The 112,151-nt window shown below is 64.0% G+C and carries 99 protein-coding genes, 12 tRNA genes and 2 pseudogenes (2 of these 113 only partly in view); 77 read left to right on the top strand and 36 right to left on the bottom strand.

The features are described from left to right. Positions 1 to 104 carry the final stretch of an HlyD family type I secretion periplasmic adaptor subunit gene (locus JYG34_RS07395; protein ID WP_213660110.1) on the top strand. It extends 1,189 nt beyond the left edge of the window, so only the last 104 of its 1,293 coding nucleotides appear in the window; its start codon lies off the left edge, out of view; it ends in the stop codon at positions 102 to 104. A gap of 10 nt (positions 105 to 114) precedes the next feature. Beyond that, entirely contained in the window at positions 115 to 1,464 is a 1,350-nt protein-coding gene (locus JYG34_RS07400) for a TolC family outer membrane protein (protein WP_213660111.1), read from the top strand. Between the two features lie 108 nt (positions 1,465 to 1,572). Here JYG34_RS07400 and JYG34_RS07405 read toward each other — a convergent pair whose 3' ends face one another. After that, positions 1,573 to 2,766 (bottom strand): MFS transporter, encoded by a 1,194-nt coding sequence (locus JYG34_RS07405; RefSeq protein ID WP_213660112.1) that lies wholly within the window; start codon positions 2,764 to 2,766, stop codon positions 1,573 to 1,575. Positions 2,767 to 2,874: 108 nt separating this feature from the next. Between JYG34_RS07405 and JYG34_RS07410 the strand changes: the two genes are divergently transcribed. Further along, positions 2,875 to 3,753, top strand: a complete 879-nt coding sequence (locus JYG34_RS07410; RefSeq protein ID WP_213660113.1) for a LysR family transcriptional regulator — start codon at positions 2,875 to 2,877, stop codon at positions 3,751 to 3,753. A gap of 134 nt (positions 3,754 to 3,887) precedes the next feature. Here the strand turns inward: JYG34_RS07410 and JYG34_RS07415 are convergent, their stop codons facing one another. Continuing rightward, positions 3,888 to 4,637, bottom strand: coding sequence for a 3-oxoacyl-ACP reductase family protein (locus JYG34_RS07415; protein WP_213660114.1), 750 nt, complete (start codon positions 4,635 to 4,637; stop codon positions 3,888 to 3,890). Positions 4,638 to 4,761: 124 nt separating this feature from the next. Here JYG34_RS07415 and JYG34_RS07420 point away from each other — a divergent pair, with 124 nt between their 5' ends. After that, a complete protein-coding gene (locus tag JYG34_RS07420) occupies positions 4,762 to 5,694 on the top strand; it encodes a LysR family transcriptional regulator (protein ID WP_213660115.1) in 933 nt (310 codons plus the stop codon). Positions 5,695 to 5,714: 20 nt separating this feature from the next. Here JYG34_RS07420 and JYG34_RS07425 read toward each other — a convergent pair whose 3' ends face one another. Continuing rightward, complete coding sequence (locus JYG34_RS07425; RefSeq protein WP_213660116.1) at positions 5,715 to 6,197, bottom strand: GreA/GreB family elongation factor; 483 nt, start codon at positions 6,195 to 6,197, stop codon at positions 5,715 to 5,717. Between the two features lie 2 nt (positions 6,198 to 6,199). Further along, positions 6,200 to 6,598, bottom strand: coding sequence for a hypothetical protein (locus tag JYG34_RS07430; RefSeq protein ID WP_213660117.1), 399 nt, complete (start codon positions 6,596 to 6,598; stop codon positions 6,200 to 6,202). A gap of 124 nt (positions 6,599 to 6,722) precedes the next feature. Between JYG34_RS07430 and earP the strand changes: the two genes are divergently transcribed. Next, the gene (earP, locus tag JYG34_RS07435) at positions 6,723 to 7,856 is read left to right on the top strand and encodes an elongation factor P maturation arginine rhamnosyltransferase EarP (protein WP_213660118.1); all 1,134 of its coding nucleotides are present in this window, start codon (positions 6,723 to 6,725) and stop codon (positions 7,854 to 7,856) included. Between the two features lie 48 nt (positions 7,857 to 7,904). Further along, positions 7,905 to 8,474, top strand: a complete 570-nt coding sequence (efp, locus tag JYG34_RS07440; protein ID WP_012271109.1) for an elongation factor P — start codon at positions 7,905 to 7,907, stop codon at positions 8,472 to 8,474. 115 nt (positions 8,475 to 8,589) lie between these two features. Here the strand turns inward: efp and JYG34_RS07445 are convergent, their stop codons facing one another. The 3 genes from JYG34_RS07445 to JYG34_RS07455 all read right to left on the bottom strand — a co-directional run bounded on the left by JYG34_RS07445 (position 8,590) and on the right by JYG34_RS07455 (position 10,617). Next, on the bottom strand, positions 8,590 to 9,018 hold the full coding sequence (locus JYG34_RS07445) for an organic hydroperoxide resistance protein (protein WP_011532840.1): 429 nt from the start codon (positions 9,016 to 9,018) through the stop codon (positions 8,590 to 8,592). 131 nt (positions 9,019 to 9,149) lie between these two features. Beyond that, positions 9,150 to 9,605, bottom strand: a complete 456-nt coding sequence (locus JYG34_RS07450; protein ID WP_213660119.1) for a MarR family winged helix-turn-helix transcriptional regulator — start codon at positions 9,603 to 9,605, stop codon at positions 9,150 to 9,152. Positions 9,606 to 9,660: 55 nt separating this feature from the next. Beyond that, positions 9,661 to 10,617, bottom strand: coding sequence for a LysR family transcriptional regulator (locus JYG34_RS07455; RefSeq protein ID WP_213660120.1), 957 nt, complete (start codon positions 10,615 to 10,617; stop codon positions 9,661 to 9,663). Positions 10,618 to 10,728: 111 nt separating this feature from the next. On the opposite strand from JYG34_RS07455, the gene JYG34_RS07460 reads away from it, so the two are divergent. Continuing rightward, positions 10,729 to 11,478 carry a sulfite exporter TauE/SafE family protein gene (locus JYG34_RS07460; protein ID WP_213661127.1) on the top strand — a complete coding sequence of 250 codons (750 nt, stop codon included), beginning with the start codon at positions 10,729 to 10,731 and terminating at the stop codon, positions 11,476 to 11,478. A 99-nt stretch (positions 11,479 to 11,577) separates the two neighbouring features. On the opposite strand, the gene JYG34_RS07465 is transcribed toward JYG34_RS07460, so the two are convergent. Beyond that, positions 11,578 to 12,429 carry a LysR substrate-binding domain-containing protein gene (locus JYG34_RS07465; protein ID WP_213660121.1) on the bottom strand — a complete coding sequence of 284 codons (852 nt, stop codon included), beginning with the start codon at positions 12,427 to 12,429 and terminating at the stop codon, positions 11,578 to 11,580. A gap of 96 nt (positions 12,430 to 12,525) precedes the next feature. On the opposite strand from JYG34_RS07465, the gene JYG34_RS07470 reads away from it, so the two are divergent. Beyond that, positions 12,526 to 12,744 (top strand): DUF1127 domain-containing protein, encoded by a 219-nt coding sequence (locus JYG34_RS07470; protein ID WP_213660122.1) that lies wholly within the window; start codon positions 12,526 to 12,528, stop codon positions 12,742 to 12,744. A gap of 143 nt (positions 12,745 to 12,887) precedes the next feature. Further along, positions 12,888 to 14,108, top strand: a complete 1,221-nt coding sequence (locus tag JYG34_RS07475) for a winged helix-turn-helix domain-containing protein (protein ID WP_213660123.1) — start codon at positions 12,888 to 12,890, stop codon at positions 14,106 to 14,108. Here the strand turns inward: JYG34_RS07475 and JYG34_RS07480 are convergent. Next, positions 14,089 to 15,435: a class II 3-deoxy-7-phosphoheptulonate synthase gene (locus JYG34_RS07480; RefSeq protein ID WP_213660124.1), complete on the bottom strand. Its 1,347-nt coding sequence runs from the start codon at positions 15,433 to 15,435 to the stop codon at positions 14,089 to 14,091. The genes JYG34_RS07475 and JYG34_RS07480 overlap by 20 nt on opposite strands. 119 nt (positions 15,436 to 15,554) lie before the next feature. On the opposite strand from JYG34_RS07480, the gene JYG34_RS07485 reads away from it, so the two are divergent. Together JYG34_RS07485 and JYG34_RS07490 are read left to right on the top strand one after the other, a co-directional pair. Then, on the top strand, positions 15,555 to 16,310 hold the full coding sequence (locus JYG34_RS07485; RefSeq protein ID WP_213660125.1) for a spermidine synthase: 756 nt from the start codon (positions 15,555 to 15,557) through the stop codon (positions 16,308 to 16,310). A gap of 398 nt (positions 16,311 to 16,708) precedes the next feature. Further along, positions 16,709 to 18,431 (top strand): annotated as a pseudogene (locus JYG34_RS07490) (DEAD/DEAH box helicase). 307 nt (positions 18,432 to 18,738) lie between these two features. Here the strand turns inward: JYG34_RS07490 and JYG34_RS07495 are convergent. From JYG34_RS07495 to JYG34_RS07520, 6 genes are all read right to left on the bottom strand, one after another. Further along, positions 18,739 to 20,916 (bottom strand): lipase family protein, encoded by a 2,178-nt coding sequence (locus tag JYG34_RS07495; protein WP_213660126.1) that lies wholly within the window; start codon positions 20,914 to 20,916, stop codon positions 18,739 to 18,741. A gap of 3 nt (positions 20,917 to 20,919) precedes the next feature. Further along, on the bottom strand, positions 20,920 to 21,693 hold the full coding sequence (locus tag JYG34_RS07500; protein ID WP_213660127.1) for a hypothetical protein: 774 nt from the start codon (positions 21,691 to 21,693) through the stop codon (positions 20,920 to 20,922). A 70-nt stretch (positions 21,694 to 21,763) separates the two neighbouring features. Further along, on the bottom strand, positions 21,764 to 22,537 hold the full coding sequence (locus JYG34_RS07505; protein ID WP_213660128.1) for a hypothetical protein: 774 nt from the start codon (positions 22,535 to 22,537) through the stop codon (positions 21,764 to 21,766). 14 nt (positions 22,538 to 22,551) lie between these two features. Continuing rightward, positions 22,552 to 23,373, bottom strand: coding sequence for a DUF4123 domain-containing protein (locus tag JYG34_RS07510; RefSeq protein ID WP_213660129.1), 822 nt, complete (start codon positions 23,371 to 23,373; stop codon positions 22,552 to 22,554). Next, positions 23,370 to 25,424, bottom strand: coding sequence for a type VI secretion system tip protein TssI/VgrG (tssI, locus tag JYG34_RS07515; RefSeq protein WP_213660130.1), 2,055 nt, complete (start codon positions 25,422 to 25,424; stop codon positions 23,370 to 23,372). The genes JYG34_RS07510 and tssI overlap by 4 nt, the downstream gene beginning before the upstream one ends. Positions 25,425 to 25,556: 132 nt before the next feature. Further along, positions 25,557 to 26,309 (bottom strand): DODA-type extradiol aromatic ring-opening family dioxygenase, encoded by a 753-nt coding sequence (locus JYG34_RS07520; protein ID WP_213661128.1) that lies wholly within the window; start codon positions 26,307 to 26,309, stop codon positions 25,557 to 25,559. Positions 26,310 to 26,409: 100 nt separating this feature from the next. Between JYG34_RS07520 and JYG34_RS07525 the strand changes: the two genes are divergently transcribed. Further along, entirely contained in the window at positions 26,410 to 27,060 is a 651-nt protein-coding gene (locus tag JYG34_RS07525) for a thiopurine S-methyltransferase (RefSeq protein ID WP_213660131.1), read from the top strand. A gap of 140 nt (positions 27,061 to 27,200) precedes the next feature. On the opposite strand, the gene htpX is transcribed toward JYG34_RS07525, so the two are convergent. Together htpX and JYG34_RS07535 are read right to left on the bottom strand one after the other, a co-directional pair. Then, complete coding sequence (gene htpX / locus JYG34_RS07530; protein ID WP_213660132.1) at positions 27,201 to 28,088, bottom strand: protease HtpX; 888 nt, start codon at positions 28,086 to 28,088, stop codon at positions 27,201 to 27,203. 251 nt (positions 28,089 to 28,339) lie between these two features. Further along, the gene (locus JYG34_RS07535; protein ID WP_213660133.1) at positions 28,340 to 29,551 is read right to left on the bottom strand and encodes a pyridoxal phosphate-dependent aminotransferase; all 1,212 of its coding nucleotides are present in this window, start codon (positions 29,549 to 29,551) and stop codon (positions 28,340 to 28,342) included. 159 nt (positions 29,552 to 29,710) lie between these two features. On the opposite strand from JYG34_RS07535, the gene msrB reads away from it, so the two are divergent. Next, positions 29,711 to 30,106, top strand: coding sequence for a peptide-methionine (R)-S-oxide reductase MsrB (gene msrB, locus JYG34_RS07540; protein ID WP_213660134.1), 396 nt, complete (start codon positions 29,711 to 29,713; stop codon positions 30,104 to 30,106). A gap of 12 nt (positions 30,107 to 30,118) precedes the next feature. Continuing rightward, positions 30,119 to 30,607, top strand: coding sequence for a glutathione peroxidase (locus tag JYG34_RS07545; RefSeq protein ID WP_213660135.1), 489 nt, complete (start codon positions 30,119 to 30,121; stop codon positions 30,605 to 30,607). Here the strand turns inward: JYG34_RS07545 and JYG34_RS07550 are convergent. Continuing rightward, positions 30,597 to 32,951 carry a response regulator gene (locus JYG34_RS07550; protein ID WP_213660136.1) on the bottom strand — a complete coding sequence of 785 codons (2,355 nt, stop codon included), beginning with the start codon at positions 32,949 to 32,951 and terminating at the stop codon, positions 30,597 to 30,599. The two genes, JYG34_RS07545 and JYG34_RS07550, sit on opposite strands and share 11 nt — an antisense overlap. Before the next feature lie 78 nt (positions 32,952 to 33,029). Between JYG34_RS07550 and JYG34_RS07555 the strand changes: the two genes are divergently transcribed. Further along, the gene (locus JYG34_RS07555) at positions 33,030 to 33,917 is read left to right on the top strand and encodes an ATP-binding protein (RefSeq protein WP_213660137.1); all 888 of its coding nucleotides are present in this window, start codon (positions 33,030 to 33,032) and stop codon (positions 33,915 to 33,917) included. Next, positions 33,918 to 34,400 carry a GAF domain-containing protein gene (locus tag JYG34_RS07560; protein ID WP_213660138.1) on the top strand — a complete coding sequence of 161 codons (483 nt, stop codon included), beginning with the start codon at positions 33,918 to 33,920 and terminating at the stop codon, positions 34,398 to 34,400. Positions 34,401 to 34,523: 123 nt separating this feature from the next. On the opposite strand, the gene JYG34_RS07565 is transcribed toward JYG34_RS07560, so the two are convergent. Continuing rightward, entirely contained in the window at positions 34,524 to 35,291 is a 768-nt protein-coding gene (locus tag JYG34_RS07565) for a hypothetical protein (protein ID WP_011532863.1), read from the bottom strand. Positions 35,292 to 35,670: 379 nt separating this feature from the next. Between JYG34_RS07565 and JYG34_RS07570 the strand changes: the two genes are divergently transcribed. The 5 genes from JYG34_RS07570 (at position 35,671) to JYG34_RS07590 (ending at position 36,229) form a co-directional block, all read left to right on the top strand. After that, positions 35,671 to 35,746, top strand: a tRNA-Glu gene (locus JYG34_RS07570). A 2-nt stretch (positions 35,747 to 35,748) separates the two neighbouring features. After that, positions 35,749 to 35,824 (top strand) — tRNA-Gly (locus JYG34_RS07575). 92 nt (positions 35,825 to 35,916) lie between these two features. Then, a tRNA-Glu gene (locus tag JYG34_RS07580) sits at positions 35,917 to 35,992 on the top strand. A 3-nt stretch (positions 35,993 to 35,995) separates the two neighbouring features. Continuing rightward, positions 35,996 to 36,071, top strand: a tRNA-Gly gene (locus JYG34_RS07585). An 82-nt stretch (positions 36,072 to 36,153) separates the two neighbouring features. Next, positions 36,154 to 36,229 (top strand) — tRNA-Gly (locus JYG34_RS07590). A gap of 94 nt (positions 36,230 to 36,323) precedes the next feature. Here JYG34_RS07590 and JYG34_RS07595 read toward each other — a convergent pair. From JYG34_RS07595 to JYG34_RS26605, 3 genes and pseudogenes are all read right to left on the bottom strand, one after another. Beyond that, the gene (locus JYG34_RS07595; RefSeq protein ID WP_213660139.1) at positions 36,324 to 36,734 is read right to left on the bottom strand and encodes a PA2817 family protein; all 411 of its coding nucleotides are present in this window, start codon (positions 36,732 to 36,734) and stop codon (positions 36,324 to 36,326) included. A gap of 143 nt (positions 36,735 to 36,877) precedes the next feature. Continuing rightward, positions 36,878 to 39,325: an acyl-CoA dehydrogenase gene (locus JYG34_RS07600; protein ID WP_213660140.1), complete on the bottom strand. Its 2,448-nt coding sequence runs from the start codon at positions 39,323 to 39,325 to the stop codon at positions 36,878 to 36,880. A 198-nt stretch (positions 39,326 to 39,523) separates the two neighbouring features. After that, positions 39,524 to 39,616: pseudogene (locus JYG34_RS26605) on the bottom strand (DUF3077 domain-containing protein); the annotation flags it as partial. An 84-nt stretch (positions 39,617 to 39,700) separates the two neighbouring features. Here JYG34_RS26605 and JYG34_RS07605 point away from each other — a divergent pair. From JYG34_RS07605 to JYG34_RS07615, 3 genes are all read left to right on the top strand, one after another. Continuing rightward, entirely contained in the window at positions 39,701 to 40,324 is a 624-nt protein-coding gene (locus JYG34_RS07605) for a glutathione S-transferase (RefSeq protein ID WP_213660141.1), read from the top strand. A 133-nt stretch (positions 40,325 to 40,457) separates the two neighbouring features. Further along, entirely contained in the window at positions 40,458 to 41,390 is a 933-nt protein-coding gene (locus JYG34_RS07610) for an ABC transporter ATP-binding protein (RefSeq protein WP_213660142.1), read from the top strand. Beyond that, positions 41,387 to 42,166, top strand: a complete 780-nt coding sequence (locus JYG34_RS07615) for an ABC transporter permease (protein ID WP_213660143.1) — start codon at positions 41,387 to 41,389, stop codon at positions 42,164 to 42,166. Before JYG34_RS07610 ends, JYG34_RS07615 begins: the two co-directional genes overlap by 4 nt. On the opposite strand, the gene JYG34_RS07620 is transcribed toward JYG34_RS07615, so the two are convergent. Next, positions 42,050 to 42,691 carry a DUF2062 domain-containing protein gene (locus tag JYG34_RS07620; RefSeq protein ID WP_213660144.1) on the bottom strand — a complete coding sequence of 214 codons (642 nt, stop codon included), beginning with the start codon at positions 42,689 to 42,691 and terminating at the stop codon, positions 42,050 to 42,052. The genes JYG34_RS07615 and JYG34_RS07620 overlap by 117 nt on opposite strands. Before the next feature lie 143 nt (positions 42,692 to 42,834). Between JYG34_RS07620 and JYG34_RS07625 the strand changes: the two genes are divergently transcribed. The 8 genes from JYG34_RS07625 to murB all read left to right on the top strand — a co-directional run bounded on the left by JYG34_RS07625 (position 42,835) and on the right by murB (position 49,988). Next, entirely contained in the window at positions 42,835 to 45,039 is a 2,205-nt protein-coding gene (locus JYG34_RS07625) for a DNA internalization-related competence protein ComEC/Rec2 (RefSeq protein ID WP_213660145.1), read from the top strand. Positions 45,040 to 45,450: 411 nt separating this feature from the next. Then, on the top strand, positions 45,451 to 46,086 hold the full coding sequence (locus tag JYG34_RS07630) for a MotA/TolQ/ExbB proton channel family protein (RefSeq protein ID WP_028690976.1): 636 nt from the start codon (positions 45,451 to 45,453) through the stop codon (positions 46,084 to 46,086). Continuing rightward, entirely contained in the window at positions 46,083 to 46,517 is a 435-nt protein-coding gene (locus JYG34_RS07635; protein WP_213660146.1) for an ExbD/TolR family protein, read from the top strand. Before JYG34_RS07630 ends, JYG34_RS07635 begins: the two co-directional genes overlap by 4 nt. After that, the gene (gene lpxK / locus JYG34_RS07640) at positions 46,517 to 47,527 is read left to right on the top strand and encodes a tetraacyldisaccharide 4'-kinase (RefSeq protein ID WP_213660147.1); all 1,011 of its coding nucleotides are present in this window, start codon (positions 46,517 to 46,519) and stop codon (positions 47,525 to 47,527) included. The genes JYG34_RS07635 and lpxK overlap by 1 nt, the downstream gene beginning before the upstream one ends. A 34-nt stretch (positions 47,528 to 47,561) precedes the next feature. After that, on the top strand, positions 47,562 to 47,747 hold the full coding sequence (locus JYG34_RS07645; RefSeq protein WP_011532874.1) for a Trm112 family protein: 186 nt from the start codon (positions 47,562 to 47,564) through the stop codon (positions 47,745 to 47,747). Then, positions 47,744 to 48,508, top strand: a complete 765-nt coding sequence (kdsB, locus tag JYG34_RS07650) for a 3-deoxy-manno-octulosonate cytidylyltransferase (protein ID WP_213660148.1) — start codon at positions 47,744 to 47,746, stop codon at positions 48,506 to 48,508. Before JYG34_RS07645 ends, kdsB begins: the two co-directional genes overlap by 4 nt. Further along, entirely contained in the window at positions 48,508 to 48,972 is a 465-nt protein-coding gene (locus JYG34_RS07655; protein ID WP_213660149.1) for a low molecular weight protein-tyrosine-phosphatase, read from the top strand. Before kdsB ends, JYG34_RS07655 begins: the two co-directional genes overlap by 1 nt. After that, complete coding sequence (gene murB, locus JYG34_RS07660) at positions 48,969 to 49,988, top strand: UDP-N-acetylmuramate dehydrogenase (RefSeq protein WP_213660150.1); 1,020 nt, start codon at positions 48,969 to 48,971, stop codon at positions 49,986 to 49,988. Before JYG34_RS07655 ends, murB begins: the two co-directional genes overlap by 4 nt. Before the next feature lie 186 nt (positions 49,989 to 50,174). Here murB and rne read toward each other — a convergent pair whose 3' ends face one another. Beyond that, the gene (rne, locus tag JYG34_RS07665; RefSeq protein ID WP_213660151.1) at positions 50,175 to 53,420 is read right to left on the bottom strand and encodes a ribonuclease E; all 3,246 of its coding nucleotides are present in this window, start codon (positions 53,418 to 53,420) and stop codon (positions 50,175 to 50,177) included. 795 nt (positions 53,421 to 54,215) lie between these two features. Here rne and rluC point away from each other — a divergent pair. Genes rluC through JYG34_RS07680 form a run of 3 tightly spaced genes read left to right on the top strand, consistent with a single transcriptional unit; the run spans position 54,216 to position 56,844 of the window. Beyond that, positions 54,216 to 55,172 carry a 23S rRNA pseudouridine(955/2504/2580) synthase RluC gene (rluC, locus tag JYG34_RS07670; RefSeq protein WP_213660152.1) on the top strand — a complete coding sequence of 319 codons (957 nt, stop codon included), beginning with the start codon at positions 54,216 to 54,218 and terminating at the stop codon, positions 55,170 to 55,172. A 5-nt stretch (positions 55,173 to 55,177) separates the two neighbouring features. Continuing rightward, positions 55,178 to 55,858 (top strand): HAD family hydrolase, encoded by a 681-nt coding sequence (locus JYG34_RS07675; RefSeq protein ID WP_213660153.1) that lies wholly within the window; start codon positions 55,178 to 55,180, stop codon positions 55,856 to 55,858. 2 nt (positions 55,859 to 55,860) lie between these two features. After that, complete coding sequence (locus JYG34_RS07680) at positions 55,861 to 56,844, top strand: S49 family peptidase (RefSeq protein WP_213660154.1); 984 nt, start codon at positions 55,861 to 55,863, stop codon at positions 56,842 to 56,844. A gap of 61 nt (positions 56,845 to 56,905) precedes the next feature. Here JYG34_RS07680 and JYG34_RS07685 read toward each other — a convergent pair whose 3' ends face one another. Continuing rightward, a complete protein-coding gene (locus JYG34_RS07685) occupies positions 56,906 to 57,484 on the bottom strand; it encodes a Maf family protein (protein ID WP_213660155.1) in 579 nt (192 codons plus the stop codon). A gap of 95 nt (positions 57,485 to 57,579) precedes the next feature. On the opposite strand from JYG34_RS07685, the gene JYG34_RS07690 reads away from it, so the two are divergent. The 12 genes from JYG34_RS07690 to JYG34_RS07745 all read left to right on the top strand — a co-directional run bounded on the left by JYG34_RS07690 (position 57,580) and on the right by JYG34_RS07745 (position 67,488). Then, entirely contained in the window at positions 57,580 to 58,107 is a 528-nt protein-coding gene (locus JYG34_RS07690) for a YceD family protein (protein WP_011532883.1), read from the top strand. Positions 58,108 to 58,120: 13 nt separating this feature from the next. Then, positions 58,121 to 58,303 (top strand): 50S ribosomal protein L32, encoded by a 183-nt coding sequence (gene rpmF / locus JYG34_RS07695; protein WP_010223221.1) that lies wholly within the window; start codon positions 58,121 to 58,123, stop codon positions 58,301 to 58,303. 3 nt (positions 58,304 to 58,306) lie between these two features. Further along, positions 58,307 to 59,317 carry a phosphate acyltransferase PlsX gene (gene plsX, locus JYG34_RS07700; protein ID WP_277463633.1) on the top strand — a complete coding sequence of 337 codons (1,011 nt, stop codon included), beginning with the start codon at positions 58,307 to 58,309 and terminating at the stop codon, positions 59,315 to 59,317. Positions 59,318 to 59,535: 218 nt separating this feature from the next. Next, the gene (fabD, locus tag JYG34_RS07705) at positions 59,536 to 60,474 is read left to right on the top strand and encodes an ACP S-malonyltransferase (RefSeq protein ID WP_213660156.1); all 939 of its coding nucleotides are present in this window, start codon (positions 59,536 to 59,538) and stop codon (positions 60,472 to 60,474) included. Positions 60,475 to 60,490: 16 nt separating this feature from the next. Continuing rightward, the gene (gene fabG / locus JYG34_RS07710; protein WP_213660157.1) at positions 60,491 to 61,231 is read left to right on the top strand and encodes a 3-oxoacyl-ACP reductase FabG; all 741 of its coding nucleotides are present in this window, start codon (positions 60,491 to 60,493) and stop codon (positions 61,229 to 61,231) included. 204 nt (positions 61,232 to 61,435) lie between these two features. Continuing rightward, positions 61,436 to 61,672, top strand: a complete 237-nt coding sequence (acpP, locus tag JYG34_RS07715; RefSeq protein WP_213660158.1) for an acyl carrier protein — start codon at positions 61,436 to 61,438, stop codon at positions 61,670 to 61,672. 153 nt (positions 61,673 to 61,825) lie between these two features. Beyond that, positions 61,826 to 63,070: a beta-ketoacyl-ACP synthase II gene (gene fabF / locus JYG34_RS07720; RefSeq protein ID WP_011532888.1), complete on the top strand. Its 1,245-nt coding sequence runs from the start codon at positions 61,826 to 61,828 to the stop codon at positions 63,068 to 63,070. Further along, positions 63,070 to 63,885: an aminodeoxychorismate lyase gene (gene pabC / locus JYG34_RS07725; RefSeq protein ID WP_213660159.1), complete on the top strand. Its 816-nt coding sequence runs from the start codon at positions 63,070 to 63,072 to the stop codon at positions 63,883 to 63,885. Before fabF ends, pabC begins: the two co-directional genes overlap by 1 nt. 3 nt (positions 63,886 to 63,888) lie before the next feature. After that, a complete protein-coding gene (gene mltG, locus JYG34_RS07730; RefSeq protein ID WP_213660160.1) occupies positions 63,889 to 65,052 on the top strand; it encodes an endolytic transglycosylase MltG in 1,164 nt (387 codons plus the stop codon). Positions 65,053 to 65,061: 9 nt separating this feature from the next. After that, a complete protein-coding gene (tmk, locus tag JYG34_RS07735) occupies positions 65,062 to 65,694 on the top strand; it encodes a dTMP kinase (RefSeq protein WP_213660161.1) in 633 nt (210 codons plus the stop codon). Then, positions 65,687 to 66,673, top strand: a complete 987-nt coding sequence (locus JYG34_RS07740; protein ID WP_213660162.1) for a DNA polymerase III subunit delta' — start codon at positions 65,687 to 65,689, stop codon at positions 66,671 to 66,673. Before tmk ends, JYG34_RS07740 begins: the two co-directional genes overlap by 8 nt. A 32-nt stretch (positions 66,674 to 66,705) precedes the next feature. Then, positions 66,706 to 67,488, top strand: a complete 783-nt coding sequence (locus tag JYG34_RS07745) for a TatD family hydrolase (protein ID WP_213660163.1) — start codon at positions 66,706 to 66,708, stop codon at positions 67,486 to 67,488. A gap of 334 nt (positions 67,489 to 67,822) precedes the next feature. On the opposite strand, the gene JYG34_RS07750 is transcribed toward JYG34_RS07745, so the two are convergent. Next, positions 67,823 to 68,956 carry an aminotransferase class V-fold PLP-dependent enzyme gene (locus JYG34_RS07750; RefSeq protein WP_213660164.1) on the bottom strand — a complete coding sequence of 378 codons (1,134 nt, stop codon included), beginning with the start codon at positions 68,954 to 68,956 and terminating at the stop codon, positions 67,823 to 67,825. Positions 68,957 to 69,029: 73 nt separating this feature from the next. Here JYG34_RS07750 and JYG34_RS07755 point away from each other — a divergent pair, with 73 nt between their 5' ends. From JYG34_RS07755 to JYG34_RS07775, 5 genes are all read left to right on the top strand, one after another. Then, a complete protein-coding gene (locus JYG34_RS07755; protein ID WP_213660165.1) occupies positions 69,030 to 69,665 on the top strand; it encodes a TetR/AcrR family transcriptional regulator in 636 nt (211 codons plus the stop codon). 128 nt (positions 69,666 to 69,793) lie between these two features. Then, entirely contained in the window at positions 69,794 to 70,762 is a 969-nt protein-coding gene (locus JYG34_RS07760) for a GTP 3',8-cyclase MoaA (RefSeq protein ID WP_213660166.1), read from the top strand. A gap of 66 nt (positions 70,763 to 70,828) precedes the next feature. Further along, entirely contained in the window at positions 70,829 to 71,434 is a 606-nt protein-coding gene (locus tag JYG34_RS07765) for a DUF4823 domain-containing protein (RefSeq protein ID WP_213660167.1), read from the top strand. 11 nt (positions 71,435 to 71,445) lie between these two features. Next, complete coding sequence (locus tag JYG34_RS07770) at positions 71,446 to 72,006, top strand: DUF1285 domain-containing protein (protein ID WP_213660168.1); 561 nt, start codon at positions 71,446 to 71,448, stop codon at positions 72,004 to 72,006. A 1,150-nt stretch (positions 72,007 to 73,156) separates the two neighbouring features. Beyond that, complete coding sequence (locus tag JYG34_RS07775; RefSeq protein ID WP_213660169.1) at positions 73,157 to 73,570, top strand: cupin domain-containing protein; 414 nt, start codon at positions 73,157 to 73,159, stop codon at positions 73,568 to 73,570. Between the two features lie 13 nt (positions 73,571 to 73,583). On the opposite strand, the gene JYG34_RS07780 is transcribed toward JYG34_RS07775, so the two are convergent. The 3 genes from JYG34_RS07780 to JYG34_RS07790 all read right to left on the bottom strand — a co-directional run bounded on the left by JYG34_RS07780 (position 73,584) and on the right by JYG34_RS07790 (position 76,288). After that, a complete protein-coding gene (locus tag JYG34_RS07780; RefSeq protein ID WP_213660170.1) occupies positions 73,584 to 74,828 on the bottom strand; it encodes a nucleoside deaminase in 1,245 nt (414 codons plus the stop codon). A 126-nt stretch (positions 74,829 to 74,954) separates the two neighbouring features. Continuing rightward, positions 74,955 to 75,030 (bottom strand) — tRNA-Asn (locus tag JYG34_RS07785). A 61-nt stretch (positions 75,031 to 75,091) separates the two neighbouring features. After that, entirely contained in the window at positions 75,092 to 76,288 is a 1,197-nt protein-coding gene (locus JYG34_RS07790) for an amino acid aminotransferase (protein WP_213660171.1), read from the bottom strand. A gap of 290 nt (positions 76,289 to 76,578) precedes the next feature. Here JYG34_RS07790 and uvrB point away from each other — a divergent pair, with 290 nt between their 5' ends. After that, positions 76,579 to 78,594, top strand: a complete 2,016-nt coding sequence (uvrB, locus tag JYG34_RS07795) for an excinuclease ABC subunit UvrB (RefSeq protein ID WP_213660172.1) — start codon at positions 76,579 to 76,581, stop codon at positions 78,592 to 78,594. Between the two features lie 155 nt (positions 78,595 to 78,749). Here the strand turns inward: uvrB and JYG34_RS07800 are convergent, their stop codons facing one another. Both JYG34_RS07800 and JYG34_RS07805 read right to left on the bottom strand, forming a co-directional pair. Continuing rightward, the gene (locus tag JYG34_RS07800; protein WP_213660173.1) at positions 78,750 to 80,300 is read right to left on the bottom strand and encodes an MDR family MFS transporter; all 1,551 of its coding nucleotides are present in this window, start codon (positions 80,298 to 80,300) and stop codon (positions 78,750 to 78,752) included. Then, on the bottom strand, positions 80,290 to 81,339 hold the full coding sequence (locus JYG34_RS07805; protein WP_213660174.1) for an HlyD family secretion protein: 1,050 nt from the start codon (positions 81,337 to 81,339) through the stop codon (positions 80,290 to 80,292). The genes JYG34_RS07800 and JYG34_RS07805 overlap by 11 nt, the downstream gene beginning before the upstream one ends. A 143-nt stretch (positions 81,340 to 81,482) precedes the next feature. Between JYG34_RS07805 and gltX the strand changes: the two genes are divergently transcribed. From gltX to JYG34_RS07865, 12 genes are all read left to right on the top strand, one after another. Then, positions 81,483 to 82,964, top strand: a complete 1,482-nt coding sequence (gene gltX / locus JYG34_RS07810) for a glutamate--tRNA ligase (protein WP_213660175.1) — start codon at positions 81,483 to 81,485, stop codon at positions 82,962 to 82,964. 293 nt (positions 82,965 to 83,257) lie between these two features. After that, positions 83,258 to 83,333: transfer RNA gene (locus tag JYG34_RS07815), tRNA-Ala, on the top strand. Between the two features lie 72 nt (positions 83,334 to 83,405). Beyond that, positions 83,406 to 83,481, top strand: a tRNA-Glu gene (locus JYG34_RS07820). A 53-nt stretch (positions 83,482 to 83,534) separates the two neighbouring features. After that, positions 83,535 to 83,610, top strand: a tRNA-Ala gene (locus JYG34_RS07825). A 42-nt stretch (positions 83,611 to 83,652) separates the two neighbouring features. After that, a tRNA-Glu gene (locus tag JYG34_RS07830) sits at positions 83,653 to 83,728 on the top strand. A 66-nt stretch (positions 83,729 to 83,794) separates the two neighbouring features. Continuing rightward, positions 83,795 to 83,870 (top strand) — tRNA-Ala (locus JYG34_RS07835). A gap of 42 nt (positions 83,871 to 83,912) precedes the next feature. Then, a tRNA-Glu gene (locus JYG34_RS07840) sits at positions 83,913 to 83,988 on the top strand. 171 nt (positions 83,989 to 84,159) lie between these two features. After that, the gene (locus tag JYG34_RS07845; RefSeq protein WP_213660176.1) at positions 84,160 to 84,699 is read left to right on the top strand and encodes a TetR/AcrR family transcriptional regulator; all 540 of its coding nucleotides are present in this window, start codon (positions 84,160 to 84,162) and stop codon (positions 84,697 to 84,699) included. Between the two features lie 25 nt (positions 84,700 to 84,724). Beyond that, positions 84,725 to 85,558, top strand: a complete 834-nt coding sequence (locus JYG34_RS07850; protein ID WP_213660177.1) for an alpha/beta fold hydrolase — start codon at positions 84,725 to 84,727, stop codon at positions 85,556 to 85,558. Positions 85,559 to 85,605: 47 nt separating this feature from the next. Next, the gene (locus JYG34_RS07855; protein WP_213660178.1) at positions 85,606 to 86,040 is read left to right on the top strand and encodes an acyl-CoA thioesterase; all 435 of its coding nucleotides are present in this window, start codon (positions 85,606 to 85,608) and stop codon (positions 86,038 to 86,040) included. A 52-nt stretch (positions 86,041 to 86,092) separates the two neighbouring features. Continuing rightward, entirely contained in the window at positions 86,093 to 87,064 is a 972-nt protein-coding gene (locus tag JYG34_RS07860; RefSeq protein ID WP_213660179.1) for a tRNA dihydrouridine synthase, read from the top strand. A 141-nt stretch (positions 87,065 to 87,205) separates the two neighbouring features. Then, complete coding sequence (locus tag JYG34_RS07865; protein ID WP_213660180.1) at positions 87,206 to 87,652, top strand: Hsp20 family protein; 447 nt, start codon at positions 87,206 to 87,208, stop codon at positions 87,650 to 87,652. Positions 87,653 to 87,819: 167 nt separating this feature from the next. Here the strand turns inward: JYG34_RS07865 and JYG34_RS07870 are convergent, their stop codons facing one another. After that, positions 87,820 to 91,116 (bottom strand): PAS domain S-box protein, encoded by a 3,297-nt coding sequence (locus JYG34_RS07870; protein ID WP_213660181.1) that lies wholly within the window; start codon positions 91,114 to 91,116, stop codon positions 87,820 to 87,822. Between the two features lie 61 nt (positions 91,117 to 91,177). Then, positions 91,178 to 92,056 carry a LysR family transcriptional regulator gene (locus JYG34_RS07875; protein WP_213660182.1) on the bottom strand — a complete coding sequence of 293 codons (879 nt, stop codon included), beginning with the start codon at positions 92,054 to 92,056 and terminating at the stop codon, positions 91,178 to 91,180. A gap of 130 nt (positions 92,057 to 92,186) precedes the next feature. Here JYG34_RS07875 and leuC point away from each other — a divergent pair, with 130 nt between their 5' ends. The 9 genes from leuC to JYG34_RS07920 all read left to right on the top strand — a co-directional run bounded on the left by leuC (position 92,187) and on the right by JYG34_RS07920 (position 101,619). After that, positions 92,187 to 93,620: a 3-isopropylmalate dehydratase large subunit gene (gene leuC / locus JYG34_RS07880; protein WP_213660183.1), complete on the top strand. Its 1,434-nt coding sequence runs from the start codon at positions 92,187 to 92,189 to the stop codon at positions 93,618 to 93,620. Beyond that, on the top strand, positions 93,617 to 94,261 hold the full coding sequence (leuD, locus tag JYG34_RS07885; RefSeq protein ID WP_213660184.1) for a 3-isopropylmalate dehydratase small subunit: 645 nt from the start codon (positions 93,617 to 93,619) through the stop codon (positions 94,259 to 94,261). The genes leuC and leuD overlap by 4 nt, the downstream gene beginning before the upstream one ends. 107 nt (positions 94,262 to 94,368) lie before the next feature. Continuing rightward, positions 94,369 to 95,451, top strand: coding sequence for a 3-isopropylmalate dehydrogenase (leuB, locus tag JYG34_RS07890; RefSeq protein ID WP_213660185.1), 1,083 nt, complete (start codon positions 94,369 to 94,371; stop codon positions 95,449 to 95,451). A gap of 63 nt (positions 95,452 to 95,514) precedes the next feature. After that, on the top strand, positions 95,515 to 96,627 hold the full coding sequence (gene asd, locus JYG34_RS07895; RefSeq protein WP_213660186.1) for an aspartate-semialdehyde dehydrogenase: 1,113 nt from the start codon (positions 95,515 to 95,517) through the stop codon (positions 96,625 to 96,627). Positions 96,628 to 97,180: 553 nt separating this feature from the next. Continuing rightward, positions 97,181 to 98,428, top strand: a complete 1,248-nt coding sequence (locus JYG34_RS07900; RefSeq protein WP_213657248.1) for an IS256 family transposase — start codon at positions 97,181 to 97,183, stop codon at positions 98,426 to 98,428. Positions 98,429 to 98,669: 241 nt separating this feature from the next. Next, positions 98,670 to 99,083, top strand: a complete 414-nt coding sequence (locus JYG34_RS07905) for a GFA family protein (protein ID WP_213660187.1) — start codon at positions 98,670 to 98,672, stop codon at positions 99,081 to 99,083. An 83-nt stretch (positions 99,084 to 99,166) separates the two neighbouring features. Further along, a complete protein-coding gene (locus JYG34_RS07910) occupies positions 99,167 to 99,505 on the top strand; it encodes an FKBP-type peptidyl-prolyl cis-trans isomerase (RefSeq protein WP_213660188.1) in 339 nt (112 codons plus the stop codon). A 212-nt stretch (positions 99,506 to 99,717) separates the two neighbouring features. Next, a complete protein-coding gene (locus JYG34_RS07915) occupies positions 99,718 to 100,380 on the top strand; it encodes a histidine phosphatase family protein (protein ID WP_213660189.1) in 663 nt (220 codons plus the stop codon). A gap of 45 nt (positions 100,381 to 100,425) precedes the next feature. Beyond that, on the top strand, positions 100,426 to 101,619 hold the full coding sequence (locus JYG34_RS07920) for a D-amino acid dehydrogenase (protein WP_213660190.1): 1,194 nt from the start codon (positions 100,426 to 100,428) through the stop codon (positions 101,617 to 101,619). Between the two features lie 107 nt (positions 101,620 to 101,726). Here JYG34_RS07920 and JYG34_RS07925 read toward each other — a convergent pair whose 3' ends face one another. The 3 genes from JYG34_RS07925 to JYG34_RS07935 all read right to left on the bottom strand — a co-directional run bounded on the left by JYG34_RS07925 (position 101,727) and on the right by JYG34_RS07935 (position 105,002). Continuing rightward, positions 101,727 to 102,455 (bottom strand): aspartate/glutamate racemase family protein, encoded by a 729-nt coding sequence (locus JYG34_RS07925; RefSeq protein ID WP_213660191.1) that lies wholly within the window; start codon positions 102,453 to 102,455, stop codon positions 101,727 to 101,729. A gap of 17 nt (positions 102,456 to 102,472) precedes the next feature. Continuing rightward, entirely contained in the window at positions 102,473 to 104,008 is a 1,536-nt protein-coding gene (locus JYG34_RS07930; protein WP_213660192.1) for an NCS1 family nucleobase:cation symporter-1, read from the bottom strand. A 556-nt stretch (positions 104,009 to 104,564) separates the two neighbouring features. Next, positions 104,565 to 105,002, bottom strand: a complete 438-nt coding sequence (locus JYG34_RS07935; protein WP_213660193.1) for an Lrp/AsnC family transcriptional regulator — start codon at positions 105,000 to 105,002, stop codon at positions 104,565 to 104,567. A gap of 133 nt (positions 105,003 to 105,135) precedes the next feature. On the opposite strand from JYG34_RS07935, the gene JYG34_RS07940 reads away from it, so the two are divergent. The 3 genes from JYG34_RS07940 to JYG34_RS26440 all read left to right on the top strand — a co-directional run. Next, complete coding sequence (locus JYG34_RS07940; protein ID WP_213660194.1) at positions 105,136 to 106,035, top strand: DMT family transporter; 900 nt, start codon at positions 105,136 to 105,138, stop codon at positions 106,033 to 106,035. Between the two features lie 158 nt (positions 106,036 to 106,193). Continuing rightward, complete coding sequence (locus JYG34_RS07945; RefSeq protein ID WP_213660195.1) at positions 106,194 to 107,888, top strand: ShlB/FhaC/HecB family hemolysin secretion/activation protein; 1,695 nt, start codon at positions 106,194 to 106,196, stop codon at positions 107,886 to 107,888. An 89-nt stretch (positions 107,889 to 107,977) separates the two neighbouring features. Then, positions 107,978 to 112,151, top strand: the 5' end (the start) of a protein-coding gene (locus JYG34_RS26440) for a DUF637 domain-containing protein (protein WP_213660196.1). It continues 6,575 nt past the right edge of the window; 4,174 of the gene's 10,749 nt are visible here — the first part of the coding sequence; it begins with the start codon at positions 107,978 to 107,980; the stop codon falls past the right edge of the window.

Below are 112,151 nucleotides of genomic sequence, written 5' to 3' on the forward strand. Positions count from 1 at the left end.
GCATGCCGGCTGAGCTGTTCGTGCGCACCGGCGAGCGTTCGCTGCTCAACTACCTGTTCAAACCCCTGCTCGACCGCGCAGGCACTGCTTTGACCGAACAATAAGGACCGCCCAGTGAAGAAGTTCCCACTGATCGGGCTGCTGGCAGCCTGTGCCTGGCTGCCGGTGGCCGCCGAGGCGGCCATGGGGCCGTTCCAGATCTACGAGCAGGCGCTGCGCCGTGACCCGACCTACCTGGCCGCGTTCAAGGCCCAGCAGGCCGGCCAGGAGTACCGCGCCATCGGCCGCGCCGGCCTGCTGCCAACCCTGAACTACAACTACAACAAGGGCCGCAACGACTCCAAGGTGAAGTACCTGGGGGATTCGCGGCGCCAGGAAGAAGACCGCAACTACAACAGCATGGGCTCCAGCTTCATCCTCCAGCAGCCGCTGTTCGACTATGAGGCCTACTCGGCCTACCGCAAGGGCGTGGCCCAGGCGCTGTTCGCCGATGAAACCTTCCGCGACCAGAGCCAGCAGTTGCTGGTGCGGGTGATGACCAGCTACACCCAGGCCTTGTTCGCCGAGGACCAGATCGGCATCAGCGTGGCCAGCAAGCAGGCCTACCGTCAGCAGTTCCAGCAGAACCAGCGGCTGTTCGATGCCGGCGAAGGGACCCGCACCGACATCCTCGAAGCCCAGGCCCGCTACGAGCTGGCCGATGCCGAGGAGATCCAGGCGCGCAACAACCAGGATGCTGCCCTGCGCGAGCTGGGCGCGTTGATCGGCGAACCGGCCGTGCGCGTCGAGGACCTGGCACCGCTGCGTGTCGGCTTTGCCCTGCCGATGGTCGACCCGACGGGTTACGGCGCCTGGCAGGAGCGTGCCCTGGCCAACAATCCGCAACTGGCTTCGTCACGCCAGGCCCTGGATGTGGCGCGCTACGAAGTGGAGCGCAACCGTGCCGGGCACTTGCCCAGGGTCACGGCCTTCGCCACTTCGCGGCGCCAGGAGTCGGACAGCGGCAACACCTACAACCAACGCTACGACACCAACACCGTGGGGATCGAGGTCAGCGTGCCGATCTTCGCCGGCGGCGGGGTGTCGGCCTCGACGCGTCAGGCCAGCCGTCACCTGGAGCAGGCCGAGTACGAGCTGGACGGGCAGACCCGCAGCACCCTGATCGAGCTGCGCAAGCAGTACAACGCCTGCGAGTCGGGCGCTAGCCGCCTGCGCGCCTATGAACGGGCGCTGGTGGCGGCCGAGGCGCTGGTGGTGTCTACCCGCAAGAGCGTGCAGGGCGGCGAGCGGGTCAACCTGGACGTGCTCAATGCCGAGCAGCAACTGGCCACCACCCGGCGCGACCTGGCCCAGGCGCGGTATGACTACCTGCTGGCGTGGATCAAGCTGCACTACGAGGCGGGGGTGTTGAGCGAGACCCAGCTGGCGCGGGTAGATGAGGCGTTTCTGGGCGGCAAATCCTGAAGGGGAACCTGTAGGGGCGGCTTCAGCCGCGATGCACGCAACGCGGTATCTGCCAGCCGCTTTGCGGGTGATCGCGGCTAAAGCCGCTCCTACGGAGGCTGTGTCAGCTCAATGGGCTGCGCTGGGCGCCACCTTCACCCGCCTGCGCTCTGCCAGCCCCCACACCACCAGCGCCAGGGCGCCGATCACCAGCCCGGCGACGACGATCCCCATCCAGCCATGCACTTCGAACAGCTGCGTCCCCAGCAACGAACCCAGCGCGCCGCCGATGAAGTAGCAGGTGATGTACCCGGCGTTGAGCCGCGTCCGCGCTTCAGGGCGCAGCGCGATCACCGCATTCTGGTTACTCACATGGATCAACTGCACCGCCAGGTCCAGCATCAGCACGCCCACCAGCAGCGCCACCAGCGAGCTTTGCGCAAAGCCCAGCGGCACCCACGACAGCAACAGCGCCACCAGCCCCACCGTGGTCCCCAGCGCGCCCTTGCCACGGTCGGCCAGGCGCCCGGCCCAGTTGGCCGCCAGCGCGCCCACCGCGCCGGCCAGGCCGAACAGGCCGATCACCGCGTCGGAGTAGTGGTAGGGCTCGCTGCTCAGCAGGAACGCCAGCGGCGTCCAGAACAGGGCGAACAAGCTGAACGCCAACAGCCCCAGTAGCGAGCGCAGGCGCAGCACCGGCTCTTCGACGAACAGCCGGAACACCGAGCCGATCAGCGCCGGGTATTTCAGGCCGGCATGGCTGTGGTGCTGCGGCAGGCTGCGGTACAGCGCCAGGGCGGTGATCGCCATCAGCACCGCGGCCAGCACGTAGATGCTGCGCCAGCCGCCCAGCTCGGCCATGAAACCGGCGGCAGTGCGGGCCAGCAGGATACCCAGCAGCAGGCCGCTCATCAGCGTGCCCACCGCGCGGCCGCGTTGTTCCGGGGCGCTCAGGGCGGCCGCCAGCGGCACCAGCACCTGCGCCACCACGGAGAACAGCCCGGTCAGCGCCGTGCCGAGGATCAGCCACGGCAGGCTCGGCGCGTAGGCGCTGATCACCAGGCCCACGGTAGCGATCAGCACCATGGTCACGATCAGCCGGCGCTGCTCGAACAGGTCGCCCAGCGGCGCCAGCAACAGCAGGCCGGCGCCGTAGCTCAGTTGCGCGGCGATGACGATGGTGCCGGCGCTGGCGGTGCTCAGGCCGAACTGCTCGGCAATGCTGTGCAGCAAGGGTTGGGCGTAATAGTTGCTGGCCACGGCCAGGCCGGTGGCGGTGGCCATCAGCAGGATCAGGGCGCGACTCAATGTCGGGGTGTTCATGGGCAGTCTCGTTGCAGGCAAGGTGGAATGTGGCCAAGTATCAGGAAGTGTCAGGCATGACACCAATGTATAGTTTTCACGTTATCCATCTCGAAAGCAGATAGAACGATGAACCTCAAGCAGCTCGAGTACGCCCTGGCCGTGGCCGACACCGGCAGCTTCACCCGCGCCGCCGAGCGCTGCCATGTGGTGCAGTCGGCGCTCAGCCATCAGGTGGCCCGTCTGGAGGCGCAGTTGAATGTCAGTTTGTTCGAGCGCAGCTCGCGCCGGGTAAGGCTGACACCTGCCGGCGAAGCCTTCGTGCTCAGTGCCCGGCCGGCGGTCGAGGCCGCCCGGCGTATCGCCGATGATGTGGCCGCGGCGTGCGGGCAGGTGCGCGGGCGCCTGTCGATCGGTGAGATCAGTTCGCTGACCGCCCTGGACCTGGTCGACCTGCTGGCAGTGTTCCACCGCCGCTATCCGGATGTGGACGTGCGCTGGCTCACGGCCAAGAGCGAACTGCTGATGGCCGATGTCTGCGAGCGGCGGCTGGATGTGGGCTTCGTCGGCCTGTGGCAAGGCGAGGTGTTGCACGGTGTGCAGCATCGCCTGCTGGCACGGGAGGAACTGGTGGCGGTGCTGCCGACGGCGCACCGGCTGGCCGGCGCTGCGCAATTGACCTTGGCTGACCTGGTCGATGAAGTGCTGGTGGACTTTCCCGAAGGGACCGGCGCACGGCGGCAGACTGACGAAGCGTTTCAGGCGGCGGGGGTGAGGCATCGGGTGCAGTTCGAGATCGGCCATGTTCGCCTGGTGGAAAAATTCGTCCAGCGCGGCATGGCCGTGGGGCTGGTACCGGAGCGGATCGCCCGGGGGTTCGAAGGGGTGGCCATGGTGCGCTTGCTGGATGCGCCGGTGCGGCACCTGTATGCGGTGTGGTCACCCAGCCCGACACCGGCGGCGCGAGCGTTTCTCGAGGTGATGGAGCAGCACCTGGTGTCGGGTTGAGTCTTCGGTTGCCTGCACTGGCCCCTTCGCGGGCAAACCCGCTCCCACAGGAAAATCACAGCCCTCTGGCCCCATGAGTAATCTGTGGGCGCGGGCTTGCCCGCGAAAGGGCCGGAACAGGCGGCCCGTCTGGATCAGGCAGCAAAACCACCATCGGCCGTCAGGCTGGCGCCGGTGATGTAGCCCGCCTCAGGCCCCGCCAGATACGCGACGAAACTGGCAATCTCCTCGACCTTGCCATATCGCCCGATGGCCATCAGCGGGATCAGGCTGTCGGCGAATTCGCCCTTGGCCGGGTTCATGTCGGTATCGACCGGCCCAGGCTGGACGTTGTTCACGGTGATGCCCTGTGGCCCCAGGTCGCGCGCCAGGCCCCGGGTCAGGCCAACCAGCGCCGACTTGCTCATGGCATACGGCGCGCCACCAGCGAAGGGCATGCGCTCGGCGTTGGTGCTGCCGATGTTGATGATCCGGCCGCCCTGGCCCATGTGCTTCACCGCCGCCTGGGTGGCGACGAACACGCTGCGCACGTTGACCGCCAGCAGGCGATCGAAGTCGTCCAGGTCGAATTCGGCCACCGGCGCCACGGCCAGCACGCCGGCGTTGTTGACCAGGATGTCGAGGCCACCGAAGGCCTTGACGGTATCGGCCACCGCTTGCTGCACCGCACCGGTATCGGCGCTGTCGGCGCGCAGGGCCAGGGCCTGGCCGCCTGCATTGATGATCTCGCCGGCCAGGGCTTCGGCGGTCTGGGTGGAGCTTACGTAGGTGAAGGCGACCTTGGCGCCGTCCTGGGCCAGGCGGCGGACAATAGCCGCGCCGATACCACGGGAACCGCCCTGGACGAGGGCCACTTTACCGCTGAGGGGAAGTTGCTGGGACATGCTGATCTCCTGCATTCAAGCAAGGCCGGATGCCTTGGATGGGCGCAGTATCCGCCCAGGATTATCTGCTGATAAGATCGCAATCACTATCAGCAGAGTAAACCTTTGGTTGTGAATGAGTGCCATGGAGTCCTTCAGCAGCCTTGAATGCTTTATCCGCAGCGCCGAGGTAGGCAGTTTCGCCGAAGCCGCCCGGCGCCTGTCGCTGACCCCGGCCGCGGTGGGCAAGAACGTCGCGCAACTGGAGGCGCGCCTGGGGGTGCGGCTGTTCCAGCGCAGCACCCGCAAGCTCACCCTGACCGAAGCCGGGCAGCGCTTCCTGGGGGAGGTGAGCGACAGTTTCCGCACCATCCAGTACGCCGTCGCCAACCTGGCCAGCGCCGAAGGCCAGCCGGCCGGGTTGCTGCGGGTGAGCATGGGCACGGTGTTCGGGCGGCTGTATGTGTTGCCGCTGCTGGGCGAGTTCTTGCGTCGTTACCCGGCGATCACCCCGGACTGGCACTTCGACAACCGTCAGGTCGACCTGATCGGCCAGGGTTTCGATGCCGCCATCGGCGGTGGATTCGAGCTGCCGTTGGGCGTGGTGGCGCGCAAGCTGACCCCGGCCCACCGGGTGCTGGTGGCGGCGCCGGGTTATTTGCAGCGGCACGCCCAGATCGACCATCCACAGGCATTGCAGGCCCATGAAGGTATCCTCATCCGCTCGCCGCAGACCGGGCGAGTGCGTTCCTGGCCGCTGACCAGCCGCTGGCAGGAGCAGTGCCCGCTGCAATTGCCGCAGAGCATGACCATGAGCGACTCCGACGCCGCTTGCGCCGTGGCCGAGCAAGGGTTGGGCATTGCCTTGGTGAGCCTGCCGTTCGCTGTCCCTTACCTCACCGCCGGGCGGTTGAGCCGGGTGTTGCCTGACTGGTACGTGGATGATGGCAACATCAGCCTGTACTACGCCGAGCACAAGCTGCTGCCGGGCAAGACCCGGGCGTTCATCGATTTCGTGGCGGAGCAGTTCGCCGAGCAGGGTTTGGCAGAGCGGTTCAACGCTTTACAGCCCCTGTGAACCTTGTGCAGGAGCGGTGTTCAGGTGACTTCGATGATGACCTGGATCTGGGTGATTCCGTTCACCACCAGGCTTACCTCGTCATCTACTCGCTTGCCAACCAACTGCTGCCCCAGCGGAGCTCGCGAGGTGATCACCGTCACCAGCGAGTCACCCTCGCCAATCTTCAGGCCGGCGCCTTCCGGCCCGAGGAACAATTGGCGCTGCTGGCCATCCTCGTCTTCCAGCGTCACCAGGCAGCCGATCTGGATTCCCCGCGCCGGGTCGTAATCACGCAGCACCATCTGCTGGTAGGTCAACAGCGCCTGGCGGATCTCGGCGGTACGCCGGGCCTGCCCGGTGGCCAGGTATGACGCCTCCAGCCCCAGGGTGTCGTACTTGTTCTCGGCGATGTTCTCTTCGGCGGTGGCCGCCTCGTAGGCGGTCTGGGCGGCGCGGCGCAGCACCTCCATGTCGTGCTCGAGGGTGGCGATGATGCGCGGGAGCAGGCTGGCCTTGTCCATGGTCAGTAGCAGAACTCCAGCACGTTGGCCTGGCTTTTGTCGGTGGGGGCGGTGCGGTTCTGTTGCAGCCAGAACTGGCACTTGGGGTTGTTCAGGTTGCGCGGGCTGCCCTGGGCGGCATCGGCGGCCTGTTGCAGTTCCTGCTTGTGCAGGATGTCCTTGTAGCGCTCGAACATTTCGGCCTGGGCATCCGCTGGCAGTTGCGGCGCCGCAGTGGGCGCGGGCTGGACGATGGCCGGCGCGACGGCCTGGGCCACCGGTTGCGCGTGCTCCGGCCACAGACGCAGGGCCAGCCACAGGCTCAGGGCGATGGCCACGGCGCCCAGCCACAGGCCGAAGGCGACGCACAGGATCAGTTGCATGGGTTTCAGGGTGATCTTCAGTTCGCGGGGGCGGGGCATGGCGGCCTCCTGACAGGCGGTTCGGTGGCGGCATTGTCGCATGGGTGCGAGGATATTTTGCTTTTGTCCGCGCGTAATTATCCGCAGAATCCGCGGTCTTTTTCGCAGGTAACGGAACGTGGCCATGAAAACCACCTGGGACATCTTCTGCACCGTCGTCGACAACTTCGGCGATATCGGCGTGACCTGGCGCCTGGCCCGGCAGTTGGTGGCCGAGCATGACCTTGCCGTGCGCCTGTGGGTGGACGACCTGGCGGCCTTCGCGCGCCTGTGCCCCGAGGCCGACACGGGGGCAGGCCGGCAATGGCAGCACGGTGTCGAGGTCTGCCATTGGCCAAACGAATGGCAGGCCGCCACACCGGCCCAGGTGGTGGTGGGCGCGTTTGCCTGCCAACTGCCCGAGGGGTACGTCGAGGCGATGGCCCGGCAGCCCACGCCGCCGTTGTGGTTGAACCTGGACTATCTCAGCGCCGAAGACTGGGTGGAGGGCTGCCACGGATTGCCATCGCCCCAGGCCAATGGGCTGCGCAAGATCTTCTTCTTCCCGGGTTTCACCGAGCGTACCGGCGGTTTGCTGCGCGAGGCTTCGTTGTTGCCGCGCGGCGAACTATTCCGGCACGGGCCTGGCGAGCGGGAGAGCTTCCTTGCCGGGCTGGGTATCCAGGCCCAGGCGGATGCCCGGTTGATTTCGCTGTTCGCCTATGAGAATCCGCAACTGGGCAATTGGCTCGACGTGCTGGCGGCCGATGCGCATCCCACCCATCTGCTGGTACCCCAAGGGCGCATCCTGGGTGACCTCGGGCAATGGCTGGGTGAGCCGGGCCTGCCCGTGGGGGCGGTGCATCGGCGTGGCGCGTTGACCGTGCAGGTGCTGCCGTTCGTCAGCCAGGACGACTACGACCGACTGCTGTGGAGCTGCGATTTCAATGCCGTGCGCGGCGAGGATTCGTTCGTGCGCGCGCAATGGGCCGGCGTGCCGATGCTGTGGCACATCTATATCCAGGAAGAGAACGCCCACTGGGAAAAACTCGAGGCGTTCATGGCCCTGTATTGCGCTGGATTGTCCGAGGCCGCCGGCCAGGCCCTGGCCGGCCTGTGGCGGGCCTGGAACATGGATCGGCCAATGGGGCCGGCCTGGCAAGCCTTGCAGCCGCACTGGCAAGAACTGCGCGAGCATGCCCGCCAGTGGTGCGCGGCGCAGGCCGCTCAGCCGGACCTTGCCACGAAGCTGGTGCAGTTTTACCGAAATTCGCTATGATACGCGGCCTCGATTTTTATAAATCCATCCAGATTCGGATACTTCGTAATGAAAACTGGTAAAGAACTGAAACCCGGTACCGTTCTGCGCATCGATAACGATCCGTGGCTGGTTCAGAAAGCTGAATTCACCAAGTCGGGCCGTAACAGCGCGATCATGAAGACCAAGCTGAAGAACCTGCTGACCGGCTACAAGACCGAAACCGTATACGGTGCGGACGACAAGCTGGACGACGTGATCCTGGATCGCAAAGAAGCGACCCTGTCGTTCATCAGCGGTGACTCGTACACCTTCATGGACACCACCGACTACACCATGTACGAACTGAACGCCGAAGACATCGACGCCGTTCTGCCGTACATCGAAGAAGGCATGGAAGACATCTGCGAAGCCGTCTTCTTCGAAGGCCGTCTGGTATCGGTAGAACTGCCGACCACCATCAGCCGTCAGGTCGTCTACACCGAGAACGCCGCCCGTGGCGACACCTCCGGCAAGGTGATGAAGCCTGCCAAGCTGAAGAACGGCACCGAGATCCAGGTTGCCGACTTCATCCAGATCGACGAGTGGATCGATATCGACACTCGCGACAACAGCTTCAAGGGCCGTTCCAAGAAGTAATTGCTTCTTGCGATGCGCATGAAAAACCCGGCCTTGGCCGGGTTTTTTTGTGCCTGTGAAACCTGTGGTGGCTGCTTCGCGGGCAAGCCCGCTCCCACAGAGGCGCGGTGCGGTCTCAGACCGTTACATGCAAGCGCACATCCACATTGCCGCGGGTGGCATTGGAATAAGGGCAGACTTTGTGCGCCTTCTCCACCAGCCCTTCGGCATCGGCCTGGGCCAGGCCCGGCAGGTTGATGTGCAGGTCGATGTCCAGCCCGAAGCCGCCTGGGATCTGCCCGATGCCCACCTTGGCGGTGATCGACGCATCGGCCGGCAGTGCCTTCTTCTCCTGACCCGCCACGAACTTCAGCGCGCCAATGAAGCAGGCCGAGTAACCGGCGGCGAACATCTGCTCGGGGTTGGTGCCTTCACCGCCCGCGCCACCGAGCTCCTTGGGGGTGCTCAGCTTGACCTCCAGCTTGCCGTCGCTGGAGCGGGACTTACCGTCGCGACCACCAGTGGAGGTGGCTTCTGCGATGTACAGCGGAGTGACCTTTTGCATCTTGAGCCTCGCTTGTGTGCTGTGCGCCTGGGGCGCTGAGTGGGTACGGGAATTAAATTAGCGCGCAATTGTTTAGTGCGCAAGATAATTATTCGGCCATTCGTCGACGCGGCCAGTTCACAGCATAGTCGTCAGAGGTTTTCTTGCAGGTGCGCGCGCAGGGCCAGCAGGTCGGCCTGGAGTTTGCGCAGTTGCTCGGCGCTTTGGCCGCTGGCCTGCAGGATGCAGTGGGGCACGCGCCGGGCTTCGGCCTGCAAGGCCCGGCCCTTGTCGGTCAACTGCACCAGGACCACGCGTTCGTCCTCGCGGCTGCGGCTGCGCTTGAGCAGGCCTTCGCCTTCCAGGCGTTTGAGCAGCGGCGTCAGCGAGCCTGGATCGGTGAGCAGGCGCTGGCTGATTTCGCCCACGGTCAGCCCATCCTGTTCCCACAGCACGAGCATGGCCAGGTACTGCGGGTAAGTGAGGCCCAGGGCTTGCAGCAGGGGCTTGTAGACCTTGGTCATCAGCAGCGAGGTGGAGTGCAGGGCAAAGCAGACCTGGTTGTCCAGCAGCAGCTCGGCGCAGGGGGCTTGGGTGTCGGCGTTCATGCAGGTCCTTGAGTTGTCTGAGTTGTAAAATCTAGCACGCGAATGTCTTGCGCGCTCACTGCCAGCGCAGCTCGCTGCGCAGGGCCAGGTCCCAAGGGGGCACCGGGCTGAATCGGCTCTTGAGGAATTCGAGCAGCAAGCGGCTGCGAGAGTTCGTTTCATGTTCCAGGCGCAGGGCATAGATGCCGCTGGTTTCCGGTTCGGGCAAACCGTTGTCGCAGAACAGCGGGATCAACTCGCCACGCAACAGGTAGTCACTGATCAGCCAGGTGGGCAGGTGTGCGACACCCAGCCCGGCCAGGGCGCCGAACAGCAAAGTCTCGGCATTGTTGGCGGCCATGCGCATGCGCGCCGGACGGTACAGGCGCACCTGGCCGTCGATGGAGAAGCGCCAGGCGAAAGGCGGGGCCAGGCCATCCCAATCGAGGCCGTCATGCCCAGGCAGCTCGCTGGGGCAGGCCGGCACCCCGCGGCTGGCCAGGTAGGCGGGGCTGGCGCAGGCGATGCGCACCATGTAGGCCAGCGGCGTGGCGACCAGGCGGGTGTCGGCCAGCGGGCCGGCGCGCAGCACCAGGTCGACTTCGCCCAAGTGGCTGCCATGCAGGTCGACGAAGCTGTCGATCAGGCGCAGTTGCACGTCGAGCCCGGGGTAGGCCACCAGGAAGTCGGCGATCGCCGGGGCCAGGTGGCGGCGGCCAAAGGCGGCTGGGGCGTCGATGCGGATCAACCCCTCGGGGGCGTTGCTCAGCGACACCGCCTCGGCGCGGGCCAGGCGCAATTCCTCGATGATGCGCCGGGCCCGTTCGGCGAAGGCATTGCCCGCTGGGGTCGCGCGTACGGCATGGGTGCTGCGCGAGAACAGCCGGCTGCCCACGGCGCTTTCCAGGTTGTCGATGCGCCGCGCCACGGCGGAGGGGGTCAGCGGATGACGCCGGGCCGCGGCGGAGAAGCTGCCGGTCTCCAGTACGTCGAGAAACAGGCTCAGTTGTTCGGTGAGGATATCGGGGCTCATGGTAATGCCTATGCGAAATGCGCAAAGCCATTGTGCGCTGCTGTGCGTTTCCCCGCCAGCCGGCGCTGGTTAGCATGCCTGCATCTTTGAACGCGGGTGATCGAGGCACTGATGATCGAGTGGTTGATGTATATCGTGTTGGGCGCCGCGCTGGGCACCCTGGGTGGGCTGTTCGGTATCGGTGGCGGGCTGATCGCCATCCCGGCGCTGGGCGTGCTGTTCGGCCTTGACCAGCAACTGGCCCAGGGCACCGCGCTGGTGATGGTGGTGCCCAACGTGCTGTTGGCCTTGTGGCGCTACCACCAGCGCAACCGCATCGAATTGCGGCACGCGGTGCCGCTGTCGCTTTGCAGTTTCCTGTTCGCCTGGCTGGGCTCGATCTGGGCGGTGGGCATCGACGCCCAGTCGATGCGCCTGTACTTCGTCGGCTTCCTGGTGGCCTTGGCACTGTGGAACGTGGCGCGGATGTTCCTGCCGGTGAGGTCGCCGAGCAACGAGCTGCGCTACCCGTGGCCTTGGCTCGGCGTGCTGGGCAGCTTCGCCGGGACCATGGGCGGGCTGTTCGGCGTGGGCGGGGCGGTGGTGGCCACACCGATCCTGACCAGCGTGTTCGGCACCACCCAGGTAGTGGCACAGGGGCTGTCGCTGGCGCTGGCGGCACCGAGCACCATGGTCACGCTGCTGACCTACGGGTTGCACCAGAGTGTCGACTGGAGCGTCGGGGTGCCGTTGGCGGTGGGTGGTTTGCTCAGCATCAGCTGGGGGGTGAAGTTGGCCCATGCGTTGCCGGAGAAGGTGTTGCGCACGCTGTTCTGTGTGTTCCTCGTGCTGTGTGCAGTGATGCTCGGGTTCGAACTTTAGATCGTCGCGGGCCACCGCCTGTAGGAGCGGCTTCAGCCGCGATCACCCGCGAAGCGGGGGCCACGCACCGCGCCGCCCGCATCGCGGCTGAAGCCGCTCCTACTTGAACCCTTCGACGATGTATTCGGCCATGCAGTCGGTGATCGGCGACTGGCTCTGCGTATTGCGCAGCAGCATCACATTGGCCATGTGCAGTTGCGGCAACCCTTCCTCTTCCCCGAGCATGCGCAGGTCGTCGCCCACCAGGCTGCGCAACTGCGCGGTCACCGCCAGCCCGGCGCTGACGATGGCGAAGATCGCCGCCAGGCTCGGGCTGGTATAGGCGATGCGGTACTCGATGCCGCGCTGCTCCAGCGCGTTGCAGGTCCAGGCGCGGCAGAAACAGTCGGTGTTGAACAGCGCCAGGGGCATCGGCCGTTGCTCTTCGGGGCAGAAGCCGTGCGCCGCAGCCCACACCAGGCGTTCCTGACGCAGCATCTGGCCCACTTCGTTACCCGGTTCGCGGGTGACGATGGTCAGGTCCAGGTCCTGGCGCAGCATCAGCTGCTTGGAGGAATCGCAATGCACCTCGACGTGGATCAGCGGGTAGTCCTGGGCGAAGCTGGACAGGATGGTCGGCAGGTAGCGCATGGCGTAGTCGTCCGGCGTACCAATGCGCACCACCCCGACCATGTGCGGCATGCGCAGGGTGTTGAACACCTCGCCATGCAGCTTGAGGATGCGCCGGGCATAGCCCAGCAGGACCTGCCCCTCGGCGGTCAGGCGCACCTGGCGACCATCGCGTTCGAATAGCTGGCGCTGCAGGATGTCCTCCTCCAGGCGCTTCATCTGCATGCTGACCGCCGACTGCGTGCGGTTGACTACCTCGCCGGCACGGGTGAAGCCGCCTTGCTCGGCGATAGCGACGAAGGTGCGCAGCACGTCGGCGTCGAGACTCTGATACTGGGACATTGCATCAATCTCCGAGATGCATGGCATCAGAAACATTCGTTGGATTGATCTTAGGCCTGGGACGAGACTGGAGCCATCCACAAGGAGGGCGTCAAGATGAAAGGTCATTTCAACGTTGCTCACCAGCCTGTGTCCACCTTGAACCACTGGCTGCACGGGGCCGGCGGGTTGCTGGTGCGCTGGTACGAACTGCATCGCCAGCATGATGAACTGGCGCGCCTGAGCGATGCCACGCTGCACGACCTGGGGCTGTCGCGGGCCGATATCCAGCAGGAGGCCGAGCGGCATTTCTGGGAGGATCCGTTGCGTAAATGAGTCGGTGAAAGCTTCGCGGGCCTCTTCGCGGCTGAAGCCGCTCCTACGGGTTCACTGTTGCTCCCGGGCTATCGGTGAACCTTTGGGAGCGGCTTCAGCCGCGAATGCTATGGTGCATACACCATCAACCGGAGGTACATTCATTGCCCCTCGAACTGTCCACCCAGCAGGCCCGTCGCCTGGCCTTGTCCGCCCAGGGCTTCGGCAAATCGCCCGACACCCCGGCCACCCTGGCCAATCTCAAGCGCATGCTCCAGCGCCTGGGTGTGGTGCAGATCGACTCGGTCAATGCCTTGGTACGTTCCCATTACCTGCCGCTATTCTCCCGTCTGGGCGACTATTCGCCCGCCTTGCTCGACCAGCTTGCCTGGGGCAAGAGGCGCCAGCGCCGGCTGTTCGAATATTGGGGGCACGAAGCCTCGCTGTTGCCGCTCGAGCTTTTCCCAGCCATGCGCTGGCGCATGGCGCATGCCCGCGAAGGCAAGGGCATCTATCGGCAACTGGCAACCTTCGGCCGCGAGCGTCGCGATGTGATCGAGCGGGTGCTGGCAGCCGTGCGCGACCAGGGCGCGCTGGGTGCGGGCAGCCTGTCGACCCGCGAGGAGCGGGCCGGCCCCTGGTGGGACTGGAGCGAAGAGAAGCACGCACTGGAATGGCTGTTCGCCGCAGGCGAGGTCACCGTGGCCGGGCGCCGCGGCTTCGAACGCCTCTATGACCTGCCGGAGCGCGTTCTACCCTCGGCGATTCTCGATCAACCGCCCCCGGATGAGCGCGAGGCGCACCGGAGCCTGCTGTTGCATGCGGCCACTGCCCTGGGCGTGGCCACCGAGCAGGACCTGCGCGACTATTTCCGCCTGTCGCCGCAACAGAGCAAGGCCGCCGTCGCCGAGTTGCAGGAGGAGGGGCACCTGCAGGCTTGCACGGTACAAGGCTGGAAGCAGCCCGGCTACCTGGCGGGGACGCCACGGATACCCCGACGCATCGCCGCCAACGCCTTGCTCTCGCCCTTCGATTCGCTGGTCTGGGAACGCAGCCGCACCGAGCGGCTGTTCGACTTCCGCTACCGCCTGGAAATCTACACGCCAGCGCACAAGCGGGTGTATGGCTATTACGTGCTGCCATTTCTGTACAAAGAACGCATCGCCGCACGTCTGGATCTGCGTGCCGAGCGCGCCCAGGGGCGCCTGGCGGTGCATGCGGTGCACGAGGAGCAAGTGGGGTTGAACGAGGAGGGCTACCAGGCGTTGGCCACTGAATTGTGGCGCCTGGCAGGCTGGCTGGGCCTGGAGCAGGTGCAACTGAACTGCCCCCGCACTGAGGGCAGCCGGCTGCGTCAGGCGTTGCTCAGCGGCGCACCTGCTTGAGGGTTTCGGCGATCAGGAAGGCCAGTTCCAGCGACTGGTCGGCGTTCATGCGCGGGTCGCAGTGGGTGTGGTAGCGGTCGGACAGCGCGTCCTCGGTGATCGGGCGGGCACCGCCGATGCACTCGGTGACGTTCTGCCCGGTCATCTCGATATGGATGCCGCCGGCGTGGCTGCCTTCGGCCTGGTGCACCTGGAAGAACTGCTTCACCTCGTCGAGAATCTGCGCGAAGTCGCGGGTCTTGTAGCCGCTGCTGGCCTTGATGGTGTTGCCGTGCATCGGGTCGGAGCTCCACAGCACCTGGCGCCCCTCGCGCTGGACGGTGCGGATCAGCCCTGGCAGGTGGTCGGCGACCTTGCCGGCGCCCATGCGCACGATCAGGTTGAGACGGCCTGGGTCGTTGTCCGGGTTGAGCACGTCGATCAGGCGGATCAACTCCTCGGTGTTCATGCTCGGGCCGACCTTGACCCCGATCGGGTTGTGCACGCCGCGCAGGAACTCGACATGGGCGCCGTCGAGCTGGCGGGTGCGGTCGCCGATCCACAGCATGTGCGCCGAGCAGTCGTAGTAGTCGCCGGTCAGGCTGTCGCGGCGCACGAAGGCTTCTTCATAGTTGAGCAGCAGCGCTTCGTGGGCGGTGAAGAAACTGGTTTCGCGCAGTTGCGGCGCGGTGTCCAGGCCGCAGGCGCGCATGAATGCCAGGGTTTCGTCGATACGGTTGGCCAACTGGTGGTACTTGTCGGCCAGCGCCGAGTTGGCGATGAAGTCCAGGTTCCACTTGTGCACCTGGTGCAGGTCGGCGAAACCGCCCTGGGCGAAGGCGCGCAGCAGGTTGAGGCTGGCGGTGGCCTGGTGATAGGCCTGCAGCAGGCGCTCGGGGTCGGGGATGCGGCTGGCGGCGTCGAAACCGATGCCGTTGACGATGTCGCCACGGTAAGCGGGCAGGGTGATGTCGCCGATGGTCTCGTCGCCCGAGGAGCGCGGCTTGGCGAACTGGCCAGCCATGCGCCCGACCTTGACCACCGGGCAGCCGGCGGCGAAGGTCATGACAATCGCCATTTGCAGCAGCACCTTGAAGGTGTCGCGGATCTTCGCCGCCGAGAACTCGGCGAAGCTTTCGGCGCAGTCGCCACCCTGGAGGAGGAAGGCCCGGCCCTGGGTGACCTCGGCGAACTGCCGGCGCAGCTCACGGGCCTCGCCGGCGAACACCAGCGGCGGATAGCTGGCCAGCGTCTGCTCCACCTTCAGCAGGTGGGCGGCGTCGGGGTAGATCGGTTGCTGCTGGATCGGCAAGGCGCGCCAGCTGTCGGGGGTCCAGGGTTGGGTCATCGAATGCTCTATCCATAAGTGTCGGTTCGGTCGTACCTGCCATGGTACCGCTGGCGGTGCGCTTGTTGCACCACCGGCATTGGCGGACAATACGCGTTTTGCGCGGGCAGGTGGTAGGGATGGCGATGGAGCGGGAAGAGCGGCTGCTGGCCCGGGTCGAAGATGCCTTTGGCGTGATCAGCGTGTACGAAGTGGAGGATTACCGCTTCCTCGAGTTCGGTGACGCCATCGAGCAGAGCTGCACCTTCGTCGCCGACCCGAGCTGGCTGGAGTACGACTACACCCGCGCGATGCTGGTCGGCGCGCTGTGCCATGAACAGCCGGAGAGCGCGCTGTTCCTGGGCCTGGGTGCCGGCACACTGACGCAAGCCTGCCTGAAGTTCCTGCCGCTGGAGGATGTCGAGGCCATCGAGCTGCGCCCGGACGTGCCGCGCCTGGCCATGGAGTACATGGGGCTGGACGACGACCCGCGCCTTTACGTGCGGGTGGGTGATGCCATCGAACTGCTGCCCACGGCGGAAAAGGCCGACCTGTTGTTCGTCGACCTGTATACCGACACCGGGCCCGGGGTCGGGCACCTGGCCTGGGGCTTCCTGGAGAACTGCCAGAAGCAGCTCAACCCCGGTGGCTGGCTGGTGATCAACCAGTGGGCGGGGGATGACGGCAGGCCTCTGGGCGCGGCCTTGCTGCGCGGCCTGTACCACCGGCACTACTGGGAGTTGCCGGTGAAGGAGGGCAACGTGATCCTGCTGGTGCCGGCCGATCTCGATCAAGCGCTGGATATCGATGGGCTGCGGGCCCGGGCCGAGGCGCTGGCGCCGCAGTTGGGGTATTCGCTTGAGTACCTGATCAAAGAGGTTCGCCCAGCGACCTGAGCGGGTATCGGCGTTGTCTTTTTCGCGGGCAAGCCTGTTCCCACAGGTATTGCGCCGTGCTCAACGGCAGCGGTGTGCCTGTGGGAGCGGGCTTGCCCGCGAAGAGGGCGCCGTGAATATAACGGGAAACGTTTCAGCCGCCGTCAGGTGCTAGCCGAATATTGGCCTGTTACCTGAAATATTTCTCACGGTTTTCGCCAGATTCGGGTATAGTACGCGCCGGTCTTTTAGCGGACCTCAAAATCAGGTGGTGCAAATCCTCCGAATCCAGCTTCGGCTGCGCGTCCGCTAGGCGGACCTTCCCAAGACGTTCCTATTTCAATCGTTTTCGCAAATCCCCGCCGCCAAAGCTGCCTGGGTGACCGTTTGGTCTTTCAAGGCATGTGCAGCTTTGGAGCATGGGTCTTTGCGGATGCACCTAGAGGCAGACCCATGACCCAGGAAACCGGCGGATTCGCCGCTCTCGAACTCAATCCGAACATCGTTGCTGCCGTCCTGGCCACCGGCTATGAAGAGCCGTCGGCCATCCAGCAACAGTCGATCCCGATCATCCTCGCCGGTCATGACATGATCGGCCAGGCGCAGACTGGCACCGGCAAGACCGCTGCCTTCGCCCTGCCGATCCTCAACAAGATCGACGTGAGCAAGCGCGAACCGCAAGCCCTGATCCTGGCGCCAACCCGTGAGTTGGCGCTGCAAGTAGCCACCGCTTTCGAAACCTACGCCAAGCAGATGCCGGGCGTTAACGTGGTGGCCGTGTACGGTGGTGCCCCGATGGGCCCACAACTGCGTGCCATTCGCAATGGCGCACAGATCGTCGTCGCCACCCCGGGCCGCCTGTGCGACCACCTGCGTCGTGACGAGAAAGTCCTGTCCACCGTGCAGTACCTGGTACTGGACGAAGCCGACGAAATGCTCAAGCTGGGCTTCATGGACGACCTCGAAGTGATCTTCGATGCCATCCCTGCCTCGCGCCAGACCGTGCTGTTCTCCGCCACCCTGCCGTCGTCGATCCGTTCGATCGCCGAGCGTCACCTGCGCGAGCCCAAGCACGTCAAGATCCAGAGCAAGACGCAAACCGTCACCGCGATCGACCAGGCCCACCTGATGGTCCACGCCGACCAGAAGATCCCGGCCGTGCTGCGCCTGCTGGAAGTGGAAGAGTTCGACGCGCTGATCGCCTTCGTGCGTACCAAGCAAGCCACCCTGGACCTGGCCGCCGCGCTGGAAGCCAAGGGCTACAAGGCTGCCGCGCTGAACGGCGACATCGCCCAGAACCAGCGTGAGCGGGTGATCGACTCGCTCAAGGATGGCCGCCTGGACATCGTCGTCGCCACCGACGTCGCCGCCCGTGGTTTGGACGTACCGCGCATCACCCACGTGTTCAACGTCGACATGCCGTACGACCCGGAGTCCTACGTGCACCGTATCGGCCGTACCGGCCGTGCCGGTCGCGAAGGCCGTGCGCTGCTGCTGGTCACCCCGCGTGAGCGCCGCATGCTGCAGGTTATCGAGCGCGTCACCGGGCAGAAGGTCGCCGAAGCGCGCCTGCCGAACGCCCAGGCCGTGCTGGATGCCCGCATCAAGAAGCTGACCAACAGCCTGGCGCCGCTGGTAGCCGAAGCGGAAGCCACCCATGGCGAACTGTTCGACCGCCTGACCGCCGCCCTGGGCTGCAGCCCGCGTGCACTGTCCGCCGCCCTGCTGCGCAAGGCCACCAATGGCCAGGCGCTGGACCTCGCTACCGTCGAGCGCGAGCAACCGCTGGTGCCCACCTACACCCCGCGCGAGCGCAGCGGTGAGCGTACCGAGCGTGGTGAGCGCAGCGACCGTGGCGACCGTGGTGACCGCGAGCGTCGCGCGCCGATGCCGCTGGCCGAAGGCCGCGTGCGTTGCCGTACCGCCCTGGGTGCCCGTGACGGCATCGCCGCCAAGAACCTGCTGGGCGCGATCCTCAACGAGGGTGGCCTGGCCCGCGACGCCATCGGCCGCATCCAGGTGCGTGACAGCTTCAGCCTGATCGAGCTGCCGGAAGATGGCCTGGAGCGTCTGCTGACCAAGCTCAAGGACACCCGCGTGGCTGGCAAGCAGCTGAAGCTGCGTCGCTACCGCGAGGATTGATCCTGGCGCTGCAATGAAAAAATCCCCGGCCTTGGTCGGGGATTTTTTTTGGGTGGCGGGTGATCGTCCTGGGTTTTGAGGTGGTGCGCAGATCGAGCGCCGCCGTGCGGCGCATCGCGGATAAATCCGCTCCTACATGCGTTGCAACGGGCCCTGTTTGTACGACGCGGCCACCTGCCTGTAGGAGCGGATTCATCCGCGATGCGCCGCGCCCGCGGCGCTCGATCTCGAATGCGCTGTAAATCTTGTGACAAGCCCATGCCTACCAAAAAATCCACGCCCCTACAGCTTTGCAAAGCGCCATCTTTCAGATGAGGTCCAGCGGGTCGTCCAGGCTGGCGAGGATCTGTTCGTAAGTAACCACTTCAATGTCCGGCAGCTTGGGCTTGATCTCGGTCGGTGCCTGGGCCAGCAGTTCCAGGCGCTGGTTCCTCGGGTGCGCCTGCCAGCGGCCCAGGGCCTCTGCGAGTTGCGGCTGGCCAGCCAGGGAGCCGTACACGTCCTTTTCGCTGATGGGCCTGTGGCGCAAGGTGGCCATGCGCTGGCGGGTGGCCTGGATCTGCTCCATCTCGTGGCTGAGCATGCCAAGTTCGAGGGCCCTGCGCGCCGGCTGGGTGCGCAGAAGGGTGGCGTGGCGTTTGGCGAACTGTGCCCTGATCGCCTCCAGGGTTTCGTCGATCAACGTGAGTTCGCGCAGGGTCACCGCTGGGGTCTGGTTGCCCAGGGCCTGCTGGTAGCGGCGCAAGGTCGCCCAGCAGCCGGGGACATAGCTGGCGACCATGGTGTGGTCGCCAGCCCCCAGCATCTGGCCAAGCAAGGCCCGCTCCGGAAGCCCGTTCTCGGTGTTCAGCACGCGGTTGCACAAGCCGCGCTCGGTGATGGCCTGGCAACCGGGCGACCAGAGGATCGCCGAACGCTCGCCACCGACGAAATGCACCGGCATGAAATGCCAAAGCTTGCCGTGGTGCTCGTATTGCTCGCCATCGCGGTTCACCAGCCCTGCCTGCAGCATGTCGAGGCCAAACGGTGCGCGGGCCAGGGTGGCGAGCAGGCCGGCCTTGAGCACGTCCCAGCGGGTGTTCAGCCAGGGCGGTGGAAGGCTGGGCACCGGGTCGTTGGCGAAGACGACCCGGTGGTGGACCAGGTCGGCGGCGCCATTCATGAAGGAGGTGTCGCCGGCGCGTGGGGCGCCGTAGGTGTAGAGCTGGAGAGTGAGGCCGGGGGTGGTGCGGCGTAGCATTTCGGCGAGTAGCAATGCCACGGCGCCGCCGAGGCTGTGGCCGCAGATGAACAGTTGTTGGGATTGGTAAAACCTGTTCAGGTAGAGTGTGGCGAATCGGTAGGCCTTCTGGGCTGATTCGTAGAAGCCCCGATGCACCTGTCCCTTGCCCTCTGTGAAAGGCACTTGCAATGCATCGACATCGCGTATGACGTCTTCGGGTATTTCGCTGGTGCCGCGGATGGCGATGACGATGACTTCGGCATTATGGGTAATGAATGCCTGGGTATCGGTGGAGTCGTTATCGCCCCTGTCGTCAAGGAAATGAATCTTGGCGGGATTCTCCTGATCTTTTCCCAATGCCGGGTCATTGGCAGCGTATAACTCAGGATCGAAAGGCACGATCTCCCAGCGCTCGGAATAAGGAACATCTTCGTACAGTGGGAAACACTCCTGCTGTTGGGAGGCATCTACCCGCCAGATTTCCTCGGAGCTGGCCAGTGCCTTGCCAAACCAGTTACCTATGGTTGGCACATGGGGGAAGCTGACTGTGGATGCCAGCACCGGGTGCTCGGCCGGTTTCTGGCCGAAGGGGGTGTAGCTGAGCGTTGCCATCAAGGCCAACTGGTACAGGTTCAGTGCACAGAATGCGGGATCGAACGACAGCATCGGCCTGAGTGCCCGCAGCGGGCGAACCTCCAGTACGGTGTGCTTGCCTGGCATCAGCCCGACGCCGTATCGACCATGTTCCTCCATGAGCACGTTGATAGCTTTTGAGGGAGGGAAGGCGCGTGCGGACAGGGGCGGGAGATGACTGTTATGGCGTACGAGTTCTCGGACTTCTACTTGATAGAAGTGGTCGGCGTGGGCTTGGGCTGGATTGCTGGTGGTTCTGGAGGCATCACGATTCAGGTGGCGGGTGTTCTCGGCGCGTACCTGAAGCTCGGTTATTTTCAAAGGATAGTCTTCACGCGTCCTTAAGGTTGTATGAATTTTGCTCTTTTCAGAAAAATCGTTTGTAAAAAGCAACGAGACTGGACCGATAAAGTGGTTATGTGCTTCGCCTTTGCCATTGGAATCTAAATAGCCACTATATTGCTCGCCTTCAATGTCGAATATTTCAAAAAATATGCCGGCATAAGGCGTGCCATCCCCGTTCTCGTCAACCAGTTGAAGGCTTGTCTGCTCTCCCCGGGTAGGGCAGGTCAGCATTATGCTATTTAAGGGTGAAAGTAATTCCTCACTCAACTTGTTGCCTGTGCTCATTGGTTACTCCTTGCAACCTGGGTAGATAGTGCAAAGCCTTCCATCGGGCATGATGAATTCGCTGAAGTCTGTGTGGTTGCCCCAGCAGTAAGCATGTAGATCTGCCATTCCCTCGCCTAGACATCGCTTCCAACCATTGGGGAACTCTATCCAAGTATCTTTGAAGTAGGGGCGTTCGGTGTCCGCTAGACGTAAATTCATTCTGATTATTTTGCCGGGTAATTGATCCAGCGTGTAAGCGGCAAAAGGCTTGCCGCGGCCTTTCTCTCCGCGTTCATTGTCTTTTTTGCAATCGAGGATTTTGCGGATTCTTCTGTCTTCACCGGCTGTGCGGAACAACCATTGGCAAACCCCGTAAAAGGTGTCCTCGGTGCCGGACTGCAACGTGCGCCGGTATTTTTCTTCCAGCGTTAAATAAGTGCCGATGTTGGCCGAGTCGCCATGTTGTTGATGAAATTTTTCGCCATAGGTTGCATTGATCGTGATTTTTATCTGGCGCAGTACCATCTGACAGCCTTTGATGACTTTGCGGATTTCGACAACGGCTACCGGGTTGTAGGCTTCTCGCCAATTTTGATTGAATGACGGCATGGTCCGGCGCCAATCTGTCACCGAGCAGTCTTTTTCAGGGTCGGGTACATACACCGTCGAGGCGGAGTAGGAGAAATGGGCGGGTAGTTCGCCGATCAATGTGAAGGTGTTAGATTCCTTTTCGGTGCATCCAATCATTAGCGTGATGCCTGCACACATAAAACTTTTGATTGCAGTATTTTTCATCATTGCCTCTGTGCTAAAGTCAAGATTCGCCTAAGCAAACGATCCATATGGGTTTGGCTGTGCTCATTTATTACTCCTTGCAGCCTGGATAAATAGTGCAAAGCCTTCCATCGGGCATGATGAATTCGCTGAAGTCTGTGTGGTTTCCCCAGCAGTAAGCATGAAGATCTGCCACTCCCTCGCCTAGGCATCGTTTCCAGCCGTTGGGGAACTCTACCCAGGTATCTTTGAAGTAGGGGCGCTCGGTGTCCGCTAGTCGTAAGTTCATTCTTATTGTTTTGCCGGGTAGTTGATCCAGCGTGTAGGCCGCAAAAGGCTTGCCACGGCCTTTCTCTCCGCGCTCATTATCTTTCTTGCAATCAAGAACTTTTACAATATGTCGCTCCGCACTGGTTGTGCGGAACCGCCATTGGCATACCCCATAAAAGATATCTTCGGTGTCGGATTGCAGTGTGCGTCGGTATTTGTCTTCCAGTGTTACATACGTACCGATGTTGGCCGAGTCGCCGTCTTGTTGGTAGAGTTTATCGCCATATTTGGCGATAATATCGATCTTTATCCTGTCCAGTATCATCTGGCAGCCTTTGATGACTTTGCGGATTTCGACAATGGCTACCGGGTTGTACGGTACGCCTCGCTTCCGATTGAACGACGGCATGCTCCGGCGCCAATCGGTCACGGCGCAGTCTTTTCCCGGCTCGGGCACATACACCGTCGAGGCGGTATAGGAAAAGTTGGGGGGAAGTTCACCAATCAATGTGAAGGTGTTGGGTACCTTGTCGGTGTCTCCGGCCATTAGCGTGATGCCCACCCACATGAAACCTTTGATTGCAGTGCTGTTCATCTTTGCCTCTGTCCTCAAATCAACGTATGCCGACGCAAACGGTCCACGTGGGCCTGGGGCGATTCGCCGAAGAGCGGCGCGCATTCCCGGGGCAGTTCGAAGCCGGGCGAACGAAGGCTGAGCACCAGCAGGAATTCGATCTGCGCCGGCGCGTGCCACCCCCAGTCCTGCGCGCGCTTCAACTGCCGTAGCAGCCAGGCACGGGGCGGTTGCCGCTCGGTCAGGGCCAGGTACGCCGGCAAGTGGTGGCTGTAGAGGTAGCGATGGGCATTGGCCCGGGCCACCGGGCCCGTGACATTTGGCGCGGGCAGTTGCAGCCAGGCGGGCTCGCTTGGCAGTGGATGGGCGCCCGGCGCGGGGTTGTCCAGCGTCGCCCAGGCCTGCCCTTGCCAGTAACACACACTGATGGCCTGCCCGAGGTAGGCCGGCAACGTCGCCCGGGCCGCGGCCAGGCCACGGGCCAGCACGCGGTTGTCGTGGAAGCGGTACAGCGCCCGCTGTGGCGGCTCGCCGACCAGCAAGCGTGCGCGCCAGTGCTCGACCCAGGCGGGCAGGTCGCCCGGCGCCAGGCTGGCCAGCCAGCCCCAGTGATCGTCCGGCAGCTCCAGCAGCGGCTGGATCAGCCGGACCTCGGCCTCGCCGACCAGGAAGCAGGCTGGCCCATGGAGCGCGAGGTAGGCGGCGTCGGTCTGCTGGTACAGCACCTGGCGACGGTCGGGGGGCAAGCTGCCCATCAGCGTCTGGCGCGCCTCGACATGGGCATCCAGCACCAGGGCGATATCGCGGCCCTGGGCACGCTGGCGGGTTATCCACTGCCAGGGGGAGATCGCGCTCATCGGCCACCTCCCGCCGGCAGGCACAGGCCGTCGCGGCAGCTTTCGCACAGCGGGCAGTAGTCGCTGGCAGTGGCCTGGCTGGTGCTCAACAGTGTCCGTTGCCAGGCGGATACGGGGGCCGACAGTGCCACCGGCGCAGCTTGCCCGGCCTGCTGCCCCGGCAGTGCCGGCGCGGTCGGCAGGCCGGTGACAGGCGCCCCGCCGATCTGCACCGGGCTGCTGGCGAAGATGCCGTTGGCGTTGATCAGCAGGTGCTGGCCCGCGACCTTCAGGCTGATGCTGTTGCCGCCCTCCACCAGCACTTCGCCATCGGCGCTCACCTGCACCCGCTGGCCGGCGTGCTGCAGCAGCACCGTGCCGACGCGGGTCTGGCTGGCCTGCTCGACGGTCAGGTGGTCATCGGTGCGCAGCAGTACCTTGCGTGCCCCGCTGACCGTGCGGTGGTCCTCGTCTTCCAGCGTGACCTGGCTGGTGCCCTTGATCAGCGCATGGCGCTGGCGGCCGATGTACAGGTGGCTGTCCTGCTCGATGCGCCCCTCCAGGTCGCGCTGGGCGCGCAGGTACACCCGTTCCTGGCCGGCGCGGTCGTCCATGGACAGCTCGTTGTAGCCGCCGCCACCGCCCAGGCTGCGGCTGCGCAGCACGGTGCGGCTGTTGTAGTCGGGCAGGGGGTAGGGCGGCAGGTGCAGGCTGTCGGGCAGGCAGCCGCTGATCACCGGCTGGTCGGGGTCGTCGTCGAGGAAGCTGACCAGCACGGCCATGCCGACCCGTGGCACGGTCAGCGCGCCGTGGCGGTCGCCCGCCCAGCCCGAGGCGACCCGCAACCAGCAACTGCTGTGCTCGTCGCCACGGCCTTCGCGGTCCCAGTGGAACTGCACCTTGACCCGGCCGAAGGCGTCGCAATACACCTCCTCGCCCTGGGGGCCGGTCACCCGGGCTTCCTGGCTGGCCGGTACGCGGGGCTTGGCGTGGCTCAGGGGCGGGCGGTAGATCGTGTCCCAGGGCATGGCGGTGAAGGTGTTGCTGTAGTGCACGGTGGCGTCGGCGCTGGCGTTTTCTTCCAGCACTTGCGGTTGCTGCCCTTTGTGCTCCACGGTGGTCAGCAGCCACAGCTGGTTGCACGCCGCCTGCGGGTGGCCGGTCAGGTTCACCAGGTGCCCGCTGACCAGGCCCGGCTCGTCGCTGGCCCCGTCGGCCGTGCACTGCCTGGCGCGGCAGCGCTCCAGGGTGCGCTGGGCCAGGGCGCGGCCACGGCCCTGGTCGACCGTTTGCAGCAGGCCGCCGGGGTAGGTGTAGTGTTCCCGGGCGGGTGTGTCGCCGCCCCGGCTGGTGTAGGCCAGGGCGGTGGCGCTCTTGCGAAAGTCGTGGTCGCGCAGCTCGACCCGCTCCACGCTGGACTCGAACGCCAGGGAGAAGGCACTGGCCACGGCGGTATCGGCGTTGAGGCCGTTTTCCGGGGCGAAGGCCAGTGGCCGCGGCAGGTGGGGAAAGTGCATCTGGTGATCGCTGAACACCACCCGATGGCCATCGGGGGCGTGTTCGAAGCGATAGTGAATGCCCTCTTCCTGGCACAGCCGTTCGATGAAGGCCAGGTCGGTTTCGCCGTACTGCACGCAATAGTCGCGAGGCGGGAAGGGCGCCTCGAGGCGGAACTGGCAGGCGTCGGCGAGGATGCCGTGTTCCTTGAACACCTGGGCGACGATCTGCGCCACCGTGCGCTGCTGGAAGATCCGGTGGTTGTGGCGTAGTTCCAGGCGCGCCATGCGGGGCACCAGCCTGAGGTGGTAATGGGTCAGGCGCTGGCCGACCTTGCCCAGGCGTGCACGCGCCAGCATACCGTGCACACCTCGGCCCTGGTCGTCGAAGGCGAGGAATGCCGGCTGGTCGAGCAGGGTCTGCAGCGCCAGGCTGGTGCTCTCGCTGACCAGCTCGATATCGAACCCGTACAGAGTACTGATGCCTTCGGCGCCGCTGAAGGTGAGCACTTGCGCGTCGCGGGGCAGGGCGTCGGCGAATAGGCGCAGACGCTCCGCAGGGGTGAGGGTGAACATCCGATGTCCTTGTCTAGGCGGCAAAGGCCGAACGCTAACAGTGACAATCGGGGAGGTGTTGTAGGACCCATCTGATGCGGTGGAAGGCTATATCTCTGTTGGTCGTGGGGTGAGCCTAGGCCCCTGCGTGGCTCAGTCGAACCGATAGATATCCATGCCCAACGCCCCCAGGGTGAAGCCTTGGTGGACGATGCCGAACCGTGCGCCGGCGCCCATGGCGAAGTACAGCGGCAGCAGGTGCTCGTCACTGGGGTGATTGCGCACGGCGAATGGCGCCTGCCGGCGATAGTCCACCAGCGCATCCTCGTCCCCAGCTTGCAGCCGCGCCACCACCCAGTCGCGAAACGCCAGCGCCCAGGGCTCGACCGCATCCGGCCCGGCATGCCAGTCCAGCTCGCCCAGATTGTGGGTGATGCTGCCCGAGCCGATCAGCAGGATGCCTTCCTCGCGCAGCGCTGACAGCGCCCGGCCGACCTTCAGCTGCAGGGCGGGGCCGGCCTGGCTGGGCAGCGACACCTGGATGACCGGGATGTCGGCCTGCGGATACATCAGCGACAGCGGCACCCAGGCGCCGTGGTCGAAGGGACGCTGCGCATCCAGCCGAGCACCCAGGCGCTCGGCGACCTGCCGGGCCAGTTCCGGCGCGCCGGGCGCGGGATACTGCACGGCGTACAGGGCCGGCGGGAAACCATGGAAGTCGTGCCAGGTTTGTGGCTGTGGGTTGCTCATCACCAGCAACTCGCGGCTCTCCCAGTGCGCCGACACCACCACGATCGCCTTCGGGCGCGGCAGGTTGAGGGCCAGGCCAGCCAGGGCCGGGCCGCTGGCGCCGGGTTGCAGGGCGAGCATGGGGGAACCGTGGGAGATGAACAGGCTGGGCAGCATGGCGACGTCCTGGCAGGTAAGATGGCCCATCTTCGGTCAGCCAACGATCGAGATCCAATATAAGTTTTTACGGCTACCTATCGAAAAACCGGGAGGAATCATGGAGCCAGCGTTCTGGCACAAGCGGTGGGCGGACAACCAGATCGGCTTTCACCAACCCCAGGTGAACCCGTACCTGCAGGCGCACTGGCCGGCGTTGGGGCTGGCCCCCGGAGCGCGGGTGCTGGTGCCTTTGTGCGGCAAGAGCCTGGACATGCTCTGGCTGGCCGCGCAGGGCTATCGGGTGTTGGGCGTGGAGCTGTCGCGGCGCGCGGTGGAGGACTTCTTCACCGAGCACGGGTTGCCGGCGCAGGTGACGCAGCACGGCGCGTTCGAGGCCTGGCGCAGCGATGAGGTGGAGATCTGGTGTGGGGATGTATTCGCCTTGCGTGCCGAGGACCTTGCCGATTGCGCGGGGGTGTATGACCGGGCGGCCTTGATTGCGCTGCCGCCCGAGATGCGCGAACGGTACATGGCGTTGCTGGGCGCGAAGTTGCCGACGGCGTGTCGCGGGGTGCTGGTGACCCTGGATTACGACCAGGCCTTGATCGACGGGCCGCCGTTCTCGGTGGCGGATGCCGAAGTGCGTGCAGGGTTTGCCGGGTGGCAGGTCGACGAGGTCGAGGGGCTGGAGATTCTCGAAGAGAGCCCGAAGTTCATCAAGGCTGGGGTATCGAGCCTGGTCGAGCGGGTCTACCGCCTGGCGCGGTAGGCGCCGGCCTTGCCGGCGAACACCGGCAAGGCCGGTGCCATTGATCGTGTCGCCTGCTTCGCCGGCAAAACCGGCTCCTACAGGGACACATCAAAAACAGAAAGGGCGACCGAAGTCGCCCTTTCTTGTTGCTGCCGGGATCAACCGCGACGGCGCAGGGCGTCGATGCGGTCTTCCAGCGGCGGGTGGCTCATCAGCAGGCCGGCCAGGCCGTGCTTGAGGCCACCGTTGATGCCGAAGGCCTTCAGGGTGTCGGGCATGTGCACCGGCAGGCCCTGTTCGGAGCGCAGGCGCTGCAGGGCGCCGATCATCGCGCCGGTGCCGGCCAGGTGGGCGCCGGCTTCGTCGGCGCGGAACTCGCGGCGGCGCGAGTACCACATGACGATGATGCTGGCGAGAATGCCCAGCACCAGCTCGGCGACGATGGTGGCGACGAAGTAGGCGATGCCGTGGCCTTCTTCGTTCTTGAAGATCACCCGGTCGACGAAGTTGCCGATGATGCGGGCGAAGAACATCACGAAGGTGTTCACCACGCCCTGCACCAGCGCCATGGTGACCATGTCGCCATTGGCCACGTGGCCGATCTCGTGGGCCAGCACCGCGCGCACCTCGTCGGGCGAGAAGCGCTCGAGCAGGCCTTGCGATACCGCTACCAGGGCGTCGTTGCGGTTCCAGCCGGTGGCGAAGGCGTTGGCCTCGTAGGCCGGGAAGATACCCACCTCGGGCATCTTGATGCCGGCTTCGCGGGACAGCTCCTCGACGGTCTGCAACAGCCACTGCTCATGGCGGGTGCGAGGCTGGGTGATGATCTGGGTGCCGGTGGTCATCTTCGCCATCCACTTGGAGATGAACAGCGAGACCAGCGAGCCAGCGAAACCGAACACGGCGCAGAAGACCAGCAGTTGGCCGAGGTTGAGGTCAACCCCGTTGGCTGCCATGAACCCGTTGAAGCCGAACAGGCTCAGGGTAATGCTTGCAACCAGCACCACCGCGAGGTTGGTGGCTACAAACAACAGAATGCGCATCATGGTTGTCACGTTCTCCTGACGGATGAGTTTGTTGCGTACTGCGGGGTATATAAGGGGGAGGGCGCGGCGATTCAACCGGGCGACTATTTCAAACTGTGTACGGCGGAGTATGGCAGAGGATGCCGGGGGCGCCGTGGGATAGAGCGTTGCAGGATGTAAGGAAGTTTGGCGCGGGTGTTGCAGCGCGTGTGAGATCGAGCGCCGCTTGTGCGGCGCTCGATCTCGGCGCCACCTCAACTATCGAGCCGAACCTACTGCGAATAGGTGCGCAGGAAGTTACCAATGCGGCCAATGGCCTGCTCCAGGTCATCCACCCGCGGCAGCGTCACCACGCGGAAGTGGTCCGGCCACGGCCAGTTGAACGCGGTGCCCTGGACGATCAGCAGTTTCTCCGACAGCAGCAGGTCGAGGACGAACTTCTCGTCGTTGTGGATCGGGCAGACCTTCGGGTCGATCTTCGGGAACGCGTACAGCGCGCCCATGGGCTTGACGCAGCTCACGCCCGGGATCGAATTGAGCAGCTCGTAGGTGCGGTTGCGCTGCTCCAGCAGGCGCCCCGGCGGCAGCACCAGGTCGTTGATGCTCTGGTAGCCACCCAGCGCGGTCTGGATCGCATGCTGGGCCGGCACGTTGGCGCACAGGCGCATGTTGGCCAGCATGTCGATGCCTTCGATGTAGCTCATGGCGTGGTGCTTGGGCCCGGAGATGATCAGCCAGCCGGAGCGGAAACCGGCCACGCGGTAAGACTTGGACAGGCCGTTGAAGGTCAGGCACAGCAGGTCCGGGGCCAGCGATGCGGTGCTGATGTGCACGGCCTCGTCGTAGAGGATTTTGTCGTAGATCTCGTCGGAGAACACCACCAGGTTGTGCTGGCGCGCCAGCTCCAGCATGCCCAGCAGCAGCTCCTTCGAATACACGGCGCCGGTCGGGTTGTTCGGGTTGATGATCACCAGGGCCTTGGTGTTCGGGGTGATCTTGGCCTTGATGTCGTCCAGGTCGGGGAACCAGTCGGCCTGCTCGTCGCACAGGTAGTGCACCGGCTTGCCGCCGGCCAGGCTCACCGCGGCGGTCCACAGTGGGTAGTCGGGGGCCGGGATCAACACTTCGTCGCCGTTGTTCAGCAGGGCCTGCATGGACATGACGATCAGCTCGGAGACGCCGTTGCCCAGGTAGATATCCTCGATGCCGACGCCTTCGATCTGCTTCTGCTGGCAGTACTGCATCACTGCCTTGCGCGCACTGAACAGGCCTTTCGAATCGCTGTAGCCCTGGGCGGTGGGCAGGTTGCGGATCACGTCCTGCAGGATCTCGTCCGGCGCCTCGAAGCCAAACGGCGCCGGGTTGCCGATGTTCAGCTTGAGGATGCGGTGGCCTTCCTCTTCCAGGCGCTTGGCGTGCTTGAGCACTGGGCCGCGAATGTCGTAGCAGACATTGGCGAGCTTGTTCGATTTGCTGAACTGCATGATGTGATCCTGATTGGACAAGGCGCGCCGCCGGCAATGGTTTGAAAAGGGCGAGGCGCATGCCAGACTGGCTGGCTGGGAAAGCCAACTAATATACGTTCCACCCGCGCCATAAATAAAGACGGTGCGAGGTGAAATTCAGCCTGCCGAGGTCCATTCATGCAAAAGATCGACAAGACACTGGAAGAGTGGCGCGCCATGCTCGACCCCGCCCAGTACCAGGTATGCCGCCTGAAGGGCACCGAGCGGCCATTCAGCGGCAAGTACAACAGTGAACGCCGCGATGGCGTCTACCATTGCATCTGCTGTGACCTGGCGCTGTTCGATTCGAAGGCCAAGTTCGACTCCGGTTGCGGCTGGCCGAGCTTCTACGAGCCCATCGAGCAGGCCGCGATGATCGAGATCCGTGACACCTCCCACGGCATGATCCGCACCGAGGTCACCTGCGCGCAATGCGACGCCCACCTGGGCCACGTGTTCCCCGACGGCCCGCCACCGACTGGTCTGCGCTACTGCATCAACTCGGTGTGCCTGGAGCTCAAACCCCGCGATTGAAGGAGCAAACGCATGGCCGATGCACTGCTGGACATTCCCTGCGTCACCCTTTCCGGTGAGCAGAAAGTACTGGGCGACTACGCCGGCAAGGCGCTGCTGGTGGTCAACACCGCCAGCCAGTGCGGCTTCACCCCGCAGTACAAGGGCCTCGAGCGCCTGTGGCAGGACTATGGCCAGCGCGGCCTGGTGGTGCTGGGCTTCCCCTGCAACCAGTTCGGCAAGCAGGAGCCGGGCGATGCGGAGGAGATCGCGCAGTTCTGCGAGCTCAACTTCGGCGTGAGCTTCCCGCTGTTTCGCAAGGTCGAGGTCAACGGCCCCGGCGCCCACCCGCTGTTCGTCGAACTCAAGCGGCGCGCGCCGGGCGTGCTGGGCACGCAGAAGATCAAGTGGAACTTCACCAAGTTCCTGCTCGACCCGGCCAGCGGCAAGGTTACCCGTTTCGGCTCGACCACCAAGCCCGAGGCGCTGAAATCGTCCATCGAGGCGCTGCTCAACCGCTGACCGGCGCCCAGTGGTCGATCAAGGCCAGCAGTTCTTCGCGACGGAACGGCTTGGCCAGGTAGTCGTTCATGCCCGCGGCGCGGCAGCGCTCGCGTTCCTCGGGCATGGCGTTGGCGGTCAGCGCGACGATCGGCAATTCCGGCCAGCGCCCGCTCTGGCGGATGCGCCGGCTGGCTTCGTAGCCATCCATCACCGGCATGTTGCAGTCCATCAACACCAGGTCAAAAGTTTCCTGCTCCAGCAATTCCAGGGCTTCGGCCCCGTGGGCGGCGACTTGCACCTGGCAGCCGAGCTTGGCGAGCATGCCCTTGGCCACCAGCTGGTTCACCGGGTTATCCTCCACCAGCAGGATGCGCGCCCGGCGCTCTCTGGACGCGGGTACCTCGTGAGGCAGCGGCGCGTTGGGTTCGCCCTGCAGGGTGCGGCGCAGCGTCTGGTACAAAGCATTGCGCGCCAGCGGTCTAGCCAGTTGGTGCAGGGGTGCCAGCTGGGTGGCTTGTTCGCTGGGCAGGAAGTTGCCGTAGGCCGTTACCAGCAGAATCGGCGCCTGGATCGCCGGGCGCAGGTCGAGCATGTGATCGAGGTCGTCGGTGATCAGCAGGTCCACGGGTTGGCCCGCCAGCTGCGCGGCGCTGTCGAAGCGCGCATAGTCCAGGCCCCAGCGCGGCAGCAGTTCCTGCAGCAGCTCGGCCAGGCCGCTGCCGGCCTTGCCCAGGGCTACGATGCGCCCGGCCAGCGGTGCCGGCGGGATTGCCTCGGTGTGGGCGGGCAGGGGCAGCTCGGCGCTGAAGCGGCTGCCAAAGCCGGTTTCGGAGTGGATGTGCAAGTGCCCCTGCATGGCTTTGCACAGGTTGCGGGTCAGGGCCAATCCGAGGCCGGTGCCGCCGTACTGGCGGGTGATGCCGGCACCGGCCTGGGTGAAGGGTTGGAAGATCCGCGCCTGGGCTTCTTCAGGGATGCCGATGCCCGTGTCGCTGACTTCCAGGCGCACGCCGCCGACGATGCTGGTCAAGCGTACGTCGACGCGGCCGAAGCGGGTGAACTTGAGGGCATTGGACAGCAAGTTGCTGACGATCTGCCGCACCCGGGTCGGGTCGCCCAGCACCGTGCTGGGGAAGTCCGGTGCGATCAGGCAGGTGAGTTCGACGCTGGGCGCGGCATTCTGTGACAACAGGTTGGCGGTGTCCTCGACCATCGCCCCGAGGTCGAACGGAATGCGCTCGAGCTCCAGCTGACCGGCGTCGAACTTCGACAGGTCGAGGATATCGTTGAGCAGTTCCACCAGCACCTTGCCCGAGTCGTGGGCGATCGACAGCTGCTGGCGCTGTTCGGCGGCCAGGCCGCTGTCCAGGGACAAGGCGATCATGCCCAGCATGCCGTTGAGCGGGGTGCGGATCTCGTGGCTCATGTTGGCCAGGAAGGCGGCGCGCGCCTGGGCCATGTCCAGGGCGCGGCGGCGGGCTTCCTCCAGTTCCTGGTTGGACTGGCTCAGGCGGCTGTTGCTGGCCTTGAGCTCGTCGGTGCGGGCCGAGACGATGTCTTCAAGCTCGTTGAGGTATTGGGTGAGGCGGTTTTCCGCCGTGCGCCGCTGCTGAATCTCGGTGGCCATGCTGACGAACTGCTGGTTGGCGACCCGCACCAGCACCCCGATTTCGTCATGCTCGTGGCCGTTGGGGCAGTCGACGCGGGTTTGCCTGGGCGTGCGCGAATCATTGCCGCTCAAGGCACCGATCACCGTGACCAGGGGTTTGGTCAGCATCAGGTAGAACAGTGCCAGGAGGATGCCGGTGAGCACCAGGCTGCGGGCGAAGCCGTTGACCAGGGTGACCCCGGCACGGTCGAGGAAGCGCCCGCCAAACGCGTAGGTGTCGACATCGAGGTAGAGCGTGCCGAGGTACTCGTTGGGCATATGGGCGAGGAACAGCCGGTCCTGGAACTGGCGCTGGTCGCCGAACAGGAAGTCCGACAGCGGCCGGTAGCGGCTCTCCAGGCGCGGGCGCTGCGCGTCGGCCAGCACGGTCTCGTTGTTGTCGATCAGCCGCGCGCGGATCAGAGCCGGCGACTTGAGCAGGCCGCCGGTGAGCTCCTGGGCCAGTTCGCTGTCGATGTTGTAGGCGATGCGCGAGGCCGTGTCGTGGCTGATCTTCAGCAGCGCCTGAATTTCACGGTTGATGGACGCATCTTCGCTGGCATAATCGATGCCGATCTGGATGAGACTGAGCAATGTTCCCAGGATGAAGCCGACCAGGACTGTCAACCGGGCTTGCTTGTATGACAGGCGATTGGTGAACTTTATATCCATGGGTCCCAAGCCGGTTACTTGCTCCGTGCGCTGCGCAAGCATAGCCGATCAGCCCTGGCTGCTGGCGGGTCTGTCGAACATTCAGCGTTTGTCGCGAAACCTGACTTGCTAGGAGCCATCATGGACGCCCGCCTTACCGCTTTCCTCGACCGCGCCGAATCCGTTCTCGCGCGCCTCGAACCCCTGTTGCCCGCCCCGCGCCCGGATATCGACTGGTCCCGCACCCTGGCCGCCCGCTGGCAGCGTGACGGCCGCAGCGGCTACCTGCTGCCGCTGGAGGTCAGCCTCGACATCCGCCTGTCCGACCTGATCGGCGTCGACAAGCAGCGCGATCAGTTGGGCCGCAACACCCACCAGTTCATCAACGGCATGCCTGCCAACCACGCCCTGCTGTGGGGCTCGCGCGGCACCGGTAAATCGTCGCTGGTGCGCGCGTTGCTCGCCGAACACGCCGGTGAGGGCCTGCGCCTGATCGAGATCGAGCGCGACCACCTGGCCGACCTGCCGCGGGTGGTCGAGCAGCTGCAAAAGCTCGAGCAGCGTTTCATCCTGTTCTGCGACGACCTGTCGTTCGAGGCTGGGGAGGGTGACTATCGCGTGCTCAAGAGCGTGCTCGACGGCTCGCTGGAGCAGGCGCCCGACAACGTGCTGCTGTACGCCACCTCCAACCGCCGCCACCTGGTGCCGGAAAAGCAGAGCGACAACGAGAACTGGAAGATGGTCGATGGCGAGCTGCACCCCAACGAAGCGGTGGAGGACAAGATTGCCCTGTCCGACCGCTTCGGCCTGTGGCTGTCGTTCTATCCGTTCTCCCAGGAGCACTTCCTCGATGTGGTCGAGCACTGGATCGGCCAGCTGGCGCGCCAGGCCGGGCTGCGTTGGCAGCGCAGCGAAGAACTCGACATCCTCGCCGTGCGCTGGGCCACCGGCCGCGGCAACCGTAATGGCCGTTGTGCCTATCAGTTCGCCCGCTACTGGGTCGGGCTGCAATTGCTGGAGCAGAAATAAATGATCGACCTCAACGCCAGTGGCCAAGGCCTCGATGGCTATGACCTGCTGGCCGCGCAAGTGCAGGCGCTGTTCGCCGACGAGCGCGACTTCATCGCCAACGCCGCGCAGTTCTCGGCCTTCCTGTACAACCAGGTGGAGGACCTGAACTGGGCGGGCTTCTATATCAACCGCAACGAAGAGCTGGTGCTCGGCCCGTTCCAGGGCCAGGTGGCATGCGTACGCATTCCCTTCAGCCGGGGCGTGTGTGGCGCTGCGGCGGCCACCCGAACTACCCAGCGGGTCGAGGACGTGCATGCGTTTCCCGGGCATATCGCCTGTGACAGCGCGTCCAACAGCGAGCTGGTGATTCCGTTGCTGAAGGCGGGCAGGCTGATCGGCGTGCTCGACCTGGACAGCCCGAAGCTGGCGCGCTTCAGCGCGGCCGACCAGGCAGGGCTGGAGCGGTTGGCGGCGATCTTCCTCGAGTTGACCGACTGCTGAAATGAAGAAGGGGCCTGTGAGGGCCCCTTTCTTTATGGTTGTTTGTTCTGGCCCTATCGCGGATGAATCCGCTCCTACCAGGCTCGTGTAGGAGCGGATTCATCCGCGATGGGGCCGCAACGGTCAATCGTAGATGACCTTTTTCTTCCAGGTCTCGTCCTCGTCGGTCTTGAGCCCCTGGGTCAGCGCGTTCTGTTCATCCGCCGCTGGTTCCATCTTGTCCAGCACCTGGGCGTTGGCCCGGGCCAGCAGTTTCTCCAGATAAGTGAGCTGCTCTTCATATTGCTTCGGTTCAGGCTGCTTGCGCAGATACTGCACGCCACGCTCGAACGCCAGGCGCGCCTGGCCCGGCTGGTTCTGTTGCAACGCCTGCTGGCCGAGGTTGTTGAAGAACTCGATGTGCAACATCACCAGGATGTGGCGGATTTCCTTCACCCAGTACTTGCCTTCGTTACTGGCCAGGAAGCCCTCTTGAGTAGCCCGCACGATCTGGTTGTGCATCAGTTCCAGCAAGAAGCGCACGTCCTTGGCCTTGACCTCGGTCTGGATGGGCGAGGGCGGGTTGCGCACCGGGATCTTGTCGCCCAGGGCGATCAATCCCTCGATCTCGGCGATGCGCGCCTTCAGCTCGCTGCTGTGCTTGTCCAGGGCCAGCTGGCGCTGGTTGAGGTTCAGCTCCAGTCGGGTGAGCAGCAGCTTCAGCGCCGGGGTCATGAACTGGCCGGGGAAGGTTTCGGTGATCTCGCCACAGCGGCGCAGGCGGTCGGCCAGCTCGACCTTCAGGCGCGCCCGCTCGAGCTTGCCGTTCTCGACCACATTGTTGAGGTAGCCGATCACGATCAGCAGCGCGATACCCGCAACGATAAGCAGGGTGATCAGAAGTGGTGTCACCGTTAACGCCTCATGAAGAAGTTTTGCATCATTGAGTGTAGTAAGTTCGCCGCAGAGCGAACAGTGCAGCCTGGCGGACAGGGCCGAGGTATCTCCCTCGCGGGTTCACCCGCGAAAGCGCCCGTGCAGTCTATATGTCGGCCGAGGCCTCGATTTCTCAAGGTGGTAGCACTTTGATATGAGCTTGCCGGGCAGCTGTCAGAAAAGCAACGTCAATCCCCGGACGCATCCTGCATCACCTCCTATGTAGACGGGAAGTCATTGATTTAAATAAATTTCTACAAAGGGGTTGACGGCTTCTCAAGGCATCCATAGAATGCGCGCCACTTGCAGCGTAAAGCACACAGCGAAACGCGGCAGGGAGTGAATGTTGTAGCGTGTCCCCTTCGTCTAGTGGCCTAGGACACCGCCCTTTCACGGCGGTAACAGGGGTTCGAGTCCCCTAGGGGACGCCAATGCGGGAATAGCTCAGTTGGTAGAGCACGACCTTGCCAAGGTCGGGGTCGCGAGTTCGAGTCTCGTTTCCCGCTCCAGTTTCTCCGGCCCTGCTTCGGCAGGGCAGGAAAAGAAAATCCAGGCTGAATCGCGAGGTTCATGATCTGGTGCGCTGAAAAGCGTTGGGTTTGTCCCCTTCGTCTAGTGGCCTAGGACACCGCCCTTTCACGGCGGTAACAGGGGTTCGAGTCCCCTAGGGGACGCCATTTGCGGGAATAGCTCAGTTGGTAGAGCACGACCTTGCCAAGGTCGGGGTCGCGAGTTCGAGTCTCGTTTCCCGCTCCAGTTTAAACGGCGTCGTTCTTGACGGTGCAGGTGGTGAAGGTCTCAATGGCGCTTCACGCCGAATGCGGTAAAGCTTCACCCTGCGGGAATAGCTCAGTTGGTAGAGCACGACCTTGCCAAGGTCGGGGTCGCGAGTTCGAGTCTCGTTTCCCGCTCCAAATCGAAAACGCCACTTCTTATGAAGTGGCGTTTTTTTTTGCCCTGATTTTTTTGGGGTATGAAAGGGCGGGTACGAAACCCGCCCAGCCTTGCTCAGTGCTGGCTGCCGGCGCCTGGCTGCCCCAGCAATTGCTTCTCCTGGTGCCAGTCGAACGGTTCGCCGTTCTGCTCGGCTTCGTAGCGGCGCTCTTCGAGGCGCTGGTACAGGTCGAGCTCTTCGTCGGGCATGAAGTGCAGGCAGTCGCCGCCGAAGAACCACAGCAGGTCGCGCGGCACCAGGTGGGCAATCTGCGGGTAGCGCTGGATCACCTGGCAGATCAGGTCCTGGCCCAGGTACTGGCTTTCCAGCGGGTCCTGCGGCAGCAGGGTCAGCAACTCGTCGAAGCGCTCGAGGAACAGGGCGTGGCTTTCCTCCGGTACCTGTTCGGCTTCACCCAGTGCGGCCAGGATGGTGCGCAGGTGGTTGAGCAGTTGCAGGTGGTATTCCAGGTGGGGGTTGGCCATGGGGCGCTCCTCGGTGTGGTTGAAACGGGCGCGGAGTATACGCCGGTTCAGGCGAGGTTGGGACCTTTGTAGGAAGCCAGCCTGCTGGCGAACCGGCTCATTGAGGACGGTTCGCCAGCAAGGCTGGCTCCTGCAGGGAGCGGCTATCGGATCGCCCCAGGCGTTGGCCGCAATTGCTCCTTGTCGAAGGCATCGACATCGATCACCGTCCGTCGGGCTTTTTCCGCCTCATGCAGGCGCTGTGCTTCGGAGGGCTGCAGGACCCCGGCTTCCAGGCCCGCATCGATCACCGATTGCCCCGGCGTTGGCCGCACCTTGCCTTCCTTGATGCCCTGGTGCAGCGCTTTGCGCAGTGGCGCGACCTCAGTCAGCAGGTCGCTGGCCTGTTGCAACGCCGCAACCGGGTCGGCCTCCATCCCGGGCCTGTAGCAGCCGGCCAGCAGTTCTTCCAGGGCTGGATCACCCTTGTGTCTGCCAATCACCCCGGCCACCTCGGCATCCAGTTCATCGCTTGGCCCGGTGTGGCGACGACCGAAGGGGAACACCAGTACCCGCAGGGCGCAGCCGATGAAGCGGTTGGGGAAGTTGTCGAGCAGCGCGTCCAGTGCCTTCTCGGCCTGGCCAAGGCTTTCTTCAAGCGCCCAGCGCAGCAGCGGCCGCATGTGCTCGGGCGAACCCAGGTCGTGGTAGCGCTTGAGCGCGGCGCTGGACAGGTACAGGTAGCTCAGTACATCGCCCAGGCGCGCACTTAGGCGTTCGCGGCGCTTGAGTGCGCCGCCAAGCAGCATCATCGACAGGTCGGCCAGCAGGGCGAAGGCGGCCGCCTGGCGGTTGAGGGCGCGGAAGTAGCCCTGGCTCAAGGCGTCGCCCGGGACTTTTTCGAAATGGCCCAGCCCCAGGCCCAGCACCAGGGTGCTGGCGGCGTTGCCGGCGGCGAACAGGATGTGTTGCATCAGCAGGTCGTCGAATTCCTTCAGCGCCTGCTCGTGATCCTCGCGCCCGGCCAGGGACATTTCCCTGAGCACGAACGGGTGGCAGCGGATCGCGCCCTGGCCGAAGATCATCAGGTTGCGCGACAGGATATTGGCCCCCTCGACGGTGATGAAGATCGGCGCCACCTGCCAGTTGCGGCCCAGGTAGTTGTTCGGGCCCATGATGATGCCTTTGCCGCCGTGAACGTCCATGGCGTGCTGGATGCATTCGCGGCCGCGCTCGGTGAGGTGGTACTTGAGGATCGCCGACAGCACCGAGGGCTTCTCGCCCAGATCGACGGCCTTGGCGGTCAGCAGGCGGGCGCTGTCCATCAGCCAGGCGTTGCCGCCGATGCGCGCCAGGGATTCCTGGATGCCCTCGAAGGCGGTCAGCGGCACGTTGAACTGTTCGCGGATGCTGGCGTACTGGCCGGTCACCAGGCTGGTGTACTTGGCCGCGCCCGTGCCGACGGCGGGCAACGAGATCGAGCGGCCCACCGACAGGCAGTTCATCAGCATCATCCAGCCCTTGCCGAGCATCGGCTGGCCGCCAATCAGCGCGTCCAGCGGTACGAACACATCCTTGCCGCTGTTGGGGCCGTTCATGAACGCGGCGCCCATGGGCAGGTGGCGCTTGCCGATCTCGACGCCCGGGGTGTCGGTGGGGATCAGTGCCAGGCTGATGCCCAGGTCGACTTCTTCGCCGAGCAAGTGGTCCGGGTCGTAGGCCTTGAAGGCCAGGCCCAGCAGGGTGGCCACGGGGCCCAGGGTGATGTAGCGCTTCTCCCAGTTCAGGCGCAGGCCGATGACTTCTTCACCCTGCCATTGGCCTTTGCAGACGATCCCTGTGTCGGGCATGGCGCCGGCGTCGGAACCCGCCAGGGGGCCGGTGAGGGCGAAGCAGGGGATTTCCTCGCCGCGGGCCAGGCGCGGCAGGTAGTGGTTGCGCTGTGTTTCGGTGCCATAGTGCAGCAGCAGCTCGGCTGGGCCCAGCGAGTTGGGCACCATTACCGTGGAGGCCAGGTCGCCGGAGCGGGTGGCCAGTTTCATGGCCACCTGTGAATGGGCGTAGGCGGAGAAGCCTTTACCGCCGTACTCCTTGGGGATGATCAGGGCAAAGAAGCCGTGCTGCTTGATGTGCTCCCAGGCTTGCGGTGGCAGGTCGAGGTCCTGGCCGATCTGCCAGTCGCTGACCATGGCGCAAAGGGCTTCGGTGGGGCCGTCGATGAAGGCCTGTTCCTCTTCGCTGAGCTTGGGCGCGGGGTAGTCGAGCAGGGTGTTCCAGTCCGGGCGGCCGCTGAACAGGTGGCCGTCCCACCACACGGTGCCGGCATCGATGGCTTCGCGCTCGGTCTGCGACATGGGCGGCAGGGTGCGCTGGAACCAGCTGAACACTGGGGCGGTGAACACCTTGCGCCGCCATTCGGGCAGGGTGACGAAGGCGACCTTGATGGCGATGATCACCCAGATGAGTGTCAGCAGCCAGCCGGGGGCATGGCTGAAGAGGCCCATCAGCACCGTGTAGGCGGCCATCGCCGCGAGAATCTGCAACGGCGCCAGGCGCCGGTGCGTGAGGTACGCGGCGCCGAGCACCAGAACCAGCAACCACAACAGCAACATAATCCTTTCTCCTTGGACACGGGGCGTATGGCCGACCCACAGAGCTTAGACGCGCCGGGGCGGATGGCCTGCCTGGCAGATGACACGGCGGGGCGCTGGTAGGGGCGGATTCATCCGCGATGCATGCGCTGCGGTGCATGGCACCGGCCATGCCGGTGATCGCGGATGAATCCGCTCCTACAAGGGCCGTCTGCTGATTCAGGCAGCTTTGTTCATCCCCAGTTCCATGTCATCGATCAACGCCTTGGCCATGGCGCTTGAAATCCGCGCCGAACTGCCGGCGAACAGGTCTGAAGATAGAACCCCGCTTTCACTGGCACCGCCGAACGCTTGGGGTAGACTGTCCCCCCCTCCCGCATTCATAAGGACGTTGCCATGCTGAAAATCTGGGGCCGCAAGAACTCGAGCAATGTGCGCAAGGCGCTGTGGATCGCCCATGAACTGGGCCTGGACTTCGAGTCCATCGATGCCGGCGGCGCCTTCGGGGTGGTCAACGAACCCCACTACCGCGCCCGCAACCCCAACGGCCTGGTGCCCATGCTCGAAGATGGCGACCTGGTGCTGTGGGAGTCCAATACCATCGTGCGCTACCTCTGTGCCGAATACGGCCAGGCGCAAGGCTGGTACCTCGACGACCCACGCCAGCGCGCCCTGGCCGACAAGTGGATGGACTGGACCACCTCATCCTTCGCCGGCCCGTTCCGCCCGCTGTTCTGGGGCCTGCTGCGCACCCCCGAGGAGCAACGCGACTGGGTGGCGATCAACGCCGCGCACAAGCAATGCGCCGAGCTGTTGTCGATTGCCGACCAGACCTTGGCCAGGCAACCCTATCTCTCCGGCGAACAGATCGGCATGGGTGACATCCCCCTGGGCAGTTTCGCCTATGCCTGGTTCGAAATGCCCATAGAACGCCCGGCCATGTACCACCTCGAAGCCTGGTATGAGCGCCTGAAACAACGCCCCGCTTATCAGGCCGCGGTGATGACCGCCCTGACGTGAGGCCACTTCGATAGTCATTATCAATAGATGTGACTGTACTTGTGCGGCCAGCCCTTGCACCATGGCCGCACTCACTGCGCCAGTGACTTGACCTGGCGTGCCCTGAACACCTTTTCTCGGTACCTGACCCGCCATGAGTTCCGCCCTGTCCATCCGACAGCTGACCAAGACCTACGGCAACGGTTTCCAGGCCCTCAAGGGCATCGACCTGGACGTTTCCGAAGGCGACTTCTTCGCCTTGCTTGGCCCCAACGGCGCCGGCAAGTCCACCACCATCGGCATCCTCTCGACCCTGGTGAACAAGACCAGCGGCACGGTCAGCGTGTTCGGCCACGACCTGGACCGCGAACCGTCCGCGCTCAAGCGCTGCCTGGGCGTGGTGCCCCAGGAGTTCAACTTCAACCAGTTCGAGAAGACCTTCGATATCGTCGTCACCCAGGCCGGCTACTATGGCATCCCGCCCAGGCTGGCCAAGGAGCGCGCCGAGCAGTACCTGACGCAATTGGGGCTGTGGGACAAGCGTGACGTGCAGTCGCGCTCGCTGTCCGGCGGCATGAAGCGCCGGTTGATGATCGCCCGGGCGCTGATCCACGAGCCGCGCCTGCTGATCCTCGACGAACCGACCGCAGGGGTGGATATCGAGCTGCGCCGTTCGATGTGGAGCTTCCTCACCGAGCTCAATCAGAAGGGCATCACCATCATCCTCACCACCCATTATCTGGAAGAGGCTGAGCAGCTGTGCCGCAACATCGGCATCATCGACCACGGCACCATCGTCGAGAACACCAGCATGCGCCAGTTGCTGGGCAAGCTGCATGTCGAGACCTTCGTGCTCGACCTCAAGCACGACCTGCCGGTCGCGCCTGAGCTGCACGGCTACCCGTGCCGGCTGATCACCCCGCACACGCTTGAGGTGCAGGTGGAGAAGGATATCGGCATCACCGCGTTATTCGGCCAGCTGGCCCTGAAGAACATCGAGGTACAAAGCCTGCGCAACAAGACCAATCGACTCGAGGAGCTGTTCGTGTCCCTGGTGGAAAAGAACCTGTCGAAGGTGGCCGTATGAATGTGGAGCTGCGCACCAACTGGGTCGCCCTGAACACCATCGTCTACCGCGAAGTGCGGCGCTTCTTGCGTATCTGGCCGCAGACCCTGCTGCCCCCGGCGATCACCATGGTCCTGTACTTCGTGATCTTCGGTAACCTGATCGGGCGGCAGATCGGCGACATGGGTGGCTTCACCTACATGGAGTACATCGTGCCGGGGCTGATCATGATGTCGGTGATCACCAACTCCTACGGCAACGTGGTGTCGAGTTTCTTCGGTAGCAAGTTCCAGCGCTCCATCGAGGAACTGATGGTCTCGCCGGTGTCGCCGCACACCATCCTGGTCGGCTATGTGCTGGGTGGTGTGTTGCGCGGGCTGGCGGTGGGGGTGATCGTGACCATCCTGTCGCTGTTCTTCACCCACCTGCAGGTGCATCACCTGGGCGTGACCATCGTCGTGGTACTGCTGACCGCGACCATTTTCTCGCTGCTGGGCTTCGTCAACGCGGTGTTCGCGCGCAACTTCGACGATATCTCGATCATCCCGACCTTCGTGCTGACACCGCTGACCTACCTCGGTGGGGTGTTCTACTCGATCAACCTGCTGCCGCCGTTCTGGCAGACCGTATCGCTGGCCAACCCGGTGCTGCACATGGTCAACTCGTTCCGCTACGGCATCCTAGGGGTGTCGGATATCAGCATTGGTACGGCGATCAGCTTCATGCTGGTGGCCACCGCGCTGCTGTATGTGCTGTGTGTCCGCCTGCTGGTCAGCGGTCGCGGCATGCGGGCGTGAACCTTGCGCAGATGAACAGCGACACTGGCGCCGGCGCCACTGCCGGCCCACCCACCAGCGCCAATAGCCCATGGTGGTGAAGTAGGCGAGCACGCCGAGCACCACCCCGCATACCACCGAGCCCAGCAGGAACGGTTGCCAGATCGTCGCCAACTGGTCGGTCACCCAGCCGACGGTGATTTCCTCGGGCAAGGTGCGTGGTGGTACCTGCATCAGCCAGGCACCGGTCATGTAGGTGACGAAGAATACCGGGGGCATGGTCAGCGGGTTGGTCAGCCACACCAGGCTGACCGCGATGGGCAGGTTGCCACGCACCGGAATCGCCAGGGCGGCGGCCAGCAGCATCTGCATGGGGATGGGAATCAGCGCGGCGAACAAACCGACGCCCATGGCCCGCGCCACCGAGTGGCGGTTCAGGTGCCAGAGGTTGGGGTCGTGCAGCAGTTTGCCGAAGAAGCGTAACGACTTGTGTTCCCGGATACTGGTCGGGTCCGGCATGTAGCGTTTGAACAGACGGCGCGGCATGTGGGCTCCCGGCAGGGTTGAAGGGCGTCAGTATGCCTTTATTCAAGCGCAGCCTCGTTCAGAGTTTGTGACAATTGTTGAGCAAGCATTTCCCCCCGATCAGCTAAGCCTCAGAGGCCATTTCGCTTCTGGAGCTCTATCTCATGCGCACAGGGATGCTTGCGCTGGTGCTCGGGCTGTTGTGCCTGCGCTTTTTGCCTGCTCTGCCATCGGTCGGATGGCTGCTGGTCCTGTTGATATTTGCCTTGGTCTGCTTGCCCACGCGCCTGTGGTGGCTGGGGTGTTTCGTGCTGGGCGCGTGTTATTCGTGCTGGTCGGCGCAGCGGGCGCTGGACGATCGCTTGCCCGTCGAGCTGGATGGCCGGACGTTGTGGCTGGAGGGGAAGGTGGTGGGTTTGCCCGCCCGTGGCCAACGCAGCGTGCGTTTCGAGCTGGAGCAGCCAAGATCCCGCCGGGCGCAGTTACCGCAACGTGTGCAGTTGAACTGGTTCGAAGGGCCGCAGCTGCGGGCGGGCGAGCGTTGGCGGCTGGCAGTCAATCTGCGCCAGCCCAGTGGGTTGCTCAACCCCCATGGGCCGGATCGCGAGGCCATGCTTCTGGCGCGGCGGGTTGGTGCAACGGGCACCGTCAAGGCGGGCGAGCGGCTTGGCGCGGCGGTGGTCGACTGGCGCGATGGCCTGCGTCAACGCTTGCTGGCGGTGGAGGCGCACGGGCGCGAGGCGGCTCTTGCAGCCTTGGTGCTGGGCGATGGCGCGGGGCTGGCCCGGCAGGACTGGCAGGTTTTGCAGGCCACCGGCACGGTGCACCTGCTGGTGATTTCAGGGCAGCACATCGGGTTGCTGGCTGGGCTGGTGTATGGCCTGGTGGCGGGGCTGGCACGGCTGGGCTGGTGGCCACACCGGTGGCCATGGTTGCCGTGGGCTTGCGGGCTGGCCATGGCGGCGGCGTTGGCCTATGGCTGGCTGGCGGGGTTTGGCGTGCCGGTTCAGCGAGCCTGCCTGATGCTCGCCGTGATGCTGCTCTGGCGCCTGCGCTTCCGCCATCTGGGCGCCACCACGCCGCTGTTGCTGGCGCTGCTCGGCGTGCTGCTGGTCGAACCGCTGGCCAGCCTATTGCCGGGTTTCTGGCTGTCGTTCGCCGCCGTCGCCGTGCTGGTGCTGTGTTTTTCCGCCCGGCTGGGCGCATGGCGCCCCTGGCAAGCCTGGACCCGTGCCCAGTGGGTGATTGCCGTCGGCCTGTTGCCGGTGCTGCTGGCGCTGGGGTTGCCGGTCAGCCTGACGGCGCCGCTGGCCAATTTGCTGGCGGTGCCGTGGATCAGCCTGGGGGTGCTGCCGCTGGCACTGCTGGGGACAGTGCTGTTGCCGGTTCCGGGCGTGGGGGAGGGGGGGTTGTGGTTGGCGGGGCTGTCGCTGGACGGTCTGTTTGCATCGTTGGCGCTCGTCGCAGATCAGCAGCCAGCCTGGATGCCTGAGCCCGCGCCTGTGTGGGCCTGGCTGCTGGTGTGCCTGGGGGCGGTTCTCGTGCTTTTGCCTCGCGGCGTGCCACTGCGCATGCCGGGCGCGGTCATGTTGCTGGCGATCTGGTCGCCGCGAGAGCAGGTGCCCCACGGGCAGGTGGACGTCTGGCAACTGGACGTCGGCCAGGGCCTGGCGGTGTTGCTGCGCACCCGCCATCACAGTTTGCTGTATGACGCGGGGCCCGCGCAGGGCGACAGCGATCTGGGCGAAAGCGTGGTGCTGCCTACCTTGCGCAAACTTGGGGTGAAAAACCTCGATGTGATGCTGATCAGCCATGGTCATGCCGACCATGCCGGTGGCGCGGCGGCCGTTCGTCGCGGGTTGCCGGTGAGCCGGGTGCTGGCGGGAGAGGTCGCCGGGCTGGATCAGGCGCAGCTCTGTGGCAGTGGTGAGCGCTGGATCTGGGATGGCGTGGCATTTTCGCTCTGGCACTGGCCGCAAGGCCGGTCCAGCAACGAGCGCTCCTGTGTGTTGCAGGTGGAGGCCAATGGCGAGCGGTTGCTGCTGGCCGGCGATATGGAAAGTGGCGCGGAGCGGGCCTGGCTGGCAGCTCACGAAGAGCATCGGATCGACTGGCTGCAGGCGCCGCACCATGGCAGCCGCACGTCGTCCACCGAGCCGTTCGTCAAGGCCACCGCGCCGCGCGGGGTGATGATTTCCCGTGGGCGGCACAATGGCTTCGGGCATCCTCATGCGCAGGTGATCGAGCGGTATCATCGGCATGGGGTGATGGTGCATGACACGGCGGTCGAGGGGGCGTTGCGGTTGCGACTGGGCAGCTATTTTGGGGTGGAGGGGGTGCGGGCGCAACGGCGGTTTTGGCGGGATTAGGAGGGACTCTTGGGAATTTGAGGTGCATGTCATGGGATTTGCTTTGGTGCATAGATCGAGCGCCGCCTGCGCGGCGCATCGCGGATGAATCCGCTCCTACATTCGTTGCAACGTGGCCATGACCGATAGGCCATGGTTGTTCGCCTTGTTGGTACGACGCGGTTTTTTGGCTGGCGCTGCCGCCGCCCCGCCCGGCTCACGCCATGCGCCAAGGCTGGCAACCATGGCCTCACAGGTGAGGTACGTTGCAACCGATGTAGGAGCGGATTCATCCGCGATGCGCCGCGCGGGCGGCGCTCGATATCCGCCACCCCGCATCTTTCAGGCCTAGTGATTTCCCTGACCTCCGGCAGATGAGCCCTCGCCTTGCCTATGGTAGAGTGGCGGCCTTTTTCCGAGGGGATGCTTACTGTGTGGGAATTGGTCAAGTCCGGTGGTTGGATGATGCTGCCGATCATCCTGAGTTCCATCGCCGCCATGGCGATCGTCGTCGAGCGCCTGTGGACCTTGCGCGCCAGCCGTGTCACCCCGCCGCACCTGCTGGGCCAGGTGTGGATGTGGATCAAGGACAAGCAACTCACCAGTGACAAGCTCAAGGCCCTGCGTGCCGACTCGCCGCTGGGCGAAATCCTGGCCGCCGGCCTGGCCAATTCGCGCCACGGCCGCGAGATCATGAAAGAGTGCATCGAGGAGGCCGCCTCGCGGGTCATCCACGAGCTGGAGCGCTACATCAGCACCCTTGGCACCATCGCCGCCATGGCCCCGCTGCTCGGCCTGCTGGGTACCGTGCTGGGCATGATCGACATCTTCAGCGCCTTCATGGGCTCGCAGATGACCGCCAACGCCGCAGTGCTGGCCGGCGGTATCTCCAAGGCCCTGGTCACCACCGCGGCGGGCCTGATGGTCGGTATCCCGGCGGTGTTCTTCCACCGCTTCCTGCTGCGCCGCATCGATGAGCTGGTGGTGGGAATGGAGCAGGAAGCGATCAAGCTGGTCGAGGTGCTGCAGGGCGACCGCGAAGTGGAAGTGGCCGGAGGCAAGGCGTGAAGTTCCGGCGCAATCGCCAGCGCGAGAACGTCGACATCAACCTGGCGTCGTTGATCGATGTGGTGTTCGTGTTGCTGCTGTTCTTCGTGGTCACCACCACCTTCACCCGCGAGACGCAATTGCGTGTCGAGCTGCCCGAGGCGGCCAGCGCCGAGCAGGCGCCGGCGGACCAGGGCAAGCTGGTGGAAATCTCCATCAGCGCCGACGGTGTGTACTCGGTGAACAACCACCTGCTACCGAAAAGCGACCTGGACACCCTGACCGAAGCCATCGAGAAGGAGTCCGGCGGTGACATCACGCTGCCGCTGGCCATCAGCGCCGACGGCAAGACCCCGCACCAGGCTGTGATCACCGCAATGGACGCGGCCGGCAAGCTCGGCTTCAGCAAGTTGCGCATGACCACCGTCGAGGCCGCGCAGGGCAAGCCCTGATGGCCTTCGCCGACCGCCTGCTGGCCGCCTGGTACACCGGGCACCCCGCGCTCGCCCTGTTGCGCCCGCTGGAGGCGCTGTACCGCCGCGTGGTGACGCGCAAGCGCGCGCGCTTCCTCAGTGGCGAAAGCGCCAGCTATCGTGCGCCGGTACCGGTAATCGTTGTCGGCAACATCACTGTTGGTGGCACCGGCAAGACCCCGATGATCCTCTGGCTGATCGAGCACTGTCGCCGACAGGGGCTCAAGGTCGGCGTGGTCAGCCGTGGCTATGGGGCCAAGCCGCCGCGATACCCTTGGCGTGTCCAGGCCGACCAACCTGCCGAACGGGCCGGTGACGAGCCCTTGCTGATCGTCCAGCGCACTGGCGTGCCGCTGGTGATCGACCCTGATCGTTCCCGCGCCGTGCAGGCCTTGCTGGCCAGCGATGCCCTTGACCTGATCCTGTGCGATGACGGCATGCAGCACTATCGTCTGGCCCGTGATCTGGAGCTGGTGCTGATCGATGCCGCCCGTGGCCTGGGCAACCGTCGCTGCCTGCCGGCCGGCCCGCTGCGTGAGCCCGCCGAGCGGCTGGATGAGGCCGATGCGGTGCTGTTCAACGGTGCGGAGGCTGATCGTGACGATGGTTTCTCGTTCCGCCTGCAGCCCTGCGCGCTGATCAACCTGCGCAGCGGTGAGCGCCGCGAGCTCGACCTGTTTCCCGCTGGCCAGGCGCTTCACGCCGTGGCCGGCATCGGTAATCCGCAACGTTTCTTCAACACCCTGCAGGGGCTAAACTGGCAGCCGGTGCCGCATCCCTTCGCCGACCATGCGCCCTACAGTCGCGAGGTGCTGTCGTTCAGCCCGCCGCTGCCGCTGGTGATGACCGAGAAGGACGCGGTGAAATGCCGGCCTTTCGCCGCCGACGACTGGTGGTACCTGGCGGTCGACGCGGTGCCTTCGCAGGCGTTCGGCCGCTGGTTCGACGGCCAGCTCGAGCGCCTGTTGCCTGGCCGCCTCCGGCCCTGAGCCATTTTTCAATTTTCGTCTCAAGGAAGCTTCCATGGACACCAAACTGCTCGACATCCTGGCCTGCCCGATCACCAAGGGCCCGCTCAAGCTCAGCGCCGACAAGACCGAGCTGATCAGCAAGGGCGCGGGCCTGGCCTACCCGATCCGCGACGGCATCCCGGTGATGCTGGAAAGCGAGGCGCGTACCCTGACTGACGAAGAGCGCCTGGACAAATGAGCCTGGACTTCACCGTGGTGATTCCGGCCCGGCTGCGCTCCACGCGCCTGCCGGGCAAGCCGTTGCTGCCGATCGCCGGCAAGCCGATGGTTCAGCATGTATGGGAGCAGGCGCGTAAAAGTGGCGCCAGCCGCGTGGTCATCGCCACGGACGACACCAGCATCGTCGAGGCCTGCCAGGCGTTTGGTGCTGAAGTGTTGCTGACCCGCGCCGACCACGAGTCGGGCACTGATCGCCTGGCCGAGGTCGCCGCCCAGCTGGGGCTGGCGCCCGACGCCATCGTGGTCAACGTGCAGGGTGACGAGCCGCTGATTCCACCGGTGATCATCGATCAGGTGGCCGCCAACCTGGCGCACCATCCGGAAGCCGGCATTGCCACCCTGGCCGAGCCGATCCACGAGCCGGAAACCATTTTCAACCCCAACGCGGTGAAAGTGGTCAGCGACAAGCATGGCCTGGCACTGACTTTCAGTCGCGCACCGCTGCCCTGGGCCCGGGACGCCTTCGCCAAGGACCGCAGCCAGCTGCCTGCCGGCGTGCCGTACCGTCGCCATATCGGCATGTATGCCTACCGCGTGGGCTTCCTCCAGGACTTCGTGGCCTGGGGCCCGTGCTGGCTGGAGCAAGCCGAGTCGCTGGAGCAATTGCGGGCCCTGTGGCACGGCGTGCGCATCCATGTCGCCGATGCCATCGAGGCGCCGGCCGTAGGCGTTGATACCCCCGAAGACCTGGAGCGCGTACGGCGCTTGCTGGAGGCTTGATGCGCGTCCTGTTCGTCTGTCTCGGCAATATCTGCCGTTCGCCCACCGCCGAGGGTGTGCTGCGCCATCAACTGGAAGCTGCGGGGCTGGCTGATGTCGTCCAGGTGGCGTCCGCCGGCACTGGCGACTGGCACGTGGGCAAGGCCCCCGACAGCCGTACTTGCAAGGCCGCCCTGGCGCGTGGCTACGACCTGTCGCGCCAGCGTGCCCAGCAGGTCAAGGCCGAGCACTTTGCTGAATACGACCTGGTCCTGGCCATGGACAAGAGCAACCTGCGCAACCTGCAGGCATTGCGCCCGCACAACACCAAGGGCGAACTCGACCTGTTCCTGCGCCGCTATGGCGCGGCCCTGGACGAAGTACCGGACCCTTACTACGGCGGTGCGGAAGGTTTCGAGCAGGTGCTCGATCTGATCGAGGCGGCTTGTCGCGAGCTGGTCGTGGAAATCAAGGGGCGGTTATGACAGTGCACTGGCAAGAGCAGGTTTCGCTCAAGCCCTACAACACTTTCGGTATCGATGTGCGAGCGCGTTACTTCACCCAGGCGCACGACGATGGCGACGTTCGCCAGGCATTGGCCCAGGCAGTTGAGCAACGGGTGCCTGTGCTGGTGATCGGCGGCGGCAGCAACCTGCTGCTGACCCGTGACATCGATGCCCTGGTACTGCACATGGCCAGCCGTGGCCGGCGCCTGCTCGACGATGATGGCGAGCGGGTGGTGGTGGAGGCCGAGGCCGGCGAGCCCTGGCATCCGTTCGTGCAATGGAGCCTGGAGCAAGGCTTGTGCGGCCTTGAGAACCTCAGCCTGATTCCTGGCACAGTCGGCGCCGCGCCGATGCAGAACGTCGGGGCCTATGGCGTGGAGATCAAGGACGTGTTCGCCGGGCTGACCGCTCTGGATCGCGAGACGGGCGAATTGCGCGATTTCTCTTTGCAGGAGTGCGCATTCGGCTACCGCGACAGCGTGTTCAAGCGTAACCCGGGGCGTTGGCTGATCTTGCGTGTGCGCTTTGCCTTGAGTCGTACGTTGCAGGCCCATCTGGACTATGGTCCGGTGCGTCAGCGCCTGGCGGAGCAGGGCGTTGAACAGCCGACCGCCCAGGCGATCAGCGACGCTATTTGCGGTATTCGTCGGGAGAAGCTCCCGGATCCGGCCGAGCTGGGCAACGCCGGTAGCTTCTTCAAGAACCCCGTGGTGCCAGCGGCATTGGTCGAGCGTATCCGCGCCGGGCATCCTGACGTGGTGGCTTATCCACAGGCCGATGGCCAGGTGAAGCTGGCGGCGGGTTGGTTGATCGAGCAGGCGGGGTGGAAAGGTTATCGCGAGGGCGATGCAGGTGTGCACCGGCTGCAATCGCTGGTGCTGGTGAATTACGGTCAGGCGAGCGGGGCGCAGATGCACGCGCTGGCGCAGAAGATCCAGGCGGATATCCTTGAACGGTTCGGGGTGGCGCTGGAGATGGAGCCGAACCTGTACTGATCAGGCGGCCTGTGGGAGCGGCTTTAGCCGCGAAGCAAGCGACGCGGTGGATGGCACCGGCTTCGCCGGTTTTCGCGGCTGAAGCCGCTCCTACAAGTCCCTGCGGGCAAAGCCGGTGCCATCCATCGGCAAAGAAAAAGCCCCGCCAGTTCGCACTGGCGGGGCTTTTTCATTCAGCCGTTGCTATCAACCGTGGTGAGGCTTGTGCTCGTCAGCGGTTTCCAGGGCTTCTGCCGGTGCGGCCTGGGCGGCAGCCAGGGCTGCAGCGGCCTCGGCTTCACGCTTGCGGCGACGCACTTCACGCGGGTCGTTCGGCGCACGGCCGTTCGGCAGCATGATGGTGGAAGGCTCGACCGGAGCGGCTACCTCTTCGACTGGCGCTTGTTCGGCGACAACCGACGCAGGCTCGGCTGCTGCGGCTTCGACCACTTCAGCTTGCACTTCGGCAGGCTTGGCCTCGACGTGCGGAGCAGCTTGCTCGGTAACCGGAGCTTCGACAGCTTCGACGACCGGCGCTTTTTCGATCTCGCCAGCTTCCGCTACCGGAGCTTGTGCGACTGGTGCCGATTCGACAGCCGCTTCAACGATGGCGACAGGCTGCTCAACGGCTGCCTCGACGACCGGCTGTGGTGCCACTTCAACCACGGGCTCGATGCTCGGCTCTACGACAACGGCCGGCTCGCTGACAGGTTGTTCCACCACAGGGGCGATGGATACCTGCTCGGCGACGACCTCGGCGATTTCCACCTGGGTCTGGGCCACGGCTGCATTGGCGCGCTCGGCCTGCTGGTTGGCTTCGACTTCGGCGTCGGCGCTGATGTTGCTGGTGGCAACGGCGGCAGTGACGGCGATGCCGGCGGCCAGTTCGGCACCCAGCTCGGTGGCCTGGTGCTGCTGTGGCTGCTGCTCTTCGCTGCTGTCTTCGTCGCCTTCGATCAGCTCGCCATTGGCATTGCGCTGACGCTCGCGACGGTTGCTGCGACGACGCTGGCCACGGGAGCGGCGGCGTGGACGCTCGCCATCGGCGCCTTCCTGCTCGTCCTGCAGCAGTTCTTCGTTCGGCAGTTGCTCTTCGGTCAGCTCGGCGGCCTGTTCGGCTACCTGCTCGTCAGGGCGCAGCTGGCGCTCTTCGCGTGGCGGACGTGGCTGACGCTCTTCGCGAGGTGCGCGTTCTTCACGAGGGGCACGTTCTTCACGTGGTGCGCGCTCTTCACGAGGTGCGCGTTCTTCACGTGGGGCGCGCTCTTCGCGAGGTGCGCGTTCTTCGCGAGGTGCGCGCTCTTCGCGAGGTGCGCGTTCTTCACGTGGGGCGCGCTCTTCGCGAGGTGCGCGTTCTTCGCGTGGGGCGCGCTCTTCGCGAGGTGCGCGTTCTTCACGTGGCTGACGCTCTTCACGGGCAGCTGGTGCGGCATCCAGTGGCTCGCGCAGTTCGCGTACACGCTCTTCGCGGTTGCCGCGGCGGTCTTCGCGAGGCTGGCGTGGCTGGCGCTCTTCACGCGCGGCGCGCTCTTCACGTGGGGCGCGTTCCTCACGAGGCTGACGCTCTTCACGTGGAGCACGCTCGCTGCGCTCTTCACGCGGCTTGCGCTCTTCATCGCGACGGCCACCACGATTGCGGCTCTGCTGGCGACCGTTGCGACGCTCCTCGTTGCGCGACGAGCGCTCGGCGGCCGGCTTCTCGGTGTTCACGGCCGGTGCGGCGGCAGGCTCTTCCTTGCCGGCGAACAGGCTGACCAGCGACTTGACCAGACCCTTGAACAGGCTTGGCTCCGGGGCGCTCTGTACGGGCGCGGCCGGTGCGGCTGGCTCTTCAGCGGCGGCCGGTGCCGGGGCGTTGGCGCGTGCCGGTGCGGTCTTGACCGCGGCTTCCTGGCGAACCAGGGTGCGGGTGGCGGTCGGTTGCGGCGCTTCTTCTGTTTCGCTCGAGGCGATCTCGTAGCTCGACTGGCTGTTCAGCACGTCCGGATTGTCGTCGCGCAGGCGCTGGACTTCGAAGTGCGGGGTTTCCAGGTGATCGTTCGGCAGGATGATGATGCGCGCGCGGGTACGCAGTTCGATCTTGGTGATCGAGTTGCGTTTCTCGTTGAGCAGGAAGGCGGCCACCGGGATCGGTACCTGGGCGCGCACTTCGGCGGTGCGGTCCTTCAGGGCTTCTTCTTCGATCAGGCGCAGGATCGCCAGCGACAGCGACTCGACGTCACGGATGATGCCGGTGCCGGAGCAGCGCGGGCAGACGATGCCGCTGCTTTCACCCAGCGATGGGCGCAGGCGCTGGCGGGACATCTCCAGCAGGCCGAAGCGCGAAATGCGGCCAACCTGCACGCGGGCGCGGTCGGCTTCCAGGCATTCACGCACGCGCTCTTCGACGGCGCGCTGGTTCTTGGCCGGGGTCATGTCGATGAAGTCGATGACGATCAGGCCGCCGATGTCGCGCAGGCGCAACTGGCGAGCGATTTCTTCGGCCGCTTCCAGGTTGGTTTGCAGCGCGGTTTCCTCGATGTCGCTGCCTTTGGTGGCGCGTGCCGAGTTGATGTCGATGGAGACCAGGGCTTCGGTCGGGTCGATGACGATCGAACCACCGGACGGCAGGTCGACCACGCGCTGGAAGGCGGTCTCGATCTGGCTTTCGATCTGGAAGCGGTTGAACAGCGGCACGCTGTCTTCGTACAGCTTGACCTTGCTGGCGTACTGCGGCATCACCTGGCGGATGAAGGTCAGGGCTTCTTCCTGGGCGTCGATGCTGTCGATCAGCACTTCGCCGATGTCCTGGCGCAGGTAGTCGCGGATGGCGCGGATGATGACGTTGCTTTCCTGGTAGATCAGGAACGGCGCGCTGCGGTCGAGGGACGCTTCCTTGATGGCGGTCCACAGCTGCAGCAGGTAGTCGAGGTCCCACTGCATTTCTTCGCTGCTGCGGCCCAGGCCCGCAGTACGCACGATCAGGCCCATGTCGCCCGGAACGGTCAGGCCGTTCAACGCTTCACGCAGCTCGTTGCGCTCCTCGCCTTCGATGCGGCGGGAGATGCCACCGGCACGCGGGTTGTTGGGCATCAGCACCAGGTAGCGGCCAGCCAGGCTGATGAAGGTGGTCAGGGCGGCGCCTTTGTTGCCGCGCTCTTCCTTCTCGACCTGGACGATGACTTCCTGGCCTTCGCTCAGGACTTCCTTGATGTTGACCCGGCCTTCAGGGGCTTTCTTGAAGTATTCGCGGGAGATTTCCTTCAGCGGCAGGAAGCCGTGACGTTCGGAGCCGAAGTCGACGAAGGCGGCTTCAAGGCTGGGCTCGATCCGGGTGATCTTGCCTTTGTAGATGTTGGCCTTTTTCTGCTCACGGGCGCCGGACTCGATGTCCAGGTCGTAGAGGCGTTGGCCGTCCACCAGGGCTACACGCAACTCTTCGGGTTGAGTCGCGTTAATCAGCATTCTTTTCATGTTGTACCGTCGGTTTCCGGGCTGCCGGAAACGGCGTTCGGCACACACGACTTTTCATGATCGGTGCCAAGGTGCGCAAAGGGTGGCGGGCCACCCCCGTGTCTGGCGACGTTCGGCACCAGCCGGTTGCCCAGCCTGCCGTGGTCGCGACGACGCGTCCTGTGTTGTGGTGCCAAAAGACCAGTCGAGTTTTTCGAATGTTATCCGAATCAATCGAACGGGCCTGGTGCACTCAGTCAGGAGGAGGAATCAACCGGTCGTCCGTGGACGCCGCAAGGGCGTCTGTTCAGGACCTTGTCCGTCCATCGCCCGATCAGTGGGGCGGTGGATGGACGCGGTGCCACACGGTCCGAGAGCTGTGCATCTCCACCCTGCACGTATCCCTGAAAATTCGGTGCTGCCGCGCGCTGAATCCGCAACGGGTTGCATTTTTCGCCAGCCCGGATGCCGGGCTGGCGCCATAACATATCCAAGGCAGGTATTTCCGAAGCATTCGCCCAAATGCGCGGAAACGACGGTGGCGGGCAGAGGTACGGCGAAAAGAATCGGGTAAGCAGGTGAAACACCGCACTTGTCGTTTTTTTTCGGTCTTCTCTACACAGCGCTGGTGGCGATTCCAGGCAATTCGTTAAACTGGCGAACGCTCCGTAGGACGGCCTCGCGTCCTTGGGAACTGCGATGGTCAGGGCCGGCGTAGAGCCTGGTGCCGCTGGCCTGCCGCTTTTGGCGGCGTTCGCGACTATAGCAGTAATGATTAAGTGCTTCAATTCCATAAAAAATTGTTATGATCCCGCCATGACGACCAATACCCCTCCGACTTCCGGCGTTCAGCTGATCGAAGTCGCGCCGGAGCTTGCCGGCCAACGCATCGACAATTTCCTCATCACAGCCCTCAAGGGTGTGCCCAAGACGCTGGTCTACCGCATCCTGCGCAAGGGTGAGGTTCGGGTCAACAAGGGCCGGATCAAGCCTGAGTACAAGCTTCAGGCGGGCGACATCGTGCGGGTGCCGCCCGTCCGCCTGCCGGAGCGCGACGAGCCGGCGCCGGTGGCCCAGGGGCTGCTGCAGCGCCTGGAGGCCGCGATTGTCTATGAGGACAAGGCGCTGATCGTGATGAACAAGCCGGCCGGCATTGCCGTGCACGGTGGCAGCGGCCTGAGCTTTGGTGTGATCGAGGCGCTGCGCCAGTTGCGCCCGGATAGCAAGGAGCTGGAGCTGGTGCACCGCCTGGATCGTGATACTTCGGGCCTGCTGATGATCGCCAAGAAACGCAGCATGCTGCGCCATCTGCACGCCGCGCTGCGGGGTGATGGTGTCGACAAGCGCTACATGGCATTGGTGCGGGGGCATTGGCCAACCTCGAAGAAGCAAGTCAATGCGCCGTTGCAAAAGAGCAACCTGCGTTCTGGCGAGCGCATGGTCGAGGTGAATGACGAAGGCAAGGAGGCACTGACGATGTTCCGCGTGCTGCGCCGTTTCGGTGAGTTCGCCACCATCGTCGAGGCGCGTCCGATCACGGGGCGCACCCATCAGATTCGTGTGCATACGCTGCATGCCGGGCACATGATTGCCGGCGACAGCAAGTACGGTGATGAGGATTTCAGTCGCGAGATTCGTGAGCTCGGTGGCAAGCGTCTGTTCCTGCATGCCTACCAGCTGACCGTGCCGCTGCCTGATGGCGGCGAGCTCAAGCTTGAGGCGCCGGTCGACGAGGTGTGGGCCAAGACCGTGGAGCGCCTGAGCGCGACCTGACCCGGATGAAAAAACACTACGAACTGCTGATCTTCGATTGGGACGGCACCCTGGCCGATTCCATCGGGCGCATTGTCGAAGCCATGAACCTGGCAGCCGCGCGCGCCGGTGAAGCGCCGAGCGCTGACGAGGCAATCAAGGGCATCATCGGGTTGGCGTTGGCGGAGGCCATTTCCACGCTTTATCCGCACCTGGATTCGCGGCAGGTCGAGTCTTTCCGTCAGCACTACGCCGATGTCTACATGGCCTTGGATCAGCAGCCGTCGCCGCTGTTCGACGGTGTGGTCGAGTCGCTGGATACCTTCCGTCGCGAGGGTTATCGTCTGGCGGTCGCCACCGGCAAGGCGCGCCGCGGGTTGGATCGAGTGCTAAAGGCCAATGGCTGGGAAGGCTACTTCGATATCACCCGTGCCGCCGACGAGACGCGTGGCAAGCCGCACCCGCTGATGCTCGAAGAGATCCTCGCTCATTGCCAGGTCGAACCCGGTCGGGCATTGATGGTCGGAGATTCGGCGTTCGACCTGCAGATGGCCAGCAATGCGGGTGTGCACTCGGTGGCGGTCGGTTATGGGGCCATGTCCCTGCAGGCCCTGGCCGAGTTCGGGCCGCAGGTGTGCATCGAGCATTTTTCCCAGTTGCGTGAATGGCTGGCTGGCCGCGCGCATTGCAATTTCCAAGGTAGGTGAGCATGACTGACGAATGGAAGGCGCCTGAGCCTGAAGACAATGAAGAGCGCAAGAGCTGGAAACTGCTGGAGAAGACGCTGCTGGCGGGTGTCCAGGAGCAGCGTCGGGCGCGGCGTTGGGGTATCTTTTTCAAGCTGCTGACCTTCGTCTATCTGTTTGGCATGCTGGCCTTGTTCACGCCGTTGATGGATGTGGACAAGGCGGCTTCGCGCAGCGGCAGCCACACGGCACTGGTCGAGGTGCGCGGCGTGATCGCCGACCAGGAGCCGGCCAGTGCCGACAATATCGTCAAGAGCTTGCGCGAGGCGTTCAAGGACTCGAAGACCAAGGCTGTGGTGATGCGCATCAATAGCCCGGGTGGCAGCCCGGTGCAGGCGGGTTACGTCTATGACGAGATCCGTCGTCTGCGTGGCGAATATCCGGCCATCAAGCTGTATGCGGTGATCACTGATCTGGGGGCGTCCGGTGCCTATTACATCGCCAGTGCCGCCGACGAGATCTACGCCGACAAGGCCAGTCTGGTCGGTTCGATTGGTGTTACTGCTGCCGGTTACGGCTTCGTCGGCGCAATGGACAAGCTGGGTGTGGAGCGTCGCACCTACACCGCTGGCGAACACAAGGCCTTCCTCGATCCGTTCTCGCCGCAAAAGCCCGAGGAGACCGCTTTCTGGCAGGGGGTGCTGGACACCACTCATCGCCAGTTCATCGCCGTGGTCAAGCAGGGGCGGGGAGAGCGCCTGAAGGACAAGGAGCATCCGGAGCTGTTCAGCGGGCTGATCTGGTCGGGCGAGCAGGCCAAGGAGCTTGGTTTGGTGGATGGGTTGGGCAGTGCCAGCTATGTTGCCCGCGAGATCGTGGGTGAGAAGGAGCTGGTGGACTTCACTGTTCAGGAGTCGCCGTTCGACCGATTCTCCAAGCGCCTGGGGGCCAGCGTTGCCGAGCGCCTGTCGATGTATATGGGCTTCCAGGGGCCTTCCCTGCGTTGACTGCTGTTCGCCGGCAGGCCGGCCCCTGCCTGTTGTAGGGGCGGCTTGCCGGCGAACAGGGTCAAGGCGCCTGCATGCCTTCCTTGTGCAGCATGTCCACCAGCCGGATCAATGGCAGCCCGATCAGGCTCGTGGCGTCGCAGCCATGGGTGCTCTGGAACAGGCTCACCCCCAGCCCCTCGGCCTTGAAGCTTCCGGCGCAGTCGAGCGGCTGCTCGGCTGTCACGTAGCGCTCCACTTGTTCCCTGGTCAATTCGCGCAATACCACGGTAAACGGCACGCAATCGACCTGGCATTGCCTGGTGGCGGTGTTGAGCAGCGCCAGTCCGGTGAGGAAGGTGACGTGCTGCCCGCTGGCGGCCAGCAGCTGCTCGCACGCGCGTTCGAAGGTGTGCGGCTTGCCGAGGATCTGCTCTCCGAGCACGGCTACCTGGTCGGAGCCGATGATCAAGTGATCGGGGTGGCTGCCAGCCAGTGCCTCGGCTTTTTGTCGCGCCAGGCGTCGCACCAGGTCGACGGCGGGTTCGTCATCCAGGCGTTGCTCGTCTAGGTCGGGGCTTGCCCAGGTAAAAGGCAGGCGCAGGCGAGCGAGCAGTTCGCGGCGGTAGGGGGAGCTGGAAGCCAGTAACAAGGGAAGCATGGTAGACTCCTGGTCAATTACCCCGAATTCTAACATGCGTGATGTGCCGAATTTCCTTTGACAGGGAGGGGGTGCATCCCTAGAATGCTGCGCCTATGTTGAATGACCAGATTCCATCTCACGTTGACCCGCGCAAATTGGCTGATCGTGGTGTAACCCTCGAGGGTTCGCTGCAACTTGCTGATTTGGAAAGACTCTGCGACCCGCTTTCCGACACTGTCGGTACGGTGCAGGCGAAGTTCGATTTTGAGCGAGACGAGCAGCACGTTGTGGTTATCCACAGCGAGCTCGATGTCGCGGTCAAAATGGTTTGCCAGCGTTGTCTTGAGCTGGTCACCCTTCCCGTCCACAGCGAATGTACATACGCCGTGGTGAAGGAGGGTGCAAATACCCAGTCGTTGCCGAAAGGCTATGACGTGCTGGAACTGGGCGAAGATCCTTTGGATCTGCAGGCGCTGATCGAGGAAGAGTTGCTGCTCGCTCTCCCCATCGTACCTGCTCATCATCCGGAAGAATGCCAGCAGCCGGCGGGCGCAGATGAGCCCGAGCCGAGCAAGGACGAGGTATCGCGGTCCAACCCGTTCAGTGTTTTGGCGCAGTTAAAGCGTGACCCAAACGTTTAGGAGTTAATCAATTATGGCTGTTCAGCAGAACAAAAAATCCCGCTCTGCCCGTGACATGCGCCGTTCGCACGACGCCCTGTCGGAAAACGCGCTGTCGGTAGAGAAAACCACCGGTGAAGTACACCTGCGTCACCACGTTTCGCCAGAAGGCGTATACCGTGGTCGCAAAGTGATCGACAAGGGCGCTGACGAGTAATCCTTGTCCGCTCAGATCATCGCGATCGACGCAATGGGCGGGGACTTCGGTCCCCGCAACATTGTCCAGGCTAGCATTGCCTGCCTTTCGGCTACTCCCTCGCTGCACCTGACCCTCGTCGGTCAACCCTCTCTCCTTGAAGATCTCGTCAGCAATCAATCAGTTGCGGATCGCGCGCGCCTGCAAATTGTTGCGGCCAGCGAGGTGATCGGCATGGACGAGCGGCCGTCGCAAGCGTTGCGGGGCAAGCCGGACTCGTCGATGCGCGTCGCCCTCGAACTGGTCCGTGATGGCAAGGCCCAGGCCTGTGTGAGCGCGGGCAATACCGGCGCGCTCATGGCCTTGTCGCGCCTTGTGCTCAAAACCTTGCCGGGTATCGATCGACCAGCGATGGTCGCGGCCATTCCTACCCAGGCTGGCTACTGCCAGTTGCTCGATCTTGGGGCCAATGTCGATTGCAGTGCCGAAAACCTCTACCAGTTTGCCGTGATGGGCTCGGTGGCCGCCCAGGCCCTGGGCGTTCACCGGCCGCGGGTGGCGCTGCTCAATATTGGCACCGAAGACATCAAGGGCAACCAGCAGGTCAAGCTCGCCGCCAGCCTTTTGCAGAATGCCCGGGGCCTTAACTACATCGGTTTCGTCGAGGGTGATGGCTTGTATCGGGGTGAGGCTGACGTGGTGGTCTGCGATGGCTTCGTCGGCAATATCCTGCTCAAGTCCAGTGAAGGCCTGGCCACCATGATCGGGGCGCGTATCGAGGCGTTGTTCCGGGGAGGTGTGCTGGCGCGCGCCGCGGGTGCCATGGCCATGCCGCTGCTCAGGCGGTTGCAGGCCGACCTGGCGCCCGCGCGGCATAATGGCGCAAGCTTTCTCGGGTTGCAGGGGATCGTCATCAAGAGCCATGGTTCGGCGGGTGTTCAAGGCTTGCAGAGTGCCATCCAGCGGGCCTTGATCGAGATCCAGGAGAACCTGCCGCAACGTTTGCATGGGCGGCTCGAGGATCTGCTGCCTTGATGCCTGGATGGCCCCATCGCGGATGAATCCGCTCCTGCACGCACCCGTAGGAGCGGATTCATCCGCGATGGGGTCGGCGCAAAGGCCTTAGGCATATCGCCCATGAAGTGCTTAAATGTGACCGCTTGGTCCGTCGCTCCATCCAAGCATTCAGATTGCGCGCCCGGCCCAAGGCCCGGCGCACCCCATCCGACGACAAGATCATAAGGGCTTGTTCAATGTCTGCATCCCTCGCATTCGTCTTTCCCGGTCAAGGTTCCCAGTCGCTGGGCATGCTCGCCGAGCTCGGCGCTGAAAAGCCGGTAATCGTCGAGACCTTCAAGGAAGCTTCCGAGGCTCTGGGCTATGACCTGTGGAAACTGGTCCAGGAAGGTCCTGAAGAACAACTCAACCAAACCGACAAGACCCAGCCGGCGATCCTCACTGCCTCCATTGCCCTGTGGCGCCTGTGGCTGCAAGAGGGTGGCGCGCAGCCGGCCTTCGTCGCCGGTCACAGCCTGGGTGAATACAGCGCCCTGGTCGCCGCTGGCAGCCTGTCGCTCAAGGATGCCGTTCGCCTGGTCGAGCGTCGTGGCCAGCTGATGCAGGAAGCCGTGCCGGCCGGCCATGGTGCCATGGCCGCCATCCTGGGCCTGGACGACGCTGTCGTGGTCGAGATTTGTGCCAAGGCCGCTGAAGATGAAGTGGTCAGCGCGGTGAACTTCAACTCGCCGGGCCAGGTGGTCATCGCTGGTAACAAGGCTGCGGTGGATCGCGCCATGGCGCTGTGCAAGGAGGCCGGTGCCAAGCGCGCCCTGCCGCTGGCGGTCAGCGTGCCGTCGCATTGCGCCCTGATGAAGCCGGCTGCCGAGCGCTTCGCCGAGTTCGTCAACGCCATCGACTGGAAGGCCCCGCAGATCCCCGTGGTGCAGAACGTCAGCGCCGCCATCGCCGCTGACCTCGATGCGCTCAAGCAGGACCTGCTGGCGCAGCTGTACCAGCCGGTACGCTGGGTGGAGTGCGTGCAGACCCTGGCTGCCAACGGTGCGGTCAACCTGGTCGAGTGTGGCCCCGGCAAGGTCCTGGCTGGCCTGAACAAGCGTTGCGCCGACGGCGTGACCACCTACAACCTCAATACCCCTGACGCCGTCGCCGCCACCCGCGCGGCGCTGGCCTGAATCTGGAGACGCTTGCATGAGCCTGCAAGGTAAAGTTGCACTGGTTACCGGCGCCAGCCGTGGCATCGGCCAGGCCATCGCCCTCGAACTCGGTCGCCAGGGCGCGACCGTGATCGGTACCGCCACTTCGGCATCCGGTGCCGAGCGCATCGCCGCCACCCTGAAAGAGCACGGCATCACCGGTACCGGCATGGAGCTGAACGTGACCAGCGCCGAGTCCGTCGACGCGGTGCTGAGCGCCATCGGTGAGCAGTTCGGCGCGCCGGCGATTCTGGTCAACAACGCCGGCATCACCCGTGACAACCTCATGCTGCGCATGAAAGACGACGAGTGGTTCGACGTGATCGATACCAACCTCAACAGCCTCTACCGCCTGTCCAAGGGCGTGCTGCGCGGCATGACCAAGGCCCGTTGGGGTCGTATCATCAGCATCGGTTCGGTGGTGGGTGCCATGGGCAACGCCGGCCAGGCCAACTATGCCGCCGCCAAGGCCGGCCTGGAGGGCTTCAGCCGCGCCCTGGCCCGTGAAGTGGGCTCGCGCAATATCACCGTCAACTCGGTGACGCCGGGCTTCATCGACACCGACATGACCCGCGAGCTGCCAGAAGCGCAGCGCGAGGCCCTGCAAAAAGATATTCCGCTGGGCCGTCTGGGCCAAGCCGAGGAAATCGCGAAGGTGGTATCCTTCCTGGCGTCCGAAGGCGCAGCCTACGTTACCGGCGCAACCGTGCCGGTGAATGGCGGGATGTACATGTAATATCTGCAACTCAATGTGACGGATTGCTTCAAAAAAGAGTCATACTCGAAGCCTAAAATCCGTTATAAAGCTGCAACCAGATTCCGGACAGCGGGCCGGGCGACCTGGTAGAAGGCGCGTCAAGCTTGAAAAGCAGGCGTCTTCCTATAAACTTGGTCACCGGCCAGCTGCCTGACATATGTCCATTAGGAGTGAAAACTAGGTATGAGCACCATCGAAGAACGCGTCAAGAAAATCGTCGCCGAGCAACTGGGCGTCAAGGAAGAGGAAGTCAAGAACGAATCTTCCTTCGTCGATGACCTGGGTGCCGACTCGCTTGACACCGTTGAGCTGGTGATGGCTCTGGAAGAGGAATTCGAGACCGAAATCCCTGACGAAGAAGCCGAGAAGATCACTACCGTTCAAGCCGCTATCGACTACGTCAACAGCCACCAGGGCTAAGACGCTGTAGTCGACGCATCTTGTCGAGAAAAACCGCACTGCCTTTGCCGGCGTGCGGTTTTTTCTTTGCGAGATTCGGGGTTTGCTGCCATTCCATTCGCCATGGCAAGTGCACTGGCAAGAGACTCTGTTATTTGAAAAGAGGAGAGTACTGTGTCGCGTAGACGCGTCGTGGTCACCGGTATGGGTATGCTGTCGCCACTGGGTACCGATGTACCAAGCACCTGGCAAGGCATTCTGGCTGGCCGCAGTGGCATCGGTCCGATCGAGCATACGGACCTGTCTGCCTACTCCACCCGTTTTGGCGGCTCGGTGAAAGGCTTCGAGGTCGAGCAGTACTTGTCGGCCAAAGAGGCCCGCAAGCTCGATCTGTTCATTCAGTACGGCCTGGCGGCCGGTTTCCAGGCGGTGCGCAACGCCGGCCTGGAAGTCACCGACGCCAACCGCGAGCGCATTGGCGTGGCCATGGGCTCGGGCATCGGCGGCCTGACGAACATCGAAGAGACCAGCCGTACCCTGCATGAGCAAGGCCCGCGGCGGATCTCGCCGTTCTTCGTGCCGGGTTCGATCATCAACATGATTTCCGGTTTCCTGTCGATCCACCTGGGGCTGCAGGGGCCGAACTACGCTATTGCCACCGCGTGCACCACCGGCACCCATTGCATCGGCATGGCCGCGCGCAACATCGCTTACGGCGAAGCGGACGTGATGATCGCCGGTGGCGCCGAGATGGCCGCTTGCGGCCTGGGCATGGGCGGTTTCGGTGCATCGCGCGCGCTGTCGACCCGCAATGACGAGCCGGCCCGCGCCAGCCGTCCGTGGGACAAGGGCCGTGATGGTTTCGTGCTGTCCGACGGTGCCGGTGCCCTGGTGCTCGAAGAACTGGAGCACGCCAAGGCCCGTGGCGCGACCATCTACGCGGAGCTGGTCGGTTTCGGCATGAGCGGTGACGCCTACCACATGACCTCGCCACCCGACTCCGGCGAAGGTGCCGCCCGCTGCATGGCCAACGCCCTGCGCGATGCCGGTATCAAGCCGGAGGAAGTCAGCTATATCAACGCCCACGGCACCTCGACACCCGCAGGCGACGTAGCTGAAGTAGCAGCGATCAAGCGTGTGTTCGGCGAGCATGCCTACAAGCTGGCGGTCAGTTCGACCAAGTCGATGACCGGTCACCTGTTGGGTGCCGCCGGTGCGGTGGAGGCGATCTTCAGCGTGTTGGCCATCAACAGCCAGATGGCGCCGCCCACCATCAACCTGGATGAGCCGGATGAAGGCTGCGATCTGGACTTCGTGCCCCACCAGGCGCGCAGCATGCCGATCGATGTGGTGCTGTCCAACTCCTTCGGCTTTGGCGGAACCAACGGTTCGCTGGTGTTTCGCCGGTTCGCCGACTGATGCACAGCTGGATCGACGGCCAGCCAGCGACTGCGGTCAACCTGCAGAACCGTGGGCTGGCCTACGGTGATGGCCTGTTCGAGACCATAGCCGTGCGCGGCGGCAGGCCCAGCCTGCTGGCGCAACACCTCGACCGCCTGGCGCTGGGTTGCCAGCGTCTGGCGATCGAGGTGGACCTGGCCGTGGTGCGTGACGAGCTGGTGCGCTACGCCAGTCAGCTGGGGGAGGGGGTGAGCAAACTCATTCTGACCCGCGGCGATAGCCAGCGCGGCTATGCTCCGGCAGCCGGCTCTCCTGCCCGGCGCTTGCTGCAGAGCAGCCCTTTGCCCGCTTATCCGCAAGGCAACGCCGATTCCGGTATTCGCCTGTTCCCCTGCCAGACCCGTCTTGCGGAACAACCGCTGCTGGCCGGTCTCAAACACCTCAATCGCCTCGAACAGGTCCTGGCCCGCGCCGAATGGCAGGACAGCACGTACGCCGAGGGGTTGATGCGTGATGTGCAGGGGCGGCTGGTCGAAGGCGTGTACAGCAACTTGTTCCTGGTGCGCGATGGCGTGCTGCTGACCGCCGATCTCGGTCGTTGCGGCGTGGCTGGGGTGATGCGTGCCGTATTGCTGGAGCAAGCCGTGCTGCTGGGTATCCCGGTAGTCGTTCGCGACCTTGTACTGGAAGACCTGCAGCAGGCCGACGAAGTGTTTGTCTGCAACAGCGTCTACGGTGTCTGGCCGGTGCGTGAATTCGCAGTACTGAACTGGCCGGCGGGGCCGCTCACCCGTAAACTGCAGGCCGTTGCCCGTACGTTACTGGATACCTGATTAGTGAGACGCAAATTCCTGCTGCTGCTGGAGATGAGCCTGATCCTCGCCGGCCTGGCCTTTGGTTGGGCTGCCTGGAAGGTTGGCTCGGTGCTGGAGCAGCCCCTGCAAGTGGAGCAGGAACGCCTGCTCGAAGTGCCCAGCGGCACCACACCCAATCGCATGTTCTATCGCATGCAGTCCGAAGGCCTGCTCGACGATGCGGTATGGCTGCGCCTGTACTGGCGCTTCAATATGGCCGGCACGGCGCTGCATACGGGTGAATACCGGTTGAACCCCGGCATGACGGTGGGGCAGTTGTTCGATGCCTGGCAGCGTGGCGATGTGGTGCAGTACAACCTGACCCTGGTCGAAGGTTGGACCTTCCGCCAGGTGCGCGCCGCAGTGGCCAGGCATGAAAAGATCAAGCACACCCTCGATGGCCTGTCCGACTCGGAAGTGATGGACAAGCTCGGCCATACGGGTGTGTTCCCCGAAGGCCGTTTCTTCCCCGACACCTACCGCTTCGTGCGCGGCATGAGCGATGTCGAGCTGCTGCAGCAGGCTTACATGCGCCTGGATGAAGTGCTGGCCAAGGAGTGGGCCGAGCGCACCACCGACCTGCCGTACCGTGACCCCTACCAGGCGCTGATCATGGCCTCGCTGGTGGAGAAGGAGACCGGTATTCCCCAGGAGCGCGGGCAGATTGCCGGCGTGTTCGTGCGCCGCATGCGCCTGGGCATGATGCTGCAGACCGACCCGACGGTAATCTACGGCATGGGCGAACGCTACAACGGCAAGATCACCCGTGCCGACCTGCGCGAGCCGACCCCCTACAACACCTACACCATGACCGGGCTGCCACCGACACCGATCGCCATGGTCGGTCGCGAGGCAATCCATGCCGCGCTGAACCCGAGTGACGGCAGCAGCCTGTACTTCGTCGCCCGTGGCGACGGCAGCCATGTGTTCTCCGATGATCTGGACGACCATAACAGCGCGGTGCGTGAGTTCCAGCTCAAGCGCCGTGCGGACTACCGTTCCAGCCCCGCGCCGCAAGGCCAGCCACCCGCGAGCGAGTCGATGGCGCCCGAGCCAGAGGGCGTGGAGTCGGCGCCCGCGGACGAACCCGCAGCTTCTGCCGATCAATCCGTGCCGGCCGATGCGCCAGCACCCGACAAACAGTAAGGAACGCCTGTGAGCGGTTTGTTTATCACCCTGGAAGGCCCCGAAGGCGCGGGCAAGAGCACCAATCGCGAATACCTGGCGGCGCGCCTGCGCGAGCAGGGTGTCGACGTGGTCATGACCCGCGAGCCTGGGGGCACGCCGCTGGCCGAGCGTATCCGCGAACTGCTGCTGGCACCCAGCGAAGAAACCATGGCGGTCGACACCGAACTGCTGTTGATGTTTGCGGCCCGCGCCCAGCACCTGGCGCAGGTCATCCGCCCGGCCCTGGCGCGTGGCGCGGTGGTGCTGTGCGACCGCTTCACCGACGCTACCTACGCCTACCAGGGCGGGGGGCGTGGCCTGCCGGTGGCGCGTATCGCCATCCTCGAATCCTTTGTCCAGGGCGAGTTGCGCCCGGACCTGACCCTGGTGTTCGACCTGCCAGTGGAAGTCGGCCTGGCCCGTGCCGCGGCCCGCGGTCGCCTCGACCGTTTCGAGCAGGAAGGCCAGGCCTTCTTCGAAGCGGTGCGCCAAGCCTACCTGCAGCGTGCCGGCCAGCAGCCGCAACGCTATAGCCTGTTGGACGCCGCGCAACCGCTGGAGGCCGTCCAGCGTGCCATCGACGCGCTGCTGCCGGGCATCCTGGAGCGCTGCCGTGGCTGAAGCCTACCCCTGGCAGCAGGCGCTCTGGCAGCAGTTGGCCGGCCGTGCCCAGCACGCTCACGCCTACCTGCTGCACGGGCCCCAGGGCATCGGCAAGCGCGCCCTCGCTGAACGGCTGATGGCGCGTCTGTTGTGCCAGCAGCCACAAGGGCTGGATGCCTGCGGGCAATGCAAGGCGTGCCTGTTGCTCAAGGCGGGCAGCCACCCGGACAATTTCGTGCTGGAGCCCGAAGAGGCCGACAAGCCGATCAAGATCGACCAGGTGCGCGAGCTGGTTTCGTTCGTGGTCCAGACAGCCCAGCAAGGCGGGCGCAAGGTGGTGCTGATCGAGCCGGTCGAGGCGATGAACATCAACGCTTCCAACGCCTTGCTAAAGAGTCTTGAAGAGCCCTCGGGCGATACCGTGCTACTGCTGGTCAGCCATCAGCCCAGCCGGTTGTTGCCGACCATCAAGAGTCGCTGCCAGCAGGTTGCCTGCCCTCAACCCAGCCTTGCCCAAAGCCGCGCCTGGCTGGCCGGCGCCCTGGCCGACAACAGCGAGGAGGAGCGCGAGGAGTTGCTCACCCTTGCCGCCGGCTCGCCGCTGATGGCCGTCAGCTTGCAGGCACAAGGCGTGCGTGAACAGCGCGCACTGGTCACCGAGGGGGTGAAGAAGCTGCTCAAGCAGCAGCAATCCCCCAGCCAGTTGGCCGAGGCCTGGAATGCAGTACCCTTGCTGCTGCTGTTCGATTGGTTCTGCGACTGGTCGCACCTTATCCTGCGCTACCAATTGACCCAGGACGAAGAAGGGTTAGGCTTGGCTGACATGCGCAAGGTGCTGCAATACCTGGCGCAAAAGAGCCGCCAAAACAAGGTGCTGGAGATCCAGGCGTGGATCCTCGAGCAGCGCCAGAAAGTCCTGGGCAAGGCCAACCTCAACCGTGTGCTGCTGCTCGAAGCCTTGCTCGCCCGCTGGGTGCAGCTGCCGGGCATGCGCTGATTCCAACGTTCAATTCATGTGTGTCTGTTGCCATGCTCGTAGATTCCCATTGCCACCTCGACCGTCTTGACCTGAGCGCCCACCAGGGCTCCCTCGATGCCGCACTGCAAGCGGCGCGCGAGCGTGGGGTGGGGCATTTCCTGTGCATCGGCGTAAGCGCCGAGAACGCCGGCGCGGTGAAGGCGCTCAGCGAGCGCTACGCCGACGTGGACTGCTCGGTGGGCGTGCATCCGCTCGACCTGGCGCCGGGCGAGACGCCGGCCTTGGAGTGGCTGTTGCGCGAGCTTGCCCACCCGCATGTGGTGGCCATTGGCGAGACTGGGCTGGACTATCACTACGAGCCGGAGGCCGCCGAGTTGCAGCAGGCCTCGTTCCGCCTGCACCTGGAGGCCTCGCGCCAGACCGGTAAGCCGGTGATCGTGCACACCCGTGCGGCGCGCGCCGACACCCTGGCGCTGCTGCGCGAGGCGAGCCTGCCCCAGGCCGGGGTGCTGCACTGTTTCACCGAGGACTGGGACATGGCCAAGGCGGCGCTGGACCTGGGCTACTACATCTCGCTGTCGGGCATCGTTACCTTCCGCAATGCCGATGCACTGCGCGATGTGGCCAGGCAGGTACCGGTCGACCGCTTGCTGGTGGAGACCGACTCGCCGTACCTGGCGCCGATTCCGCACCGTGGCAAGCCGAACCTGCCGCAATACGTGCGGGAAGTGGCCGAGTATGTGGCGTCGTTGCGCGGGGTGAGCTACGAACAGTTGGCCGAGCAGACCACCGGCAACTTCAAGCGCCTGTTCCCGTTGGCTCGAGTGGCCTGAGGTGGAGTGCTTGTGCATGGCTCGAAACTGGTGTCGTTGTTGAGATCGAGCGCCGCCCGCGCGGCGCTCGACCTGAAGCGCGCGAGAAAACCATTGGCAAGCACCCGCGCCCTCGACCCGGGCAAAAAAAACCCGGGTTCTGGGGGGGGAATCCGGGTTAAGACCATTAGGAGTAAAACAAAGGCACACGGTCCCTGGGCACCTTTATCGGCGCGCCACTTGGGGGGGATGCGCCGCGCCAACACTTCAAGTATTGGCCAGGATTGGCGCGCTGCCAGCGTACGCTGATCGTTTTTTAAACAGATTTGGAATACGTCTTGATTCCATAGCGCATTCATTGCATTGCAATGTGGCGGACCTGGCGCAATGCTTCGTCGATCAGGCGTTGATCGGTATAGAAGTGTGGGGAAAAACGCACACCTGGGCCGCGTACCGCGCAAATCACCCCATCAGCGCTGAGCGCTCGATAAATGTCGGCATTGGCGTGGCCCGCCAGGCTGAATGTGACAATGCCCGCCCGTCGCCCGGGGTCACTCGGACTGTGTATTCGCACACCGGGCAGGGCCGCGAGCCCTTCGTGCAACTGCTCCACGCGCAGTGCCAGTTGTTCGGTGACCACGGCCATGCCTACTTCCTCCAGCAGTGACAAGCTGGCCTCCAGTACACAGGCGCCTAGCATGTTCGGGCTGCCGGGCTCGAAGCGCCTGGCGCTGCGGGCCGGCTGCCAGTCGCGGCGCTCGAAATCGCCCAGGTGTTCGAGCATGTGCCAGCCATAGGCGTTCAGCTTGAGCTGCTTGCGCAGGTCTCCACGGCAGTAGAACGCCGCCAGCCCCTCGGGGCCGAGCATCCACTTGTGGCCATCGGCCATGGCGAAGTCGCACTGGTAGCGCTGCACATCGAAGGGCAGGGCGCCGATATGCTGGATCGCATCCACGCAGAACAGCACGCCACGGCTGCGACAACCTTCACCGAGGCGCGTCAGGTCCAGCCGCAGGCCGCTGCCGAACTGCACGGCACTGATGGCCAGCAAGCGCGCGCGCGGGCCGCAGGCGTTCAGCAACGCAGCCTCGGGGGTTTCACCGGCCAGGCTCACCTCCAGCACTTCGACGCCGCGCTCGGCCAGGGCCTGCCAGACCACGCGGTTGGAAGGGAACTCCTCGTTACTGATGATCACCTGGTCACCGGGCTGCCAATCCAGGCCGAAGGCGACCAGCGACAGGGCCTGGGAGGTATTGCCAACCAGGGCGATGTCACCGGTGGTCGGGGCGTTGAGCAGGCGTGCCAGGCGCTCGCGCAAGCGCCGCTCGGTGGCGAGCCAGGCCGGATATTCGCGGGCCCCCAGGCGCACGTTGTCGCGGGCGAAGCGTGCGACGGCCTCGCTGGCTCGGCGCGGCCACGGGGCGATGGCGGCGTGGTTCAGGTAGCACAGCCCCGGCGCCTGGTCGAACTCATCAAGAAACATAGACATGGTTGGAAGATCCGTGCAATTTGCCGCCACTTAGGCATAATAAACCGCTTCGATTGTCATCCCAGTCCTTCCTATGCAGAAAGAACCTCGTAAGGTCCGTGAGTTTCGTCGTCGTGAGCAAGAGATCCTCGACACCGCGCTCAAGCTGTTTCTCGAACAAGGTGAAGACAGTGTCACCGTCGAGATGATCGCCGACGCCGTGGGCATCGGCAAAGGCACGATCTACAAGCACTTCAAGTCCAAGGCGGAGATCTACCTGCGCCTGATGCTCGACTACGAGCGCGATCTGAACGAGTTGTTGCATTCGGCAGACGTCGACCGCGACAAGGAAGCCCTGTCGCGCGCCTACTTCGAGTTCCGCATGCGCGATCCGCAGCGTTACCGGTTGTTCGACCGCCTGGAAGAAAAGGTGGTCAAGGGCAACCAGGTGCCCGAAATGGTCGAGCAGTTGCACAGCATTCGCGCCTCCAACTTTGATCGGCTGACGCAGTTGATCAAGGGCCGGATCAGCGAAGGCAAGCTTGAGGACGTGCCGCCGTATTTCCATTATTGCGCTGCCTGGGCGCTGGTTCATGGCGCTGTCGCGCTGTACCACTCGCCGTTCTGGAGCAACGTGCTCGAGGATCAGGAAGGCTTCTTCCAGTTCCTGATGGATATCGGCGTGCGCATGGGCAACAAGCGCAAGCGCGATCCCGAATCCGCGAGCTAAAGCCTCTCCTTGGATGCCCACTGTTGCTCGGTGGGCATCGCCTATCCAAGCTTCGCCTGGAAAGCTTGCAAAAACCTGATTTTTGAGTCAGGTTTTGCCCGCCAGAATCTTCCATGCCGGAGTCATCCATGATCGTCGATCGTCAAGGCAGGCGCTTTCGCAACCTGCGCGTCAGCCTGACTGCTGCCTGCAACTATGCCTGCACGTATTGCGTGCCCGATGGCAAGCGCCTGGTGGCGGCGCAGGACGAGCTCACGGCGGATGCCTTGGCCCGGGGCGTGGCCTACCTGGTCGAGGCGGCGGGTATCGAGCATTTGCGCATCACTGGCGGCGAGCCGCTGATCAGCCCACGGTTGGAGGCGTTTCTCAAGGCGGTGGCCGGTTTGGGCCTGGAGGGTATCAGCCTGACGACCAATGGCCAGCTGTTGTCGCGCAAATTGCCATTGCTGAACGAGGCCGGTATTCGCCGGCTCAATGTTTCCCTCGACACCCTCGATCCAGGCGCTTTCCGCAGCATCGCCCGTGGCGGCGACCTGGCCAGCGTGTTGGCTGGCATGGAGCAGGCCAGTGCCGCAGGCATGGCGATCAAGGTCAACATGGTGCCCATGCGTGGGCAGAACCTCGACCAGGTGTTGCCGTTGCTCGACTACTGCCTTGAGCGCGGCTACGAGTTGCGTTTCATCGAGCTGATGCGCATGGGGCACCTGGCACGTGACGGTAATGCCTTCCTGCAGCAGTTCGTGAGCCTTGAGCAATTGCTGGGGGTGATCGGGCAATTCCACCGCTACGAGCAGGCACCCCGACCGGTCGATGCGACGGCCTTGCGCTATTACATTCCCGGCAAGGGGCATTTCGGTGTGATCGCCAACGAGAGCGTGCCGTTCTGCCGTGCCTGCTCGCGCCTGCGCCTGTCGTCCACCGGTTGGTTGCATGGTTGCCTGTCGTCGAGTAACCGTCACTTCGTCGGCGACTTGCTCGACAAGCCTCGCCACCAAGCGTTGCCAGCCCTGCAACGTTTGCTGGTCAAGGCCCTGGCGGACAAGCAGGACATGGCGTTTTCCGGCGATGTGATGGTGATGAAAGTGATTGGCGGCTGACTCTGGCGCAGATTCTGCATCTGGCGGCTATTCGCCGGTTTTTCGTCACCGGTCTCTGGAGGAAAGATGCGTAGCCTGGTCTTGCTGCTGGCGCTGATGGCGTTGGGCGGCTGCATGAATGTCAGTGATATGGGCGAGGGTGTGCGCTATCACATGAGTGACGCCGGCCTGCTGGATCACAGTGACACCACTCGGACCCTGTCGATCCGCCTGCAGCCCGATTCGTTCATCTTCATCGGCCAGGGCGCGTTCGTGCCGCCGGGCAAAGGGCCGGTGCCACGCCAGAATGCGGTGGCCGAGGAAGCATTCAAGAGCTTTGTCGAGTACTTCCCGCTGGTGCGCCGCGCCCAAGGGCCGTTGGGCCTGGAGGACGCGATTGCCGAGGCCCGCTCGGTGGGCGCCGACTATGTGCTCTATACTCGCTTCGCGCGTACCGACGACCGGATCGGCAACGGTGACGAGTGGTATGACGAACAGGCCGTCGATCGCTTGGGCTGGGATAACGGCGTGGTGCAGATGATGCTCATCGAGACCAGTACTCGCTACCTGATCGATACGGCCCGGATCAAGAGTCGTGGCGGTTTGTTGACGTTCCACGACAACACGCCGCAGGATTTGCTTGGTGAGCCGATGCGCGAGTACGCTCGTAGTCTCCTGGGCATGAGCCGCTGAGCGAGCGTGAAATGACTGATTCCGGCAAGGCCAGCGACCTGTTGGCGCAGATCCCCGCGCACAAGGGGTTGCCCCCGGTGCATCTGTGGAACCCGGATTTCTGTGGCGATATCGACATGCGTATCGCCCGTGATGGCACCTGGTATTACCTGGGCACGCCGATCGGGCGCAAGCCGATGGTGCGGTTGTTCTCCACCATCATTCGCCGGGATGGGGATGACTATTTCCTGGTCACGCCGGTGGAGAAGGTCGGCATTCGTGTCGATGACGCGCCGTTTGTTGCTGTGTTGCTCGATGTTCAGGGCAGTGGTGAGCAGCAGGTGCTGCGGTTTACCAGCAATGTCGACGATCAGGTCGAGGCTGGCCCGGGCAATCCGCTGCGTGTCGAGATCGATCCTGTCACCCTCGAGCCTTCCCCCTACGTGCTGATGCGCACCAACCTCGAAGCGTTGATTCACCGCAATGTGTTCTATCAGTTGGTGGAGTTGGCGGTGGGGCGGGTGATTGATGGGGAGGAGTGGCTTGGGGTTTGGAGCCAGGGTGAGTTCTATCCGATTGGGCGTAATACTTGAAGATTATTTATTGGCTCTGATTGTCACCCCATAAATAGTCTATCAATAACCAATGTATATCTCTTGATCTTGATCTTGATCTTGATCTTGATCTTGATCTTGATCTTGATCTTGATCTTGATCTTGATCTTGATCTTGATCTTGATCTTGATCTTGATCTTGATCTTGATCTTGATCTTGATCTTGATCTTGATCTTGATCTTGATCCTGCTTTTAAGTGCGCGATAGTTCAGGCACCGCCAAATGCGACTTCAGGAGGCCGAACGTAGGACTTGCGTAGCGGGGCGACGGGCATGGATGCCCGTCGAGCACTGATGGGCCATGGATGGCCCTTCAGTGCGTCCACGCGGGAGCAAGGCCGGAGTGAGGGAACCCCGGAGCGAAGCGCAGGGGCCGTATGAACGGAGCCAGCGGTTTTTGCCTTCTTTTGCCCGCGTGCAAAAGAAGGTCGCCGTAAGGGCGAAAAGGTGAGTCAGCGCCGCCATCGTGAATGGATATGCTCATGAATTTCAAGGCCAGTACTCTGAAATTCAAAGCCAAAGCCAAAGCCAAAGCCAAAACTTAATAGGTCTCTACAGCTGTGTGCATATCCATTTGCGATAGCGACTCGAAGTCACCTTTCCGCCCTTACGGCGGGTCACTTTTTGTCAAACGCCCGGGGCGCCGGCCGGACAAAAGTAACCAAAAAACGCTGCGCTCCATTCATACGGCCCTGCGCTACGCTCCGGGTCCCTTCGCTCCGGCGCCTTCCAGGCCCGCGCGGCCTACGACTTGCTGCGCAAGTCTACATCTCGCGCCTTCGGCTAACGCCGAAGGGTGCTGCGCACCTGGCCCTCCAGACGCCTGCGCTCAGCCTCCTGAAGTCGCGAAGTTACGGGCGGCGCCTGGGCTGGCGTAGCTGTCGCTAGTGAATCATGTGGTGAAACTATCTGTCGGCAACGGCAACGGCAACGGCAACGGCAACGGCAACGGCAACGGCAACGGCAACGGCAACAAGTCAGTCACCGTTACGAGTTGGTGGAAGTGGAGATGTGTCGGCTGCACCTTGGCACGATCACGCAATCGGCCTCCCGCTTTTTCCCCGAATTGGCCGTTTGTCGCTCGCCGCCCTGGGCTTAACCTGCTGGTACACACCACAGGAGAAGCCCTCATGCGATCCATCCACCTCCCCGTTGCCCTGCTGGCGCTAGGCTTGCTGGCACCGATTTCACTCACCTGGGCCCATGGCGACAAACCTGACCAGGTCAGAATTCTCCAGGAACAACTGCCCACCAATGCTCCGGGCAAGAAAGCCGTGATGCTGACGGTCAGCTACGCGCCCGGCCAGGCGTCGCCTGCCCATCAGCACCCGGGGGCGGTCATGGCCTACGTTCTGGAAGGGGCGGTGACATCGAAACTCAACGACGAGCCGGAGAGGACCTACAAGGCCGGAGAGTTCTGGTACGAGGCCCCAGGTACCATACACAGTGTTTCGCGCAACGCCAGCAAGACCCAGCCAGCCAAGCTGCTGGTATGGAGCCTGGTGGACGAGGGGCGGCCAGTGACCGAGCCCCTGTCCCGTTAAATGATGGCAGGCGCTACAGCGCCTGCTTGGCGGCATTGATCAGGCCCTGGTCCAGCACCTGGCTGGGGGCTACCTGCACGCTCTGGGTGTAGAAGGGCGGCAGCTTCTGCGCCAGTTGCGCCACCGCCTGCGGGGTGACGCCGTCGTGCAGCAGCACATATTGCAGATTGGACGGGAACGACTGGGGTACCGGCCCCTCCATGGTCGAGCCATAGGCGCCGAAGGTCATCACCGCCTCGCTGGTGCCAGGGTCCGGGATGTACAGGAACACGAAGGTGCCGTATTTGGGGTGGGTCAGGTACTGCTCTGCCTCGGCGCGCACCTGCGGGTCGTTGTCGTTCATCAAGGTCCAGCGCATCAGGGCATACTGGCGCGTCGTCTCCATGAACGCCGTGCGGATGGGCGACTGGTCCTCCTGGCCGCCCAGGCAGGCCAGCAAGTTGCCGAACGGATCGAGCAATGCCACTGCGTTGGTTCTGTCGGATACCGCGGCGGTCTCGGTCAACGGCTTGGCCAGTTCCACACCCGGCATGCGTGGGTTTTCGCTTTTGACGGTCAGCGCCCATTTGCTGAGCTTGGCCAGTGCCTGACGCACTGCGCTGGTGGCTGGCAGTGTCGCCGGGTTTTTCAGCTTGGAGGGTGGCAAGCCGCTGTTGTTGCTGGCCTCGCGCACGGTATTCACGCTGGCATCGAAGATCGCGCCGGTCAGGCTGAACACCCGGGCGTCGATTTTCTGATTTGCGTAAATGGGGCCTTGCGAGCCCTGATAAGGGCGGTTGATGGGGGCGTCCACCGCGTAGTAACCCCAGGTCGCTTGCGCCTTTTGACGCAAAGCGGGAGGGAAGGTGGGGAAGTCGAACTGGCTGTTGTAGTTGACCCCGGCATAGGTGTCGATGGCGCTGACGGCCACATTGAAGCCGGCGGTCAGCAGCGAGCCTGCGCACATCGCGCACGGGTCCAGTGTGGTCACCACGGTCAGTTGGTTGGGCTCGGGCAGCTTCAGTTCGTGCCGGTTGTCGTAATACCACTGCACCAGTTGCCGTTCGCCATGGGCCGTCGGGTCATGGGGCAGGAAGGGTGGTTGCGCCTTGCTGCCGGGGAACGGTTGCAGCACGTTGTTGTGCATGCGTACCAGAACTTTGCCGGTGGCGTTCTCGATGATGCAGCCGCCTACCGCGAACGTGCCTTGCTGGGCGGCCAGGATGGCTTGGTCGGCGACCTGCTCCACGGCTTCCTGAGCGTTGCGTGTGCTATCCATGATGACTCCCTGTCGTTGCTGCGCCGGATGCGCATGCTGACGATAGTCCAGGGGAGTGGGAACACAAGAAGGCGGGCACAAAAGAAAAAACCTCCAGTGCTTGCGCATCTGGAGGTTTTCAGTGTTTGGCTCCGCGACCTGGACTCGAACCAGGGACCCAATGATTAACAGTCATTTGCTCTACCGACTGAGCTATCGCGGAATCTGTGCGCATCTTACCGCTTGTCTAGGGGAAGTCAAGCTTCCCCTAGACAATCAAGCAGTTACAGCACTTCGACGATGGCCTTGGTGACCACGTGGATGTTGCTCTGGTTCAGCGCCGCGACCGCGATGCGGCCGGTGTCCAGCGCGTAGATGCCGAACTCGCTCTTCAGGCGGGACACTTGCTCAACGGTCAGGCCCGAGTAGGAGAACATGCCGCACTGGCGGCCGACGAAGCTGAAGTCACGGTTGGCGCCGTATTCGGCCAGCAACTGGACCATCTGCTTGCGCATGCCGTGGATGCGCTCGCGCATCTCGGCCAGCTCGGTTTCCCACATCTGGCACAGCTCGGGGCTGTTGAGCACGGCGGCGACGATGCTGGCGCCGTGGGTCGGTGGGTTGGAGTAGGTGGTGCGGATCACACGCTTGACCTGCGACAGCACGCGGGTGCTTTCGTCTTTAGAGGCGGTGACGATCGACAGGGCGCCGACACGCTCGCCGTACAGCGAGAACGACTTGGAGAACGAGCTGGAGACGAAGAACTCCAGGCCAGACTCGGCGAACAGGCGCACAGCGAAGGCGTCTTCGGCGATGCCGGCGCCGAAGCCCTGGTAGGCCATGTCGAGGAAGGGCACGTGGCCTTTAGCCTTGACCACTTCGAGCACGTTCTTCCAGTCGTCCAGCGACAGATCGACGCCGGTCGGGTTGTGGCAGCAGGCGTGCAAGACGATGATCGAGCCGGACGGCAGCTTGTTCAGGTCTTCGAGCATGCCGGCGCGGTTGACATCGTGGCTGGCTGCATCGTAGTAACGGTAGGTCTGCACCGGGAAACCAGCGGTTTCGAACAGCGCGCGGTGGTTTTCCCAGCTCGGGTCGCTGATGGCGACCACGGCGCCTGGCTGCAGGCGCTTGAGGAAGTCGGCACCGATCTTCAGAGCGCCGGTACCGCCGACAGCCTGCACGGTGACCACGCGGCCTTCTGCCAGCAGTGGCGACGCTTTACCGAAGATCAGCTTCTGCACCGCCTGGTCGTACTGGGCGATGCCGTCGATCGGCAGGTAGCCGCGGGAGGCGTGCTGGGCGGCACGGGCGGTTTCGGCTTCGATCACCGCGCGCAGCAGCGGGATACGGCCTTCCTCATTGCAGTAGACGCCTACGCCCAGGTTGACTTTGTCAGTGCGTGGGTCGGCGTTGAATGCTTCGTTGAGGCCCAGGATGGGGTCGCGGGGTGCCAGCTCGACTGCGGAAAACAGGCTCATTGTTACCTTGGCTCTGAATAGGAGAGTGATAGGGGTCGCCACGCTCCAGCCGAATGCACTGAAGCGGTGCACAAACGGGGAGTCAGTATAGTGATACCGGTCGGTCACTGCGACAGTCTGGCGCAGCTTTTATGGTTGTTTGCGCAAATATTTTTCGACCATTGGTCGAATTGCCCGGTCCATTGTCATGAGCGCTCACAGGTCGGGCTTGAATCCCGCGCCCGCACGCCGCATTTGGGTATAGACTACTGGCTAAATTTACAGTTGCCGCGACATCCACGAGGTCCGTCATGTCCGAGTTCCAGCTCGTCACCCGATTCCAGCCGGCCGGCGACCAGCCCGAAGCCATCCGCCAGATGGTCGAGGGTATCGACGCCGGCCTGTCGCACCAGACCCTGCTCGGGGTGACCGGCTCGGGCAAGACATTCAGCATCGCCAATGTCATCCAGCAGGTGCAGCGCCCAACGATGGTGCTGGCCCCCAACAAGACGCTGGCCGCCCAGTTGTATGGCGAGTTCAAGGCGTTCTTCCCGAACAATGCGGTCGAGTACTTCGTTTCGTACTACGACTACTACCAGCCCGAAGCCTACGTGCCGTCGTCGGACACCTTCATCGAGAAGGACGCCTCGATCAACGACCACATCGAGCAGATGCGCCTGTCGGCGACTAAGGCGTTGCTTGAGCGGCGCGACGCGATCATCGTCACCACCGTTTCGTGCATCTATGGCCTGGGCAGTCCCGAGACGTACCTTAAGATGGTCCTGCACGTCGACCGCGGCGACAAGCTTGACCAGCGTGCCCTGTTGCGCCGCCTGGCCGACCTGCAGTACACCCGCAACGAGATGGATTTCGCCCGCGCCACTTTCCGCGTGCGCGGCGACGTGATCGATGTCTTTCCGGCTGAATCGGACCTTGAAGCCATCCGTATCGAGCTGTTCGACGACGAGGTGGAGAACATCGCCGCGTTCGACCCGCTGACCGGTGAGGTGATCCGCAAGCTGCCGCGCTTCACCTTCTACCCCAAGAGTCACTACGTCACCCCGCGGGAGACGTTGGTCGAGGCGGTGGAAGGGATCAAGGAAGAGCTCAAGGACCGTCTCGAGTATCTGAACACGCACAACAAGCTGGTGGAGGCGCAGCGCCTGGAACAACGCACCCGTTTCGACCTGGAGATGATCCTCGAACTGGGCTACTGCAACGGCATCGAGAACTACTCGCGCTACCTCTCCGGGCGCCCGGCCGGCGCGCCGCCGCCCACGCTCTACGACTACCTGCCCGATGACGCGTTGCTGGTGATCGACGAGTCCCACGTCAGCGTTCCGCAGGTCGGCGCCATGTACAAGGGCGACCGTTCACGCAAGGAAACGCTGGTGGAGTACGGTTTCCGCCTGCCGTCGGCACTGGACAACCGTCCCATGCGCTTCGATGAATGGGAGGCAGTCAGCCCGCAGACCATTTTCGTGTCCGCCACGCCCGGCCCCTACGAGGCCGAGCATGCCGGGCGGGTGGTGGAGCAGGTGGTGCGCCCCACAGGCCTGGTCGACCCCCAGGTCGAGGTGCGCCCGGCGCTCACCCAGGTCGACGACCTGCTCTCGGAGATCGGCAAGCGCGTCGCCCAGGGCGAGCGGGTGTTGGCCACCACGCTGACGAAGCGCATGGCCGAGGACCTCACCGACTACCTGGCCGACCACGATGTGCGGGTACGTTACCTGCACTCGGACATCGACACCGTCGAGCGGGTCGAGATCATCCGCGACCTGCGCCTCGGGACCTTCGACGTGCTGGTGGGCATCAACTTGCTGCGCGAGGGCCTGGACATGCCCGAGGTGTCGCTGGTAGCCATCCTCGACGCCGACAAGGAAGGTTTCCTGCGCTCCGAGCGCTCGCTGATCCAGACCATCGGCCGCGCCGCGCGCAACCTCAACGGCAAGGCGATCCTCTACGCCGACAACATTACCGGCTCCATGCAGCGCGCCATCGACGAGACCGAGCGGCGGCGCGAGAAGCAGATCGCGTTCAACGCGGCCAACGGCATCGTGCCCAAGGGCGTGGTCAAGGACATCACCGACATCATGGAGGGCGCAACTGTGCCGGGTGCGCGCAGCAAGAAGCGCAAGGGCATGGCCAAGGCGGCGGAGGAGGCCGGGCGTTACGAGGTCGAACTGCAGACGCCGGCGCAGATCACCAAGCGCATCAAGCAACTGGAAGAGAAAATGTTCCAGTTCGCCCGCGACCTGGAGTTCGAGGCCGCGGCGCAGTTGCGCGACGAAATCGGGCAGTTGCGCGAGCGCCTGATTACCAGTTGATCCGCCCCTGGTTCGCCAACCGCACCCATTGATTTGGCGCTACCTCTGTAGGAGCGGCTTCAGCCGCGATCACCCGCAAAGCGGGTGCCAGGACCGCGTTAAATGCATCGCGGCTGAAGCCGCTCCTACAGCGAACCGCCCAGGCAGTTTGCAAACTAATGTGCTTCCCCTGCCTTCAGCCCCTGCGGCAACTTCCTGGTCAGCAACACTGCCAGCATACTCACCGCCAAGCCGATCCCGACAAAGTGGAAGGCATCGTTGTAGGCCATGATCAACGCCTGCTGGTGGGTAATCTCCGAGAGCTTGCCCAGCGCCGCTGTGTCGCTCCCCAACCGCTCGCCCAACTGCGCCAACCGCTCCGCGACCTGTGGATTGCTCGGCACCAGCGCTTCGCGCAGGTAGTCGAAATACACCTTGGTCCGTGCATCCAGCAACGTCGCCAGCAGCGCGATGCCGATGGCGCCACCGAGGTTGCGCAGGATATTGAACAGGCTCGACGCCGACCCCGCGTCCTGCGGTTGTATGAAGGCCGTGGCGATCAGCGAGATGGTCACCATGATCATGGGCTGGCCGATGGCGCGGATCACCTGGATCTGGTTGAACTGTGGCCCGGCGAAATCCGGGTTGAGCACCCCCGAGCTGAAACTGGCCAGGCCGAACAGGCAGAAGCCCAGGGCGCACAGTACTTTGGGCGGGATCACCTTCATCAGCAGCGGCACCAGCGGGATCAGGAACAGCTGTGGCACCCCCATCCACATGATCACTTCGCCGATCTGCAGGGCGTTGTAGCCCTGGATCTGCGCCAGGTATAGCGGCAGCAAGTAGATCGAACCGTACAACCCGACCCCCATGCCCAGGCTGGCGATACTCGACAGGCCGAAGTTGCGGTTACCAAGGATGCGCAGGTTGATCAGCGGGTGAGGGCGGGAGAATTGCAGGATCACGAACAGGATCAGGCTGAGCAGGGCGATGGTGCCCAGGCCCACGATCAGGCTCGATTCGAGCCAGTCCTTGCGATGGCCTTCCTCCAGGAAAACCTGAAGGCAGCCCAAGCCAATGCCCAGGCTGATGATGCCGGCGTAATCGGTGCTTTTCAGCAACTCCCAGTGGGCTTCTTTCTTTTCCAGCCCGTAGAGCAGGCCGGCGATCATCACCAATCCGGGCGGGATGTTGATGTAGAAGATGTACTCCCAGCCCCAGTTCTCGGTCAGCCAACCACCCAGTGTCGGGCCGATGGAGGGCGCGAAGGTGGCCGTCATGGCGAACATGGCCATGCCCTTGGCGCGATGGTGTTCGGGCAGCTTGATCAAGGTCAGGGTGAAGGCCAGGGGAATCAGCGCGCCACCGGTGAACCCCTGCAGGGCCCGGAACACGATCATGCTCTCCAGGTTCCAGGCCATCGAACACAGCAGCGACGACAGCAGAAAACCCAGCGACACCCACACCGCCAGGCGCCGGGCCGAAAGCAGCTGCACCAACCACGCGGTCAGCGGGATCATGATGATCTCCGCCACCAGGTAGGAGGTGGAGATCCACGAGCCTTCCTCCAGGGTCGCCGACAGCGCACCCTGGATGTCCTTGAGCGAGGAGTTGGTGATCTGGATGTCCAGCACCGCCATGAAGGCGCCGAGCATCACGCTCATTACCGCGATCCAGTCGCGCCGAGTCGGCTCGGCGGTGGGCCGCAGGAGCTGGTCACCGGCCATCCGCATCCCCATCGCGCAGGTCGACCGTGGCGGTGACCGACATGCCTGGGCGGATTCGGCCATGCAGCGGGTTGTCGGCGGCGAAGGTCAGCTTGACCGGAATGCGCTGCACCACCTTGGTGAAGTTGCCGGTGGCGTTGTCTGGTGGCAGCAGGCTGAACTGGGCGCCGGAGGCGGCGAACAGGCTGTTCACGCGGCCTTCGATCGGTGTGTCGGGGTAGCTGTCGAACACCAGTTCAGCGCGCTGGCCGGGGTGCATCCTGCCGATCTGGGTCTCCTTGAAATTGGCCTGCACCCAGATAGCCTCGTCGGGGACGATCGACAACAGGTAGGCGCCGGCCTGCACCACCTGGCCGTTGCGCGCGCTGCGCTGGCCAATGGTGCCGCTGATCGGCGCGTGGATCTCGCAGCGGGTCAGGTTCAACTCCGCTTGGGCCAGGTCGGCGCGGGCGTTGGCGATCTGTGCGTCGAGGCGCTTGAGTTCAGCGGTCAGGGCATCGACCTGCTGGCGCTGGCCTTTGAGGTCGGCCTGGGCCTTGTCGACCTGGGAGCGGGCGACATGGCTGTCTGCCGAGAGGGTGGTGACCCGCTCTTCAGAGATGAAGCCGGGCTTGCGCAGGGCCTGGGCGCGGTTGAGGTCGAGCTGCGAGCGATCGAGGGTGGCCTGGCTGGCGGCGACCTGGGCCTGGCCGGCGGCGATCAGGCTACCCTGCTGGGTCAGGCGGCTCTGCGCCTGCACCCGTTCGGCCTCGCGGGTGGCCAGGGCGGCACGGGCGCGCTCGATGGCCAGTTCGAAATCGGCAGTTTCCAGGCGTACCAGCAGGTCCCCCTTGCTGACGTGCTGGTTGTCTTCCACCTGCACCTCATCGATGCGCGCCCCCAGTTGGCTGGAAATGCGCGTGATCTCACCCTGCACATAGGCGTTGTCGGTGCTTTCGTAGAAGCGCCCCTTGAAATACCAGTGGGCGAGGAAGCCAAGGCCGACGAGCAGCACCAGGGTGATGAAGATCAGCAGGCGACGTTTGAGTTGGGCGGGCATGGGGACCTGGGTTCCAGAAATGTAAGCAAATTTAACAGTGGCAGCCGGCGCCGTCACAAGTGACGATAGCGCCATTGCTGGAGCCCGGTGCCCGCTCCCTGCTAACATCCAGCCTTTGTTTCAATCTTCGTTCGAGACTCCCAATGACCACCGTTCGCACGCGTATCGCGCCATCGCCCACTGGCGACCCCCATGTCGGCACCGCCTACATCGCCCTGTTCAACTACTGCTTTGCCAAGCAGCACGGCGGTGAGTTCATCCTGCGGATCGAAGACACCGACCAGTTGCGCTCCACTCGCGAGTCGGAGCAGCAGATCTTCGACGCCCTGCGTTGGCTCGGCATCGAGTGGAACGAAGGCCCCGACGTCGGCGGCCCGCACGGTCCGTACCGGCAGAGCGAGCGTGGCGAGATCTACGCCAAGTACGCCAAGGAACTGGTCGACGCCGGCCATGCCTTCTACTGCTTCTGCACCGCCGAAGAGCTGGAGCAGATGCGCGCCGAGCAGATGGCCCGTGGCGAAACCCCGCGCTATGACGGTCGCGCGCTGCTGCTGAGCGACGAGGAAGTGCAGCGTCGCCTGGCTGCTGGCGAACCGCACGTGATCCGCATGAAGGTGCCGAGCGAAGGCATCTGCGTGGTGCCGGACATGCTCCGTGGCGATGTCGAGATCCCATGGGACCGCATGGACATGCAGGTGCTGATGAAGAACGACGGCCTGCCGACGTACTTCCTGGCCAATGTGGTCGACGACCACCTGATGGGCATCACCCACGTGCTGCGCGGTGAAGAGTGGCTGCCGTCGGCGCCCAAGCTGATCAAGTTGTACGAGTATTTCGGTTGGGAGCAGCCCAAGCTGTGCTACATGCCGCTGCTGCGCAACCCTGACAAGAGCAAGCTGTCGAAGCGCAAGAACCCGACCTCGGTGACCTTCTACGAGCGCATGGGCTTCATGCCCGAAGCCATGCTCAACTACCTGGGCCGCATGGGCTGGTCGATGCCGGACGAGCGCGAGAAGTTCTCGCTGGCGGAAATGGTCGAGCACTTCGACCTGTCGCGCATCTCCCTGGGTGGCCCGATCTTCGACATCGAGAAGCTCTCCTGGCTGAACGGCCAGTGGCTGCGTGAGCTGCCGGTGGAAGAGTTCGCCGCGCGCGTGCAGAAGTGGGCCTTCAACAGCGACTACATGATGAAGATCGCCCCGCACGTCCAGGGCCGGGTCGAGACCTTCAGCCAGGTCGCGCCGCTGGGTGGCTTCTTCTTCGAAGGCGCGCTCAAGCTCGATGCAAAATTGTTCGAGAGCAAGAAACTGTCGGCCGACCAGGTACGCCAGGTGATGCAACTGATCCTGTGGAAGCTGGAAAGCCTGCGCCAGTGGGAGAAGGACCGTATCACCGGCTGCATCCAGGCCGTGGTCGAGTCGCTGGAGCTCAAGTTGCGTGATGCCATGCCGCTGATGTTCGCCGCCATCACTGGCCAGGCCAGCTCGGTGTCGGTGCTCGACGCCATGGAAATCCTCGGCCCGGACCTGACCCGCTACCGCCTGCGCCAGGCCATCGATCTGCTCGGTGGTGTGTCGAAGAAGGAAAACAAGGAGTGGGAGAAGCTGCTGGCGAATATCGCCTGAGGCAATGTTATTTGCCATTCTGTAGGAGCGGATTTATCCGCGAAGCAGGCGACGCGGTGGATGGCACCGGCTTCGCCGGTGTTCGCGGCTTAAGCCGCTCCTACACGTTTGCGCGAAGTGATCCAGAAGGGCAGGGCGGTAAGTGATTGTTATCTGTGAAAAAAATTTTGAATATTTTCAAAAATTCGTTTGACAGCCCTGCAATCCGATCTTAATATGCGCCCCGTCCACAGCGATGAACGAAAACGAAACGCCAGGCACCCAGCCAGCGCTTCGGTTCAAAGCGACATTGTGGGGCTATAGCTCAGCTGGGAGAGCGCCTGCATGGCATGCAGGAGGTCAGCGGTTCGATCCCGCTTAGCTCCACCAAATTCCGACTGGTAGCAAAAGCTGCCAGGCAAGGCCGGTTCCAGCAAACGGGTCTTGAAGGTAAGAAGGTTCGTCCCCTTCGTCTAGTGGCCTAGGACACCGCCCTTTCACGGCGGTAACAGGGGTTCGAGTCCCCTAGGGGACGCCAGTTTTGCACAAGCGATGTTTCACGATGTCGCTGGGCCGAGAGGCTAGAAATCCGGGGCTATAGCTCAGCTGGGAGAGCGCCTGCATGGCATGCAGGAGGTCAGCGGTTCGATCCCGCTTAGCTCCACCAATTTTGCCGCGGTTCGTGAAAACGGATCGGCACGAAGGTTACGTCCCCTTCGTCTAGTGGCCTAGGACACCGCCCTTTCACGGCGGTAACAGGGGTTCGAGTCCCCTAGGGGACGCCACTTTTACCCGCGTTTTGCGGGAGTTGAAAGGCTCATCATCAGATGGATGAGCCTTTTGTTTTACTCGGGGCTATAGCTCAGCTGGGAGAGCGCCTGCATGGCATGCAGGAGGTCAGCGGTTCGATCCCGCTTAGCTCCACCATTTTCGCCACGGTTCGCGAAAGCGATCCGGCACGAAGGTCAAGTCCCCTTCGTCTAGTGGCCTAGGACACCGCCCTTTCACGGCGGTAACAGGGGTTCGAGTCCCCTAGGGGACGCCAATTTTTTACCCGCGTTTTGCGGGACTTATAAGGCTCATTCGATTATTGAATGGGCCTTTTGTTTTTTCTGCCCCCCAAACATTTTTTCGACCCCCTCTCAGCGGGTGCAAATAGCGCTTGCCATAAAATATTATAAGCATAATATGTTGCTCATAATATTTGAGGTGAGCCATGAGCGACAAGAAGAGCAAGACCCGCGAGCGGATTCTCGAAGCCGCCCGCAGCGCCTTGATCCAGCATGGCCCGGCCGACCCGAGTGTCAGCCAGGTGATGGGCGCTGCAGGTCTGACGGTGGGGGGCTTCTACGCCCACTTCGACAGCAAGGACGAGCTCATGCTCGAGGCGTTCCGCCAGTTGCTGGGCGAGCGTCGTGGGTTGCTGGCCAAGGTCGACCCAAGCCTGGATGGCGCCGAGCGCCGTGCACTGGCGGCTGCCTTCTACCTGTCGCGCAAGCATCGCGACGCCGAGGTGCAGGCCTGCCCGATCCCCAGCGCGATGGGTGAAATGCAACGCTTGCCGCCAGCGTTCCGCGAGGTGCTGGCCGAACATATCGAGCTGATGACCGCGCAAATGGTCGATCGCCCCGAGGACATCGACAAGGCCCTGGCCGACTTCGCCCTGATGGTAGGTGGCCTGGCCGTGGCCAGGGCGCTCGGGCCGGGTGAGCTGTCCGACCGTATCCTGCGTGCCGCCAAGTCGGCGGTGATCTGAACAACCTGCCCCCTGGAGCAAGGCGATGAGTACTCTGAGCTGGATTCGTGGTGTCAATGGCACCCTTGGCCACCTGGTCCCCGAGCATGTCGCCGGCAAGATGCGCCGGGCCTTCATGACCCCGCGCACACTGCCGCCCAAGCCTTGGGAGCTGCCGTTGCTGGCGCGGGCCGAGCGCATCACCTTGCGCTTCGGGCTGTCGGCGCTGCGTTGGGGCCAGGGGCCGACCGTGCTGCTGATGCACGGTTGGGAAGGGCGGCCGACCCAGTTCGCCGCCTTGATCGAGACCCTGGTCGACGCCGGTTACACCGTGGTTTCACTGGAGGGGCCGGGCCATGGTCATTCGCCGGGCAACCAGGCCCATGTGGTGCTGTTTGCCCGCGCATTGCTCGAAGCTGCCGCCGAACTGCCACCCTTGCGCGCGGTGGTCGGCCATTCCATGGGCGGCGCCAGCCTGATGCTGGCCTTGCAATGGGGTTTGCGTACGGAGGCGGCGGTGAGCATCGCCGCGCCGGCCCAATTGCTGGGCGTGCTGCGCGGTTTTGCCCGGCATCTGGGTTTGCCGGCACGGGCGCGGGCGGCGTTCATTCGCCAGGTGGAGCGGGATGTCGGCATTCAGGTGGCGCGCCTGGATGTCAGTGGTTACCAGCTGGACCTGCCGGGTCTGGTGGTGCATGCCCAGGACGATACCCTGGTGTCGGCCAGCGAGGCGCCGCTCATCCACAAGGCCTGGTTCGATAGCCGCCTGCTGATGCTGGAGGAGGGCGGCCACCTGCGGGTGCTGGCCGACCCGCGCCTGGGCCAGGCGGTGCTGGAGCTGCTGGCGCGCTCCACCCAGCGCGTGCGGCAAAGCGCCTGAGCTTCCGTTACACTCTGCCCGTTCACCAACACCCTATGGGAGCGGGCATGAGCTGGGATCTGGCAGCACCATTCGTCATCGACCTGCGCGTCGGCAACGAGGATATCGATGGCCTCGGCCACGCCAACAATGCCGTGTATGTCACCTGGCTGGAGCGCTGCGCGTGGCGCCATTCGCAGCGCCTGGGGCTGGACCTGGCCGAGTACCGGCGCCTGGACCGCGCCATGGCGGTGGTCCGCCACGAGATCGACTATCTGGCCGCGGCCTATGAGGACGACGAGCTGCAACTGGCCACCTGGATCATCGATTGGGACCAGCGCCTGCGCATGACCCGTCGTTTCCAGCTCAAGCGCCCGAGCGATGGCGTCACGTTGCTGCGCGCGCAGACCACCTTCGCCTGCATCGAGCTGTCCAGCGGCAAGCCCCGGCGCATGCCGGCGGAATTCCTCGACGGTTATGGCCCGGCGCTGATCGGCAACTGAAGCGTGGCGGTTTTTTGCTAGACTGCCGCCCTTTTCGTACCGAGACACTTCCATGCAAATTGCCCTGGCCCCGATGGAGGGGCTGGTCGACAACATCCTGCGCGACGTCCTGACCCGGGTGGGGGGCATCGACTGGTGCGTCACCGAGTTCATCCGCGTCTGCGACCGCCTGTTGCCGGAGTCTTCGTTCGACAAGCTCGCACCTGAACTGCGCCGGGGCGCGCGCACCGCGGCAGGCGTGCCGATGCGTGTGCAATTGCTTGGTTCGGACCCGGTATGCCTGGCCGAGAACGCGGTGCTGGCCTGCGAGCTGGGTGCGCCGGTGATCGACCTGAACTTCGGCTGCCCGGCCAAGACCGTGAACAAGTCCCGTGGCGGGGCGGTGTTGCTCAAGGAGCCTGAACTGCTGCACGCCATCGTGCGCGAGGTGCGCCGCCAGGTGCCGGCGCATATCCCGGTGACCGCCAAGATGCGCCTGGGCTTCGAAACCCCGGATGGCGCCCTGGATTGCGCCACGGCCCTGGCCGAGGGCGGCGCCGAGCATCTTGTGGTGCATGCCCGGACCAAGGTCGAGGGCTACAAGCCGCCGGCGCATTGGGAGTGGGTGGCGCGGGTGCAGGACGTGGTCAAGGTGCCGGTGTTCGCCAATGGCGAGATCTGGACTGTCGAGGACTGGCGGCGCTGCCGCGAGGTCAGTGGCGCCACGGACATCATGCTGGGGCGCGGGTTGGTTTCCCGGCCGGACCTGGCGTTGCAGATCGCGGCGGCCCGTGATGGCGTGGAGTACCAGCCGATGACGTGGGACGACCTGTTGCCGCTGTTGCGCGAGTTCTGGCGCCAGGCCCAGGACAAGCTGTCGCCGCGCTATGCGCCGGGGCGGATGAAGCAGTGGCTGGCGATGCTCACCCGCAGCTACCCCGAGGCGGTGGTGCTGTTTGCCGAACTGCGCCGCGAGGATGATTGTCAGCGGATCAGTCGGTTGCTGGGTTGTGAAGCGCAGGTCTTCGAGGAATGCGTTGCCTGAGCCGGCGCTATCGCGGGGCAAGCAGGAAAAATTTTTGACGTCCTCTTGAAACCCGTTTACCCGGCCATATCTCTTGAGTACGCGATGCCGAAGTCGGGTCGCGTAGTGACTTAACTTGCTGAATCTCAGGAGTTCATGACCATGACTACCGCTTTCTCTCTCGCACCACTTTTCCGCAATTCCGTGGGTTTCGACCGTTTCAACGACCTGTTCGAAGCCGCCGCCCGTAACGAGGCCGGTAGCAGCTACCCGCCCTACAACGTGGAAAAGCACGGTGAAGACCACTATCGCATCGTGGTTGCCGCAGCCGGCTTCCAGGAGAACGACCTCGACCTGCAGGTCGAGAAAGGCGTCCTGACCGTGACCGGCGGCAAGCGCGAAACCAACGGCGCGGCAGGGGTCACCTACCTGCATCAGGGCATTGCCCAGCGCGCCTTCAAGCTGTCGTTCCGCCTGGCCGACCATATCGAGGTCAAGGGCGCCGGCCTGGCCAACGGCTTGCTCAGCATCGAACTGCTGCGCGTAGTGCCGGAAGAGGCCAAGGCCAAGCGCATCCCGATCAATGGCGACAAGCCTGCGCTGAACTGAGTTCGGCGGCATGAAAGAAAGGGCACCTTCGGGTGCCCTTTTTGTATTTCCGCGACCCTGCTGTCCTCTGCAGGAGCGGCTTCAGCCGCGATACAGGCGCCGCAGTCCTGGCGCCCGCTTGCGCGGGTGATCGCGGCTGAAGCCGCTTCTACAGCGTGTTGCGCATTTCAGTAATCCGCCGGCGCCTCCAGCAGCATCTGGCGAAACTCCGGCAGCGGCAGTGGCCGGCTGTGCAGGTAGCCCTGGTACAGGTGGCAACCCAGCCGTTCCAGGAACTCCAGTTGCTCGGTCAGCTCCACGCCCTCGGCGATCACCGCCAGCTCCAGGCTGCGTGCCATGGCCACGATAGCGCGGACGATCTCGGCGTCGTTGGAGTCGACCGGCGCATCGCGTACGAAAGTCTGGTCGATCTTCAACGCATCCACCGGCAGGCGCTTGAGGTAGGTGAGCGACGAATAGCCGGTACCAAAGTCATCCATGGCGAAACTCACACCGTAGCGCTTGAGCTCACGCATCTTGCTGATGGTATCCTCGAGGTTCTGGATGACGATGCCTTCGGTGATCTCCAGGGTGAGCATGCGCCGCGGCAGGCGGTAGTCGTCGAGGCTGCGCAACACCCGCTCGACGAAGTCGTTCTGGCGGAACTGCCGGGGGCTGATGTTGACGCACAGGCTGAAGTCGTCGGCGTCGATCAGGCCGTCTTCGAGCATGCGGGCGCAGGCGTCGCAGGCTTCGTCGAGGATCCAGCTGCCCACTTCGAGGATCAGGCCGCTTTCCTCGAGCACCTGGATGAATTGCGCCGGCGGTTGCTGGCCCAGTTGCGGGTGATGCCAGCGCAGCAGCACTTCGGCACCAACGATGCGGTTGTCGCGGGCATCTACCTGGGGCTGGAAGTGCAGGGCCAGTTCGCCCCGGGCCAGGGCCAGGCGCAGGTCGTTCTCCATGCGCAGGCGCTCGCTGGCGGCCTTCTGCATGGTGCTGTGGAACAGCTGGGTGGTGTTGCGCCCGGAATCCTTGGCACGGTACAGGGCGATATCGGCACGCTTGAGCAGGTCGGCGGGGGTCGCGCCATGGTCGGGGATCAGCGCCACGCCGATGCTCGGGGTTACCTGCAGGCGCTGGCCGTCCAGCGACATGGGTTCGGCCAGCAGCTCGCGCAAGGTGTCGGCCAGCTCGCGCACCTTGCTTTCCACCAGTTCGCGGCTGCCTTCCAGGCCACTGAGCAGCACCACGAATTCGTCGCCGCCCAGGCGCGCCACGGTGTCTTCCAGGCGCACGCTGGCCTCCAGGCGGGCGGTGATGATCTTCAGCACGGTGTCGCCCACCGGGTGGCCAAGCGAATCGTTGATGTGCTTGAAGTGGTCGAGGTCGAGGAACAGCAGGGCGCCGCGCAGGTTGTGGCGCTTGAGCAGGGCGATCTGCTGGCTCAGGCGGTCCATCAGCAGTGCCCGGTTGGGCAGGTTGGTCAGGGGGTCGTGGTAGGCCAGGTGACGGATCTGTGCCTGGGCGTTCTTCAGCAGGCTGACATCACGGGCGGTGAGCAGCAGGCAGTCGGTCTCGTTGAGGCTGATCGGCTCCACCGACACCTCGACGGTGAGAATGTCGCCGCGCTTGTTGCGCCCGAGCATCTCGCGATGATGCACCCGGCCACGCTCGCGCAGCTCGTTGAGCAAGGCCGCGCGCTGCTTGTCGTCGGCCCAGATACCAATGTCGTAGACGCTGCGCCCCACCACCTCGGCGGCACTGTAGCCGGTCAGGCGGCAGAAGCCGTCGTTGACTTCCAGGTAGCAGCCGCTCTGGCGCTCGGTGATGATGATGGCGTCGGGGCTGGAGTGGAAGGCCTTGGCGAATTTCTCCTCGCTGGCCTTCAGCGCCGCCTCGGCGCGCTGCTGCTGGGTGATGTCGCGCAGGGTGGTGACGCTGCAGGGCTGGTTGTCGACGCTGATCAGGCGGCTGGAAATCACGCAGGTCAGTGGCGTGCCGTTGCGGTGGTTGACCCCGACCGCAACGTTGCTCAGGGCCTGGTCGCGGATCACCCGCTCGATGCGTTGGGCGCGCTCCGATGACTCGGCCCACAGGCCGAGCTCTTCGGCGGTGCGGCCGATGACCTGATCGGTTTCCCAGCCGAAGGTCTGGCTGAAGGCCGGGTTGATCTCGATGAACTGGCCGGTGTCCTGGCGGGTCACGCAGATCGGGTCGGGGCTGACCTGGAACAGGCTGGCGAATTTCTCTTCGGAGGCGCTCAGGCGCTGCTCGCGCTCCACCTGGTCGGTGATGTCGAGCAGGGTGCCGGCCATGCGCAGCGGGTTGCCGTGCTCGTCGCGGTACAGCCGCGCGCGGCTCTCGATAAAGCGCGTGGTGCCGTTTTCCAGCTGTACCTGGTAGGTGATCTGGTAGTTGCCGGCCGGGCCCTCGCGCAGGCTCCGGTAGGCCTGGCGCATGACGTTGCGCTCGTCTTCGGGCACGCCCTCGAAGAAGGCGTCGAAAGATTCGTGGAAGGGCACCGGGGCCAACCCGTGCAACTGGGCGGCGCGGGCCGATCCATAGAGCATGCCGCTGGGGATGTGCCAGTCCCAGGTGCCCAACTGCGCCGAGTCCAGGGCCAGGTCGAGGCGCTCCTGGCTGTCCTTGAGGGCTTGTTCGGCGCGTTTGCGCTCGGTGGTGTCGACGAAGGTGCTGATCAGGAAGGTGACGCCTTCCAGCTCGATGCCCTGGGTGCACAGGATGCCGTCGTGGACCTTGCCGCTGGTGGCGCGGAACTGCACCTCCATGATCAGCGGCCCGCTGCCGGCGTGGGTGGCCTCCAGCACCTGGAAGCGTTGCTCGGGGTTGACCCACAGGCCCAGTTCCAGGCTGGTCTTGCCCACCACTTGCGCCCCCGGCCAGCCGAACATGTGCTCGAAATGCTGGTTGACCTCGAAGATCATGCCGTCCTGGCGGCGGGTGAGCAGGATGGCGTTGGGGCTGAGGTGGAAGAGGGTGGCAAAACGCTTTTCCGAGTTGATCAGCGCGGTCTCCCGCTCCCGCTGCCGGCTGATTTCGCGGATCACCCCGATCATCTGCGGGTGGCCGTTGGCGTCATGGGTCAGGCTGCCGTTGATCTCCAGCCAGTGCACGCTGCCGTCCGGCCAGCGGATGCGATGGCGCATGGCCTGCTCGACCGGTTCGCCATTGACCACCGCCTGGAAGGCCTGGCGGGTACGGGCGCGGTCTTCTTCCGGCAGCAGGTCGAGGTAGTCGATGTCGGCGGGCAGCGGGCGCTGCGGGTCGAAGCCGAACAGGGCCTGGGTGCCGCGCGACCAGCTGACCCGGCCGCTCTCGATATCCCACAACCAGGCACCCAGACGCGCGCCATTGAGGGCGGCCAGCAGTTGCGGCGCGTTCTGCCAGGCCTGTTCCGACTCCTGGGGATCGGCGGCGGGGATGCGTGGCAGGCGCGGAAAGCGGTTTGCTGATTTGGGCATCGGTACCAGACCTTTGGCGAAAAACGCGTCCTTGTGGATGTAACGCCGTGCAGACGGCCGGTCAGGTGGACCCGGCATGGCTGTCGAGCAGGGCCATGAAGGCCCTGGCCGCGTTCGACAGCGTGCGTTCGGTATGCAGTATGTAGCCTAGCTGGCGTGACAGCTGTATGCCGGGCAGGGCGATGGGCGCGACCTGCTCATCGAGCATAGTACGTGGTAGCACACTCCACGCCAGTCCGATGGACACCATCATCTTGATGGTTTCCAGGTAGTTGGTGCTCATGGCGATGTTTGGCGTCAGGCCCTGGCTTTCGAACAGGCGCTGGACAATATGGTGGGTGAAGGTGTTGCCGCCGGGGAATACCGCCGGATGACGGGCGACATCGGCCAGGTCGACCTGGCCGTTGCTGGCCAGCGGGTGTTCCGGCGCGGCCACGAAATCCAGCGCGTCGTCCCAGACCGGGACGGCGCGCACCAGGTGATGAGGCTCCGGGGCCAGGGTGATCACGGCGATTTCCGCACGGCCATGGAGAATTTCATCGTAGGCCGCCTCTGAATCGAGGAACTGGATGTCCAGCGCCACCGCCGGGTACTGGCGGGTGAAGGCGCGTAGCAGCGGCGGCAGGCGGTGCAGGCCGATATGGTGGCTGGTGGCCAGGGTGAGACGACCGGTCACCTCGCCGGTCAGGTTGGTCAGGGCACGGCGGGTGTCATCCAGTACATTGAGGATCTGGTAGGCGCGTGGCAGCAGGGCGCGGCCGGCCTCGGTCAGGGTGACTTCGCGGCCCAGGCGGTCGAACAGGCGCACGTCCAGTTGCTGCTCGAGCCCGGCGATGCGTTTGCTGATGGCCGGCTGGGTCAGGTGCAGGCGTTCACCGGCTCCGGAAAAGCTGCCGGTTTCGGCGATGGCGATGAATGCACTGAGGTTGGCGAGGTCCATCTTTCGAATTCCTGATGGTTATGCAAAGCATGAAAATTATGAATTTGAGTTATTCAATCTATCGCCATAGGATCGTCCGTACAAGCCAAGGGGTCTTTGGCATAGAAAGACGCTGATGAGGAACAGTCTGATGGCTGGCAAAACGCTCTACGACAAACTCTGGGACGCCCATGAGGTCAAGCGCCGCGATGACGGCTCGTCCTTGATCTACATCGATCGCCACATCATCCACGAAGTGACGTCGCCCCAGGCCTTCGAGGGCCTGCGCCTGGCCAGCCGCAAGCCATGGCGCATCGACGCCAACATCGCCACCCCCGACCACAACGTGCCGACCACGCCGGAGCGCAAGGGCGGCATCGAGGCCATCGTCGACCAGGTGTCGCGCCTGCAGGTGCAGACCCTCGATGAGAACTGTGACGAATATGGCATCGTCGAATTCAAGATGAATGACGAGCGCCAGGGCATCGTCCATGTCATCAGCCCCGAGCAGGGCGCCACCTTGCCGGGCATGACCGTGGTCTGCGGCGACTCGCACACCTCCACCCACGGCGCATTCGGCGCCCTGGCCCATGGCATCGGCACCTCCGAGGTCGAGCACGTGCTCGCCACCCAGTGCCTGGTGGCCAAGAAAATGAAGAACATGCTGGTGCGCGTCGAGGGCGAACTGCCCGCCGGCGTCACCGCCAAGGATATCGTCCTTGCCGTGATCGGCAAGATCGGCACCGCGGGTGGCAACGGCCACGCCATGGAGTTCGCCGGCAGCGCCATCCGCGAATTGTCGATGGAAGGCCGCATGACCATCTGCAACATGTCCATCGAGGCGGGCGCCCGTGTGGGCCTGGTGGCGGTCGATGACACTACCGTGAACTACGTCGAAGGCCGTCCCTACGCGCCGAAGGGCGAGCAGTGGACGCAGGCCGTCGCCAGCTGGAAGGGGCTGGTGTCCGATACGGACGCGGTGTTCGACACCGTGGTCGAACTGGACGCCGCGCAGATCAAGCCGCAGGTCAGCTGGGGCACTTCGCCGGAGATGGTCCTGGCCGTCGACCAGCGCGTGCCGGACCCGGCCGCCGAGCCCGACCTGATCAAGCGTGGCTCGATCGAGCGCGCCCTCAAGTACATGGGCTTGAGCGCCAACCAGGCGATCACCGACATCAAGCTCGACCGCGTGTTCATCGGCTCGTGCACCAACTCGCGCATCGAAGACTTGCGTGCCGCCGCCGAGATCGCCAAGGGCCGCAAGGTCGCCGCCAACGTCAAGCAGGCGCTGGTGGTGCCGGGCTCGGGCCTGGTCAAGGCCCAGGCCGAGCGCGAAGGGCTGGACAAGATCTTCCTCGAAGCAGGTTTCGAATGGCGTGAGCCGGGCTGCTCGATGTGCCTGGCGATGAACCCGGACCGCCTGGAGAGCGGCGAGCATTGCGCGTCCACCTCCAACCGCAACTTCGAGGGTCGCCAGGGCGCCGGTGGCCGCACCCACCTGGTCAGCCCGGCCATGGCCGCCGCCGCCGCGGTGACCGGCCACTTCATCGATGTCCGCGAGTTGATCCAAGGGAGCGCAGCATGAAAGCCTTTACCCAGCACATCGGCTTGGTCGCGCCATTGGATCGCGCCAACGTCGACACCGACCAGATCATTCCCAAGCAGTTCCTGAAGTCGATCAAGCGCACCGGCTTTGGTCCGAACCTGTTCGACGAGTGGCGCTATCTTGACGTCGGCCAGCCTTACCAGGACAACAGCAAGCGCCCGCTGAACCAGGACTTCGTGCTCAACCACGCGCGTTACCAGGGTGCCAGTGTCTTGCTGGCCCGTGAGAACTTCGGCTGCGGCTCGAGCCGCGAGCACGCCCCCTGGGCGCTCGACGAGTACGGCTTCCGCAGCGTGATCGCACCCAGTTTCGCCGACATCTTCTTCAATAACAGCTTCAAGAACGGCTTGCTGCCGATCATTCTCGACGCCGCTGAAGTCGACGAGTTGTTCAAGCAGGTCGAGGCCAACCCGGGCTACCAGCTGACCATCGACCTCGAGGCCCAGGCGGTGACCCGCCCGGACGGCAAGGTGCTGAAGTTCGAAATCGACGCGTTCCGCAAGCACTGCCTGCTCAACGGCCTGGACGATATCGGCCTCACGCTGCAGGACAGCGACGCGATCAAGGCGTTCGAGGGCAAGCACCGCGCCAGCCAGCCCTGGTTGTTCCGCGACGCTTGAGTGATTGCGGTTTGCCCGGCATGGCGTGGCGATTGTGAGCTACGCTGCCGGGCTGGATTTTTCGGCGCGCCGACAGGGCGCGCCGCTTGATTGGATACGAGGAAAGCATGAGCAAGCAGATTCTGATTCTCCCAGGTGATGGCATCGGCCCGGAAATCATGGCCGAGGCGGTCAAGGTGCTGGAACTGGCCAACGACAAGTTCCAGCTCGGCTTCAGCCTCGCCCACGACGTGATTGGTGGCGCGGCCATCGACAAGCACGGCGTGCCACTGGCCGACGAGACCCTCGAGCGCGCGCGTCAGGCCGACGCCGTGCTGCTGGGTGCCGTGGGCGGCCCGAAGTGGGACAAGATCGAGCGTGACATCCGCCCGGAGCGCGGCTTGCTGAAGATCCGCTCGCAACTGGGTCTGTTCGCCAACCTGCGCCCGGCGATCCTCTACCCGCAACTGGCCGATGCCTCGTCGCTCAAGCCCGAGATCGTCGCCGGCCTGGACATCCTCATCGTCCGCGAGCTCACCGGCGGCATCTACTTCGGCGCACCACGCGGCCAGCGCGAGCTGCAAGGCGGCGAGCGCCAGGCCTACGACACCCTGCCGTACAGCGAAAGCGAAGTGCGCCGCATCGCCCGTGTCGGCTTCGACATGGCCCGCGTGCGTGGCAAGAAACTGTGTTCGGTGGACAAGGCCAACGTCCTTGCCTCCAGCCAGCTGTGGCGCGAAGTGGTGGAAGAAGTGGCCAAGGACTACCCGGACGTCGAGCTCAGCCACATGTACGTCGACAACGCCGCCATGCAGCTGGTGCGCGCGCCCAAGCAGTTCGACGTGGTGGTGACCGACAACATGTTCGGCGACATCCTGTCGGATGAGGCTTCCATGCTCACCGGTTCCATCGGCATGCTGCCGTCGGCGTCGCTGGATGCCGACAACAAGGGCATGTACGAACCATGCCACGGTTCGGCGCCGGACATCGCCGGGCAGGGCATCGCCAATCCGCTGGCGACCATCCTCTCGGTGTCGATGATGCTGCGCTACAGCTTCAACCAGTCGGCCGCCGCCGAAGCCATCGAGCAGGCCGTGAGCCTGGTCCTGGACCAGGGCCTGCGCACCGGTGACATCTGGTCGGCCGGTTGCACCAAGGTCGGTACGCAGGAAATGGGCGACGCAGTAGTCGCAGCGCTGCGGAATCTGTAATCTCTCTGGCCCGCCACCAAAAACTCCCGGTGGCGGCCCACTTTTAGCAAAGGTGTAGTTGCGATGAAACGTGTAGGTCTGATCGGTTGGCGTGGAATGGTCGGTTCCGTGCTCATGCAGCGGATGCTCGAAGAGCAGGACTTCGACCTGATCGAGCCGGTGTTCTTCACCACCTCCAATGTCGGTGGCCAAGGCCCTGCCGTGGGCAAGGACATTGCCCCGCTGAAGGATGCCTACAGCATTGAAGAGCTCAAGACCCTCGACGTCATCCTGACCTGCCAGGGCGGCGACTACACCAACGAAGTCTTCCCCAAGCTGCGCGAAGCCGGCTGGCAGGGGTACTGGATCGACGCCGCTTCCTCGCTGCGCATGCAGGATGACGCGGTGATCATCCTCGACCCGGTCAACCGCAAGGTCATCGACCAGCAACTGGACGCGGGCACCAAGAACTACATCGGCGGCAACTGCACCGTCAGCCTGATGTTGATGGGCCTGGGCGGCCTGTTCGAAGCCGGCCTGGTCGAGTGGATGAGCGCCATGACCTACCAGGCGGCCTCGGGCGCCGGCGCGCAGAACATGCGTGAGCTGATCAAGCAGATGGGCGGTATCCACGCGGCCGTGGCCGATGACCTGGCCAACCCGGCCAGCGCCATCCTCGATATCGACCGCAAGGTGGCCGAAACCATGCGTGGCGAGGGCTTCCCGACCGAGAACTTCGGCGTGCCGCTGGCCGGCAGCCTGATCCCGTGGATCGACAAGGAACTGCCGAACGGGCAGAGCCGTGAAGAGTGGAAGGCCCAGGCCGAGACCAACAAAATTCTCGGGCGCTTCAAGAGCCCGATTCCGGTCGACGGTATCTGCGTGCGCATCGGCGCCATGCGTTGCCACAGCCAGGCGCTGACCATCAAGCTGAACAAAGATGTGCCGATGGCCGATATCGAAGGGCTGATCAGCCAGCACAACCCATGGGTGAAGCTGGTACCGAACCAGCGTGAGATCAGCATGCAGGAGCTGAGCCCGACCAATGTGACCGGGACGCTGAATGTGCCTGTCGGGCGGCTGCGCAAGCTGAACATGGGGTCGCAGTATCTTGGGGCCTTCACGGTGGGTGACCAGCTGCTGTGGGGGGCTGCGGAGCCGCTGCGTCGGATGTTGCGGATTCTGCTGGAGCGGTGATTCGACGTCGAATTGACGCTTGATTCGAGAAACCCGTGCCTTGAGTGGTGCGGGTTTTTTTATGGGTAGGTAATTGGAATGTGCTCTCGTAAGTTGATTAGTTGGTTCTGGGCTGTGTAGGCATATCCGTTTGCTATGTAGACGCTGATTCACCTTTCCGTCCTTTCGGCCAGGCCTTTCAAGGTGTTCGACGTTAGCGTTGCCGCGCCTATGAGATCGAGCGCCGCCCGCGCGGCGCATCGCGGATGAATCCGCTCCTACATCGGTTGCAACGTACCGCATCTGTGAGGCCATGGTTGTCAGCCTTGGCGCATGGCGTGAGCCGGGCGGGGCGGCGGCGGCGCCAGCCGATAAATTGCGTCGTACAAACAAGGCGAACAACCATGGCCTATCATGGCCACGTTGCAACGAATGTAGGAGCGGATTCATCCGCGATGCGCCGCGCGGGCGGCGCTCGATCTGAAAGACGCTGCAAGAATCCCGGCGTGCATCTGGCGGCCCGAGGGTGTCAGAAATTTTGTGTTCGGGCATAACATGAGTAAGAGGTGCATGTATGCCAACCAAAAAGAAACCCTTGCGTGACCTGCCCAAAATCCCCAAAGAGCTGCTGGAGCAGTTCGGTGAGGGCCTAATGACCGCAGAAGCTATCGAGGATGCCTCCGCGGCGTTCAAGAAGGCCCTGATCGAACGCGCTCTGCATGCCGAGCTTGGCCACCACCTGGGCTATCCGCCGGGCGCGCAGCGCCCAGAGGATGAAACCAACCAGCGTAACGGCAAGAGTGGCAAGACGGTTTTAACGGGGGATGGCCCGCTGCGGCTGGAAATTCCTCGCGATCGAGACGGCAGTTTTTCGCCCATTCTGATCCCCAAGCACGAGCGGCGGTACACCGGTTTCGATGACAAGATCATCGCCATGTACGCCCGTGGAATGACGGTCAGAGAGATCCGAGCCTTTTTGTCCGAGCAGTATGGAACAGAGGTCTCACCCGACTTCATCAGCTCTGTGACAGACGAGGTCATGGACGAGATTGGCGCGTGGCAACAGCGGCCACTGGAGCCGATGTACCCGGTCATTTTCTTCGATGCACTGCGGGTGAAGATCCGCGAAGAGGGCCTGGTGCGCAACAAGGCCATTTACCTGGCCCTGGGCGTCCTCCCCGACGGGACGCGGGATATCCTGGGCATCTGGATCGAGAACACCGAGGGCGCGAAGTTTTGGATGAAGGTCTTTAACGATCTCAAGACGCGCGGTGTCGAAGATGTGCTGATTGCCGTGACCGATGGCCTCAAAGGTATGCCAGAGGCTCTCAGTGCCGTGTTTCCAGAGACGACGTTGCAAACGTGCATCGTGCACCTGATCCGCAACAGCCTCGACTTCGCGGCCTGGGACAAGCGGCGGGCTCTGGCCAAGGAGCTGAAGCCGATTTACCAAGCCATTAATGCTGAAGCGGCTGAGCAAGCACTCGATGAGTTTGAGAACGGGCCGTGGGGCGAGAAATATCCAACGGTGGTGGCTGCCTGGAGACGCGCCTGGGATCGAGTGATTCCATTTTTCGTCTTCCCACCGGCCATCAGAAAGGTGATTTACACCACCAACGCCATCGAGAGCATCAACGCCCAGCTACGCAAGGTCATCAAGACTCGCGGGCATTTCCCGAATGATGACGCAGCGACCAAACTGATTTGGTTGGGATTGCGCAACATAACAGCCAATTGGGGAAAACCGGCCCATGATTGGAAAAGCGCGATGAATCAATTTGCGATTCTGTACGGAGATCGGTTCATCAGGCCGACCTGGTGAAATCAAGGCCTGCCTGGCGGCAGGCCGTTACCGGCCCGCACACAAAAAAACTGACACTCCCGGCGGCCCTGATGCGGTCACGCCCCCTGCGTCCAAAGACCTTGAAAGGGATGGCCGTAAGGGCGCAAAGGTAAGCCTGCGTGACCATCGCCAATGGATATGCTCACAAACTTCCAAACCCAAACTCTGAAAAGCCGAAGCCTATACTCCCAATCCCCCAAACAAGCACGGAGCTCCCCAAATGCCCCTGGTAAAACAAGGCACCTGCCTCTGCGGCAAAACCCACCTCAAGGCCACCGTCGACAACACCCAGATCAGCGCCTGCCATTGCCGCATGTGCCGCAAGTGGACCGGTGGCCCGCTGCTGGCCGTGCATTGCACCCAGCCCCCGAAGATCGAAGGCCCCGAGCCCAGCGTCTACGACTCTTCCCCCTGGGCCCAACGCGGTTTCTGCAGCCACTGCGGCACCCACCTGTTCTATCGCGTAAAGCAGAGCGACATCTACATCCTGCCCATCGGCCTGCTCGACGGCGACGAAGCCTGGGACTTCAACCTGCAGATATTCATCGACGAAAAACCCGCCTGGTACTGCTTCAAGAACCAGACCGAGGAATGGACCGGCCGGGAGGCGTTCGAGCGGTTCACCGCGCAATAGCAACCGCGATGAACGCTTGCCAAACCACGGCATTCCTGAGAAAACGGCGCCCTTTGTCTGAATGTCCCGGGGAGAATCCGACCATGAGCAGCGAACTGCACATCACCGACCTGCAAGAAGGCGACGGCAAGGCCGTGGTCAAGGGCGCGCTGATCACCACCCAGTACACCGGCTGGCTGGCCGACGGCAGCGAGTTCGACTCGTCCTGGTCTCGCGGCAAGCCGTTCCAGTGCGTGATCGGCACCGGCCGGGTGATCAAGGGCTGGGACCAGGGCCTGATGGGCATGCGCGTCGGTGGCAAGCGCAAGCTGCAGGTGCCCGCGCACCTGGGCTATGGCGAACGAACCATGGGCAAGATCCCGCCGAATTCGGACCTGACCTTCGAGATCGAACTGCTCGAAGTGCTGACCCGCGACGACTGAGCCCCTGCCATAAATCGGCAATACGCGTGCGCTAACGTGGGCTTTGTCCACGGAACGGCACGTGCAGCCATGGAGGAACCAAACGGGTTGAGGGCACTCTGACCCTCACTCGCCGCCACGGATGGCATTCACGACAGGGAAGCCCTGCGGCCTCGGCCGCAGGGCGATGTGGCGGGGCACCCCGATTCTCCTTGTCACAAGAGCCTGCCCTGATGAAGTTGCCAACTTTCCTGCGCCGTCATCGCCACCTGCTTTTGAGTTTGGCGCTTGCTGCCGCAGCCGTGCCGCTGGTACTGGGTGTGGTCGAAAGCCGCGCACAACCGGTGGACGGCACCCAGACACTGGTGTTCCTGCGCCACGCCGAAAAACCTGGCGAGGGGCTTGGGCAGTTGAACTGCCAAGGGCTCAACCGCGCCCTGGACCTGGCCACGCTGCTGCCGGAGCGCTTCGGCAAGGCCGACTATGTGTTCGCCGCCAACCCCTCGCGGCAGGTCGAAGAGGGCAGCCAGGACCAACGCTACAGCTACATCCGTCCCCTGATGACCATCACCCCCAGCGCCATTCGCCTGGGCCTGCCAGTGAACATCGACTACGGTGCCAACGATACCGACGACCTGGCCGACGAGTTGCTGCGCGACAAGTACCGCAACGCCACCGTCTATACCGCCTGGTCCCATGGCTATCTCCCGGAGCTCATCAATACCGTGGCCGGCAAGGCACTCGGCGAGAAGCGGGTGATCACCGAAGACTGGAGCGGCGACGATTTCGATACGCTCTATGTGCTCACCCTGACCTGGCGGGATGGCAAGGCCAGCCTGCTCAGCCGCAACGTGCGCCAAGGGCTCGACCACGGTGCCCATGGCTGTCCGACCTGACCTGCTGCTACTGTCTCGGTCTGCAGACGTGGACAGGGATGTGCGATGAGCCAGCGGGTGACAGTGATTGGTGGAGGGGTGGTCGGCCTGGCGACAGCCTACGCATTGGTGCGCGAAGGGCTATCGGTCGACCTGATCGAGGCACGCGACAGCCTGGCCAGTGCCACCAGCTTCGCCAATGGCGGGCAGTTGTCCTATCGCTACGTGGCGCCGCTGGCCGATGCGGGCGTGCCCTGGCAGGCGCTTGGCTGGTTGCTGCAGGGCGATTCGCCACTGCGCTTACGCCTGCGTCTGGACCCTGCGCAGTGGCGCTGGCTGGCGGCCTTCTTGCTCGCTTGCCAGCGCTCGACGAACCGGCGCAACACCTCCCAGCTGCTGGGCCTGGCCTTGGAAAGTCAAGCCGCGTTGGCACGTTGGCGTGAAGAGGATGCCCTGGAAGACTTCGCCTGGCGGCGTAATGGCAAGCTGGTTGCCTTCCGCACGCCAAAGGCCTTTGCTCATGGGCGTGACCATTTGCTCGATCCGCAGGGCCAGCAGGTCTTGGCAGCTGCTGATGTGCGCAGGCTGGACCCGGCGCTGGCCGATGCGCCTTTCATCGGTGGCGTGTTCACACCAGACGAAGAGGTCGCTGATTGCCACCGTTTCTGCCTGCGTCTGGCCGAGCGTTTGCGCGCCTCGGGGCAGTGCCGGTTCTTCCTGGGCAAGCCGGTGACGCGCTTGATACCGCACAGTGGCAAGGTGGTTGAGTTGGCGCTGGGTGATGAGCTACTGGCTGTCGAGCGCCTGGTGCTGTGTGCCGGCCACCGCAGCCCGGGGCTGGCATTGCCCGGGCTTGCGTTGCCGGTCTATCCGCTGAAGGGCTACAGCCTGAGCGCCCCCATTACTGACGCGCATCAGGCGCCGGAGGTAAGCCTCACCGATTACGAACGCAAGATTGTCTATGCGCGGCTCGACCGGCAATTGCGGGTGGCGGCGATGGTGGACATCGTCGGCTACGACGAATCGGTGGATGCTGGCCGCCTGCGCAGCATGCGCCGGCTGGCGGGCGAGACGTTGCCGGGAGCCGCGGATTACAGCCAGGCAGTGGAATGGGCTGGGATGCGGCCGGCGACGCCGACCGGGGTGCCAATCATCGGTGCCACGGTGTACCGCAACCTGTGGATGAACCTGGGGCATGGGGCGCTGGGGTTCACCCTGGCTTGTGGCAGTGGCGAGCGATTGGCCAGGATACTGTGTTGATTGAGCTGGCCTCTTCGCCGGCAAGCCGGCTCCTGCAGGTTCGGCGCTTGTCTCATGCCTGTAGGAGCCGGCTTGCCGGCGAAGAGGCCGGTACGATCAACTTCGACTCAACGCCCGAAGCGCATTGGCCAACCCACCACTTTCTTCACCCGCGGCGTGGCGTAGGTGCGCACTTTGGACGTGCTCAATCCCATCCGCACCAATGACTCGGCGATGGTCACCGCCGCACTCACGCCATCGACCACCGGCACCCCGGTGCGCTGGCGAATCTGTTCGTCCAGCCCGGCCATCCCGCCACAGCCCAGGCAGATGACCTCGGCCTTGTCCTCGCGTACCGCGCGCTCGGCCTGTTCGACGATGGCCTCCACCGCACGCCGTGGGTCGGCCTCCAGCTCCAGCACCGCCAGCCCACTGGCACGCACCGAGGCGCAGCGCTCGTACAGGCCGGACAGCCGCAGACGGTCCTCGATCAGCGGCACGGTGCGGTCCAGGGTGGTCACCACCGAATAGGCGTGGCCCAGGTACAGGGCGGTGCTGGCGGCCGCATCGGTGATGTCCACCACCGGCACGTCCAGCAACTCTTGCAAGCCCTCGCGGCCATGCTCGCCGTAGCCGGCCTGAATCACTGCATCGTAAGGCCCTTCGTAGGCCAGCACCCGGTCCATCACGGCGATGGCGGCCAGGTAGCTCTCGAAGTTGCCTTCGACCGACTCGGCCCCGAACCAGGGCGTCAGCCCGACAATCTCGGTGCCGGGCGCGGCGACGCTGCGCGCCTGCTCGGCGATGGCCTCGGTGATGGCTTCGGTGGTGTTGACGTTGGCAATCAGAATACGCATGACGAATCTCCCTGAAATCAGTGGCTGGCGTGGTCGACGGCGATGCACTCGCCGCTGACATCGGCGTACTGGCCGTGACGGGGCGCAATCAGCAGGTACACGGCGGCGGCGATGCCGGCCCCGATCAGCCACGAGAACGGCGCCACGCCATGGAAGTTGGGCACCAGGGCCAGGACGATGGCCAGCAGGGCGGCGGGGATGAACGCCGCCACCGCGCGCAGGTTGATGCCACGGGTGTAGTGGTAGGTGCCGGCGGGGTGCTCGCTGTACAGCTCGGGCACGTTGATACGGCCCCGGCGCAGCAGCCAGTAGTCGGCCATGATCACGCCGTACAGGGGGCCGAGCAGGGCGCCGAGGCCGGAGAGGAAGTACACGATCACCAGCGGGCTGTTGTAGAGGTTCCACGGCAGGATCACCACCGCCAGGGTGGCGCTGATCAGGCCGGCGCGGCGGAAGTTCAGGTGGCGTGGCGCCAGGTTGCTCAGCACGAACGCCGGGGCAACGAAGTTGGCCATGATGTTTACCGCCACGGTGACGATCAGGAAGGCCAGGCAACCGAGTACCAGAAAGGCGGTATTGGGGATGCTGGCGACGATCTGCGTGGGGCTGTCGATGATCTGGCCGTTGATCTGGAATTGCGCGCCGCACAGCACCACGGTGATCGCGGCGAACACCAGGATGTTCACCGGCAGGCCCCAGAAGTTGCCCACGCGGATGGTCTTGCGGCAAGGCGCCGAGCGGGCGAAGTCGCAGAAGTTGAGCACCAGGGTGCCGTAGATCGCCAGCCACAGGGCGCCGCCGGCGAAGATGTTGCGCCACATCTCGTAGCCGCTCAGCGGTTCGGCCACCGACCAGGCGATGCGCGCGTCGGCCTTGAAGTACATGAACACCGCCAGGCTGGCCACCGTGAGCAGGATCACCGGGCCGGCGAACGCTTCGTAGCGGCGCACCATTTCCATGCCGTAGGCGAGGATCACCAGTTGCACCAGCCAGATGCCCACGAAGCACACCCAGCCCAGGCTCGACAGCCCGAGGATGCTGTCGTGGTCATAGGCGGCCACTTGTGGCCACACGGCGGTCAGCAGCACGCGCAGCACCACCGAGGCCAGATACGTCTGGATACCGAACCAGGCGATGGCGATCACCGCGCGGATCAGCGCCGGGAGCTGCGCGCCGTGGATACCGAAGGCGATGCGGCTGATCACCGGGAACGGCACGCCGGTCTTCTGCCCCATGTAGCCGGACAGGTTCATGAAGAAGTACACCAGCGCCGCACCGATTGCCAGCGACAGGAGGATCTGCCAACCACCCAGCCCCAGGGCGAACAAGCCCATGGCGAAGGAGTAGTTGGCAATGTTGTGCACGTCGTTGGTCCACAGCGCGAAGATGCTGTAGCCACCCCAGCGCCGGCCTTCGAGCTTGGTCGGGGCAAGATCGCGGTTGTGCAGGCGTGGGCTCAGTTCTAGATCAGTCGGGTGACCTTCGAGGGTGGTAGTAGCGGGGTGGGTGCTGGCAACGGAAAGTTCAGGGGCAAGGTCGAGGCTGCTACTCATTCCGGCGGCTCCTGATGCGTGCGACTGCGATGAGCGGGCGCTGGCGCACGGGCTCGCCATCTCGTCGGTGCAGGCGTTGGCATCACTGGGTTCTGGGCGCGGCGGTCGCGATTCGGGGCGACGCTGCGGGTTCTTGTGTATTTATGTTTTGCATTGTTTGTATACAAAACACGAGCACACAAAAGCCAGTTCCATGCCATATGGAATCCAACTTTTAGTTGGCCATTATTTTGAATTTCTTGATTAAGTTTATAACTAGCTGAAATAGCGAAATTATAAATTGACCGATTGAACAGTTTTTATTTTTTTGAAGGTCTTTTAGTTGATCAGTTGATCAGGTTTATGGACGAAGAGCGTGTAACCTAATGGGGCATCGTTTGGTAGAAGTGCACACAAAAATGGCACCTAAGGTGACATTTGTGTGTACAAGATGATTTGCCGAGGGCTCTGTAGGAGCGGCTTTAGCCGCGACCACGCGCGCAGCGGGTGCCAGACACCGCGTTGTTCGCATCGCGGCTAAAGCCGCTCCTACAGCGCTGCGCCGTTGCAGGGCCGATCACGCCATCGGCGGAAGGCGCCGTTTCACCGGGGTCTTCTTGATGATCGCGGTATTGGTCTCGGCCAGCACATTGAGACGGTCGAGGAGGGTATCCAGCTGCTCCATCGAGCGCACATGCAGGCGGGCAATGAAACAGTCCTCGCCGGTGACCTTGTCGCACTCGGTGAATTCGGGGATAGCCACGATCTGCCGCTCCACCTCCTGCAACTGCCCCGGTAGCGGACGGATGCGCACGATAGCCTGTAGCTGGTAACCGAAGCTGCGTGGATCGACCTCCACGGTGTAGCCGCGCAGCACGCCGCGCTCTTCCAGGCGGCGCAAGCGCTCGCTGACGCTGGGGGCGGACAGCCCGCTGATCTGGGCCAGGGCCTTCAGCGAACGGCGCGAATCTTCCATCAGGGCGTTGATCAGCAACTGGTCGATAGCGTCGGTCATGCTTACCTCGTTAGGCGGTTTTCATTATTTGCCTTGATAGTAAAGGTGATTTCTGGAAAACACCTTCGCCATCCGCTGGATGGCAGCCTGTGATCCTCCGCATACTGTGCCCATCGTCGACAGGAGGTGTGAGATGGACAATTCGCTGCGCCGCGGGGCCCTGGAAATGGTCGCCGCCATGCTGATCTCCGGGACCATCGGCTGGTTCGTGCTGGTGTCCGGGTTGCCGGTGCTGGAGGTGGTGTTCTGGCGCTGCGTGTTCGGGGCCGGCACCTTGCTGTTGATCTGCGCGGCCATGGGTATTCTCAAACCCGGTGTTTTGACCCGCGCGACCTTCCTGTTGGCCGTGGCCAGTGGGGTGGCCATCGTCGGCAACTGGGTGCTGTTGTTCGCTTCCTACTCGCGGGCCTCCATCGCCATCGGCACGGCGGTGTACAACGTCCAGCCGTTCTTGCTGGTGGGGCTGGCGGCGCTGTTCCTCGGCGAGAAGATCACCCTGCCCAAGTTGACCTGGCTGAGCGTGGCCTTCCTCGGCATGCTGGCCATCGTCAGCGCCCATGGCGCCGGGCAGGGCAGTGGCGGCGAGTACCTGCTGGGCATCGCCCTGGCCCTGGGCGCGGCGTTTCTCTATGCCGTGGCGGCCCTGATCATCAAGCGCCTGACCGGTACTGCGCCGCACCTGATTGCGCTGGTCCAGGTGAGCACGGGCGCATTGCTGCTGGCGCCTTGGGTGAAGCTTGGCGGTTTGCCGGCTGAGTTGCCCGCGTTGGGCAGCCTGGTGACGCTGGGCATCGTGCACACGGGGTTGATGTACGTGCTGCTCTACAGTGCCATCCAGCGGCTGCCCACGGCGTTGACCGGGGCGCTGTCGTTCATCTATCCAATCGCAGCGATCCTGGTCGACTGGTTCGCCTTCGGCCATCGCCTTACCCCCTTGCAGTGGCTGGGTGTGGCGCTGATCCTCCTGGCAGCGGCAGGCATGCAGCAGGGCTGGTGGTTCCGGCCAGCCGCCAAGCCGCTGCGCCAGCGCTGAACTGCGGGCGACGGCGTGTTTTTTCGAGCGCTAGAGAGGCATTGTCCTTCTATTCGATTGGATTGATGGCTTATTGATGGCATTGTCATTGTCTTGTAGGCTTCGCAAACGTTTTCGCAGCGATGCGCTCCTGCCTCCCAGTGACGGACCACTCCTGTATGCCTTCTATTTTCCGTGCCTTGGCCGCTGGCCTGGCGCTGCTTCCTGCTGTCGTTTTCGCCGCCTCGTTCCAGTCTCCCGGTGATCGCGACCTGATCCGGGACCGCCAGGAGAACCTGTTGCAGGAGCAGCGCAAGCGTCTCGAGGAACTGCAGCAGTTGCCTGGCAAAGCGGCGTCGCCAGCACCGGCCTTGCCCAGCGACGAGGGGCGTTGCTTTGAAATCCACAGTGTCGAGCTGCAAGGCGCGACCTTGCTCAGCGAGCGCCAGCGCCAGGCGTTGCTGCAGGATTATCAGGGCAAGTGCCTGCAAGTCGGCCAGATCAACGACCTGCTCAAGCGCATCACCAACCACTACATCGACCGTGGCTACCTCACCACCCGCGCCTACCTGCCCCAGCAGGACCTGGGCTCGGGCATCCTGCGGATCATCATTGTCGAAGGGCGCCTGGAGGGGCTGGACGAATCCGCGCTGGCCAGCCCGCGCGAGCTGGCCATGGCCTTCCCCGGCAAGGCCGGGCAGGTCCTCGACCTGCGCGAGCTGGAGCAGATGGTCGACCAGCTCGGGCGCCTGCCCTCGCGCCAGGCCGAGATCGAACTGGTGCCCGGCCAGGCGGTCGGTGGCAGCCGGGTGCAGCTCAAAGGCCAGCGCGACAAGCCCTGGCGGGTGTCGGCCAGCCGCCACAACAATGGCGATGCCAGCAGCGGCGAGCAGCAGATGAACCTGGGGTTGGAGTGGGACAGCCCGTTGGGCCTGGCCGACCAGCTCAGCCTGCGCAGCGGCCAGGACGTGGTCAGCGACCACTGGCGCCACGCCGACAGCAAGGGGCTGAACTACAGCCTGCCGTGGGGCTGGTGGACCTTCAACTACAGCTACAACCACAACTACTACCGCACCCGCGACACCTCCAGCGGTTTCCCCTTCAAGCTCGACGGCGACAACACCGTGCACCAGCTCCAGGCCGAGCGGGTGATCCACCGCGACAGCCTGAGCAAGACCGGGGTGAGCCTGGGCGTGAGCCATCTGCGCGCGCGCAACTACCTCGACGACACCTTGATCGATGTGTCGAGCACGCGCATCACCGAGCGCCAGCTGGGCTTCAACCATGGCCGGCGCATCGGCGGCGCCTTCGTCAACCTCGATGCCGGCTGGCAGCAGGGGATCGGCGCGCTCGACGCCCAGGGCGCGGGCGACCCCCATGGCAACGAGCCCGTGGCGCGCTACAACAAATACACCCTGACCCTGAGCTACCTGCAGCCGTTCACGGTATGGGGCGAGCAATTCAGCTTCGACAGCCTGGCCACTGGCCAACGGAGCGAGGATGCCCTCTACAGCGGCCAGCGCATCAGTGTCGGGGGGCTGTCGTCGGTACGCGGCTTCAAGGAACAGACCCTCACCGGCGACAGCGGCGGCTACTGGCGCAACCAGCTGCGCTGGCGCCGCCCGGTGACCTGGGGCGCCTTGCAGCCCTGGTTGCGCGAGTACGGCATGGCCTTCGCCTACGATGCCGGCGTGATCAAGGGCCAGCATGGCAACGGCAACGACCATGGCCGCCTCAGTGGCAATGCCGTCGAGCTCAACGTGCGTGGCCAGTACTTCGCCGCCAGCGCGACCTTCGCCCGTTCGCTGGAGCGCCCCGACGCCATCACGCATCGCGAACACCCGATCTACTTGCGCGTCGACGCGTTCTTCTGAGCCGCGCGCCCACCCTTTGCCCGTGACATCGCCGCCCAGCCATGGGCTGCCCCGCAACCTGCGCCCATAGCGCCTGGAGTTTGTTCGACATGGACATCCGCACCCCGCTGAATCAATGCATCGCCCTGATCGTCGCGGGCGTGATGTTCCTCAACCCCATCGTCACCACGGCGGCCGAGCTCACCCTCGACGCGGCGGCCAACGCCAACACCCACCTCGGCCAGGCGGGCAACGGGGTGCCGATCGTCAACATCGCCACGCCCAATGGCAGCGGGCTGTCGAACAACACGTTCAGGGACTACAACGTCGGCAGCAACGGGCTGATCCTCAACAACGCCACCAGCAAGACCCAGTCCACCGAGCTGGGCGGCATCATCGTCGGCAACCCCAACCTGCGTGGGCAAGCTGCCCAGGTGATCCTCAACCAGGTCACCGGCGGCAATCGCAGTACCCTGGAGGGCTACACCGAGGTGGCGGGGCAGGCGGCCCGGGTCATCGTCGCCAACCCGCACGGCATCACCTGCAAAGGCTGCGGTTTCATCAACACGCCACGGGCCACCCTCACCACCGGCAAGCCGGTGATGGACGGCGAGCGCCTGGACCGTTTCCAGGTCGATGGCGGCGACATCTCTATCGAAGGCGACACGCTCAATGCCGGCAACCTCGACCAGTTCGACCTGGTCACCCGCAGCGCCAAGCTCAACGCCGAGCTGCACGCCAGGCAGCTGAACATCGTCACCGGGCGCAACGACGTCCAGGCTGACAGCCTGCAGGCCACGCCACGCGCCGACGATGGCAGCACAAAACCGCTGCTGGCCATCGACAGCTCGGCGCTGGGGGGCATGTACGCCGGCAGCATCCGCCTGGTAGGCACCGAACAGGGGGTTGGGGTCAAGCTGGCCGGCAACCTGGCCGCCACCACCGGCGATATCCAGGTGGATGCCAATGGCAAGGTGACCCTGGCCCAGGCTGCCAGCGCCGGCAACCTCAAGCTCGAGGCGCAGAGCGCCGAGCTGACCGGCAAGACCTACGCCGCCGGCAGCGCCACGCTGCGAGTGCGTGACACGTTGCAGGTTGGCCAGAGCCTGGCCGCCCGTGAGCAGATCACGGCCAATGCAGCCCTGATCGACAACCGTGGTGTCGTCGAGGCGGGTGTGGAGCCAGACAACACGCGCAACACCCGTGGCGACCTCACCCTGACCGGCCAGACGCTGCAGAACCGCGGCAGCCTGGTTGCCAACCGCGACCTCAAGATCGACAGCACGGCCACCCTGGACAACCAGGGCGGCAGCCTCAAGGGTGCCAACGTCACGCTGACGACCGGCCAGTTGGACAACCGCAAGGGCCAGGCCCTGGCCGATGGCATCTTGCAAGTGACTGCCAGTACCGTGGACAACCGTCAGCAGGGGCTGCTGAGCAGCAGTGGCCGCACGCAAGTGGATGTGACCGACACGTTCGACAACCGTGGCGGGCGGGTGGTCGGGCAGGCTGGGCTGAAGGTGACGGCCACGCGCTTGGACAACAGCGCCAGTGGCCTGGTCGGCAGCGACCAGAAGGCCGAGGTGACCACCCACGCGCTGCTGGATAACCAGAACGGCGGCAAACTCAGCGCCGATCGCCTCGAACTCACCACCGCCGGCCTGCTCAATTCGGGCGGCCAGTTGCTGGGCGGCGACCTGCTGATCCGTGCCAGCGCCGACATCGACAACCGCCTCGGGCTGATGTCGGGCAAGCGCCTGCTCGACCTGTCCGCGGTAAACCTGAACAACGCCGGCAAAGGCAACCTGCAAAGCCAGAACACGCTCAAGGTCAGGGTCGCCACCCTGGACAACCGTGACAACGGCCTGCTCTCGAGCAAGGGTGCCCTGAGCTTGCATGGCGACACGCTCGACAACCGTGGCGGGTTGCTGCTCGCAGACCAATCGCTGACGGTCACGGGTGGGCATTTCGACAACCGTGACAAAGGCGCGGCCACGACCCAGGGCAACGTCCGTGTCGAGGTGACCAAGCTGACAAATGGCAACGCGGGTCATCTGCAAAGCGATGGGCGCATGGACCTGGTGGTTACCCAGGTGGACAACCAGGCCGGTGGGCGGATCATCGCCAAGGGCGACCTGGATGCCAAACTGGGCACGTTGAACCAGCAGGGTGGCCAACTGTCCGGCCTTGGCCAGCTGGTGCTGACGGCCGATACGGTCGACAACCAGTTCGGCGCGAGCATCCGCGGCGGTACGGGCGCCGACATCAGCGCCCGCCAGGTCCTCAACCAGCAGGGCACCATCGCCAGCGTTGGCAAGGTCAAGCTCACCGCGCGCGAGCTGCTGGACAACCAGGGCGGCAAGGTCCTCGGCGACAGTGGCCTGGCGCTGACCGTGCAGCGGTTGCTGAACCAGAGCAATGGCCTGCTCAGCGGGCGCGACAGCCTGAACCTGGAAGGGGGGCAGTTGCTCAACAGCGGTGGCTTGCTGAGCAGTGCCAAGCATATCGGCATCGACGTGTCCGGCAAGCTCGACAACAGCGCCAAGGGCCGGATCATCAGTGAAGGCGGGCTCACCCTCAAGGCCGCCGAACTGGCCAACAACCAGGACGGCAAGGTCTCCGCAGTGGGCCTGCTCGACCTGACCACCACCGGTTTGCTGGGCAACCAGGGCGGTCAACTGGTCACCAATGCCGGGCTGATGCTGCGCAGCGGCCGCCTGGACAACAGCCAGGCCGGCGTGATCAGTGCACAAGGGCATGCAGAACTGCATGGCGGCACCCTCGTCAACAGTGGCAAGGGTGACATCGGCGCGGCCAGCCTGACATTGGTCGCGGATGATCTGGACAACAGTGCCCTGGGTCGTATCAGCGCCGCAGGCCGGATCGAGGCGACCCTGGGTGGCCTCGACCAGCATGACCACGGCCAACTGGTCAGTTCCACCGGCATCGAGCTCGACCTGCAGGGCGGGCAACTGATCAACCGTGACGGCGGCCTGCTGCGCTCTCCCGGTGGCCTGCTGCTGCGCCAGGTGGGCACTGTCGACAACAGCCTGGCCGGCGAGATCTCCAGCGACCAGGCCTTCACCTTGGCGGCCACCTCCTTGAACAACCAAGGGGGGCGTGTGGTCAGCAAGCAGTCCTTGACCCTGCGTATCGCCAACGCCCTGGACAACAGCCTCAAAGGCGTGCTGTCCGCCAGCACCGGCCTGGACGTCAAGGCCGCCAGCCTCGACAACCGCCAGGGTGGCAGCCTGGCCAGTGGCGCCGCGCTCAAGGTGACCCTCGATGGCTTGCTCGACAACCGCGTCGACGGCATCTTGTCCGCGCTCGGCCTGCTGACCGTGGCCAGTGGCGAGCTGGCCAACAGCGAGCGCGGGCTGCTGTCGGGCAAGACCGGTGTGGGCATCACCACCGGCAAGCTGGACAACACCCTGGGCGGCCAGGTGATCAGCCAGGGCGAACTGACCCTCACCAGCGCCGAACTGGACAACCGTGGCGGCACCCTGAGCAGCACGCAGGCGATGACCGTGGCCAGCGCCGACCTTTTCAACGGCGCCGATACCCGTCAACGCGGCGGCTGGATACACAGTGACGCCGGCCTGACCCTGACGGCGGCCAAAGTCGACGGCAGCGAGGGCGGCGAGATCTCCGCCAAGGGCGACCTGCTGCTGCGGGTCGATGCGCTGATCCAGCGCCAGGGCCGTCTGCTCGCCGAAGGCAAGCTCGACCTCGACCTCAATGGCGGCGACCTGATCAACGAAGGGGGGCGCATCAATGCCACCGGCCCCCTGAGCATCCAGCGCCTGGGCCTGCTCGACAACCGCAGGGGCGAAGTGTCCAGCGACCAATCCTTCAGCCTGGTTGCCCGACGCATCGACAACCAGCAAGGCCAGATCATCAGCCAAGGCCGCCTGGGCCTTGAGGCCGCGCAGCTGTTCAACAGCGACAAGGGCCTGTTCTCCGGTGTGCAGGGCCTCGAGGTCACGGGCAGCGACCTGGACAACAGCGCCAGCGGAACCCTGTCGAGCAAAGCGGGCGAACTGACCGTGAAACTGGATGGCCTGCTCGACAACCGAGAGCTGGGCGCCCTCGCCAGTGGGGGCAAACAACACATCACCGCCAACCGCCTGGACAACCGCAAGGGTGTGATTTCCTCCGATGCAGCCATCACCCTGAGTGTCGGTGAACGGCTCGACAACCGTGACGGCGGCCTGATCTCGGCCACCGACGACCTGACCTTCGACCAGGCCGGCACGGTCGTCGACAACCGTGCCGGGCAGATCA

It is taken from the genome of Pseudomonas entomophila, from assembly GCF_018417595.1.
In the GTDB taxonomy this organism is placed as follows: domain Bacteria; phylum Pseudomonadota; class Gammaproteobacteria; order Pseudomonadales; family Pseudomonadaceae; genus Aquipseudomonas; species Aquipseudomonas entomophila_C.

What these genes read in the sequence shown, in the direction of transcription:
- JYG34_RS07405 (WP_213660112.1), bottom strand. Translation starts at nt 2,766, where the DNA reads ATGAACACCCCGACATTGAGTCGCGCCCTGATCCTGCTGATGGCCACC.
- JYG34_RS07410 (WP_213660113.1), top strand. Translation starts at nt 2,875, where the DNA reads ATGAACCTCAAGCAGCTCGAGTACGCCCTGGCCGTGGCCGACACCGGC.
- JYG34_RS07415 (WP_213660114.1), bottom strand. Translation starts at nt 4,637, where the DNA reads ATGTCCCAGCAACTTCCCCTCAGCGGTAAAGTGGCCCTCGTCCAGGGC.
- JYG34_RS07420 (WP_213660115.1), top strand. Translation starts at nt 4,762, where the DNA reads ATGGAGTCCTTCAGCAGCCTTGAATGCTTTATCCGCAGCGCCGAGGTA.
- JYG34_RS07425 (WP_213660116.1), bottom strand. Translation starts at nt 6,197, where the DNA reads ATGGACAAGGCCAGCCTGCTCCCGCGCATCATCGCCACCCTCGAGCAC.
- JYG34_RS07430 (WP_213660117.1), bottom strand. Translation starts at nt 6,598, where the DNA reads ATGCCCCGCCCCCGCGAACTGAAGATCACCCTGAAACCCATGCAACTG.
- earP (WP_213660118.1), top strand. Translation starts at nt 6,723, where the DNA reads ATGAAAACCACCTGGGACATCTTCTGCACCGTCGTCGACAACTTCGGC.
- efp (WP_012271109.1), top strand. Translation starts at nt 7,905, where the DNA reads ATGAAAACTGGTAAAGAACTGAAACCCGGTACCGTTCTGCGCATCGAT.
- JYG34_RS07445 (WP_011532840.1), bottom strand. Translation starts at nt 9,018, where the DNA reads ATGCAAAAGGTCACTCCGCTGTACATCGCAGAAGCCACCTCCACTGGT.
- JYG34_RS07450 (WP_213660119.1), bottom strand. Translation starts at nt 9,605, where the DNA reads ATGAACGCCGACACCCAAGCCCCCTGCGCCGAGCTGCTGCTGGACAAC.
- JYG34_RS07455 (WP_213660120.1), bottom strand. Translation starts at nt 10,617, where the DNA reads ATGAGCCCCGATATCCTCACCGAACAACTGAGCCTGTTTCTCGACGTA.
- JYG34_RS07460 (WP_213661127.1), top strand. Translation starts at nt 10,729, where the DNA reads ATGATCGAGTGGTTGATGTATATCGTGTTGGGCGCCGCGCTGGGCACC.
- JYG34_RS07465 (WP_213660121.1), bottom strand. Translation starts at nt 12,429, where the DNA reads ATGTCCCAGTATCAGAGTCTCGACGCCGACGTGCTGCGCACCTTCGTC.
- JYG34_RS07470 (WP_213660122.1), top strand. Translation starts at nt 12,526, where the DNA reads ATGAAAGGTCATTTCAACGTTGCTCACCAGCCTGTGTCCACCTTGAAC.
- JYG34_RS07480 (WP_213660124.1), bottom strand. Translation starts at nt 15,435, where the DNA reads ATGACCCAACCCTGGACCCCCGACAGCTGGCGCGCCTTGCCGATCCAG.
- JYG34_RS07485 (WP_213660125.1), top strand. Translation starts at nt 15,555, where the DNA reads ATGGCGATGGAGCGGGAAGAGCGGCTGCTGGCCCGGGTCGAAGATGCC.
- JYG34_RS07495 (WP_213660126.1), bottom strand. Translation starts at nt 20,916, where the DNA reads ATGAGCACAGGCAACAAGTTGAGTGAGGAATTACTTTCACCCTTAAAT.
- JYG34_RS07500 (WP_213660127.1), bottom strand. Translation starts at nt 21,693, where the DNA reads ATGAAAAATACTGCAATCAAAAGTTTTATGTGTGCAGGCATCACGCTA.
- JYG34_RS07505 (WP_213660128.1), bottom strand. Translation starts at nt 22,537, where the DNA reads ATGAACAGCACTGCAATCAAAGGTTTCATGTGGGTGGGCATCACGCTA.
- JYG34_RS07510 (WP_213660129.1), bottom strand. Translation starts at nt 23,373, where the DNA reads ATGAGCGCGATCTCCCCCTGGCAGTGGATAACCCGCCAGCGTGCCCAG.
- tssI (WP_213660130.1), bottom strand. Translation starts at nt 25,424, where the DNA reads ATGTTCACCCTCACCCCTGCGGAGCGTCTGCGCCTATTCGCCGACGCC.
- JYG34_RS07520 (WP_213661128.1), bottom strand. Translation starts at nt 26,309, where the DNA reads ATGCTGCCCAGCCTGTTCATCTCCCACGGTTCCCCCATGCTCGCCCTG.
- JYG34_RS07525 (WP_213660131.1), top strand. Translation starts at nt 26,410, where the DNA reads ATGGAGCCAGCGTTCTGGCACAAGCGGTGGGCGGACAACCAGATCGGC.
- htpX (WP_213660132.1), bottom strand. Translation starts at nt 28,088, where the DNA reads ATGATGCGCATTCTGTTGTTTGTAGCCACCAACCTCGCGGTGGTGCTG.
- JYG34_RS07535 (WP_213660133.1), bottom strand. Translation starts at nt 29,551, where the DNA reads ATGCAGTTCAGCAAATCGAACAAGCTCGCCAATGTCTGCTACGACATT.
- msrB (WP_213660134.1), top strand. Translation starts at nt 29,711, where the DNA reads ATGCAAAAGATCGACAAGACACTGGAAGAGTGGCGCGCCATGCTCGAC.
- JYG34_RS07545 (WP_213660135.1), top strand. Translation starts at nt 30,119, where the DNA reads ATGGCCGATGCACTGCTGGACATTCCCTGCGTCACCCTTTCCGGTGAG.
- JYG34_RS07550 (WP_213660136.1), bottom strand. Translation starts at nt 32,951, where the DNA reads ATGCTTGCGCAGCGCACGGAGCAAGTAACCGGCTTGGGACCCATGGAT.
- JYG34_RS07555 (WP_213660137.1), top strand. Translation starts at nt 33,030, where the DNA reads ATGGACGCCCGCCTTACCGCTTTCCTCGACCGCGCCGAATCCGTTCTC.
- JYG34_RS07560 (WP_213660138.1), top strand. Translation starts at nt 33,918, where the DNA reads ATGATCGACCTCAACGCCAGTGGCCAAGGCCTCGATGGCTATGACCTG.
- JYG34_RS07595 (WP_213660139.1), bottom strand. Translation starts at nt 36,734, where the DNA reads ATGGCCAACCCCCACCTGGAATACCACCTGCAACTGCTCAACCACCTG.
- JYG34_RS07600 (WP_213660140.1), bottom strand. Translation starts at nt 39,325, where the DNA reads ATGTTGCTGTTGTGGTTGCTGGTTCTGGTGCTCGGCGCCGCGTACCTC.
- JYG34_RS07605 (WP_213660141.1), top strand. Translation starts at nt 39,701, where the DNA reads ATGCTGAAAATCTGGGGCCGCAAGAACTCGAGCAATGTGCGCAAGGCG.
- JYG34_RS07610 (WP_213660142.1), top strand. Translation starts at nt 40,458, where the DNA reads ATGAGTTCCGCCCTGTCCATCCGACAGCTGACCAAGACCTACGGCAAC.
- JYG34_RS07615 (WP_213660143.1), top strand. Translation starts at nt 41,387, where the DNA reads ATGAATGTGGAGCTGCGCACCAACTGGGTCGCCCTGAACACCATCGTC.
- JYG34_RS07620 (WP_213660144.1), bottom strand. Translation starts at nt 42,691, where the DNA reads ATGCCGCGCCGTCTGTTCAAACGCTACATGCCGGACCCGACCAGTATC.
- JYG34_RS07625 (WP_213660145.1), top strand. Translation starts at nt 42,835, where the DNA reads ATGCGCACAGGGATGCTTGCGCTGGTGCTCGGGCTGTTGTGCCTGCGC.
- lpxK (WP_213660147.1), top strand. Translation starts at nt 46,517, where the DNA reads ATGGCCTTCGCCGACCGCCTGCTGGCCGCCTGGTACACCGGGCACCCC.
- JYG34_RS07645 (WP_011532874.1), top strand. Translation starts at nt 47,562, where the DNA reads ATGGACACCAAACTGCTCGACATCCTGGCCTGCCCGATCACCAAGGGC.
- kdsB (WP_213660148.1), top strand. Translation starts at nt 47,744, where the DNA reads ATGAGCCTGGACTTCACCGTGGTGATTCCGGCCCGGCTGCGCTCCACG.
- JYG34_RS07655 (WP_213660149.1), top strand. Translation starts at nt 48,508, where the DNA reads ATGCGCGTCCTGTTCGTCTGTCTCGGCAATATCTGCCGTTCGCCCACC.
- murB (WP_213660150.1), top strand. Translation starts at nt 48,969, where the DNA reads ATGACAGTGCACTGGCAAGAGCAGGTTTCGCTCAAGCCCTACAACACT.
- rne (WP_213660151.1), bottom strand. Translation starts at nt 53,420, where the DNA reads ATGAAAAGAATGCTGATTAACGCGACTCAACCCGAAGAGTTGCGTGTA.
- rluC (WP_213660152.1), top strand. Translation starts at nt 54,216, where the DNA reads ATGACGACCAATACCCCTCCGACTTCCGGCGTTCAGCTGATCGAAGTC.
- JYG34_RS07675 (WP_213660153.1), top strand. Translation starts at nt 55,178, where the DNA reads ATGAAAAAACACTACGAACTGCTGATCTTCGATTGGGACGGCACCCTG.
- JYG34_RS07680 (WP_213660154.1), top strand. Translation starts at nt 55,861, where the DNA reads ATGACTGACGAATGGAAGGCGCCTGAGCCTGAAGACAATGAAGAGCGC.
- JYG34_RS07685 (WP_213660155.1), bottom strand. Translation starts at nt 57,484, where the DNA reads ATGCTTCCCTTGTTACTGGCTTCCAGCTCCCCCTACCGCCGCGAACTG.
- JYG34_RS07690 (WP_011532883.1), top strand. Translation starts at nt 57,580, where the DNA reads ATGTTGAATGACCAGATTCCATCTCACGTTGACCCGCGCAAATTGGCT.
- rpmF (WP_010223221.1), top strand. Translation starts at nt 58,121, where the DNA reads ATGGCTGTTCAGCAGAACAAAAAATCCCGCTCTGCCCGTGACATGCGC.
- fabD (WP_213660156.1), top strand. Translation starts at nt 59,536, where the DNA reads ATGTCTGCATCCCTCGCATTCGTCTTTCCCGGTCAAGGTTCCCAGTCG.
- fabG (WP_213660157.1), top strand. Translation starts at nt 60,491, where the DNA reads ATGAGCCTGCAAGGTAAAGTTGCACTGGTTACCGGCGCCAGCCGTGGC.
- acpP (WP_213660158.1), top strand. Translation starts at nt 61,436, where the DNA reads ATGAGCACCATCGAAGAACGCGTCAAGAAAATCGTCGCCGAGCAACTG.
- pabC (WP_213660159.1), top strand. Translation starts at nt 63,070, where the DNA reads ATGCACAGCTGGATCGACGGCCAGCCAGCGACTGCGGTCAACCTGCAG.
- JYG34_RS07745 (WP_213660163.1), top strand. Translation starts at nt 66,706, where the DNA reads ATGCTCGTAGATTCCCATTGCCACCTCGACCGTCTTGACCTGAGCGCC.
- JYG34_RS07750 (WP_213660164.1), bottom strand. Translation starts at nt 68,956, where the DNA reads ATGTCTATGTTTCTTGATGAGTTCGACCAGGCGCCGGGGCTGTGCTAC.
- JYG34_RS07755 (WP_213660165.1), top strand. Translation starts at nt 69,030, where the DNA reads ATGCAGAAAGAACCTCGTAAGGTCCGTGAGTTTCGTCGTCGTGAGCAA.
- JYG34_RS07760 (WP_213660166.1), top strand. Translation starts at nt 69,794, where the DNA reads ATGATCGTCGATCGTCAAGGCAGGCGCTTTCGCAACCTGCGCGTCAGC.
- JYG34_RS07765 (WP_213660167.1), top strand. Translation starts at nt 70,829, where the DNA reads ATGCGTAGCCTGGTCTTGCTGCTGGCGCTGATGGCGTTGGGCGGCTGC.
- JYG34_RS07770 (WP_213660168.1), top strand. Translation starts at nt 71,446, where the DNA reads ATGACTGATTCCGGCAAGGCCAGCGACCTGTTGGCGCAGATCCCCGCG.
- JYG34_RS07775 (WP_213660169.1), top strand. Translation starts at nt 73,157, where the DNA reads ATGCGATCCATCCACCTCCCCGTTGCCCTGCTGGCGCTAGGCTTGCTG.
- JYG34_RS07780 (WP_213660170.1), bottom strand. Translation starts at nt 74,828, where the DNA reads ATGGATAGCACACGCAACGCTCAGGAAGCCGTGGAGCAGGTCGCCGAC.
- JYG34_RS07790 (WP_213660171.1), bottom strand. Translation starts at nt 76,288, where the DNA reads ATGAGCCTGTTTTCCGCAGTCGAGCTGGCACCCCGCGACCCCATCCTG.
- uvrB (WP_213660172.1), top strand. Translation starts at nt 76,579, where the DNA reads ATGTCCGAGTTCCAGCTCGTCACCCGATTCCAGCCGGCCGGCGACCAG.
- JYG34_RS07800 (WP_213660173.1), bottom strand. Translation starts at nt 80,300, where the DNA reads ATGGCCGGTGACCAGCTCCTGCGGCCCACCGCCGAGCCGACTCGGCGC.
- JYG34_RS07805 (WP_213660174.1), bottom strand. Translation starts at nt 81,339, where the DNA reads ATGCCCGCCCAACTCAAACGTCGCCTGCTGATCTTCATCACCCTGGTG.
- gltX (WP_213660175.1), top strand. Translation starts at nt 81,483, where the DNA reads ATGACCACCGTTCGCACGCGTATCGCGCCATCGCCCACTGGCGACCCC.
- JYG34_RS07845 (WP_213660176.1), top strand. Translation starts at nt 84,160, where the DNA reads ATGAGCGACAAGAAGAGCAAGACCCGCGAGCGGATTCTCGAAGCCGCC.
- JYG34_RS07850 (WP_213660177.1), top strand. Translation starts at nt 84,725, where the DNA reads ATGAGTACTCTGAGCTGGATTCGTGGTGTCAATGGCACCCTTGGCCAC.
- JYG34_RS07855 (WP_213660178.1), top strand. Translation starts at nt 85,606, where the DNA reads ATGAGCTGGGATCTGGCAGCACCATTCGTCATCGACCTGCGCGTCGGC.
- JYG34_RS07860 (WP_213660179.1), top strand. Translation starts at nt 86,093, where the DNA reads ATGCAAATTGCCCTGGCCCCGATGGAGGGGCTGGTCGACAACATCCTG.
- JYG34_RS07865 (WP_213660180.1), top strand. Translation starts at nt 87,206, where the DNA reads ATGACTACCGCTTTCTCTCTCGCACCACTTTTCCGCAATTCCGTGGGT.
- JYG34_RS07870 (WP_213660181.1), bottom strand. Translation starts at nt 91,116, where the DNA reads ATGCCCAAATCAGCAAACCGCTTTCCGCGCCTGCCACGCATCCCCGCC.
- JYG34_RS07875 (WP_213660182.1), bottom strand. Translation starts at nt 92,056, where the DNA reads ATGGACCTCGCCAACCTCAGTGCATTCATCGCCATCGCCGAAACCGGC.
- leuC (WP_213660183.1), top strand. Translation starts at nt 92,187, where the DNA reads ATGGCTGGCAAAACGCTCTACGACAAACTCTGGGACGCCCATGAGGTC.
- leuD (WP_213660184.1), top strand. Translation starts at nt 93,617, where the DNA reads ATGAAAGCCTTTACCCAGCACATCGGCTTGGTCGCGCCATTGGATCGC.
- leuB (WP_213660185.1), top strand. Translation starts at nt 94,369, where the DNA reads ATGAGCAAGCAGATTCTGATTCTCCCAGGTGATGGCATCGGCCCGGAA.
- asd (WP_213660186.1), top strand. Translation starts at nt 95,515, where the DNA reads ATGAAACGTGTAGGTCTGATCGGTTGGCGTGGAATGGTCGGTTCCGTG.
- JYG34_RS07900 (WP_213657248.1), top strand. Translation starts at nt 97,181, where the DNA reads ATGCCAACCAAAAAGAAACCCTTGCGTGACCTGCCCAAAATCCCCAAA.
- JYG34_RS07905 (WP_213660187.1), top strand. Translation starts at nt 98,670, where the DNA reads ATGCCCCTGGTAAAACAAGGCACCTGCCTCTGCGGCAAAACCCACCTC.
- JYG34_RS07910 (WP_213660188.1), top strand. Translation starts at nt 99,167, where the DNA reads ATGAGCAGCGAACTGCACATCACCGACCTGCAAGAAGGCGACGGCAAG.
- JYG34_RS07915 (WP_213660189.1), top strand. Translation starts at nt 99,718, where the DNA reads ATGAAGTTGCCAACTTTCCTGCGCCGTCATCGCCACCTGCTTTTGAGT.
- JYG34_RS07920 (WP_213660190.1), top strand. Translation starts at nt 100,426, where the DNA reads ATGAGCCAGCGGGTGACAGTGATTGGTGGAGGGGTGGTCGGCCTGGCG.
- JYG34_RS07925 (WP_213660191.1), bottom strand. Translation starts at nt 102,455, where the DNA reads ATGCGTATTCTGATTGCCAACGTCAACACCACCGAAGCCATCACCGAG.
- JYG34_RS07930 (WP_213660192.1), bottom strand. Translation starts at nt 104,008, where the DNA reads ATGAGTAGCAGCCTCGACCTTGCCCCTGAACTTTCCGTTGCCAGCACC.
- JYG34_RS07935 (WP_213660193.1), bottom strand. Translation starts at nt 105,002, where the DNA reads ATGACCGACGCTATCGACCAGTTGCTGATCAACGCCCTGATGGAAGAT.
- JYG34_RS07940 (WP_213660194.1), top strand. Translation starts at nt 105,136, where the DNA reads ATGGACAATTCGCTGCGCCGCGGGGCCCTGGAAATGGTCGCCGCCATG.
- JYG34_RS07945 (WP_213660195.1), top strand. Translation starts at nt 106,194, where the DNA reads ATGCCTTCTATTTTCCGTGCCTTGGCCGCTGGCCTGGCGCTGCTTCCT.